The 115,343-nt window shown below is 54.7% G+C and carries 90 protein-coding genes and 2 pseudogenes (2 of these 92 running past the window's edge); 58 read left to right on the top strand and 34 right to left on the bottom strand.

The features are described from left to right. From V4U84_RS18140 to V4U84_RS18175, 8 genes are all read left to right on the top strand, one after another. A protein-coding gene (locus V4U84_RS18140; protein ID WP_334074368.1) for an amino acid ABC transporter ATP-binding protein crosses the window boundary here: on the top strand, positions 1–643 show its 3' portion. Its footprint begins 86 nt before the window's first position; 643 of the gene's 729 nt are visible here — the last part of the coding sequence; the start codon falls outside the window, past its left edge; its stop codon occupies positions 641–643. Positions 644–714: 71 nt separating this feature from the next. Further along, positions 715–1,518, top strand: coding sequence for a glutamate ABC transporter substrate-binding protein (locus tag V4U84_RS18145; protein WP_334077643.1), 804 nt, complete (start codon positions 715–717; stop codon positions 1,516–1,518). 69 nt (positions 1,519–1,587) lie between these two features. After that, on the top strand, positions 1,588–2,238 hold the full coding sequence (locus V4U84_RS18150) for an amino acid ABC transporter permease (protein WP_334077644.1): 651 nt from the start codon (positions 1,588–1,590) through the stop codon (positions 2,236–2,238). Between the two features lie 29 nt (positions 2,239–2,267). Next, a complete protein-coding gene (locus tag V4U84_RS18155) occupies positions 2,268–2,918 on the top strand; it encodes an amino acid ABC transporter permease (RefSeq protein ID WP_334077645.1) in 651 nt (216 codons plus the stop codon). Between the two features lie 92 nt (positions 2,919–3,010). Then, complete coding sequence (locus V4U84_RS18160; RefSeq protein ID WP_334077646.1) at positions 3,011–4,300, top strand: ATP-binding protein; 1,290 nt, start codon at positions 3,011–3,013, stop codon at positions 4,298–4,300. 3 nt (positions 4,301–4,303) lie between these two features. Beyond that, a complete protein-coding gene (locus V4U84_RS18165) occupies positions 4,304–5,278 on the top strand; it encodes a response regulator (RefSeq protein WP_334077647.1) in 975 nt (324 codons plus the stop codon). A 371-nt stretch (positions 5,279–5,649) separates the two neighbouring features. Next, positions 5,650–6,036, top strand: coding sequence for a GntR family transcriptional regulator (locus tag V4U84_RS18170; RefSeq protein ID WP_334074233.1), 387 nt, complete (start codon positions 5,650–5,652; stop codon positions 6,034–6,036). Positions 6,037–6,053: 17 nt separating this feature from the next. Then, positions 6,054–7,472 (top strand): DUF5808 domain-containing protein, encoded by a 1,419-nt coding sequence (locus V4U84_RS18175; protein ID WP_334074234.1) that lies wholly within the window; start codon positions 6,054–6,056, stop codon positions 7,470–7,472. A 54-nt stretch (positions 7,473–7,526) separates the two neighbouring features. Here V4U84_RS18175 and V4U84_RS18180 read toward each other — a convergent pair whose 3' ends face one another. After that, positions 7,527–8,174, bottom strand: coding sequence for a spore coat protein (locus tag V4U84_RS18180; RefSeq protein ID WP_334077648.1), 648 nt, complete (start codon positions 8,172–8,174; stop codon positions 7,527–7,529). 121 nt (positions 8,175–8,295) lie between these two features. Here V4U84_RS18180 and V4U84_RS18185 point away from each other — a divergent pair, with 121 nt between their 5' ends. The 3 genes from V4U84_RS18185 (at position 8,296) to V4U84_RS18195 (ending at position 10,299) form a co-directional block, all read left to right on the top strand. Continuing rightward, a complete protein-coding gene (locus V4U84_RS18185) occupies positions 8,296–9,063 on the top strand; it encodes a sporulation protein (protein WP_334077649.1) in 768 nt (255 codons plus the stop codon). A gap of 179 nt (positions 9,064–9,242) precedes the next feature. Beyond that, entirely contained in the window at positions 9,243–9,917 is a 675-nt protein-coding gene (locus V4U84_RS18190) for a lysozyme inhibitor LprI family protein (protein ID WP_334074237.1), read from the top strand. A gap of 169 nt (positions 9,918–10,086) precedes the next feature. Continuing rightward, positions 10,087–10,299, top strand: coding sequence for a DUF378 domain-containing protein (locus V4U84_RS18195; protein WP_334074238.1), 213 nt, complete (start codon positions 10,087–10,089; stop codon positions 10,297–10,299). Positions 10,300–11,431: 1,132 nt separating this feature from the next. Here V4U84_RS18195 and V4U84_RS18200 read toward each other — a convergent pair. Continuing rightward, the gene (locus V4U84_RS18200) at positions 11,432–12,340 is read right to left on the bottom strand and encodes an EamA family transporter (RefSeq protein WP_334074369.1); all 909 of its coding nucleotides are present in this window, start codon (positions 12,338–12,340) and stop codon (positions 11,432–11,434) included. Positions 12,341–12,651: 311 nt separating this feature from the next. Here V4U84_RS18200 and V4U84_RS18205 point away from each other — a divergent pair, with 311 nt between their 5' ends. Next, on the top strand, positions 12,652–14,664 hold the full coding sequence (locus tag V4U84_RS18205) for a methyl-accepting chemotaxis protein (RefSeq protein ID WP_334077650.1): 2,013 nt from the start codon (positions 12,652–12,654) through the stop codon (positions 14,662–14,664). 69 nt (positions 14,665–14,733) lie between these two features. Here the strand turns inward: V4U84_RS18205 and V4U84_RS18210 are convergent, their stop codons facing one another. From V4U84_RS18210 to V4U84_RS18240, 7 genes are all read right to left on the bottom strand, one after another. Next, positions 14,734–14,886, bottom strand: coding sequence for a hypothetical protein (locus V4U84_RS18210; protein WP_334077651.1), 153 nt, complete (start codon positions 14,884–14,886; stop codon positions 14,734–14,736). Then, complete coding sequence (locus tag V4U84_RS18215) at positions 14,865–16,346, bottom strand: glycoside hydrolase family 32 protein (protein ID WP_334074243.1); 1,482 nt, start codon at positions 16,344–16,346, stop codon at positions 14,865–14,867. The genes V4U84_RS18210 and V4U84_RS18215 overlap by 22 nt, the downstream gene beginning before the upstream one ends. Before the next feature lie 28 nt (positions 16,347–16,374). After that, a complete protein-coding gene (locus V4U84_RS18220; RefSeq protein ID WP_334074244.1) occupies positions 16,375–17,199 on the bottom strand; it encodes a carbohydrate ABC transporter permease in 825 nt (274 codons plus the stop codon). Beyond that, positions 17,199–18,083 (bottom strand): carbohydrate ABC transporter permease, encoded by an 885-nt coding sequence (locus V4U84_RS18225; protein WP_334074245.1) that lies wholly within the window; start codon positions 18,081–18,083, stop codon positions 17,199–17,201. Before V4U84_RS18225 ends, V4U84_RS18220 begins: the two co-directional genes overlap by 1 nt. 115 nt (positions 18,084–18,198) lie before the next feature. Next, positions 18,199–19,536 carry an ABC transporter substrate-binding protein gene (locus V4U84_RS18230; protein ID WP_334074246.1) on the bottom strand — a complete coding sequence of 446 codons (1,338 nt, stop codon included), beginning with the start codon at positions 19,534–19,536 and terminating at the stop codon, positions 18,199–18,201. A gap of 513 nt (positions 19,537–20,049) precedes the next feature. After that, on the bottom strand, positions 20,050–21,027 hold the full coding sequence (locus V4U84_RS18235) for a LacI family DNA-binding transcriptional regulator (RefSeq protein ID WP_334077652.1): 978 nt from the start codon (positions 21,025–21,027) through the stop codon (positions 20,050–20,052). Positions 21,028–21,110: 83 nt separating this feature from the next. Beyond that, entirely contained in the window at positions 21,111–22,226 is a 1,116-nt protein-coding gene (locus V4U84_RS18240; RefSeq protein ID WP_334077692.1) for a GntR family transcriptional regulator, read from the bottom strand. Between the two features lie 443 nt (positions 22,227–22,669). Between V4U84_RS18240 and V4U84_RS18245 the strand changes: the two genes are divergently transcribed. From V4U84_RS18245 to V4U84_RS18265, 5 genes are all read left to right on the top strand, one after another. Further along, the gene (locus tag V4U84_RS18245; protein WP_334077653.1) at positions 22,670–23,914 is read left to right on the top strand and encodes an extracellular solute-binding protein; all 1,245 of its coding nucleotides are present in this window, start codon (positions 22,670–22,672) and stop codon (positions 23,912–23,914) included. A gap of 89 nt (positions 23,915–24,003) precedes the next feature. Further along, positions 24,004–24,879, top strand: a complete 876-nt coding sequence (locus tag V4U84_RS18250) for a carbohydrate ABC transporter permease (protein WP_334077654.1) — start codon at positions 24,004–24,006, stop codon at positions 24,877–24,879. A 21-nt stretch (positions 24,880–24,900) separates the two neighbouring features. After that, positions 24,901–25,746: a carbohydrate ABC transporter permease gene (locus V4U84_RS18255; RefSeq protein ID WP_334077655.1), complete on the top strand. Its 846-nt coding sequence runs from the start codon at positions 24,901–24,903 to the stop codon at positions 25,744–25,746. Positions 25,747–25,776: 30 nt separating this feature from the next. Then, entirely contained in the window at positions 25,777–27,267 is a 1,491-nt protein-coding gene (locus V4U84_RS18260; protein ID WP_334077656.1) for an alpha-N-arabinofuranosidase, read from the top strand. A gap of 50 nt (positions 27,268–27,317) precedes the next feature. Then, positions 27,318–31,577, top strand: a complete 4,260-nt coding sequence (locus V4U84_RS18265) for a LamG-like jellyroll fold domain-containing protein (RefSeq protein ID WP_334077657.1) — start codon at positions 27,318–27,320, stop codon at positions 31,575–31,577. A gap of 347 nt (positions 31,578–31,924) precedes the next feature. Here V4U84_RS18265 and V4U84_RS18270 read toward each other — a convergent pair whose 3' ends face one another. Continuing rightward, complete coding sequence (locus V4U84_RS18270; protein ID WP_334074254.1) at positions 31,925–32,113, bottom strand: hypothetical protein; 189 nt, start codon at positions 32,111–32,113, stop codon at positions 31,925–31,927. Positions 32,114–32,598: 485 nt separating this feature from the next. Here V4U84_RS18270 and V4U84_RS18275 point away from each other — a divergent pair, with 485 nt between their 5' ends. Both V4U84_RS18275 and V4U84_RS18280 read left to right on the top strand, forming a co-directional pair. Then, a complete protein-coding gene (locus V4U84_RS18275) occupies positions 32,599–32,964 on the top strand; it encodes a winged helix-turn-helix transcriptional regulator (protein ID WP_334074255.1) in 366 nt (121 codons plus the stop codon). A 143-nt stretch (positions 32,965–33,107) separates the two neighbouring features. Next, positions 33,108–33,620, top strand: a complete 513-nt coding sequence (locus tag V4U84_RS18280; protein ID WP_334074256.1) for a YbhB/YbcL family Raf kinase inhibitor-like protein — start codon at positions 33,108–33,110, stop codon at positions 33,618–33,620. Between the two features lie 12 nt (positions 33,621–33,632). On the opposite strand, the gene V4U84_RS18285 is transcribed toward V4U84_RS18280, so the two are convergent. Further along, positions 33,633–33,887, bottom strand: coding sequence for a YciI family protein (locus V4U84_RS18285; RefSeq protein ID WP_334074257.1), 255 nt, complete (start codon positions 33,885–33,887; stop codon positions 33,633–33,635). 296 nt (positions 33,888–34,183) lie between these two features. Between V4U84_RS18285 and V4U84_RS18290 the strand changes: the two genes are divergently transcribed. After that, positions 34,184–35,506, top strand: a complete 1,323-nt coding sequence (locus V4U84_RS18290) for an MATE family efflux transporter (protein WP_334074371.1) — start codon at positions 34,184–34,186, stop codon at positions 35,504–35,506. A 66-nt stretch (positions 35,507–35,572) separates the two neighbouring features. On the opposite strand, the gene V4U84_RS18295 is transcribed toward V4U84_RS18290, so the two are convergent. Continuing rightward, on the bottom strand, positions 35,573–35,845 hold the full coding sequence (locus V4U84_RS18295; protein ID WP_334074258.1) for a hypothetical protein: 273 nt from the start codon (positions 35,843–35,845) through the stop codon (positions 35,573–35,575). A 91-nt stretch (positions 35,846–35,936) separates the two neighbouring features. Between V4U84_RS18295 and V4U84_RS18300 the strand changes: the two genes are divergently transcribed. The 8 genes and pseudogenes from V4U84_RS18300 to V4U84_RS18335 all read left to right on the top strand — a co-directional run bounded on the left by V4U84_RS18300 (position 35,937) and on the right by V4U84_RS18335 (position 45,691). Then, a complete protein-coding gene (locus tag V4U84_RS18300) occupies positions 35,937–37,673 on the top strand; it encodes a sensor histidine kinase (RefSeq protein WP_334077658.1) in 1,737 nt (578 codons plus the stop codon). 2 nt (positions 37,674–37,675) lie between these two features. After that, a complete protein-coding gene (locus V4U84_RS18305; RefSeq protein ID WP_334077693.1) occupies positions 37,676–38,530 on the top strand; it encodes a response regulator transcription factor in 855 nt (284 codons plus the stop codon). A 105-nt stretch (positions 38,531–38,635) separates the two neighbouring features. Then, positions 38,636–39,982, top strand: a complete 1,347-nt coding sequence (locus V4U84_RS18310; protein WP_334074260.1) for an extracellular solute-binding protein — start codon at positions 38,636–38,638, stop codon at positions 39,980–39,982. A gap of 97 nt (positions 39,983–40,079) precedes the next feature. Then, positions 40,080–40,961 carry a carbohydrate ABC transporter permease gene (locus V4U84_RS18315; RefSeq protein WP_334074261.1) on the top strand — a complete coding sequence of 294 codons (882 nt, stop codon included), beginning with the start codon at positions 40,080–40,082 and terminating at the stop codon, positions 40,959–40,961. Positions 40,962–40,978: 17 nt separating this feature from the next. After that, positions 40,979–41,863 (top strand): carbohydrate ABC transporter permease, encoded by an 885-nt coding sequence (locus V4U84_RS18320; RefSeq protein WP_334074262.1) that lies wholly within the window; start codon positions 40,979–40,981, stop codon positions 41,861–41,863. Between the two features lies 1 nt (position 41,864). Further along, positions 41,865–41,999, top strand: a pseudogene (locus V4U84_RS18325) (polysaccharide deacetylase family protein); the annotation flags it as partial. A gap of 492 nt (positions 42,000–42,491) precedes the next feature. Further along, a complete protein-coding gene (locus V4U84_RS18330) occupies positions 42,492–44,510 on the top strand; it encodes a putative bifunctional diguanylate cyclase/phosphodiesterase (protein WP_334074263.1) in 2,019 nt (672 codons plus the stop codon). 155 nt (positions 44,511–44,665) lie between these two features. Continuing rightward, the gene (locus tag V4U84_RS18335) at positions 44,666–45,691 is read left to right on the top strand and encodes a GGDEF domain-containing protein (protein WP_334074264.1); all 1,026 of its coding nucleotides are present in this window, start codon (positions 44,666–44,668) and stop codon (positions 45,689–45,691) included. 36 nt (positions 45,692–45,727) lie between these two features. Here V4U84_RS18335 and udk read toward each other — a convergent pair whose 3' ends face one another. Then, a complete protein-coding gene (gene udk, locus V4U84_RS18340; protein WP_334074265.1) occupies positions 45,728–46,366 on the bottom strand; it encodes a uridine kinase in 639 nt (212 codons plus the stop codon). 195 nt (positions 46,367–46,561) lie between these two features. Here udk and V4U84_RS18345 point away from each other — a divergent pair, with 195 nt between their 5' ends. Then, positions 46,562–47,731, top strand: a complete 1,170-nt coding sequence (locus V4U84_RS18345) for a TraB/GumN family protein (RefSeq protein ID WP_334077659.1) — start codon at positions 46,562–46,564, stop codon at positions 47,729–47,731. 93 nt (positions 47,732–47,824) lie between these two features. Here the strand turns inward: V4U84_RS18345 and V4U84_RS18350 are convergent, their stop codons facing one another. After that, positions 47,825–48,301 carry an Lrp/AsnC family transcriptional regulator gene (locus tag V4U84_RS18350; RefSeq protein WP_334077660.1) on the bottom strand — a complete coding sequence of 159 codons (477 nt, stop codon included), beginning with the start codon at positions 48,299–48,301 and terminating at the stop codon, positions 47,825–47,827. Positions 48,302–48,427: 126 nt separating this feature from the next. On the opposite strand from V4U84_RS18350, the gene V4U84_RS18355 reads away from it, so the two are divergent. Continuing rightward, positions 48,428–48,838 (top strand): carboxymuconolactone decarboxylase family protein, encoded by a 411-nt coding sequence (locus V4U84_RS18355; RefSeq protein ID WP_334074268.1) that lies wholly within the window; start codon positions 48,428–48,430, stop codon positions 48,836–48,838. Between the two features lie 474 nt (positions 48,839–49,312). Beyond that, positions 49,313–50,758, top strand: a complete 1,446-nt coding sequence (locus V4U84_RS18360; RefSeq protein ID WP_334074269.1) for a PsbP-related protein — start codon at positions 49,313–49,315, stop codon at positions 50,756–50,758. Between the two features lie 39 nt (positions 50,759–50,797). On the opposite strand, the gene V4U84_RS18365 is transcribed toward V4U84_RS18360, so the two are convergent. After that, positions 50,798–51,454, bottom strand: a complete 657-nt coding sequence (locus tag V4U84_RS18365) for a YitT family protein (RefSeq protein WP_334074270.1) — start codon at positions 51,452–51,454, stop codon at positions 50,798–50,800. Positions 51,455–51,582: 128 nt separating this feature from the next. After that, entirely contained in the window at positions 51,583–52,503 is a 921-nt protein-coding gene (locus V4U84_RS18370) for a serine hydrolase domain-containing protein (protein ID WP_334074271.1), read from the bottom strand. A gap of 390 nt (positions 52,504–52,893) precedes the next feature. Between V4U84_RS18370 and V4U84_RS18375 the strand changes: the two genes are divergently transcribed. The 15 genes and pseudogenes from V4U84_RS18375 to V4U84_RS18445 all read left to right on the top strand — a co-directional run. After that, entirely contained in the window at positions 52,894–53,907 is a 1,014-nt protein-coding gene (locus V4U84_RS18375) for a LacI family DNA-binding transcriptional regulator (protein WP_334074272.1), read from the top strand. Between the two features lie 33 nt (positions 53,908–53,940). After that, positions 53,941–54,693, top strand: coding sequence for an alpha/beta hydrolase (locus tag V4U84_RS18380; protein WP_334077661.1), 753 nt, complete (start codon positions 53,941–53,943; stop codon positions 54,691–54,693). Between the two features lie 27 nt (positions 54,694–54,720). Next, positions 54,721–55,680: an ABC transporter permease gene (locus V4U84_RS18385; protein ID WP_416367267.1), complete on the top strand. Its 960-nt coding sequence runs from the start codon at positions 54,721–54,723 to the stop codon at positions 55,678–55,680. A 16-nt stretch (positions 55,681–55,696) separates the two neighbouring features. After that, on the top strand, positions 55,697–56,572 hold the full coding sequence (locus V4U84_RS18390; RefSeq protein ID WP_334074274.1) for a carbohydrate ABC transporter permease: 876 nt from the start codon (positions 55,697–55,699) through the stop codon (positions 56,570–56,572). 57 nt (positions 56,573–56,629) lie between these two features. Then, on the top strand, positions 56,630–58,258 hold the full coding sequence (locus V4U84_RS18395; RefSeq protein ID WP_334077662.1) for a type 2 periplasmic-binding domain-containing protein: 1,629 nt from the start codon (positions 56,630–56,632) through the stop codon (positions 58,256–58,258). 101 nt (positions 58,259–58,359) lie between these two features. Beyond that, positions 58,360–60,612 carry a glycoside hydrolase family 3 N-terminal domain-containing protein gene (locus V4U84_RS18400; protein ID WP_334077663.1) on the top strand — a complete coding sequence of 751 codons (2,253 nt, stop codon included), beginning with the start codon at positions 58,360–58,362 and terminating at the stop codon, positions 60,610–60,612. Beyond that, positions 60,609–63,980, top strand: coding sequence for a GH36-type glycosyl hydrolase domain-containing protein (locus tag V4U84_RS18405; protein ID WP_334077664.1), 3,372 nt, complete (start codon positions 60,609–60,611; stop codon positions 63,978–63,980). Before V4U84_RS18400 ends, V4U84_RS18405 begins: the two co-directional genes overlap by 4 nt. Before the next feature lie 640 nt (positions 63,981–64,620). After that, positions 64,621–65,715, top strand: coding sequence for a threonine aldolase family protein (locus V4U84_RS18410; RefSeq protein WP_334077665.1), 1,095 nt, complete (start codon positions 64,621–64,623; stop codon positions 65,713–65,715). A gap of 145 nt (positions 65,716–65,860) precedes the next feature. Beyond that, a complete protein-coding gene (locus V4U84_RS18415) occupies positions 65,861–66,610 on the top strand; it encodes a suppressor of fused domain protein (protein ID WP_334074279.1) in 750 nt (249 codons plus the stop codon). 1,562 nt (positions 66,611–68,172) lie between these two features. Then, positions 68,173–68,853 (top strand): response regulator transcription factor, encoded by a 681-nt coding sequence (locus tag V4U84_RS18420; RefSeq protein WP_334074280.1) that lies wholly within the window; start codon positions 68,173–68,175, stop codon positions 68,851–68,853. Continuing rightward, a complete protein-coding gene (locus tag V4U84_RS18425; protein WP_334077666.1) occupies positions 68,850–70,226 on the top strand; it encodes a sensor histidine kinase in 1,377 nt (458 codons plus the stop codon). Before V4U84_RS18420 ends, V4U84_RS18425 begins: the two co-directional genes overlap by 4 nt. A 104-nt stretch (positions 70,227–70,330) precedes the next feature. Beyond that, positions 70,331–72,052: a S41 family peptidase gene (locus V4U84_RS18430; protein ID WP_334077667.1), complete on the top strand. Its 1,722-nt coding sequence runs from the start codon at positions 70,331–70,333 to the stop codon at positions 72,050–72,052. A 186-nt stretch (positions 72,053–72,238) separates the two neighbouring features. Continuing rightward, the gene (ald, locus tag V4U84_RS18435; protein ID WP_334077668.1) at positions 72,239–73,357 is read left to right on the top strand and encodes an alanine dehydrogenase; all 1,119 of its coding nucleotides are present in this window, start codon (positions 72,239–72,241) and stop codon (positions 73,355–73,357) included. Between the two features lie 44 nt (positions 73,358–73,401). Further along, entirely contained in the window at positions 73,402–74,823 is a 1,422-nt protein-coding gene (gene pyk / locus V4U84_RS18440) for a pyruvate kinase (RefSeq protein WP_334077669.1), read from the top strand. Positions 74,824–74,957: 134 nt separating this feature from the next. Then, positions 74,958–75,761: pseudogene (locus V4U84_RS18445) on the top strand (alpha/beta fold hydrolase); the annotation flags it as partial. Positions 75,762–75,777: 16 nt separating this feature from the next. On the opposite strand, the gene V4U84_RS18450 reads toward V4U84_RS18445, so the two are convergent. From V4U84_RS18450 to V4U84_RS18465, 4 genes are read right to left on the bottom strand one after another with little or no spacing between them, the layout of a single operon-like run. Continuing rightward, positions 75,778–76,884 carry a GerAB/ArcD/ProY family transporter gene (locus V4U84_RS18450; RefSeq protein ID WP_334077670.1) on the bottom strand — a complete coding sequence of 369 codons (1,107 nt, stop codon included), beginning with the start codon at positions 76,882–76,884 and terminating at the stop codon, positions 75,778–75,780. 20 nt (positions 76,885–76,904) lie between these two features. After that, a complete protein-coding gene (locus V4U84_RS18455) occupies positions 76,905–77,141 on the bottom strand; it encodes a hypothetical protein (protein WP_334077671.1) in 237 nt (78 codons plus the stop codon). Between the two features lie 10 nt (positions 77,142–77,151). Then, positions 77,152–78,357 carry a Ger(x)C family spore germination protein gene (locus V4U84_RS18460; protein ID WP_334077672.1) on the bottom strand — a complete coding sequence of 402 codons (1,206 nt, stop codon included), beginning with the start codon at positions 78,355–78,357 and terminating at the stop codon, positions 77,152–77,154. Positions 78,358–78,387: 30 nt separating this feature from the next. After that, on the bottom strand, positions 78,388–79,989 hold the full coding sequence (locus tag V4U84_RS18465) for a spore germination protein (protein WP_334077673.1): 1,602 nt from the start codon (positions 79,987–79,989) through the stop codon (positions 78,388–78,390). A gap of 193 nt (positions 79,990–80,182) precedes the next feature. On the opposite strand from V4U84_RS18465, the gene V4U84_RS18470 reads away from it, so the two are divergent. Beyond that, entirely contained in the window at positions 80,183–81,085 is a 903-nt protein-coding gene (locus V4U84_RS18470; RefSeq protein WP_334077674.1) for an aldo/keto reductase, read from the top strand. A 1,452-nt stretch (positions 81,086–82,537) separates the two neighbouring features. Continuing rightward, on the top strand, positions 82,538–82,699 hold the full coding sequence (locus tag V4U84_RS18475; protein ID WP_416367268.1) for an aspartyl-phosphate phosphatase Spo0E family protein: 162 nt from the start codon (positions 82,538–82,540) through the stop codon (positions 82,697–82,699). 121 nt (positions 82,700–82,820) lie between these two features. On the opposite strand, the gene V4U84_RS18480 is transcribed toward V4U84_RS18475, so the two are convergent. Together V4U84_RS18480 and V4U84_RS18485 are read right to left on the bottom strand one after the other, a co-directional pair. Next, complete coding sequence (locus V4U84_RS18480; RefSeq protein WP_334077675.1) at positions 82,821–84,401, bottom strand: oleate hydratase; 1,581 nt, start codon at positions 84,399–84,401, stop codon at positions 82,821–82,823. A 172-nt stretch (positions 84,402–84,573) separates the two neighbouring features. After that, positions 84,574–85,143, bottom strand: coding sequence for a TetR-like C-terminal domain-containing protein (locus tag V4U84_RS18485; protein ID WP_334074292.1), 570 nt, complete (start codon positions 85,141–85,143; stop codon positions 84,574–84,576). 142 nt (positions 85,144–85,285) lie between these two features. Here V4U84_RS18485 and V4U84_RS18490 point away from each other — a divergent pair, with 142 nt between their 5' ends. The 4 genes from V4U84_RS18490 (at position 85,286) to V4U84_RS18505 (ending at position 88,709) form a co-directional block, all read left to right on the top strand. Next, positions 85,286–85,990: a response regulator transcription factor gene (locus V4U84_RS18490; protein WP_334074293.1), complete on the top strand. Its 705-nt coding sequence runs from the start codon at positions 85,286–85,288 to the stop codon at positions 85,988–85,990. After that, complete coding sequence (locus V4U84_RS18495) at positions 85,972–86,925, top strand: sensor histidine kinase (RefSeq protein ID WP_334077676.1); 954 nt, start codon at positions 85,972–85,974, stop codon at positions 86,923–86,925. The genes V4U84_RS18490 and V4U84_RS18495 overlap by 19 nt, the downstream gene beginning before the upstream one ends. Before the next feature lie 181 nt (positions 86,926–87,106). Then, positions 87,107–88,030, top strand: coding sequence for an ABC transporter ATP-binding protein (locus V4U84_RS18500; RefSeq protein WP_334074295.1), 924 nt, complete (start codon positions 87,107–87,109; stop codon positions 88,028–88,030). After that, complete coding sequence (locus tag V4U84_RS18505) at positions 88,023–88,709, top strand: ABC transporter permease (RefSeq protein WP_334077677.1); 687 nt, start codon at positions 88,023–88,025, stop codon at positions 88,707–88,709. The genes V4U84_RS18500 and V4U84_RS18505 overlap by 8 nt, the downstream gene beginning before the upstream one ends. 287 nt (positions 88,710–88,996) lie before the next feature. On the opposite strand, the gene V4U84_RS18510 is transcribed toward V4U84_RS18505, so the two are convergent. Further along, entirely contained in the window at positions 88,997–90,334 is a 1,338-nt protein-coding gene (locus V4U84_RS18510) for a TolC family protein (protein WP_334077678.1), read from the bottom strand. Between the two features lie 159 nt (positions 90,335–90,493). On the opposite strand from V4U84_RS18510, the gene V4U84_RS18515 reads away from it, so the two are divergent. The 3 genes from V4U84_RS18515 (at position 90,494) to V4U84_RS18525 (ending at position 95,991) form a co-directional block, all read left to right on the top strand. After that, positions 90,494–91,873, top strand: coding sequence for an efflux RND transporter periplasmic adaptor subunit (locus tag V4U84_RS18515; protein WP_334077679.1), 1,380 nt, complete (start codon positions 90,494–90,496; stop codon positions 91,871–91,873). Next, the gene (locus V4U84_RS18520) at positions 91,870–95,001 is read left to right on the top strand and encodes an efflux RND transporter permease subunit (RefSeq protein WP_334077680.1); all 3,132 of its coding nucleotides are present in this window, start codon (positions 91,870–91,872) and stop codon (positions 94,999–95,001) included. Before V4U84_RS18515 ends, V4U84_RS18520 begins: the two co-directional genes overlap by 4 nt. Before the next feature lie 81 nt (positions 95,002–95,082). After that, complete coding sequence (locus V4U84_RS18525; protein WP_334077681.1) at positions 95,083–95,991, top strand: TetR/AcrR family transcriptional regulator; 909 nt, start codon at positions 95,083–95,085, stop codon at positions 95,989–95,991. An 85-nt stretch (positions 95,992–96,076) separates the two neighbouring features. Here the strand turns inward: V4U84_RS18525 and mmsB are convergent, their stop codons facing one another. The 6 genes from mmsB to V4U84_RS18555 all read right to left on the bottom strand — a co-directional run bounded on the left by mmsB (position 96,077) and on the right by V4U84_RS18555 (position 104,172). Continuing rightward, entirely contained in the window at positions 96,077–97,240 is a 1,164-nt protein-coding gene (mmsB, locus tag V4U84_RS18530; protein ID WP_334077682.1) for a multiple monosaccharide ABC transporter permease, read from the bottom strand. 5 nt (positions 97,241–97,245) lie between these two features. Beyond that, a complete protein-coding gene (gene mmsA / locus V4U84_RS18535) occupies positions 97,246–98,778 on the bottom strand; it encodes a multiple monosaccharide ABC transporter ATP-binding protein (protein WP_334077683.1) in 1,533 nt (510 codons plus the stop codon). A 16-nt stretch (positions 98,779–98,794) separates the two neighbouring features. Next, positions 98,795–99,916 (bottom strand): multiple monosaccharide ABC transporter substrate-binding protein, encoded by a 1,122-nt coding sequence (chvE, locus tag V4U84_RS18540; protein ID WP_334074374.1) that lies wholly within the window; start codon positions 99,914–99,916, stop codon positions 98,795–98,797. Between the two features lie 135 nt (positions 99,917–100,051). Further along, on the bottom strand, positions 100,052–101,287 hold the full coding sequence (locus V4U84_RS18545; RefSeq protein WP_334077684.1) for a response regulator: 1,236 nt from the start codon (positions 101,285–101,287) through the stop codon (positions 100,052–100,054). Beyond that, on the bottom strand, positions 101,277–103,190 hold the full coding sequence (locus tag V4U84_RS18550) for a cache domain-containing sensor histidine kinase (protein WP_334077685.1): 1,914 nt from the start codon (positions 103,188–103,190) through the stop codon (positions 101,277–101,279). Before V4U84_RS18550 ends, V4U84_RS18545 begins: the two co-directional genes overlap by 11 nt. Then, a complete protein-coding gene (locus V4U84_RS18555) occupies positions 103,171–104,172 on the bottom strand; it encodes a substrate-binding domain-containing protein (protein ID WP_334077686.1) in 1,002 nt (333 codons plus the stop codon). The genes V4U84_RS18550 and V4U84_RS18555 overlap by 20 nt, the downstream gene beginning before the upstream one ends. 146 nt (positions 104,173–104,318) lie before the next feature. On the opposite strand from V4U84_RS18555, the gene V4U84_RS18560 reads away from it, so the two are divergent. Beyond that, entirely contained in the window at positions 104,319–105,248 is a 930-nt protein-coding gene (locus tag V4U84_RS18560; RefSeq protein ID WP_334074306.1) for an AraC family transcriptional regulator, read from the top strand. A gap of 131 nt (positions 105,249–105,379) precedes the next feature. Next, positions 105,380–106,891: an alpha-glucosidase/alpha-galactosidase gene (gene melA / locus V4U84_RS18565; protein ID WP_334077687.1), complete on the top strand. Its 1,512-nt coding sequence runs from the start codon at positions 105,380–105,382 to the stop codon at positions 106,889–106,891. Positions 106,892–107,590: 699 nt separating this feature from the next. Here melA and V4U84_RS18570 read toward each other — a convergent pair. From V4U84_RS18570 to V4U84_RS18590, 5 genes are all read right to left on the bottom strand, one after another. Beyond that, on the bottom strand, positions 107,591–109,246 hold the full coding sequence (locus V4U84_RS18570; RefSeq protein ID WP_334074308.1) for a response regulator: 1,656 nt from the start codon (positions 109,244–109,246) through the stop codon (positions 107,591–107,593). Between the two features lie 13 nt (positions 109,247–109,259). After that, positions 109,260–111,092 carry a cache domain-containing sensor histidine kinase gene (locus V4U84_RS18575; RefSeq protein WP_334077688.1) on the bottom strand — a complete coding sequence of 611 codons (1,833 nt, stop codon included), beginning with the start codon at positions 111,090–111,092 and terminating at the stop codon, positions 109,260–109,262. Between the two features lie 35 nt (positions 111,093–111,127). Then, on the bottom strand, positions 111,128–111,961 hold the full coding sequence (locus tag V4U84_RS18580) for a carbohydrate ABC transporter permease (protein ID WP_334074310.1): 834 nt from the start codon (positions 111,959–111,961) through the stop codon (positions 111,128–111,130). Beyond that, entirely contained in the window at positions 111,958–112,854 is an 897-nt protein-coding gene (locus V4U84_RS18585) for a carbohydrate ABC transporter permease (RefSeq protein ID WP_334074311.1), read from the bottom strand. Before V4U84_RS18585 ends, V4U84_RS18580 begins: the two co-directional genes overlap by 4 nt. 102 nt (positions 112,855–112,956) lie before the next feature. Continuing rightward, the gene (locus V4U84_RS18590; protein WP_334074312.1) at positions 112,957–114,258 is read right to left on the bottom strand and encodes an ABC transporter substrate-binding protein; all 1,302 of its coding nucleotides are present in this window, start codon (positions 114,256–114,258) and stop codon (positions 112,957–112,959) included. Between the two features lie 270 nt (positions 114,259–114,528). Here V4U84_RS18590 and V4U84_RS18595 point away from each other — a divergent pair, with 270 nt between their 5' ends. Further along, positions 114,529–115,343: the beginning of a beta-mannosidase gene (locus tag V4U84_RS18595; protein WP_334077689.1), read on the top strand. It continues 1,813 nt past the right edge of the window; the window shows 815 of its 2,628 coding nt (coding positions 1–815); the start codon lies at positions 114,529–114,531; the stop codon falls past the right edge of the window.

Here is a 115,343-nt window from a genome sequence, read left to right on the forward strand (position 1 = left end):
GGTTGTGGTCGTGGGCCCCTCCGGCTCGGGAAAAAGCACGATGCTGCGCTGCATCAACCGGCTGGAGACGATTACGAGCGGCCTGCTGACGGTAAACGGGGTACAGATCCATGACCGAAAGATCGACATCAATCGCGTCAGACGGGATATCGGTATGGTGTTTCAGCATTTTAACCTGTATCCCCATAAGAAAGTCCTCGATAACATCACCCTGGCACCGATCAAAGTGCTGGGCCTGTCCAAGGCGGAGGCGGCCGATACGGCGATGTATTACCTGGAGAAGGTGGGCATCGCCGACAAAGCGAACGCCTATCCGTCCCAGCTGTCCGGCGGTCAGCAGCAGCGGGTGGCGATCGCCCGGGGGCTGGCGATGAAGCCGAAAATCATGCTGTTCGACGAGCCGACTTCGGCGCTCGATCCGGAGATGGTCGGCGAGGTGCTGGACGTGATGAAAGCACTGGCGCGCGAGGGGATGACGATGGTCGTCGTGACCCATGAAATGGGCTTCGCCCGCGAGGTGGCGGACCGGGTTGTTTTTATGGACCAGGGTCAAATCCTCGAGGAGAGCGAGCCGGAGGCGTTTTTCGACCGGCCGCAGGAAGAGCGGCTGAAGACGTTCCTCGGCCGATTGCTGAGCCACTAGAATCGGGGCTTTGCCCGGCGGCGGGGTCCGCAGGCGGAGAGGCTATTTTGATGATAAAGGAGAGGGAATTCATGAAAAAACATTGGAAAATGATCTCGCTCGGCCTGGCGACGTGCTTGATGATGACCGTTCTGGCCGGTTGCGGAGGCAAAAAGGAAGAAGGCGGGCTCGCCGCCATTAAGGAGCGGGGCAAGCTGGTCGTCGGGGTGAAGTTCGACACCAAGCTGTTCGGTTTGAAGGACCCGTCCTCCGGGAATGTGGAGGGATTCGACATCGACATCTCCAAGGAACTGGCCAAGCGGATTTTGGGCGACGCGAGCAAGGTGGAGTTTAAAGAAGTGACGTCCAAGACGCGGATTCCGATGCTCAATAACGGGGAAATCGACATGGTCGTGGCCACGATGACGATCACGGAGGAGCGGAAGAAGGAAGTGGATTTTTCGGACGTGTATTTTCAAGCCGGACAGTCGCTGCTGGTGAAGAAGGGGAGCCCGATCCGGGGGATTGAGGATGTGAGCGCGGAGACCAAGGTGATGAGCTCCAAGGGCGCCACCTCCGTGAAAAATATCAAAGAAAAGGTGCCCGGCATCACGGTTCTGGAATTCGACAATTACCAGGATGCCTTCAGCGCGCTGAAAGCGGGGCAGGGCGATGCGCTGACGACGGACGATGCGATTCTGTACGGCATGGCGGCGCAGGACCCGAATTTTGAGGTCGTCGGGGAACCGTTCACCGATGAGCCGTACGGGATTGCCTTCCGCAAGGGCAGCGCCGAACTGGTGCAAGCGGTCAATGACGCGCTGAAAGCGATGCGGGAGAGCGGAGAGTACGAGGCGATTTACGAGAAATGGATCGGGAAGAAGCCTGCGGAGTAAACGAGTTCCAGGGGAGGAGGGGCGGGATGACCGCCTAACCTTCCCTTCAATCCAGGGGGTGAGACATCGATGGATTTTACCGTATTGACCGAAAATATGGAACCGTTTCTGCGCGGCTTTCTCAATACGATTTGGGCCAGCCTGCTCGGTTTGGCCGGAAGCTTCGTACTCGGCGTCATCATCGCCGTATTCCGGATCACCCGGCTTCGTCCGCTGGTCTGGTTCGGGACGGGGTACGTGGAGTTTTTTCGCAACATTCCGCTGCTCTTGGTCGTGTTCCTGTTTTATTTGGGGCTGCCTTCAATGGGCGTGACCTTAAGCGGCTTTGCGGCGGGGACGCTGGGACTGGCCGTGTACACGTCCGCTTTTATCGCGGAGGCGATCCGGGCGGGGATTATGGCGGTGCCCGCCGGTCAGACGGAAGCGGCCCGTTCCTCGGGGCTCGGCTACGTGCAGACGATGGTCCATGTCGTTTTGCCCCAGGCGATCAAGCTGGTCATTCCGCCGCTCAGCAACCAGTTTATCAACCTGGTCAAAAACTCTTCCGTCCTGAGCATCGTCGCCGGGTTCGATCTGATGTATTACGGCGACGTGGTCGCCACGGAGACGTTCGACACGATCAATACGTACTTGTTCGTCGCGATGTTTTATCTGATCATCACGCTGCCGCTGAGTTACGGCTCCCGCGTGCTGGAACGGAAGCTGGCCAGGCATGATTAAGCGTTTATGAAGAGAGGAGGGGAAGATGCATGGATTTTGCCGGAGCGTATTCGGGCGAGTTTTTGGTATTTCTGTTGGACGGCCTGTGGATGACCTTGAAAATCGCGCTGATCTCTATCGCGCTCAGCTTCACCTTCGGCTGCCTGATCGGGATCGCCAGGTATGCGCGGGTGTCGGTGCTGTCGCCCGTCCTGGCGGTGCTGGTCGAGCTGCTGCGGAACCTGCCGCTGCTGCTGATCATCCTGTTCAGCCGGTTCGCGCTGCCGGATCTCGGGCTTCAGCTCGGACCGGAAGGCGCGGCGATCGCGGCCCTGACGGTGTTCGAGATGGCGATGATCTCCGAAGTGGTCCGCGGCGGGCTGAACTCGATCCCCAAAGGGCAGATCGAAGCCGCCCGTTCCTCGGGGCTGAGCGGGGTGCAGACGCTGCGCCATATCGTTCTTCCGCAGGGCCTGCGGCGGATGGTGCCGCCTCTGGTGAGCCAGTTTATTTCCCTGCTCAAGGACACCTCGCTCGCCACGGCGATCGCCTTGGCGGAGTTAATGCACAATGCCCAGATTATTATCGGGCACAGCTACAATTATGCGATCCCGGTGCTGCTGCTTTGCGCGGTCATTTATTTTATCGTCAATTACGTATTGTCCCTGCTGTCCCGGCGGCTGGAGAACAAGATGGTTTAGCCCCGCCGTTACACCCGATGTCAGAGTGCTTATTGAAAAAAAACGGGAGTATGCTAGTATAGTTCCAACGTATCGGCGGGGGATGAGAAGCGATGATGACGGGGCCTTTTTTTCGCCATCGGGCAGGCCGGATGCTCCTGGTGGCTGCGGGTACGGCGATCGCCGGCGAATTTAAAATCAATCCGTTTGACGGCGATATTTTTCGTATTGCCTTGGGGAGCAGCGCCTTCCTCCTGTTCCTCCTTCTTCTCCGCGACCTCCCTTGCCTGAAGACCGGCATGGCGACGGGGGCCGTCGTCCTGCTGTTTCGCGTGGCGCTGGATGTGCTCTGGCCGAATCACGCTCCCCCGCTTCAAAGCTTCTGCAACCATATTTCCGCGGCCGTGTATTATATCGCCTTCGGGGCGGCTTTATCCTTCGTGCGCCGGCTGGACCGCGTCCATCCGCTGCTGCTGGGCGGCGCGGCGGCCTGCGCCGACTTTATTTCCAATGAAGCGGAACTGCTGACCCGCATGCTCGTCCTCGGCACTTCTTCCTTCCACTTGAGCGAGTGGGCGTACCTGTCCCTGATCGCCGTGCTCCGAACGTATTTCGCGACCGGCATCTACAGCAGTATGGCGATTTACCGGATGCGCGCCGTCCAGGCGGAGCAGCAGCGGCGGATCGACCAGATGCTTGGCTTCGGCTCGGGGTTGTATGGCGAGGTATTTTACCTGCGCAAATCGGTCGACACGGTGGAGCGGCTGACGGCGGAGAGCTACGGGCTGTACCGCGACCTTAAGCAGGACGGCCGAATCGCGCACGCCAGGCGGCTGCTGGATATCACGCAGCAAATTCACGAGGTGAAGAAGGATTCGCAGCGCATTCTGGCCGGGCTGCTGAAGCTGTCCGAGCAGGAGGACGCCGCAGCCGACATGCGGCTTGCGCAGATGGCCGATTTTTTGCTCAAAAGCAACGCCGAGTATGCCCGGATGCTGGGCAAGGAAATCAGTTTCGAGCAAATGGTGACGGCCAACTACCGGACGAACCGTTACATTCCGCTGCTTACGCTGCTCAACAACCTGTTGGCGAACGCGGTGGAGGCGATCGAAGGACGCGGAACGGTGGGGCTGCGGATTTTTGAGGCGCAGGGCCGGACCTGGATCGTGGTGCAGGATAACGGACGAGGCTTTGAGGAGGGAGATAGGGATCTCCTCTTTGAGCCGGGCTTCACCACGAAATTCGATGAGGAGGGGGCCGCGGCCACCGGCATCGGATTATCGCATGTCCGGGATATTGTGAGTGCTTTTGGCGGACGGGTTGAAGTGAGAGCACCGGTCGCGGGACCGGGAGCGGTATTTGAAGTCGCGATTCCGACGATCACGATCAAGAGAGGGGATTGAACGATGGCGCTTTCCTTTTGCATTGTGGACGATGACCGGGGTACCCGGCGCATGCTTCAGCATATCATCGAAGGGAGCCGGCTCGGCGAGGTCGTGGGCATGGCCGCAGGCGGCGCGGAAGGCACCCGCATGATTCTGGAACAGTTGCCCGACGTCGTGCTGATGGATCTGCTGATGCCCGATCAGGACGGCATCGAAACGATCTCCCTGCTCCAAAGCCGGGGCTGCGGGGCAAGGTATGTCATGATTTCGCAAATTGAAAATCAGGATATGGTAGGGCGCGCGTACCGGACGGGAATCGAGTTTTTCATCCGCAAACCGATCAATCGGATCGAGGTTGAAGCGGTGCTGCGGAAGGTGTCGGAGCGCTGGACGGTGAACCGCTATCTCACGGAAATCCGCTCCTCGCTGGCGAAGCTGGAGGGAATGCAGCGGGCGCTGGCGGTGTCGGAGGGACCCGGGATAATATCCGGCAGGCCATATGCCGGAGAAGCTGCCGGCGGCCCGGCTCCCATGAGGGGTTCCGTCGCCCGCAGAACCGTGAAGGACGCCGTGCAGCCCATTCTGATGAGCATGGGAATGATCGGCGAGAGCGGGAGCCGCGATATCATCGCGATTCTGGAATGGCTGATGGAGGGGCCGCGGGCGGGGTTTCCGCCGCTGCGGGAGATCTACCGGGCCGTGGCCGGTACCGGCGGAACTCGGGATTCGGCCGACCCCGAAAGGGAAATCAAGGCGATCGAGCAGCGCTTGCGCCGCGCCTTGACCGTCGGGATCAGCCATCTGGCCTCCCTCGGGCTGACCGACTACGGCCACCCGAAGTTCGAATATTACGCGCCGCTCTATTTTGACTTTGCGGAAGTACGCCAAAAGATGAAGGATCTGGAACAAGGGCGCAAGGACGGCAAAGTAAAGGTGAACATCAAGAAATTTCTGCAGGTGCTGTACCTGGAGGTGCAGGAGCAACTGCGGGAGTGAAGCGTGGAGACGGGGAGAGGCGAGATTCAACTTTTTCAACGGAAATAATAGCCGCTATTCCTGCCCGAGAGGCCGATGTCAAAACCTAACGGAAATACCAGCTCCTATTTAGCCAAGGTTTGGCCGTCCGAACAGGAAAGGCGGAAAATAGGCGCTATGGCGTCCGTTAGATTTCGGAAAAGGCGTTTTTTGCAAGAATAGCGGCTACTGCGTCCGTTAGAATACCGGAGCCGGAGACTGCCACGAGGACAGGCCGTCGGCAGCTCCGAATTCGCCGGACCTAAGGGCGAAGTGGAACGATCTGGATTTTAAGTATTATCTGTATTAATATATATAATACAAAAAACCAACATACTGGGAGGTGCCCGTCCATGCTGATTTCATTAGATTTGGATAACGAGACTCCTTTATATGAACAGCTGTGCAATCAGATTATTATCGGGATTGCTACCGGGGAACTGGCGGAGCGGGAGAAACTGCCCACGGTCCGGCAGTTGGCTGACGACCTGGGGATCAACGCGATGACGGTCAATAAAGCCTATGCGCTGCTGAAACAGGAAGGATACATTGCGATTGATCGCCGCCATGGAGCCAAAGTGAACGCCCGACAGCGGCGTAAGGGTGATTCCGCCCCGGAAGCGGAATTGGAGGAAAAGCTCGAATTGCTTATCGCCCAAGCGACGATCCGGGGAGTTGACCAATCGTGTTTTCAGCAGCTTTGCGCACGGATTTTTTCGAAAATGAGCTATCAACTTTAATTCCCTGATGAAATGAGTTGATTCCTATTTTTACTGTGTTGTTATCGGGCGTTGCCTTGCTCTGTTATATCGTACTCCTTGCCACATATGGTCCGCAGGCCAAATACCATAATGGTATGTTGTTTGCCGTGACATTGCCTGCCCATGCGATGGAGCATCCGGAGACGGCAAGGATTCAAGCCGGTTTCCGCAAGCGGTTCAGGATGACCGGCCTCGGCATGGTGCTGATGTTTGTTCCCGTGCTGCTCCTTCGCGGCCATATGGCCTATCAGATCGTTTGCTTTTTGATGTGGTTGCCGGTCTTTCTCATCGTTATGGCCCTGCCTTTCCGCAAGGCGTTCCGGCAGATGCTGGCTTTAAAGCGCGAACAGGACTGGTTTGTGGGGCCGAAGCGGGTGGTTATGGGCGATTTGCGGGTGGCCCGGTTGAAAAACCGGAAGTCCGCTTCCTTGTGGCTGTTTGTCCTTCCTGTGGCCATGGCCACAGGAATAATGCTGTTGGCTGCCCGCGAGGAAATCCGGCTTCTCGGCATCGCCTCCGGTGGACTCGTTGTCACGGCCTTGCTTTTCCTGGTCTCCTTGCTGATGCGAAGAACCAGAGCCAAAGTGTACAGCGAGAACAGTGAAATAAATATCGGTCTGAATCAGGCCAGAAGGAGAGTGCTCTCTTTATTATGGCTTGCGGTTGCGATCGTGGAGAATATCCATTTTTATTTGATCACTTTGCTCGCGCTTCGCGCGGGTGCCGGAATGGCCGCAAACTGGGTGGCGATTACCCTGTTGTTCACAGCGGTGCCCTGCGCGATGGTAATGTACGCCTACCGTAGAATCCGCACGCTTGAGCGGGATGTGCTGGCTCAGGAAGGAAAAGTCCTTGTAACGGATGACGATGAGTACTGGGCCAACGGGTTTACCTATCATAATCCTTATGACAAGAGTATTTTCGTTCCCAAGCGAGTGGGGCTGGGCGAAACCGTTAACACTGCGACCTTGACCGGAAAAATACTCGTCTGGGGCATTCTCGGTCTGACCGCCTCGGTGCTTGTCGGAGTTTCCTTTATGCTTATCCGTTCCGAACTCATATCGCCCGAACTGCGGTTTTCCGCGGAAAATCGCATTGAAATCGATTATCCGATGTATTCTTACGACTTCCGTGCGGAAGACATCCGGGAATTGGCCCTTGTCGACGAGCTGCCTGCATCAGGGATAAAGATCAACGGGGAAGCGACCGAACGGCATGCACGCGGTCATTTCCGCTTGAAGGGTTTGGGCGATGCCAGGCTGTACATTTTTAAGGACCGTCCCCCATTTATCCGGATCAAGCTGGAGGAAGGGTATATTTTTTACAATGAAGAGGAGCCGGTGTTGACGCAAAAATTGTATGATCAGTTGAAAGAGCGTGTCGCGTCCGGAAAAAATAATGGAGAGAAAGAATAGAAGAAGCCGCCTGGGGCGGCTTCTTTTATAGCTGGGGTTTCGGCGACCAGCGCACTACATGTATTGCTGACCGGACTGTTGGTTGCCCAGGTTGCCCAGGTTGCCCAGGTTGCCCAGGTTGCCCATCATTGGAGCGGTACCGTAGGAATGCATGTAGGTGTTCATCGTCGTGTCTTTCAACGTCGGGATTTGATAGTATCCCTTTTGGTTGGCGTATTGGAAGCCTTCATAAGCCATGTCCGCCGATTTGTTTGCGCAAGTTTGCATGAAATGGCGCAGCGTCGGGTTGGCCATTTCCAGGGTGGCCTTCATTTTTAAAGCGGCTGTTTGCTTGTGACACGTAATCAGACAGAGGGCTACGTCCATGTCATCGATTTGATCGCTGCTTTGGGCGGGGGTTTGGGTTTGCGGATTGCGTAGTCCATACATCGGTTGGAACGACATATCGGCCGGATTCATCCGCATATCCGGCAGTGTTTTTTGGGCGCGGGCCGGCATCGCTTCGGAAGCTCCCAATTGATGAGCCATTTGCACCAGGTTGTTGTATTCCATCGTGCAGGCGTGCAGGTGGTTGTTCATCATCGTTTGCAATTGCGGGTCTTTTGCGTGCGGGCGGAACAACTGCAATGTATTCAATCCGTGAATGGCATCGTTCATTACTTCATGCAGTTCCATAACCTCATGTGCGCCAAGAGTATTCATCGGTTGGTAAACCCTCCATAACTGTTAATTTTATTTACTTCAAAATTTTGCTCAAAGGTTATCCCAATTATGCGTCGTCTTGTGCTATATTTATCCTAAATTATTGAAAGCGAGGGGTATGATGTCATTCGTAAACAAATTGCTGGCCAGTGTTGGAATCGGTTCCGCCAAGGTGGATACCGTGCTTTACCACGACCAGTTGATCCCTGGCGAACCCGTTGAGGGGGTTGTCCGCATTAAGGGAGGTAATGTCGAGCAGACGATCGATAGTATTTTTCTTAAATTGTTTACGACCTATGAACGCGAATCCAATGACAGTACGATTACGTCCCATGCGGAGCTGGGAAGCTATCAGCTTACCCGGTCGTTTACGCTGAAACCGGACGAAGAGAAAGACATTCCTTTTTCCTTCATCCTGCCATTGGATACCCCGCTCACTTTGGGAAAAACCCGCGTCTGGGTCCAAACGGGGCTGGATATTAAAAACGCCGTCGATTCGTCCGACCGGGATTACATCGCCATTTCTCCAACACCGCTGGTATCCGCCTTTTTGAATGCGGTTCATTCCCTGGGCTTTCAATTGCACTACGCCAATTGCGAACAGGCATCGGGCATTTTCCGCAATCGCCTGCCGTTTGTGCAGGAGTTCGAATTCGTGCCCGTGAATGGCGCGAACCGCCAAAGGCTGGATGAGCTTGAAGTGGTGTTTCTGCCGCAAGCGGATGGCGTCAAAGTCATTATGGAAATCGACCGGAGGGCAAGAGGATTAAGCGGATTCCTGGCGGAGGCCATGGATATGGACGAAACGAAAATCAGCCTGTTTGTGACGGAACGGGATATCCCGAATTTGCCGCAGATGATTCAATCCTGCATTTCCCGGTTTAGTTAAGCCGCTTTTTCAATAGGTGTTGGATTGAAGGCCCGTTCCTTGAGGAGCGGGCTTTTATCACTTTTTTTGGCTATTTGGAAGAAACATGCAACCTTCCTTACTGACGTAACGTTTCAGGTAATGAACTGCTGTCGTATAAATGTGATGAAGATAAAAATTGGTAAGGATAGGTGAAGATATTGAAAAAACTAGTTATTCTAACGTTGTTGACTTGCGTATTTTTGTCCGGCTGCGGAGGGACCAAAAATGAGGGGACAGCGGAGATTATCCCCATTCCGTCCGGACAGGAAAGTCCGCCGGCGGATCAGGGAAGCGCCGCATCGAACAGCGCTGGTAAAGGGACGGCGGACAGCGCCCCGGCGAAGAGCCCGTCGGCGGACAAAAACAGCGACAGTGTGAGCCACACCCCGGGAGCGGCAGGAACGAAAGACAATACTGGTCCGGCCCAAGGCAAAGAACCGGCTGAGGCCGGAAAAAAGCCGGGCGTTCAGAAAATGACCCAGGCGGATGCTCTCGAAATGCTCGATGAGATCGAAAAGGGACTGTCGGAATTGGATCAACTCAACGAGGAAGGGACCACCGCCTCAATGACCCAGGCGGCGGACGAAACTTACAAGCGATGGGATACGGCGCTGAATGAGATTTACGGGGAGTTGAAGAACCAGCTTACCGAAAGCGCCATGAAGGATTTGAAGGAAGAACAGCGAAAGTGGATTACCGAGCGGGACGAAGCCGCGGCGAAAGCGGCGGAGGAATTCGAGGGAGGGACCATGGAAGCTTTGCAGTTGGCCGCGACCAAGGCCGAAATAACCAAGAAAAGATGCTACGAGCTGGCCGAAAACTTTATGAAATAAAGGAAAAGAAAGAGGGGATAACGCTTCGGTGGCCGAGCGTTATTCCCTTATGTTCATTCCTCTGCGTCGGCGGAAATTGTTTTTCTTTTTAGATAAACGCATAACCTATCCACAAAATGGGTACGTTGCTAATAAACATGCAGTTACACATTATAAGGAGTGGACGGGATTGAAAACCTTAAATATCATTGCTCTTACCTTACTGATCGTGGGAGGTTTAAACTGGCTTCTGGTCGGACTCTTCCAGTTCGATCTGGTGGCTTCGCTCTTTGGCGGCCAGGACGCCACCGTGTCCCGAATCGTTTATGTGATCGTCGGCATCTGTGCGCTGTATTCACTCAAGTTTTTTAACGATGTGAGCAACGGAGAACGTGCAAAATAATGACCTACACTACTGAAAAGGCACCCTTCAGGGCGCTTTTTCTTAGTGCGGTGTCCATCTATAACGAAAATCATAGCGCCTATTTCTGCCCAGAAGACCATTTTCAAAATCTAACGGAAATCGTAGCGGCTATTTGACAGAAAATCGGCCGTTTTGCCAAGGGTTGCGGAAATAGGCGCTGTTGCGTCCGTTAGACTTTGGAAAAAGCACTAGCGTTGCATTAACCCTGACACATGATTACAACGGAGCTTGATGCCTTAATCGCTTTTAAAGAACTTCGCAAAAAAGTACCGGCCTTTAAACAAGGTTCTGCAGTTAGGAAGTCTAACGGCCGTGAGAGCCGTTATGTTGCGATTGAATCACGTATTGGGATTTTAACGGTCGTGTGAACCGTTATTTACCATCATTTCGACCAAAACAGCCATACTTATATGAAATAGGGGCCGTGGCGGCCGTTAGAATTTGGAGTCAGCGCAAACAGGGCAAATAACGGCTGTGGCGACCGTTAGCATGGTTTAGAGGGGGAGACGACGATCTAAGTTCGACATGCTGCTTGCCGAAGCGGCGGATTGGCCCCAAATGGGCAGCATCAAGGAAGGTTTGATGCAACGTCATTGCCTAAAAGTCGGCTATTCCCCCCCCCGACCACCCGAATTCGCCAAAATAGCGCTGCATAAGGCGCAAAAGGCTCTTATTCACCTGCCCTGCTTCAAAGGGAGGATGCTACAGCCGTTAGACCTCGCGGGTTAATGCAACGCTAGTGTGGAAATAGTGTTTTTTGTAAAAATAGCGGCTGCTGCTTCCGTTAAAATTCCCACAGGGGCGAATCTACGAATCTCCGCAAGGTTCCGGTGGAGGAGAACGGCTCAAGACTAACGACGTAGCAAGCAGCTGAGCGATTAGCTGGAATTTCTCCCGTTTAATTGGCTCGAAAGCCGTCAGAAGACCAAATAGCTGGAATTTCTCCAGCTATTTCTGCATCCCAAGGGCGAATGGGCCCTCTAGCCGGCGATTAGCAGGAGGTTTTCCAGCTAATTGCATATCGTGCGCCCTTTAGCCCGAAATAACGGGAGTTTTTCCCGTAATTTTCTTTTCCCCAGGCGGGCATTGTTGAAATAGGCGTTCGCGATTCCTACAGCTCATCCGCGATTCCCAGCAGGGCGATTCCCAGGATGACGATAACAATGACGGCATACTGCGCCCGGCTCAGCCGCTCTTTAAGGAACAGGCGGGAGAGGAGGATCGAGAAAATACTGTAGGAAGCGATCAGTGGTGCGGCGATGATGGCATTGCTGGACATGGCGAAGACATAGAAAAACTGCCCGATCGTTTCGAAGATCGCCGCATACCCTTTGACCCGTTCCCGGAACAGGTTGAAGGGTTGTTTTTTGATTCCGCGCAGGTAAATCAACCCGATTAAGGCGCACAGGAAGAAGGTGAACTCATAAGCCAGCAGCGCCGCATCTTCGCTAATCAAGCTCCATTCGTCCAGATAGATGGCATCCGCAAAGGTACCGAGCCCGTCGATCAGGCAGTAAAGGATCGGAAACAGGATCGCCATGACGCCGATCTGATATTTTTTGTCGAAATGCAGCGCTCCGGTCTCCAGCGCGGCTCGTTCGGCTCTTTTTTCCAGGATGGCGATGCCGACCACCCCTGCCGTAATGATCGCGATGCCCACAATTTCAAGGACGCCCAAGCTGTGCGTAAAAAAGAGAAACAATAGCATCGTTGTCACGGCTCCGGAGGAATTCTGCACGGGAGAGGCGATAGACAGCTCGATATAGCGAAGGCCGATGTAACCGATCGTCATCGACAAAATGTAAAGGGCGGAAACGGGCAGATAACGGATCATGTCCGCAGGATGAAAGGCGAGTCCTTTTAACAGCATATAAGCAACAGCGTGCACACCCATGACCAGGCCGACCATGATCACGATTTTGATATGGCTGAACCGGTCGTTGCTATCGCTGCCTTTTTTGTAAAAAAGATCCGCACCTCCCCAGGCCATCGCCGTCAATAAGGCAAACAAAAACCACATCATTCAAAACCCCTTGTTATCAATTTCAAACAAACCCCTAAAAAAGGCTTTCTCATTATAAGGGTCATGAGCAGAGGGCTGTCAATGACAAATAGACGTAAGTCCAGGACAAGAGCCTAAATTAATTAGTAAGAGGTACCTTGCCTAGAACTCAAATGTGAAAAAAATGTTGCAAAATGTCGAAATAAAATATAGTTCAATTTTTAAATTACATAAGAGAGAAGTGACTACCATTGAAAAAAGAATCCTCTGTATCTTCTCCCCCAGTTAAACCGGGATTAAAAGAGCGGGTAACGCAAGGTTGGAAATTTGTGAAAAGCCAGTTGAGGCTGATGAGAACGAAGCTGGTCATCTGGTTTTTAATTATCCTCATCGTGCCGAGCGCGGTAATCGGCTTTTTCTCGTACGAAAGCGCGGAGCGGGAAGTGGAGGCAAGGATCAAAAACGGCATCTACTCCAATGTGGCTCTCGTTCGCAGCTCCATTGATCAGCAGCTGACCTCCGTCATCAAGAATTTGGAGCTGGTGTCGTCCCAATTTAAAGCGGGGGATGTCGGCGCTCCGGAAACCCAAAGCAAGCTGGACCGGATCCGGGCCGCTTATCCCGAATTGGAAGAGGTGATTCTGGCGGACGAAACAGGCGCGTTTGTGGTTTCACCCAAGCCGAAAAACGGTAAATTCGATCCGCTGAAGGCGGGCTGGTATACGAAAGGTCTGGAGCGGGCTGGGGAAGCGGCCTTGTCGGAAACGGGCGAGACGGCCTTGACGGGGCAGAGGGTGTTCAATGTATCGAAGTCGCTGGGCGAAGGGAAAACGGTGCTAAATTTTGCCCTCAACCTGAATAAGCTGACGGAAAGTGTGAGCAACGCGAAGATCGGGGATACCGGAACGCTGATTGTCACGGATAATCTGGGGAAAGTCGTGACAGGCACAGGATTTGTTTACGATCAGGGGTATCTCAAGCCCGGGGCGCCGATAGAAGTGACCGGAGATGTCCTGGAAAAGGCTTCGGCCGAAGAGAAGTACGCCGACATCACGAAAACAATCTCCAGTTCCTTGGGAGTTCCGCTCGAAGTTTACACGGACATAGTGCCCGCAACGGGCTGGAAGGTCAACGCGATGCTCAGCCCCAATGACTATGGGGTGGCCGCCAAACCGATCATGAACACCACGCTGATCGTCATTGGCTTCTCCATCCTCATTGTCGGCATTCTGATTTTCTTCGTAATGCGCTCTTTTGTCGTGCCGCTCCGTAGATTGCAGCGGGGAACGAACAGTGTCAGTAACGGAAATTTAACGGAAATAGTACAGTTGAAAAATAAAGACGAATTCGGCGCGCTGGCGGATGATTTCAACGCGATGACCGATTCTCTGCGCACGATGGTAACCGAGCTTGGTCAAACCTCCTCCCAGCTTGCTTCGTCCTCGGAGACGATCAAGGAAGGGACGGAGCAAACCCCCCAATCGGTACAGCATGTCGCCGAGATCATTCAGGAGACGGCGGAGGCCGCGGTATCGGGAGCGGAAGCCTCCAAGCAGACGGCCCGGGCGGTGGAAGAAATGGCCCGCGGCGTAGGAGCCATCGCGGAGTCGGCGAATAAGATCGTGGACTCGGCGGGACAAACCGAACAAGATGTGGAACGGGGAAGCCGGACTATCGAGAACGTCAGCGGGCAGATGAACCGGATCCTGGAGGCGGTGGCCGAGTCCACGGATATGGTTCAGGAGTTGGCAAAGCTTTCCGGGGAGGCCAGCGCCATGAATGAAGCTATTGCGGAGATCGCCAACCAGACCAACTTGCTGGCGCTGAATGCGGCGATTGAAGCGGCCAGAGCGGGCGAACAGGGACGCGGATTTGCCGTCGTTGCCGGCGAAGTACGCAAGCTGTCGGAGCAGTCCAAACGGACTGCGGATAACATCGGCGCGACGATCCATAAAATGAACGATTTGATCCAGCGCTCCAACGCAACGATGAACGGAAATGTGCGCACTCAGGTGGGAGAGGGGCTGCGGATCAGCGAGGAGGCGGCAGCGGTTTTCGCGAACATCGAACAGTCGACCGCGCGCATTACCGAGCAAATTCAGGATATTTCCGCGGTGGCCGAGCAAATTTCCGCCGGAACCGAGCAGGCTTCCGCAGCGGTCCACCAGTTGTCCAACATGTCCGAACATTCCGCGGAAAGCGCACAGACCACATCGGCAGCCGTGGAAGAGCAGATGGCCTCGATGCAGGAAATCGCCCACGCCTCTCAAGGACTGGCCGATATGGCGATCAACCTTCAGAACCTGGTCAAGCGGTTTAGAGTGAATGACGGATCATTGTAAAAAAGAGCGGGCTGCAAAGGGATTCCCCTTTTGCAGCCCGCTCTGTTCTTTGTTTATGGCATTTGCCGTCTATTCCTCCAGCAGATGCAGCGCCTCCGCGGCCAGCAAGGCCTGGGTGTACAAGGATACGCCCGGTTTGCCGAACGGTATCCCCATCCCGGCTACCGCTCTTAAAATAGGGAGGAGGAATCCCTTCCACATCACCGCTTTGCGAGATCCCATTTCCGCAGCCGGTCCACCCGGCACTCCCCGGTGGAGAACAATACGATTCCCTGGGAGGCGGCCCCAGGATAGATCCGGGCGGTCATGACGACCTCCCCGTCTCCGGCAAACACCTCAACGGATGATTTATCCATAAAAATCCGCAGTTGAAGCCGGCCTTCTTTAAGAGGGACGAAGGCTTTGCGCCGACCGCCCAAGCCGACGCCGGACCGATCCCGGTCGATGCAGAGCATTCCCCCGGAAGTTTCGTAAGCAATGACGGTTTCTTCTTTTCCCGTTCCGTCGGTCCGCAGCTTCAGTCCGAATTGCGTGGCGGTGCCGGGCTCAAACTCCACCTGAAGCTCATAACAGTCTCCCGAGGTGTTCAAAGGGATCTCGCCATCCAGCCGGGTTTCTCCCAATTCATATAGAGCGGTGCGCCAGGACTCCACCTCGAGAACCGGCTGGAACAGAATCCGGTTCCCGTCCGGGACGACCACGCGCGGGAGGCTCATGGCACCGGCCCAATGGTGTCCATGCTGGGTAGGAATGTCCTGTTCCCACATTTCCATCCAGCCGATCACAATGCGCCTTCCTTTGTCATCGACGGCGGATTGCGGGGCGTAGAAGTCAAAGCCATGGTCCACTTGAGCTTGGGAGGTCGGATGGAACGACCCGGTTTCCGGGTCAAACTCCCCAACCATGTACATGGTGGAGTGGAGGTTCCGGTATTGTTCTCCCTGAGCGGGCATCCGCTGGGGCGACAGCATCAGAACGTATTTGTCTCCCAGCGGGAACAGATCGGGGCACTCCCAATTATCCCCCATGGTTCCGTCGCTCTGGGCCAGAATGTTTACAAAAGTCCATTCTTTCAAATCGGACGACCGGTAGAGCAAGATGAGGCCGTTGCCTTGCGCATCGTTAGACCCGAGAACTACATAATAGCGGTCGCCGATTTGCAGAACTTTGGGATCCCTGAAGTCTTTGCGGCTTACTCCATCGGGAATCTGGCTGCGGTGAATCACCGGGTTCCCCGGATATTTCGTAAAGGTAATCCCGTCTTCGGACATGGCCAGCGCCTGGACTTGTTCATAATCCTTATCCGGATCCGCTCCGGTCACCCGATGGCCCGTATACATAAGCACGAGCTTCCCGTCAACTTCTACGGCACTGCCCGAGAAGCACCCGTTCTTGTCATAAGTTTCCCCCGGGGCAAGAGCCACGGGAAGGTACTCCCAATGGAGCAGATCGCGGCTGACGGCATGGCCCCAATGCATGGGACCCCAATACGCCTTGTAAGGATAATGCTGATAGAACAGGTGATAGACTCCGCCCGAATGAATAAATCCGTTCGGATCGTTCATCCAGCCGTACTCCGCCATGAGATGATAGTTAAGTCTGTATTCCGGATTCAATAAATGCTTCGATTCCCGAATGAATCGATCCGCTCGTTGGGCGGTATAAGTTGATTCAGTAAACATACTTAAATAGGCCTCCCGAAAAAATCCCTTATTTTATGGAACCCTGCATGACTCCCTGGATAATGTACCGTTGAGCGAACAAATAGACGAGCATAATCGGCAAGACCGTCAGCACGAGGCCGGCCATGAGCGGCCCATAATCCACGGAGTAAGTGCCGTAAAAGTTAAAGGTGGAGAGCGGCAAGGTTCTGTTTTCCGGCGAAATGAGGATCAGGGAAGGAAGCAGGTAATCATTCCAGATCCAGAGTACATTCAAAATCGAAATGGTTGCCGTCGTAGGCGCCAGCACCGGAAATACGATTCTGAAGAAGGTTTGACGGCGCGTGCACCCATCGATGAGTGCGGCTTCCTCCAGCTCAGCGGGAATCCCTTTTACAAAGCCGTGGTAAATAAACACCGCCAGCGGACTCCCGAAACCCAGATACATATAGATCAGGGACCATTTGTTATCCAGCAGGTTCAAGGAACCGTAGATTTTGACGAGCGGGATCATGATGGCCTGAAAAGGAATAATCATCGCCGCAACCATGATCATAAACGTGTACTGATTGAATTTCGTGTTGTTCCGCACAAAATAGTGAGCGGTCATCGCGGCAAACAGCGAGATTAGAGCCACGCCCAAAAGGGTGATCGCCAACGAATTGAAGAAGGAAGCCGTGTAATTCATTTTTTCGAAGGCGTTTCGATAGTTCTCCCAGTTCAACGTTCCCGGAAACGATAGCGGGTTGGACGTGATGGCCGTATTCGCTTTAAACGAATTGAGCAGCAGAAAGAAAAACGGGAAGACGAACAGGCAAAGGACCAAGATCAAACCGGTGGTTCTTATCCAGGCCGAAGAACGTGAGCTGCGCATTAGGCTTCCACCTCCATCTTTTTGCCGAAGTAGACCTGAAGCAATGTAATGGCCGCCACCAGGAGAAACAGCACGAGCGCCTCGGCCTGACCGAGCCCGTAATCCCGGGAAAGGAAAGCCTTTTCGTAAACATGCATGGAGACCATTTCCGTGCTTTTAAACGGACCGCCTTTGGTCAGCGAAAGGTTCACATCGTACACCATGAAGCCGCGCTGCAGCGTCAGAAAGATACATACGATAAACGAAGGGACCATCAGCGGCAAAATCATCCGGCGCAGCTTGGTCCAGCGGTTGGCTCCGTCAATGCTGGCCGCTTCCAGAACATCATGAGGCACACTCATGAGTCCGGCGATGTAAATCACCATCATGTATCCGGCGTATTGCCATACTGTAACTATGACCAGGGCCCAGAACGCTTTATCCGGATCCGCCAGCCAGGAGTAGCTGAAGAGTGGGATGTTCGCTTTTTCGCCAAGGAAAACGAAGACATTCGAGAAGATAAACTGCCAGATCAGCCCGAGCACGATGCCGCCGACCAGATTGGGCAGAAAGAAGCCGGCCCGGAACAGGTTCTGGCCCTTCAAGCCGCGGGATAAACCGAGGGCCAGCAGAAAGGCCACGGCATTGACCAGAACTACGGTAAAAAACACATATTTAAGCGTTAAACCGAAGGATTGCCAGAATACTTTATCCTGAAAAACCTTGGTGTAGTTTTCGAACCAAACGAGCGAATGTGAGGTGGCGATGCCATCCCAATTCGTCAATGTCAGATAAATGCCGTAAAGGAACGGGATGATCATCACTGTGATAAAGGCAAACAAGGTTGGGCCGGTGAACAACAGTCGGTTTTGCAGGCGGGGCCACCATTCCTTCTCCCTAATCATAATTCGATTCCTCTTTTCTATTATGTCTATGTCGATGGAAGAACAGAAAGGGACAAGACCAGGCTTGCCCTTTCTCTGTTCTGTTAACTGATGAATTGTGGAGGAGCCGTTCTCTTTATTTTACGGTTTTCCAATATTCCTCGATTTCCTGAATCAATGTGCTGCGGTCTCCGGCATCGCTCAAATATTTCTGCATGGAAGCGCCGAGTTTGGCCCAGTGGTCGGCGGGCAGAACGCTCATCGATTCCTGGGATTTGCCGCTGGCCATGTATTCTTGAATGGATCGGCCGAGCGGATCGGCGGCCGGCAGGGTGATGCTCTTGAAGGCCGGGATGATATTGGCCTTATTTACCAGGAAGTCCTGCCCTTTTTCCTCGTACACCAGCCAGTTCAAAAAGGCCTTGGCCGCTTCTTGCTGTTCCGGCGAGCTCTTTTCCTTGTCTACGACAATCCGCTTGGACGTTGCCGAGGAGAGTTCCTGATTTCCGAAATCGGCGGCATTATCGCTGATCGGTACAGGAATAAACCCGTATTCCCCGTTCGCCGTATCGAAGGATTTAATTTGCGGCCAAGCCCAGTTGCCTTGGAACCAGATGCCGACTTCCCCCTTGCCGAGGAGCTCGGCACCGCGCTCATAGACGCCGGAGAGCGGGGATTTCTTGTCGATGTTATACTTTTTCATCAGATCGAACGTATCGAGCAGCCCGTTCAGAGATTTGTTGTCGGCCAGGGCGGTTTGGCCCGCTTTCAACGAATCGATAAATTTGTTGACTTCGGCCATGTCCTTATTCTGGGTAGCGTAAGCCAGCGGCAGGAAATGGGCTCCAAGCGACCAGTCCATCGGCGAAATAATCAGCGCTTTCTTTCCGGAAGCTTCGATTTGTTTGAACAGGTTTTCCAAGTCGCTTCTGGTCTTTATCGTACTTGGATCAAATTCACCGCCGACGGCTTGATCGAGAACCGCCTTATTGTAAATGAAACCGTAGCCTTCTATGGCCAGAGGGAAGGCGAGGTTCTTGCCGTCAAACGTCGTCAGTTTCGTTGCATTCTCCACGATGTCGGCGTTCCACTTCTCACCGCTCAAGTCGAGGAGCCGGTCTTTAAATTTCTCGACATCCCCCGTATCCAGCATGATCATGGTCGGCGGGTTTCCCGAAGCGTACATGGTTGAGGCGCGTTCGAAAGGCGAGGTTCCCGCCGGAGCCGCCATAATTTCGAGCGTGATGCCGGGATGGTCGGCTTCAAACGTTTTAGCTGCCTCTTCGAGTTGGGTTTGAATTTCGCCCTTGGAGTTCAGCAAGGAGATTTTCACCTTGCCGCCGGAGCCTCCAGTTGAGGATTCGGCGCCTTCGGCGCTTTTGGAGCCGGCTTGATTGCCGCCTCCGCAGGCCGAGACGAGGAGCGTTAAAATTGCGATCATGACCGTCATGTTCATCCAGGATACTCGTTTCATTTCTTTTCCCCCTGTTAAATGTAATCGCTTGCATCGTTTACGAGACCATTGTATGTCAAACGATTAACATATGTCAATCGTTTGACATAAAAAATCGCAAAAAAAATGGGGGCTATCCCAAAAGTCATCGTAGGTGACTGAGGGAAGGCCCTTCTCGACGGTTGCTCCAACGGATATAATAGGCGCTATTTCGCTCAAAAGTAACTCTTGCGGATTTCTAACGGAAATAGCAGCGGCTATTGAGGTAATATCACGCCCCAATGAACTCATTTTGCCCAAATAGCCGCTACTGCGTCCGTTAGAATGTCAATTCATGCGTAAAGGACGAAATAGCGGCTATGGCTTCCGTTAGAATGCCCGGCGAGCTTGAGACTTCCGTTCGAATACCCGGCAGAGCTCCGGTCTTTCGTTGAAATGCCCCCGCAAGCTTCGGGCTTCTGCGCTCCTCGAAAGTGCGGCGCTCCCCCGGTACGATAAACGCGGAGATAGTGGCTACTGGCAATGGCCAGATTTTCAGGCGGAATCCCGCACAATAAGTTCTACAGGCAAAATATTCGTAAAATCGACGGTTTCTCCTTCCACCTGCCTGCACAGCAAGTCTACGGCAAGTTTGCCCATCTCGTCGACGGGCTGGCGTACGGAGGTCAATTCGGGCGTAACCCACCGTGCTGCGCTTACGTCATCATAGCCGATGATTTTGACCTCTTCGGGGACCCTCTTGCCGACCCGCTTGCATTCCTTGATAGCGAAGGTGGCAATTATATCGCTAGTGGCGAAAATTCCGTCGATATCCGCATGCTCCTTCAACAGCTTGCTGAGCAGTTCTTCATACTTGGCCTGATCGAACACATTCATGTCCGTTTGAATGATCAGATGCTCGATCCCGTGCTGACGAACCACGTCAAGAAAAGCGCTTGTTCTCTGGTTGGCCAGCAAATCCAGCTGCAAATTACCGCAAATATGTGCGATTTTGCGGCAGCCTAGGGCCACAAGCCGTTCGGTTGCCAAACGGCCGCCCTCGTAATTGTCCGAGCTAATAAACGGAATCTCCTCTCCAATCTGCCGGTCAAAAGTCAGAATCGGCGAACGAAGGCTTTGGTACTCCTCCACCTCCAGCGTATGACTCCCCATAAAAATCCCATCCACCCGGTTGCGCTTCAACATCTCGATATAGTCCCTTTCCTTGATGGGATCACGCTGGGAGTTGCATAGCAGCACTTTGTATCCTTTCTGGTAGGCGTAATACTCCACCCGGTCCGCCAATTCGCCGAAAAAGGGGTGGGAGACGCTGGGAACGATCAAACCCAGGATATTGGACTGCTTGCGCAACAGGGATCGGGCGATCTCGTTCGGTTGATATCCGAGCGCATTCATAGAATCATAGACCTTTTTTCGCGTCGCTTCGCTGATGTATCCCCGGTTGTTGAGCACCCGGGATACCGTAGTGACGGAGACGCCGGCCTTGGCGGCCACATCGTGAATCGTTGCCATAGGTTATCCTCTTTCGTTTCTCTAATCTATCAAACAATATACCTTAGAGGCATGCGAAGGGACAAGAAGGCAGTCCCTTTCCTTTATTCTTCGCGCCCCTTCACACTCGCGGTGGAGCCGCGGATCACCAGCCTTGGTTCGTACACGATGGATTGGGGAAGCAGGTCCATGCCCTCGACCGCGGCCACAATCCACTTGGCGGCGGCCATGCCCAGCTCCATTTTGGGATGGGTGACCGAAGTCAGCTTTACCTCGGAAGCTTCCGCCAGGGGGGAATCGTCGAACCCGACGATCGAGATCTCGTCCGGTACCCGCAGTCCTTGTTTTCTCAACAAGTCCAGTACGGCCAGGGCCAACTGGTCGTTGTAGCAGACGATGGCGGTGGGAAGGGGCGAAGCCCCGCTGAAGAAGGGCTCCAGACGCCGAATGAGGGCACTGCCTTGCTCCTCGGTCGTGTAGGTCAGCACCATTTCCGAGAAGAATTCGACTTCGTTCTCACGGAAAGCCCGGATAAATCCTTTCATCCGTTCTATTCCTTGCAGGTCATCCGTTTTAAACAGCCCGACGATGCGGTGGTGTCCAAGCCGGATCAAATGGTCCGTAGCGATGAAGCCGCCGTGGTCATCATTCACGATAAGATGGGGAGGCATTAACTGCGCGTAGAATTGGTTGATCATCAGATAGGGAATCTGGTTCTGCTCAAGCGCTAAATAGTAATTGATATTCGGGTTGTAATTACTGCTCCTCGTCGGCTCCACGATCAGTCCGTCAACCCCTCGGTTCAGCATCGCTTGCAGACATTGTTTTTCCTTCTCCATATCATTGTCCGTACAAGCCAACGTTAGCGAATATCCCTCGGCGGTCAAATAAGATTCGATGCCTTTGATAATCGAAGGGAAAATATAGTCGGAGATATAGGTCGTAATGACGCCGATATTCTTCCGATTGACGCTCGCGGGAGAGGAGCCGGAAGGCCCCGCATAAGAAGCATTCGCCGATAAATTCGGGCTCGCGGAGCAAAACGTCCCCGCACCTTGTTCCCTGTAAAGCAAGCCCTCATGCACCAGGGCGCCGATCGCTTGCCTGACGGTATGACGACTGACAGCGAACATGCCGGAAAGCTCTTTCTCCGAATATATTTTATCTCCGGGCTTTACTTTTCCGTCTCGGATCCATTCCGTAATTTGTTCCTTGACCATATTGTATTTGGTTTTTTGTTCCGACACGTTATCACCACTTCGATCTGTATGTTTAGCTATATACTAACCTGCCCAACTTGGAAACAAAACTATCGTATCAAATCGCATGGAAATTTACTATGAATAAATAGGAAGGCCGCAAATACATATATAAATATGTACGTACAAAAATGATTAAACCGATTGACATGTACGAACATGCGGATTAATATTTGATACATAGAATACGCTTACAACCAATTCAACGTTTAAAAACATCCTTTTTGCCGAGAAAAAAACAGCTGAGAGTTAGTCGTCATATGGCTAGTTGAGGAAAGGAGGCCTATATCCGCTTAAACATGTACGTACATCTAATGGACTAGTGGGGGCAACAACATCTGGGCGTGACAGAATGGTAACCGGGACTTTTATGCGTGTAGAAAGAAATCGAGGAGGAGAACAAATTGAAAAGAAAAACCATTTCTTTAATTTTGCTGGCAGCTTTATTAAGCGCTTTACTTTCGGCCTGCGGAAGCGGATTGGACAAAAATACCATCGTCTTCTGGACGCCGTTAACCGGGGATGACGGGGCGTACATGGACCAGATCGTCAAGGCATACAACGCGACCAATCCGGAGATTAAAGTAAAACACGTCATTACATCGGATATGTACACCAAAGTCTCCACGGTGCTGAACTCCGGCAAAGGCGTGCCCGACCTGGCCATCATCCACGCCGACCGCGTTCCGGGCTTCGTTAAGCAAGGGGTGCTTGAGCCGCTGACCGGCGTGCTGTCCGCGCAGCCGGAACTCAAACAGGACAACTATTTGCCGCAAGCCTGGTCGACCGGTACGATCGACGGCACACAGTATACGGTTCCCCTCGATATTCACAGCAATGTGATGTATTACAACAAGGATCTGCTCAAGAAATACAACGTTGAATCTTTCCTGGACGATAACGTCGTCACCATCGACGAGATGTTGTCTCTCCAAGGCAAGTTGGATGAGGGCGATTATGTCGTCAATGACGCGCTCCTCGGCTGGGTCATCCTGGCTCAGGTGCAAAACCTCGGCGGCGATATCCAGCAGGACGGCAAGCCGGCCGTCAACACCGAGGTGATGAAGAAGGCGTTTGAAAGCGTGAAGAAGATTGCCGACGCGGGCTTGATGACCCCGTTCGGTGAAGACGGTTACCTGATGTTCCAAGGCGGGCATGTTCTTTTCTCCACGGACGGGACCTGGAGCTCCACCGCGCACGCCAAAGTGGAAGGGCTTAACTTCGGCGTCACCAACATTTACTCGCCGACGCCCGACAAGTTCACGAACCGGGCCTCCTCGCATTTGTTCGCCATGCTGAAGAACGAGAAGCGCACGGATGAGAAGGAGAAAGGCATCGGCGCCTTCCTGGAGTTCATCCGTCAGAATTCCATGGAGTGGGCGAAAGCCGGGCAAATCGTAGCCAGTAAGCAGATCATCGAAAACCCGGAATACAAAAACTACATGCAATCTTTCTTTACTTCCGACGAAAAGGAAATTGAATCCCTTTACATTTATACGTATGAGCACTATCCGTACATTGCCGAGGCGGTGGATACGTACTGTGCGGATATCGTCCGCGGCAATGTGGACCTCGATGAAACTCTGGCCACCATGCAGAAGTTTGTCGAAGACAAAATCGCCGAGAACAGCAAAGCGGCGGCACAATAAACGGACTTGAAACAGGGCAAAGCGCCAAGTGGAGTAATGTGTCATGGATCATGGCACATTACTGTTCCCAAAAGGAGAAAGGAAGGGCTATGAAAAAGAGATCTTTTACACCTTACTTCTTTGTTGGTCCCCATCTCATCCTGTTTATCGTCTTTATTTTGGTGCCGACGATTTATGGGATTTACGCTTCGTTTACGAAGTGGAATTTACTCGGGGATCCGGTCTGGGTAGGTTTTGAAAACTACAAAACGATACTGTTCGATACAACTTCCACTTTCAACACCCAATTTATGAACGGCATGAAGAACACATTGATTTTTGTCGGCCTCAGCGTTCCGATTCTTATTGTCATCCCGCTGCTTGTGGCGGTGGCTCTGGAACATAAAAAGGTCAAAATGAAGGGGCTTATGCAGTCCATTATTTACATTCCCGGTCTGATTTCCATCTCCGCGGCGGCGCTGATCTGGCTGCTGATCTTCAACAAGCAGCTCGGAATCACCGGCAACGTGTTCGGCTCGCAAATTCCGTGGCCGGCGAACCAACCCTATGCCTGGATCATCATTATCGTAATCACGGTTTGGGGCGGCGTCGGCGGCAACATGATCATTTACCGCGCCTCCATCAACGGTGTGGCGAAGGACCTTTATGAGGCGGCGGAAATCGACGGGGCCGGCTCCATCCGGAAGTTTACCAGCATCACGCTGCCGTCGATCCGGTTTCCGCTCATTTACACCTTCGTGATGACAACGGGCGGCGCTTTTAACGTCTTTGGCCAGCCGTTAATGATGACCAAGGGCGGTCCGCAGCAGAGCACACACGTCCTGATGATGTATATCCGCCAGTTGGCGTTCGGCCACGGGGAATCCATCGCCGGAATGGCGTCCGCGATGGCGGTGCTGCTGGGTCTCGTGATCCTGATCATTTCCGCCATGCAGTACTATGTGATGAACCGGAATGCTTCCTAAAGGAGAGGTGGGTGAGGCATCATGCTGAAAAAAATCAATATATCCAAATATCTGGCCTATTTGTTTTTAATCGTACTTTGCTTGATCTGGATTATCCCGGTGCTGTTCGGAATCACCACGTCTTTCCGGACGGAAGCGGAGGTGGTCTCGAACGGTTTCCGGTTGCTGCCGGAGAGCTGGAACTTCGAGAACTATGCGGCGATTCTGGAAAATACCTCGACCGCGCCGATTCTGCGCTGGCTGTTTAACTCGCTGTTCATCGCGATCACCCATACCTTCCTGGTGATTGTCGTCATATCGCTGACAGGCTACGGGTACACGCGCATCAACTTTAAGGGCAGGGATACGCTGTTTTTTACGCTGCTCGGCATTTCTTTTTTTCCGGGAGTCGTTAACCTGATTCCTTCCTACAAAATCATCGATGCGCTGGGCTGGGTCAATACCGCCTGGGCGATGATTATTCCGGGGCTGGCCGGGATGGGCAATATCTTTCTCGTCAGACAGTTTCTGAAGGGAATCCCGACCGAACTGGACGAATCGGCCCGCGTGGACGGGGCCAGTGATTTCCGGATTTATTATTCGGTAATTTTGCCGCTGATCAAGCCGGTGCTGATCGTGTGCGGGCTGTTCTCATTTATCGGCTCCTGGAACGATTTCCTGTGGCCGGTCATTGTGTATACCGATGTCGACAAGATGCCGGTTACGGCCGGATTGCTGCTGCTGCAGGACATTTACGGCAACTACCGCATGATCGGGCAGCTGGTGGGTTCGGCTATATTGGCGATCATTCCTACGTTGGTTCTGTTTTTATTTGCGCAAAAGCATTTCCTGCAATCGATCAACCTGAATTCCGGGATCAAAGGCTAGAAGAGAATAGAGACATGGAGGAGAGAGAAGATGTCAAACCAAATTATCATCAACACGGATATCGCGAAGGGGAAAATCAACAGGAACATCTATGGCCATTTTGCCGAGCATTTGGGCAGATGCATCTATGAAGGGATTTGGGTGGGAGAGGACTCCCCCATACCGAATACGCAGGGCATTCGCAACGACGTGCTCGAAGCGCTGAAGCAGATCAAGGTACCGGTACTGCGCTGGCCGGGCGGCTGTTTTGCCGACGAATATCATTGGAAGGACGGCGTCGGTCCGCGTGAAGGGCGGAAGCGCATGGTCAATACGCATTGGGGCGGCGTCGTGGAAAATAACCATTTCGGCACTCATGAGTTCATGCTGCTCTGCGAGCTGCTGGAGTGCGAACCGTATATTTGCGGCAACGTGGGCAGCGGCACGGTTCAGGAGATGTCCGAGTGGGTGGAGTACATGACGTTCGACGGGGAATCGCCGATGGCGTCCTGGCGCGCCCAAAACGGCAGAGAGCAGCCGTGGAAGCTGAAGTACTTCGGCGTCGGCAACGAGAACTGGGGCTGCGGCGGGAATATGCGGCCGGAATACTATGCCGATCTGTACCGGCGTTACCAGACTTACGTGCGCAACTATGGCGACAACAAACTCTACAAAATCGCCGGCGGAGCCAATGTGGACGACTACAATTGGACGGAAGTGCTGATGAAAAACGCCGGCTGGCTGATGGACGGCTTGAGCCTGCACTACTATACGATTCCGGGCGACTTCTGGCTGGGGAAAGGATCGGCGCTTGATTTTCCCGAGGACGAATGGTTCATCACCATGAAAAAGACGCTTTATATGGATGAGTTGATCGCGAAGCACAGCACCATTATGGATAAATACGATCCCGACAAGCGGGTCGGCCTGATCATCGACGAATGGGGCACCTGGTTTGACGTGGAGCCGGGCACCAACCCGGGCTTCCTGTATCAGCAAAACACGATCCGCGACGCTTTGGTCGCCGGGCTGCATTTTAATATTTTTCACAACCATTGCGACCGCGTGCATATGACGAACATCGCGCAGACCGTGAATGTGCTGCAGGCGATGATTTTGACGGAAGGTGAAAAAATGATCCTGACGCCGACGTACCACGTCTTCGACATGTACAAAGTGCATCAGGATGCGGAATTGCTGGCGGTCGATTCCACCTTCGGCAGCTACGAGTACAACGGGGAGAAGCTGCCGCAAGTGACGGTATCGGCCTCGAAGGATGAGCGCGGCAAGGTTCACATCAGCTTGTGCAACATCGACCACAACAACGGCGCGGAACTGAGCCTGGAGCTGCGCGGCGGCGTTTGGGCCCACGAAGCCAAAGTATCGGGTACCCTGCTGACCGCAGGATCGATGAACGCCCACAATTCTTTCGAGTGCCCCGATGCCGTGAAACCGGTGGAATTCTCGGACGTGACCGTGCAGGCCGACCGTCTGCTAATCAAGCTTCCGCCGATGTCCGTGGTGACGCTGGCTGTGGAGTAGCTTGAAGTATCGCATATGTTCAAAAGAATCGGTAATGAGGAGAGATGTCCGTGAAGGGAAGGTTCGGCAAGCTTCTGGCGATAGCGCTGGTATGGACGCTGCTATGGCCGTCGAATGTGTTTGGGGACGTTAGCGCGGCAGCGGGGAAACCCGGCTCCGATTTACAGGGGCACTGGGCGGAAAAAGAGTGGTCTTCCTGGATTCAAAACGGCTGGATCCGCGGTTATGGCGACGGCACTTACCGGCCGGATCAGCCGATGACGCGGGCGGAGTTCGCGGCGCTCGTCAACCGGGCGCTGGGCTTTGCCGAGATCGGCGGCGCGGCCTTTACCGATTTGAAGCCCGAAGACGCCGCCTACCCGGAGATCGGGAAGGCGGTTGCGGCGGGGTATATGGACGGTTTTGAAAATGGAACCGTCCGCCCCGCCGAGCCCGTTACCCGGCAGGAAGCCGCGGTGATGCTGTTCCGGGCGTTCCGCCTGGAGCCGGTTGCGGGCGGGATTTCCCCGGGGCTCCGGGACCTGGCGGCCATGCCGGCGTGGAGCAAGCCGGCGGCGACCGCTCTCTGGAGCGGCGGTTATGTAAAAGGGTCTGCGGGCGGCGCTTTTAACCCGGCCCGTCCCGTTACCCGTGCCGAGGCCGTCGCCCTGCTGAACCGCCTCTCCGGCAAGGTGCTACTTGCGCCGGGAACGTTCGGCGGAGACCATGCGCGGAATATGATCATCCAAAGCGGAGGGGTGACCTTGAAGGATGCGGTGATTCCGGGCAATCTGTACCTTTCCGAAGCGATGGGCGGCGGGGAGGTCGTGCTGCGGAATGTGAAAGTAGCGGGCAAGGTGTTTGTGTGGAGCGGCGGTAAGGACACGCTGACGCTCATTGACTCGGACATCGGCGATATCGTGATTGATAAGCAGGGAGGCGATATCCGGCTCACCGCCCAGGGAACGACCGCGGTGCGGCGGCTCACCGCCGTGTCCGGTGCCGTTTCGATCCATATTGAAGAGGATAGCACAATTGAAAGCGTTGACATTCGGGGCGACCAAACCATTCCCGTCACCGGGAAAGGGAAAATCACTTCCTCCAACAGCCGGTTGATCCGTCAGGAACAAGGGCAAGCGCAGGGGCAGGGCCCGGAATCCGGAAGTGCCGGTACGGGTTCGAGTTCGGCCTCCTCCGGCTCCGGCGCTTCTTCCTCGCATGGCAGCGGGTCCGCACCGGTTCCGAATTCGCCGCCGGGCACCGGCATCCCGTCCTTCGCGAATGTATCCGTGCATGATCCTTCAATCATCAAGGACGGCGGCGCTTATTATGTATTCGGTTCGCACATCGAAGCGGCAAAATCGACGGACCTGATGCACTGGACGCGATTTACGAACGGGTACGACACGCCGGGCAACGTACTGTACGGCGACCTGTCCGCCAATCTGGCGGCCTCGTTCGCCTGGGCCGGGGAGGATGACGCGGACAGCAAGGGCGGGTTTGCCGTCTGGGCGCCGGACGTGTTCTGGAACAAGGATTATAAGAACGAGGACGGCACCACCGGGGCCTACATGATGTACTACAGCGCCTCGTCCACCTACATCCGGTCCGCGATCGGTTATGCGGTGTCCAAGAAGATCGAGGGTCCTTACCGTTACGTGGACACGGTCATTTACACCGGATTCGCGCGGGATGAGGCCTATGACAACAACAGCGATGTCAACAAAAAGTGGGATAACACCAACATCAAGCCTTTGATTGAGAAAGGCGCTTTGCCGGGCGTTAAAACCGACTGGTTCAACGGCAACGGTTCCTATAACAACGCCTCCTATCCTAACGCGATCGATCCGACGCTGTTCTACGATAAGAACGGCAAGTTATGGATGACTTACGGCTCCTGGTCCGGCGGGATTTTTGTCCTGGAGCTCGATCCGGCGACAGGGCAAGTCAAATACCCGGGGCAGGACGGAAAAACGGCGGACGGCCGCATGATCGACCGTTACTTCGGCATCCATATCGCCGGCGGGTATACGAAATCCGGCGAGGGCCCGTTCATCCTTTACGACGAGGACACCGGATATTATTATCTGACCGTGACGTACGGCGGCTTGGCGGCCAACGGCGGCTACAATATGAGACTGTTCCGTGCGGGCGCGCCGGAGGGTCCATATGTGGATGCCGAAGGAAAGGGAGCGGTGCTGCCGGACCGTTCGGCGGCCAATACGGCTTATGGCATCAAGATGATCGGCAATTTCCTGTTCGAACGGGAGATCGGCGATCCGGGATCGGGTCCGGGATACGGTTATGTATCTCCGGGGCATAATTCGCTGTATTTTGACGAAAAGACGGGCAAACGCTTCCTGATCTTCCATACCCGTTTCCCGCAAAAAGGCGAGGCGCATGAAGTCCGGGTTCACCAGCTCTTTTTGAACAAGGACGGGTGGCTGGTCACGGCGCCTGCGGGCTATACCGGGGAGACGGTTAAGCCGGTCAGCGCCCGGGATGTAACGGGGGATTACAAGTTCGTCAATCACGGTTTGTCCTACTCCGGCGAGATCACGAAGTCCGTTCCACTCCGGCTGAAGGAAGATGGGTCGGTGGCGGGCGATATCACAGGCACTTGGAAGTTAAGCGACGGCTACCGGGCATCCCTCACGCTGAACGGGGTGACTTATGACGGGGTCTTCGTCCGCCAGTGGGATGAGACGCGGCGCGCGGAAACGATGACCTTTACGGCCAGCTCGAAGGCGGGGGAAACCATTTGGGGCATCCGACAGCCGGATAAAAGCGATGAGAGCCTCGTGGCGGACGTCCGGCAAGCCTTGACCCTTGGCGATACAAGCAAGGTCATGGCGAATTTGGCGCTGCCGGCACGCGGAGCCCGGGGGACGCTCATTGCGTGGAAGTCCTCGGACCCTGGCGTCATCACCGATCAAGGCGTGATTTCTCCGCCGGAGCCGGGACAACCGAACCGGACGGCTACCCTGACAGCGACCATTACTAAAGGGAATGCTTCCGCCGTAAAAACCTTTTCCATCGTTGTCGTCCCGGTGGACATCTCAGCCGGGCTGGTGGCGCACTACGGGTTTGAGGAAAATCTGAAAGATTCGTCCGGCCGGTTTGGCGTTGGGGTCGTCACGGGGGACCGGATCGACAAATCTCCCGGGGGAAACATCACCTTCGGCGAGGGCGTGAACGGCAAGGCGGCCGCATTCGACGGCGCTTCCGGCATCCGGCTGCCGGACGGATTGATCCAAGGGAACAAGTACTCGGTTTCGCTGTGGTTGAATCCGGAGAAACATACGGCCAACACCACTACCTTTTTCGGCGGCACGAACAAAAACTGGATCAGCCTCGTCCCGCAAGCCTGGGACAACAACACGATGCTGTGGTCCGGCGAAGCGTGGTACGACGGCACGACAGGTTCGCGAATCCGCGCCAACCAGTGGTCGCACATCGCCTTTACCGTGGACGGGGACGCGGTTAAGGTTTATGTCGACGGCGTTTTGAAGTATTCCGGCGCAGGCTTCCCCGATGTCTTCAAAACCGGCAAAGAGACCTTTGGCCTGGGCGTCAATTGGTGGGATGCGCCGTTCCTAGGCCGGATGGATGAGGTGCGCGTCTACAACGTCCCGATCACGGACGCGCTGGTCGCGAAGCTGGCAGCCGCCCGGCCGGACGGAGTGGAGCCGCCGGCCGAATTGACGGCGAAGTTCTCCTTTGAGGGGAACTTGGCGGATACGGTGGGCGGCCTGGGCGGAACGGTCGTCGGCGAGAAAATCGACGACGTTTCCGCAGGCGGCGTTATCGGCTTTGCCGACGGCGTTAACGGGAAAGCGGCCGTGTTTGACGGGAAGTCGGGCGTCCTTCTGCCGAAGGGACTGATCTCCAGTCCGAACTACTCGGTGACGATGTGGGTCTACGCCGACCGTCTGACGACCTATACCCCGGCCTTCTTCGGCGCGCAGACCAACAACAGCTGGATCAGCCTGCTGCCGGCCGGGCCGGAGGCTGCCGGAAGCGGCGGAGGCGCTTCCTCCAAGCTTTGGTCCGGCTCGTCCTGGTACGACGCCGTCACCGGGGTGAGCACGCCGCTGCGTACGTGGACCCACCTGGCTTTTACCGTGAATCGGGGCAAGGTAACGGTCTACGTGAATGGCGAAGCGAAATTTACGGGCGCAGGCTTCCCCGATATATTCACGGACGATCAGGGCACCTTCGCCCTGGGCGTGAACTGGTGGGACCCGCCATTCCAAGGCATGCTCGATGAGCTGCATGTCTACAAAGGCGCCCTTTCGGCGGAGCAGGTCGCAGACCTGGCCGCCCGCTAAAAGGGCGGAGCGCCGCCTTCCGGCTATCGGGCCGGGAGGCGGTTTTTTTGCCTGAAGGCATAGGTGCAGAGCGAGGTGTAGCGCTAGGTGTAGGGCGAGTTGTAGCGTGGCCTGAATCGGGCTTGCCTTGCCTTGGACCGCCGGTTTCGCTCCCTGTCTGCTTCTCTTTTTAGATATAATCGACTTTTAGTAGCATAGATACGGCGTTTTATTCCTCTAACGGACATAATAGCCGCTATTTCGCCAAAAGTGGCTCCATCTGAATTCTAACGGAAATAGTAGCGCCTATTTGCGGATTTCCCCGTCCCAATGTCCTCCTTTTACCAAAATAGCGGCTACTGCGTCCGTTAGAATTCCGTTTTGCCCTGAAAGGACGAAATAGCCGCTATGGCTTCCGTTAGAATTTGTGGCCAGTCTGTCGAGCCTTCAGGCTGGGCCTGGTGGTGGCAGTATGCCGCCAAAAAGAACGGGGTCGCGATGTTAACGATGTTTTGACCGATCAACTCCCCGGTTGCTGTTATGGCGGGTCCCGTCATTCCGTCGGCAACCACGGCCGGTCGGGCGCGTGCTCCCCGCGATCGGTAGCTCTAACGGACGTAATAGCCGCTATTTCGCCAAAAGAGGTTCCTTCTGAATTCTAACGGAAATAGTAGCACCTATTTGCGGATTTCCCCGCCCCAATGCTCTCCTTTTACCAAAATAGGCGCTACTGCGTCCGTTAGAATTCCGTTTTGCCCTGAAAGGACGAAATAGCCGCTATGGCTTCCGTTAGAATTTTCGGCCAGTCTGTCGAGCCTTCAGGCCGGGTGGTGGCAGGTATGCCGCCAAAAAGAACGGGGTCGCGATGTTAACGATGCCCTGGCCGATCAACTCCCCGCTATGCTGTTATGGCGGGTCCCGTCATTCCGGTGAAATTACCGCCGAAAAGCCCGCTATTCGGGATCACAAGGTCAGCCGGACGCTTCTTGAAGCGGGGTATGTTAAACTAGGGGAACCAGTGAAAGGAAACAGGAGGATTACTATGAAGCTTCGCCATTCGTTTACCTGCCCGCTTGAGTTGACCCACGATATGATGAAGGGGAAGTGGAAGCCGATTATTTTGTGGCGCCTCCGTCTGGGGCGGACTTCGCTCTCCAGGCTGCAAAAGGACATCGAAGGCATCAGCCAGAAAATGCTGCTGGAACAACTGAAGGAACTCATGGAATACGGGTTCGTGAAAAAACGTACATACGCCGGATATCCGCTGCAAGTGGAGTACTACTTAACCAAACCGCTGGGCGAGGAAATGCTTGAGGCGTTGAAAATCATGCAGGGCATCGGTATCCGGTATTTGGAACAGAAGGGAATGCGGGAACTGCTGGAGGCGAAAAAGGTCGTTCCCGAATAATCGGCGAAGCGTACTCCCCACTCCATCCCCAATATACCCACAAAAAAGTAAGTAATAGCCTCCTCGGCGCGGCGTCTCTATAATGGGATACATGATCAAGAACTGCGCAGTCCTTGCAACCAGCATCAAGGAGGAATAACTAGATGATTGTAACCAGTACGGGCATTGTGGACGGCCATATTCAAGACCGTTTCGGCCAAAAAGGAACCCAGTTCAACGAGGCGGGGGTACCTACGTATTCTCTGCCGCTAAAGATAGAGCAAGCCCCCGAGGGCACCCTGTCCTTCGCGTTCGTTCTGGAAGATAAGGATGCCTACCCCGTGGTCGGTTTTTCCTGGATTCATTGGATGGGAGCCGACCTGACCCGAACGGAGCTGCGCGAGAACGAAAGTCTTCACGCGGCCGATTTTGTTCAGGGGGCCAACAGTTGGATCAGTCTTCAGGGAGGAAGTCTGGCCAAGGATGTCTGCAGCGGTTACGGCGGGATGACACCGCCGGACGCTCCGCACCGTTACGAGCTTCACGTCTATGCGCTGGATGCGCTTTTGGAACTGCCGCAGGGCTTTCTATTCAACGAACTGCACCGCCGGATGGAGGGGCATATCCTCGACCAGGCCACATTAAAGGGGATCTACAGTCACGATCCGGAAGAATGAACCCAATAAAGATTACCGCAGAACCCATTCTTTGACGATTAACGTGGAGGAGCCCCCTTGGATCAGCGGGTCCGCCTGCCCAATCCGGGCGGCTTCCTCCAAGGAATCGGACTTAATCAGGTAGGCGCCCCCGGTCGCATCGCCAAAGGGGCCGTACATTTCGAGCAGGCCTTCGTTTTTGAGTTGGTTCAGATGTTGGTAGTGTCCATCTACATGATCGGGATTGAAGGATTCGGTTCGGGTGGTCATCAACAAAAAATACTTCAAGATGTCATCGCCTCCGTTTTTAAATACATTTGGGCCATTATAGCATCGCTCCCTGGTATAAGGAACCCGCATGCCTGCATGACCCGGTTCATTGACATAACCAACCCCGAGTGATATGTTCAAACAGATACGGTTTAAATAATGAGTGATCGATTTTTATAGTTCTTTTTTGCAAAAGCTCTTCATTCCGAAGGGTTTTTTCCATTTTAAAAGTAAAGATGTGATGAATAGTGATTCGTTTACCCGAGCGTTTGCGAAATCCCGCGATTTTAAACAAATATTTTACCGGCGAGACGATGGATTACCGGCAGATTATCGCCCTGTTTATTCCGATTCTGATCGACCAGGTCTTCATCGTCGGGCTTAATCTGGTGAATACCGCGATGATCAGTTCATCGGGGGTCGCCGCGGTCAGCGCGGTGAATATGGTGGATTCGCTCAATATCTTTTTGATCAACGTGTTTGTCGCCGTGGCGACCGGGGGGACCGTGGTGGTAGCCCAGTACAAAGGCAGCGGCAACGACCCGATGGTATCCCGGGCCTCGGCGGCCACCGTGGCCGCCGTGTCGATGATCGCTCTGACCATCGGCCTGCTGATCATGGGCTTTCATAATCCGGTGTTGAACGTGCTGTTCGGAACGGCCTCGGCGGATGTCCTCGACAACGCCAGGGTCTACCTTATCGGCAGCAGCCTATCGTACCTGGGCATCGCGGTGGTTCAAGCCGTCTGCGGCGCCTTGCGCGGGATCGGCAAGACCCGGGCGTCGCTGGCCCTTTCGCTGATTATGAACCTGCTGTACGTGCTGCTCAACATCGTTTTCATTACGCTGCTGGACATGGGCGTGGTGGGGATGACGATTGCGGTAAACATCGCCCGTTACGTGGGGGCGGCCTGTGCGCTGTATTATTTGTTCAAGCTGGATGCCACGCTGCACCTCCGCATCCGCGACCTCTTTCATTTTCCGCTGTCGATGCTGCGCAAAATTATGTTTATCGGCGTGCCTTTTGCCGCCGAGCAGATGTTTTTTAACGGGGGAAAATTGTTGACCCAGGTTTTCATCGTCAGCTTGGGGACCTACGCCATCGCGACCAACGCGATTAGCGGCTCGCTCGCCATGGTGTTCCAAGTTCCCGCCAGCGCGATGTCCCTGGCGATTGTAACCGTGGTCGGGCAGTGCATCGGACGGGGGAATATCGAGGATGCCCGGAAGTTTATCAAATCCTTCCTTTGGCTGGGATCGATATCCCTGGCGCTGGTCGGACTGATTTTGATGCCGTTTTTCCGGCCTTTGGTGGGTCTTTTTGATCCGCCGCCGGAAATCGTGGACGACATATTTCTCGTTCTGCTCGTGAATACCCTGGCCCAGGTTCCGCTTTGGGCGATCAGTTTTATTTTGCCGTCCGCCTTGCGGGCTGCGGGAGATTCGAAGTTCACCTCCATCACGTCGATGCTGACCATGTGGTTGTTCCGGGTAATTCTCGGATATATTTTGGGCATTGTGTTCAATTTCGGCATCCTCGGCGTCTGGCTGGCGATGAACTGTGAATGGGGGGTCCGCGGAGCGATTTTCCTTTGGCGGTTCCGGGGCAAAAAGTGGTATGCGCATAAATTGATATAGCGGTCCATTAGCGAGCTTTCCGTAAAAAGACAACAAATCCCGGTCATCTTGACCGGGATTTGTTGCTTATTCATAATCGATGTTCTCGAATTTGCTGCCTTCCTCCAAATCAAGATCCCGCCGCGTCACGCTGTTTCCTTTGCTCCTGCCTAAAATGTATCCTTGTCGCCCGGTACATGCCAGAATCGTTTCTCTGCCCTGGTATTCATGCCGGTGTCGGTAGTATTCGGGGATGCGGCTGCCGAGGTTTACGGCTTCATTGCCGAATGAGCGGGATACGGAGGGATCGCCCCCTTTTTGTGATGCCGCCCCCCTCGAAAAAAGGACTTTTCCGTTCAACCTAGAATTTAGGTAACTCGAAAACGGAGGACCGACCGTCAAGGGGTGGAAAGGGGATGGACGAATGCGGCGTTTCCGCGGGTGGAATACCTTGCGTAATCAAATGCTGGTGGGGTTCCTTGGAGTGATGATCCTTATTTTGTGCGTGGTCGGGGTGGTCACCTTCGATTCCGTGTCCCGGCTGCTGAAAAACAATGCGGAGAAGCATATCCGGCAGACGGCGGTTCAGGCCAACGGCCGGCTGGAGGCCGTGCTGAACCAGATCGACTCCCTGACGACGCAGGTGGCTACGAACGCCTATGTCCAGAAGGTGCTGCTGAATGAGCGAAACGGGAATCCGGCGACGTTCTCGGAACGCCAAGCTTTGCTCTCCAGCATCAAAATCGTGCAGACCTATGCCGACGGCATCACCTCGGTCGAGCTGTACAGCGCTGAGAATCGGCGGCTGTTTCCGCTCGATGAAGGGCGTCTGGATATGAAGGTGGGCCAGGAATGGATCGCCAGGGCCAAGGAAGGCAAGGGACGGATGGTGTGGATCGGCAAGGACCCGTCGGAGCCGGACACCGTGCTGGCGATCCGCAGCGTCAGTCTGATGGACCAGTGGTTTACACACGGCGGATATGTGCTGGTACGGATGGACCGGGAGGCGTTCAGGCTGAGCGAATCGTTCAACGGTGATAGCGGTCGGGAGACGATGCTGGTCGTCGGGCAAAATTACAGCCTCATTGCCAGCAGCGATCCGATCTTTAATACGGGGGCAATCCGGCCGCTGGTGGAAGCGGAAGAGACGGGCGTGTCGATCGGCAAAAGGAAATACATGCTGGTGAAGCAGCCTTCAGCGGTCACGGGCTGGATTTTCTTGATCCTGACCCCCGTGAGCGCCATAACGGAGGGAATTTCCGTGTTGCGCACGGCCATTTTGATGTCCGCGGGGATCGGCACGCTGCTGTTTATCGTGCTGTCTTTTCCCATGTCCACGATCATTACCAGGCCGGTGTTCAAGCTGATCAAAACGATGCGCGGCGCCCGGCTGAACGGTCTTAAGCCGACGACGCAAATCTCGTCGACGATCGAGATCAATGAACTGAACCATACGTACAACCGGATGGTCGAGCATATGAACGGGCTGATCGAACTGGTGTACGAAAAAGAGCTGATCCAGAGCCGAACGGAGCTGAAGGCGCTGCAGGCGCAAATCCATCCGCATTTTTTGTTCAACACCCTGGAAGCGCTTTACTGGGCTTTGCAGGAGAAGCGGGAAGAGGAGCTTGCCGGATATGTGGTCGCGATGGCGGATTTGTTCCGCTATACGATTACGGGGCCGAACAAGGAGGAGTGGGTCACCCTGGGGGATGAACTGGAGCACATCGAGCGCTATTTGCTGATCATGAAAATGAGGCTTGGCGACCGGATCGCGTGGAGCATTTTGTCGCCGCCCGCTTACGCGCGGGTGAGCATGCCGAAGCTGTTGATTCAGCCGCTCGTCGAAAACGCGATCCTGCACGGCATCGAAGGCCGGATCGGTCCGGGAACGGTGACGATCCGGGTAGAGCCGGCCGGAGACGGGATCCACCTGGGGATCACCGTGGAAGACGACGGCCGGGGGATGGATGCGGCGACCCTGCGCACCTTGAACCATGCGCTGGAGACCGGCCAATCCCCGCCATCCAAAGGGACGGGGATGGGAATCTTCAACGTGCGGCAGCGGTTGAAGCTTTATTACGGCCGCGGCCGCTTGCGCCCGGGGGTGTCCATCCGCAGCGCCAGCGGCGAAGGCACCCGGGTCAGCTTGACAATTCCAATGCAGACGGGAGAGGGAGAGGAATGAATATGTGGAAGCGCAGGGTTATTTTGATTGTCGATGACGAACCGAGGACCCGCCAAGGGTTGAAAAATATGCTTGAGGCCTGGAGCGGCGGCCGCTACGAGGTGATGACGGCGGAACATGCCCCCCGGGCGATGGAGCTGCTGGCGGGGGAACCGGTCGTGCTGCTGATTTCCGATATCCGCATGCCGGAAATCAGCGGGCTGAGTCTGGTGGAGCGTCTTTCCGCGGCGGAAGCGGAGGAAAGCTCGGGAACGGGGGCATACCGGCCGGCGGTTATTTTAATTTCCGGTTACGCCGAATTTGAATATGCCCAACAAGCCATCCAGCTCGGGGTGGCCAACTATTTGCTGAAGCCGATCCGCAAAGAGAAGCTGATCGACACGGTGGAGCGGGCGCTCCGGGTTGGCGAGGAGCGCAGCCGGATGACCCGGCTCGCGCGGATAATGGACCGCAAGCTGCTCGAGGCCGCCGGGGAACTGGACTCGGTGGCGGAGCCCGTCAGGGAGGCGCTCCGCTATGTGGAGGAGCATCTTGATCAGGGCCTCGGCTTGCGCGAAGCGGCGCAGCACGTGCACCTAAACCCGAGCTATTTCAGCGTGCTGTTCAAAGAGCAGATGCGGATGACCTTCATCGAATACGTCACCCGCCTGCGGATTCAGAAGGCGAAGGAACTGCTGCTGCAAACGAAGCTGCCGGTAGGGGAGATCGCCGAGCGCGTCGGATATCAGACAACCAAGTATTTTAACAAGGTATTTAAAGAGTACGAAGGGCACAGTCCCGGTTTCTACCGGAACGAGGTGAAGGGCCAAGCGCCGGAAGTGCCGGGGCCGGACGCCGATCTAAAGAAATTGGAATAATACCCAATCGCTGTGACCTTATGTCCCTTGGCGGCAGGGTGCTACACTGGCTTCAGAGAGAAAGCGCATACATCTCTCAAGACCGAATAAGGGGGAAGGGACGAAATGAAAAGAAAGGCGTTTTCCGCATCCCTGCTGCTACTTGCGCTCACCTTGGTGCTGGCTGCTTGCGGGGGGAAGAATGGAGCCGGCTCGGGCGGGGCGAATACCTCGGCCGGAACGGGAAGTGAAGGGGGCCAAAGCGCCGGCGGAGACAAGGTGACGATCAAAATGATGCACCTCTGGCCGGATGGCAGCAATTCCGCACAAAACAAGCTGGTCAAGCAGATTATCGGCGAATACGAACAGGCGAATCCGAATGTCAAAATCGAAACCGAAGTGCTGGAAAATGAACAGTACAAAAATAAAATCAAGGTGCTGTCCGCTTCGAACAGTCTGCCGGACGTCGGTTTTACCTGGGCCGCCGGATTTCTGGAGCCCTACGTGAAAGGCAAGATGTTCGCACCGTTGGACGATCTGCTGCAGGGCGAACTGAAGGATAAATTCGTGGCCGGAACGACCGAGGCTTACGCTATGGACGGCAAAACGTATGCGCTTCCCGTAGAGCTGAACATCGTGCCGGTCTACTACAACAAAGAGATTTTTGCGAAATACAAGCTCCAGCCGCCGCAAACCTATGAGGAATTCAAAAACATTATCAAAACGCTGAACGACAACAAAGTGACGCCGATCGCCCTCGGTTCGAAGGACGCGTGGACCGGATCGTTCTGGTACATGTATCTGGCCGACCGGATCGGCGGACCGGATGTGCAGGATCAGGCCGTGGCCAGCGGCAGCTTCAGCGATCCAAGCTTGTTGGAAGCCGCCAAGGAGGCTCAGGCTCTGGTTAAAGGCAACGCGTTCGTCAAGGGCTTTAACGGATTGTCGAACGACGAAGCGAAGTCCGAATTTATGAATGAAAAAGCCGCCATGTACGCGATGGGGACGTGGGAAGTGCCCAACTATACGACGAACCCGGATATCCCGCAGGAGTTCAAGGACAAGATCGGATTCTTCAAGTTCCCGACGATTGAAGGCGGCAAAGGGGACGCCAACGATTGGGTCGGGGGCGTCGGGGTCGGATTGTTCGTCTCCGAGAACTCCAAGGTGAAGGAGGACGCCGAGAAGTTCGTCAGCTTCTTCGTGCAGCGGTGGGGCGAACTGTCCGTGACCGATGCGGGCATTATTCCCGGAACAAAGGTCGACACCTCGAACGTCGAGCTGCCGCAGATGTTTATGGATGTCCTGAACGAGCTCAACAATGCCAAAAAAGTCATTCTCTACCTCGATGTGCAGATGAAGCCGGTGGCCTCCGAGGAGCATCACAATCTGATTCAGGCGCTGCTCGGCAACGCCATTACACCGGAGGAGTTCGTCAAAAAACAGGAAGAGGTCTTGAAGGCCGGCAAATAACCCGGCCGCTTAGCGAGAAAAGACGAAGGACCGGGCGATTTCCCGGTCCGGTTCTTTTCTCCGGCGGCAGGCAAGGGAGCGAGGAGGACAATCCGTTATGGATAAAGTGATGTCGAACCGAACAATCATCGCCCTGTACGTGCTTCCGTCCCTGTTGCTGATCCTGGCTATCATCTACATCCCCATTGTGCTCACCGGGTACTATGGGCTGATGCAGTGGGACGGGGTCAGCGGCATGACGTTTATCGGGCTGGAGAATTACGCGGTCCTTCTGAAGGACGGCGCGTTCTGGAGCAGTGTTTCCCATTCGCTGCTGTTTGCGGTCCTGTCCACGGTCAGTTTGGCGGTATATCTGCTGATTTCGCTGATCCTGGCCGGACGAATCAAAGGGGCCGGGCTGCTGCGAAAAATTTATTTGATCCCCATGCTGCTGTCCTCGGTGGCGATCGCCCAGCTTTGGCTGAAGATTTATCATCCGACCAACGGCATGTTGAATACGTTTTTGGACTCGCTCGGCGTGGAGAACACTCCGGCCTGGCTTTCCGAACCCAAACTGGTGCTGTGGGCGTTGTTCGTTCCGATTTTGTGGCAGTATGCGGGATTTTACATTCTGATCTATTACGCCGCCCTGAAGAATATCCCCGCTTCCCTTGAGGAGGCGGCCCGGATCGATGGAGCAAGCCCGTGGCAAATCGCCCTGAAGGTCAAGCTGCCGCTGATCACGGAGGTGATCAAGGTCACGGTGGTCCTGGCGGTGGTCGGGTCTCTAAAGTACTTCGACCTGATCTATGTCATGACCGACGGCGGTCCCAACGGTGCCAGCGAGGTGATGGCCTCTTACATGTATCATAAGGCGTTCCGGGGATTCGATTTCGGTTACGGAAGCGCGATCGGCTTTTTCCTGCTGGTGATCTGCATGGTGGCGACCTGGGGGATTCGCAGGCTGACGGCCACCAAAGACACGATCCAATATTCCTAAGCGAGGAGGGAATCCCCATGAAGACAGCTACCCCAGCCATCCCGGCATCGGCAACGATCCCGGGGCCGCGGTCCGCCGGATCCAAGTTCGGTTACGCGGTCTTGTATCTGGTCCTTTACGGAGCGGCGGTCGTTCAGATGATCCCGCTCGTCTGGCTGCTCTTTTTTTCCTTAAAAAACAACCAGGAGGTATTCAATCTCCCGCCGCTGGCCCTGCCCCGGGAACCCAAGTGGGAAAATTACCAGACGGTCTGGTCGCAGGGCAACATCGGCCGTTATTTTATAAACAGTATCGGAATTACGGTGGTCTCGGTGATCCTGACGATTTTACTGGCGAGTTTCGTGACTTACGCCATTACGAGAATGCGCTGGAAGCTGCGGTCGGCGGTTCTGGGCTTGTTCATGATCGGCTTGATGATCCCGGTCCATTCCACGCTGATTCCGCTGTTCAGTCTGTTTCAAAAAACCGGATTGACGGATACGCACCTAAGCATTGTCCTTTCCTATACAGCGTTTAATCTTCCGATTACGATCATGATTCTGCTCGGTTTCTACTACGCCTTGCCGAGGGAGGTGGAAGAGGCGGCCGTGATGGACGGGTGCGGCGTCAATATTATGTTTTTCCGCATTGTGCTGCCGATGACGGTCTCGGTCATTGTTACCGCAGCCATCATTAATATGATCTACAATTGGAATGAGTTCATCTTTGTCAATACCTTTATCGGTTCCGATCCGCTCAAGACCTTGACCGTCGGCGTGCAGAACTTCGTCGGCCAGTACACTACGGACTGGGGAGCGATCGGGGCGACGTTGATGATCAGCATTCTTCCGATTCTGATCGTATTCCTGGTGCTCAGCAACAAGATTGTGGAAGGGATTGCCGCTGGATCCGTTAAAGGCTGAAATCCTGCTGTTTCACGACGGTTATGAAAACCGCTCCCAGACGGTAGAGGCCGTCCGGATTTTGGTGTCCGAACTTCGCGCTCAAGGATATGACCTGGTGACGGTCAGCGAGCTGCTGAATTCGCAACAAGAATAGATTTCGTGCAGGGCCGGTACCGGGGAATTTTGCGGTACCGGTTTTTTCTGTCCACTAGCGTCGCTGCCACACTGTTACATTACTTAAGGCGTCGCATAAGTCTCGAATGGGGAAGCGCCATGTAGGTTTCATGCAACGTTAGTGCGGAGTGTCTACTTTGAATGAACATCGACAGACGGTTTTCTTAGGGGATTGAACCTAATTATCGGGAATTCATCCCGTTAATTGGGGGCCATTCGGCAGCAGGGGCGAATTAACTGGAAAATCTCCCGATAATTCGTCCGAGATCGTGCGTTTTGGTGGTTATGCCGCAAAATAGCTGGAGTTTTTCCAGCTAAATCGGATCCACGGGCCAAAAGCAGCCGTATTAACGGGAGGTTTTCCCGTTAGTGCACCCGGAGGACGAAATATTCGCTTTTTCGCTTTAGATTATTCTGTTCATTTATTTGATTATCATATTATAATCACTTTAGACAGCAGGAGAAGACAGGGGTGAGTGCGTTGATTATGGAGGGGATCTATAATTACTACATTGTTGCGCTATCGTGCTTGATAGCCGTATTAGCATCGTACTCCGCATTAAGCATCTCGGCGCGGATTTCCCGCGCGAGCGGGGGAGTCCGGTTCTTTTGGACGCTGGCGGGCTCGTTCGTGATGGGAACAGGGATTTGGGCAACCCATTTTGTAGGAATGCAGGCGGTCCATCTGGGCATGGAGGTCAGGTATGATTGGTGGCTGACGACCTTCTCGATGGGCGTAAGCATGATTTCCTCGTGGGTTGCTTTTTACATAACATTACCTAAGAAAGTCGGCCGGAAAACATTGATCCTCGGCAGCGGTGTGATGGGCGGCGGGATCGTGCTGATGCATTACATCGGGATGGAAGCGATGATCATGCCGGCCCGACTGAGTTACGATCCCGTATACGTGATTTTGTCCGCCGGAATTGCCGTAGGGGCTTCTTACATGGCGTTGATCTTGTTTCTCCGCTTCCGCAATAAGCCGGGGGGAAGCGGGTTAAAGTGGGCGTCCGCCCTGGCCATGGGGGTTGCGGTGTGCGGGATGCACTATACGGGTATGAAGGCGGCCCGTTTCCTGGGGGATCCCGGGATGAGGATGACAAACGAACACGTTGTGGACCTCGTTTTGCTGTATGGGGTAACCGTGGTGATTCTCATCATCCTGTCCGTTTCCTGGACGGCGATTTTCCTGGACCGCTTCGTTCTTGAAAGCATGGCTTACCGCGACACCATTACCGGCTTGCCGAACCGTAACGAAATGAACCGCTTCTTGCATACGGTATCGGACCGGGACAGCCTGGGCGTCTTGTTCCTGGATCTCGATCAGTTCAAGTCGATCAATGACACGCTCGGGCATTCCGTAGGAGATCTTTTGATCGGCCATGTGGGGCGCAGGCTGCTCCGGTTCGCGGGCGAAGGCCGGGAGGTGTTCCGGATCGGCGGGGATGAATTTTTGTTCATCGTCTCCCCCTGTGGGGAGGACCGGGCCAGACGGCTGGCGGAGCAAATTTTGCAGTGCGTCAAACAGGTTTATTTTATTCAAGGAAATGAATTATACATAACCGCAAGTATTGGAATCTGTCTCCGTTCTTCGCCTATGGCGGACGGCTCCACCCTGCTCAAATCGGCGGATACGGCCATGTACCGGGCGAAATCGGCGGGGAAGAACAGGTACTGTTTCTATAGCAAGGAGATGGAGCTTCAGGAGATCCGGAGGATGGAACTCGAGAAGGATTTGAAAAAAGCGCTCGACAACCGCGAGTTCTACCTCGTGTACCAGCCGAAGTGGAGCGTCAAGGAGAATCGGCTGGTCGGCTGGGAAGCTTTAATCCGGTGGAATCATCCCCGTTTGGGGATGGTATCCCCGGGGGAGTTTATCCCGATTGCGGAGGAGACGGGGCTGATCGTTCCGATGACGCGCTGGTCTTTGAAGCAGGCCTGCCGCCAGTGCGGTGCCTGGCTGTCCCGCGGCGTCCGCCAACCGGTCTCGGTCAATTTGTCGGTCGGGATGTTCTGGACGGGGAGCTTGCACAGCATCATCAGCGGCGTGCTTTATGAAACCGGGTTGGACCCCCGTCTCCTGGAGCTCGAAATTACTGAATCCATGGTGCTGCACGACGTTCAAGAGATTATCCGGCAGATTGAGCGGCTGCGCGACATGGGCGTCCGAATCTCCATGGACGACTTCGGCAGCGGGTATTCATCAATCGGTCTGCTCGATCGAATTCCGCTCGATACACTGAAACTCGACCGCCTGTTTACCAATGATCTGGAAATGCCGGCGAAACGGGCGATCATCAGCGCCATCATCCAGATGGCCAGCAATCTTCATCTGGATGTGATTGCCGAGGGGGTGGAGACCGGGGAGCAGGTTTCGTTTTTAACGGAGCTCGGCTGCCATGTGATGCAGGGATATTACTACGGCAAACCGATGCGGGTAGAGCAAATTGACGAATGGCTGCTCCGGAAGGGGGGCTTGCCATCATCATGAACACACCAGTCCTATTTAAACGGAAGTCAAGTTCAGCTACCGTAGTTCAACTTTTCAAGTGAGGGTGGTCCGCCATTACAGACAAGTCGATTCAACAGCCCGAAACCCGCAGCCTGCACCGAAAAATCCTTCAGTCTTACTGGGCTGTATTTTTCTTGTCCCTGCTCGCGGAATTTGTTGTCCTCTATTTAAAGCTCCGGGTCGAGCCGGAACAGGCCGATATTTTTCTCGTTGATTCCATGGTTATTCCTTCGTTGATTCAGCTCGTCGTGCTGGGCGTGAATGAGGCGGCTTTTCGTTACGGCAAAGAATGGCCGCTGCTCATTATCGCCAGCGGGACTTGTATCGCCTGCGCTTTGTTCATCGCCAATAAAACGGTGCACCTGCAGTATATCTTCCTCTTATCCCTGCTGGTTTCGATGTATTACTTCAATATCAGGCGGCTCTACCTCGCTTTTGCCCTGAATATGATCGCTTTCGGTACGGTCTATGCGCTATACCGCGAAATTCGCGATAGTATGGTCACATACGAGCTGCTTGCTTTTTTTGCCCTGATGATAGGGATGCTGTACATTGCGCGGGGGATTATTGCACGTGGGGAACAACTTCTTGGTGAACATACGCGTGTCTTGCGGTCCGAGCAGGAGCTATTCGTCAAAAACGTGCTGATGGACCGGATGGTAAAAATCGACGCTTTAACCGATTTGTATAACCACAAAACGCTGTATGAATACCTCGATCAACTGATCGAGCAAAGCAATAACTGCGGGATGCCGATGCAACTGGCGGTAATCGATATCGATGACTTTAAAGCGGTTAACGATACGTTCGGTCACGCCGTTGGAGACGTGATCCTCGCCCGCGTGGCCGACGAACTGAAAGCCGCTTTTTCCTCGAATGAAATCATCGCGCGATACGGAGGCGAAGAGTTCGTGGTGATCTTTACGGGGAAAACGATCGCGGAAGCTTACGCGGAAACCGAGCATGCCCGGGAGAACATCTGGCGGCTCACCCATGCGGAAATGAACGGGCGGCAAATTTCCGTGAGCATCGGGCTGGCCGAATACCGGGCGGGGGACTCGCGGACAGCTTTGTTCGAAGAGGCGGATTCCTTTTTGTACAAGGCTAAAAGAGCGGGAAAAAACCGGACCGTCCTCCATGCTCCCGAAGAGAGCGCTTAAAGCGGGCGGACGTCCGGTCTTATAGGGGTAAATTTCTTATCCGACGGGCGGCCATTCCTCTCCGCCGGTCAAGTATTTTTCCGTAAGGATCTTCAGCAGTTGAATGCCGACTTCGTTATGCCCGCCTTCGGGGATGATGAGGTCGGCGTATTTTTTGGACGGCTCGATAAACGCCTCGTGCATCGGCTTCACCGTGGCCAGGTACTGTTGGTAAATCGAATGAATGGAGCGGCCCCGTTCCTCCATATCCCGCAAAACGCGGCGCAGCAGACGGACGTCGGCATCCGTGTCCACAAACACTTTGATGTCGAGCAGCTTCCGCAACGGTTCGTCATAGAGCACGAACAGGCCCTCGACGATGGCGATCCGGTTGGGCTGAAGCAGCACGGTTTCCGAAGTGGAGCGGGTATAGTCGGTAAAATTGTATACCGGCGCATAGGCGGGCAGGCCTTTTTTCAGCAGTTGCAGATGCTCGATCAGCAATTCGTTGTCAAAAGCGAAAGGGTGATCGTAGTTGGTCAGCAGCCGTTCCTCCATCGTCAGGTCCGCCTGGTCTTTATAATAATTATCCTGGGATATGAAAGTGACTTTGTCCGAGCCGAGCTGCTCGATGACAGAGCGGGCCACCGTGGTTTTTCCCGAGCCGGTGCCGCCGGCGATTCCGATAATCAGCATGCGATCTTGTTAACCTCCTAGGCAATTTCCCGTTAAACATTCCGTTATTGTAGCACAGTGGACGTTTTTTTTCATCTTCCGACAGACGGTGGTTTATTGAAGCTCGCCTATCGATTAACGTTTATCGGGCTTGGCTTTGCCTTTGGACTTTCGCTATACTTAATGAGGTACATATAAGAGAGGAGACTAGAAAGAATGAGAATCAAGAAATGGACAGCCTCGCTATTATCCTTGTTCATGTCCTTTGCCGTACTCGTCCCGGCCGCTTCCGCTGCACCAAAACCGGTGTCGGTTCAAGTGGACGGAAAATGGGTCCAGTTCGGCGAACATGCGCCGGTCATTGACAAGGGGGCGACCCTGGTTCCGGCGGAAGAACTTTTTAAAGCGCTGAACCTGAAGGTGGAACAAAAGGACCAGAGCGTATCGGGCTCGAAAATGGTGGATGGCGTCACTTACCTCCCCGTCCGTTCGTTCGGGGAAGTCTCCGGCTATGATGTGCACTGGAGCGCGTCGGCGCGAGCCGTCTATATATGGTCCAAACCATCGGCGGCGGCCAGCGGACGCGGCTTCCTGTGGGAAGTGGAGAACGCCGGAAATAAAGTATACCTGCTGGGATCGATGCATATCGCGGATGATAGCTTCTATCCGCTCGATCCGTCGATCGAAGACGCTTTTGCGGAAGCCGATTATCTCGGCGTAGAGGTCGACGTGACCAAGTCCTCCGACCCGGACACGCAGAAGTTGGTGTTAAACCTGGGCATGTATCAGGACGGAACAACCTTAAAGGATCATATTTCCGAAACGACTTATGCGAAATTGGCTAAATTTTTGACCGAGAACGGGATGCAACCGGATGCGTTCGAACCTTTTAAGCCATGGGTGATCGAAACGTCACTGCAGAATGTGCAGGCCAGCAAAAGTGGATATCAAGGACAAATCGGCATCGATTATTACTTCACCTCGAAAGCGGCGGAACGCAAAATCCCTGTTATTGAACTCGAATCTTATGAATCGCAGTTGGGGATGTTCAACGGTTTCTCCCAAGCACTGCAGGAAGCCAATCTGCTGACGGCGATTAACAACTTCCACACGGTAGACGAGAGTGTGAACAACATGGCCGATATGTGGAAAACCGGCGATGATCAGGCTCTGCTGGAGATTGTCGATTCCATGAAAATCAACGACGAATATTACAAAGCGATGCTCGTGGACCGCAACATCAAAATGACGGAGAAAATCGACGGTTATTTGAAAGGGAAGGACTCTTCCACTTATATGATCGTCGTGGGAGCGGCGCATATGCTCGGCGAAAAGGGGATCGTAACCCTTCTGCAAGAAAAAGGCTACACCGTTACGCGGAAATAACCCGGAAGAACCCTTTGCCTCGGTGACGAGGAGGGGTTCTTTTTTGTTCAAGGACTGCCTGGGATAGGCGACCGTTAGAATGGGTTAGAGGAGTTAAGAATTATCAGTAGAGCCGCCTGACAACTGCTCTTTCAGCGGGGTGTTAATCTTGACCTCGGAAAAAATAATGTTGGTGGAGGGAGAGGTGAACGAGGCGATGCGGTCAACAAACTCTTCAATCTCCGCCAAATCCTTGGCGTACAGGTGCACGAAAAAACAGGCCTTTCCTGCGGTCCGCCAGCAGCCAAGAACACGGGGATGCTCCTGGACAAGCTGCCGTAATCGCCCGTAATCCCCGTTCCGCACGGTGATTTCCATGATACATTCCAGTCCGAAGCCCAGCCGCTTCCGGTTCAGTCGGATCGTGTATCCCTCGATAATTCCTTCGCTTTCCAGACGGCGTACTCTTTCGGTGACCGACGGCGGGGAGAGATTTACCTTTTTGGAGAGCTCCCGCATGGATAGCCGGGCATCTTCAGCCAATTCATGCAGGATGGCGATGTCGATGTCGTCGATATGGTCAATTTTCATATGAAACCTCTTTCCTTGTAAACTTGTTTTAAACGATTTGATAATCTGTTTTTTTGATTTCAATTATAATTCACCTACCCTCATTTGGTATATATAATCAAACCAAAACCAAAGGGGGTATTTTTTATGCCAAGAATTGCTTATTCGGACCGGGGAGACACGCCGTTTCAAAAGCTATTGGGGCATCATGAAGCGATTTTGTCGCAGTGGGCCAGACTCGAGGAGACATTCTATTCCGAGGGGACTCTGGATCAGAATTTGAAAGAGCAGGTCCGCCGCACGCTGGCGTTCGGCAACGGCTGCGAGTACTGCCAGGCCAAGGGCCGGGCGGACGCCAGCCAGGAGGACATGCGCACCAGCCTTGCGGTCGGATTTGCGGAGCTGTTTCTTAAGGATCGCAAGGCCATAGGGGAAGCGAGCTTTGACATTCTCCGGGAGCTGTTCACCGAGCGGGAAATCGCCGAGCTTTGCGCGTATATCTGCTTCACCACGGGCTCCCAGTTGTTCGGAGCGATGATGGATTTGAAGCCGGAATAATCGGAGGATTCAGTCGTATAAGTAGTTTGGCCCAAAAGGGCGGCGGGGGGAGTGAGGGAAGTATTAACGGGAAAACCTCCCGTTAATTCGGAGCTGCACCGCCCGCAGCTCACAATTAGCTGGAAAACCTCCAGCTAATCTACGGAAGAAGCCTCGTTCGCCCTTTTTGGGCGGAATTAGCGGGAGAATTTCCAGCTAAGTTGTGCCATTGAGCGTAAAGAGCAAAATTAACGGGAGAAATTCCCGTTAATGATGATGACTTGAACGCCCGGCTAATTATCCTAAATGTTAACACTTTCACCAACCCAACCCGATAAATGAAAGGACAAGAAGCTCAATAACAATTTTTGGATGGTGAAAGGAAGCATGAAGAAGCAGCAGCGGAGGATGGATTGGGTGAAGTGGCTTGCCGGCATCATGATGTTCGTTTTGATCACGGCATGCCATTCGGGAGAGAGCGGCAACGCGCAGCCTGTGAAAGAGAAAGAGCCGGGCCTTGCCTTGCTGCGCGAGCCGGTCAAAACGGTCGGGAGCAAGGACGGGACGGTTCAAATTTCCGTTCCGAAGTCTTGGTGGCCGGATGAAGAGGACCATACCTACGGAAGTACCCGTCTTGTACTTCACGGCAATCAAACAAATCTAACTCCTGTAACTTTAAGCATTATGCAGGAGCTTCTCGCGGATGCTAGCGAAGGAATGAATCTCGAAGTATGGGAGAAGGAGCTGGATAAAGAGTATGAGAGTGTTGATGTACAAGACGTCCAAACCGTAGAAATCGATGGAGTTTCGGCAAAAGAGAGATATATCATGCGAGTACATAATAACGTAACGGATTATGCTATGCAGGCATTTTTAGAAAAGGAAGGGGCATTTTACTTAATAGAGATCGCCGGCCTGGGGGCGTCTTCTTCACCAAAAGAGGAGCTCCGGAAACTGATGTCGACGTTTAAAGTGTTGAAACCCGCGGAGAAGGAGCAATTTATAGAATATCAGAGTGAAACGGTCGTTAATAATGATCAATCCATGCAAATCAAGGTCCCTTTGAAATGGAACAAGATGAGGACCCAGTATGATCAAGTCGCCGAGTTTATACTGCACGACGACCGGAATGCCCAATTAATAGTTACTAGGGTGTTCGAGTCGAAAATGACGGAAGGGAAAGAACCCGAGGCGATTGTAAATGAGAGGTTCGATTCTCTTCAACTAGTGGGACACGGCGAGAAGACCGGCTGGAGAAATCTTACCATTGACGGTCGGCCGGCGTACCAGTTGGAAGGGAGATCGGAGTTGGAGGGGGAGAAGCGAGGAGTACTGATAACAGGGCTAAAAAAAGGGAACGCTTATTATTTTCTAACGGTTACGTGTCCCCCCGATGATTTTGTTTCACACAAAAGGGAGTATAAACGTATTGTGGATTCCTTCAAAGTGCTGAAAGAGGTAGAAGAACCAAACCTTTCACTTGGCTTCATTAAGGAAAAAACCAAGGTATTCAAAAATAAACGTGCTTCAATGAAGATCGAGCTTACCGAGAAATGGAAAGAATTTAAGCTGTTTAATGATGGTGAGATTGAGGTGCGCCACGATGGTAGCGATAACACCCTTTTTACGGCATATGCCGAAGACGCCACTGGACTCGAATCCGTGACAATGGAAGATGCTTACCAACTCTATATCGAAAGTTTAGCGCTGGAAAATCCCAGTTGGACCAAGCCCGAACCGATCAAAATCAAAGGTAATGAAGCGATCTACTTTAAAGGAACCGGAATCTTCAATGGGAGAAAGGCGATGGTAATCATGGCGCTTACCCGCTCTTCACGTCAATTTACCCAAATGATGTTTACAGGGGAGCAGGATTTTATGGAAGCTAACGAGGATTGGTTTAAAAAAGCTCTGACTACATATACGGAAACTCTGGACTAACCGTGAAATCTTCCCCAATCGGTTACGCAGGGATGGCGCTCAGCCATCCCTTTTGTTGCGCCAGGCCATTTGCAAAACGGGCGGAAATGAAATGCTGTACAGCCAGCTTACGATCCGGGTGGAAACCCACTGGCAGAGCAGCGCCTGGATCACGATCTGCCAGTTGATCACAACCGCCGTAAGGAGGAAGATAAAGCCGTTCATCCAGAATAGGGCCTTGCCGGGGTCGATGTGTTTCTGTTTGGAAAGGGCGAGTGCGACAAACCCGATCCCGCCGTTAGATACCCTTTGCTTCAGCAGAAGCGTAATGCCGAGACCAAGAATGACGGAGCCGGTCAGGAGGTCGAGCCAGATGTTCGTAAAGGGGCTGTGAAAGTAAACCTCAAAGAAATTGACGGATACCGCGGTCGTCGTAATCACGCCGATCGTGCCCACCGCACTGATTTTGCCCAGGTATTGAATCGATGTGATCAGGAAGAGAAAGTTCATCAGCCACAACCCGATACTCATTGGCAACTGAAACCAATAATTCAGCAGCACCGCGAGACCGGCGGCCCCGCCGGAGGGAATGGCGTGCGGAAATAAAAAGACGGCCATGGCAAACCCCTGAATCATGGAGCCCGCAAAGATCATGGAGCCTTTTTGGAGAGAACGGCGAACAAGATAGGCTTTGGTTCTGCGTGTTAATAAATTCACAAGAGACCATCCTTTATTCGAGATGAAGGCTTTTGTTCAGGGCCAGTCCTAAAAGTCTACTTGTCACAAGTGTATGCCGGCCGAAAAGCGAACATGCCTTCACAAAAGATGATTCCCGGGAAAACCGCTTATAGCAGAGGGTAAATTTCTTCCCAAACGGCGTCCAAGATCCCCTGCATCTTATCCTCCTGGCTGTTGATGGCGATTACGGCATCCCGTTCGGGCAGCACGATGCAGAATTGTCCGTACATGCCGTCGGCCCTGTAGGCCCCATGGGTGCAGCGCCAAAACTGATAGCCGTACCCGATCCCCCAGTCTCCGCCGTCTTCGGGCGTGGCGACCTGCTTGCTTGTCGCCAGTTCGATCCAGGCGGAGGAGACCAACTGCCGGCCTTTCCATTCCCCGCGGCGCAGCAAAAACTCCCCGAACCGGCTCAATTCTTCGGTGGTCAAATACAGTCCGGTGCAGCCGAGCGTCCGGCCGAGCGGGCAGGTATCCCACCGCACCCCTTCGATTCCCAAAGGCTCGAACAGGCGGGGGACGAGATAATCTTTGACCGTCTGCCCGGTGACGGCTTCCAGCATGGCCGAGATCATATAAGTATCCCCGCTGCTATAGGTGAACAATTCCCCGGGCGGACGATCGAGAGGCTGCGACAAATAATGTTTCACCCAGTCCGGTTCCTCCAAAACGGCTCTCTCCTCATAGGTTAGAGGAGGCGTGTCATGACCGCTGGACATGCGAAGCAGGTCAATCAACCGGATGCGGGCGGGATTCAGGGACTCGGAGGTGCAAGCCCGATCCGAACCGGCTTCGGGAAAAATGTCCCCTACACGTGTATCCAAATCCACCAGCCCTTCCTGAAGGGCCAGGCCGGCAGCCATACTGGTAAACGATTTGCTGACGGAGTGCTGCAAACGCCGAATGTCTTCGGCGCCCGCAAAGTTTACCGCGCCCGCCGGCTCGCCCCGCTGCAACACGCGGACGGTAAAAATGCGAAGTCCTTTTTGCTCAACTTTAGCCTGGAACGGGGACAGATTCAGCGCCATCTCATTTCCTCCTCGAAAGCAAATTCCATCCCTTGTAACAATAGGGAAAAATCATAGGGAAACGTTTCCTTATATTTTTGTGGTTAATTCTACATTGATCGTAAGGGAGTGCTGTAAAAATGTCAATAACACGAGCGACTGCGAGGTGACCTGCCCGAAAAATGTGCACTTCAACTTTGTAAGCGCATTATAATAAGGTATTCACTTTAAAAATTGATTATTGACAACCTCAAAAGGTTGGATGCATAATGTTATCGATCGAAGGATTATTCCTTCGCGGGTCGCTCACACCACGAACGGGAAACGTTTCCCGAAAATAATGAAAATAGCAGAAGGCCCGATCCGCCCAGGCGGGACAAGGCGATTTATAGTAGAGGTGGTCCGCAAGAAATGAATATTAAAGACATTGCAAGGCTCTCCGGCGTTGGCATTTCTACCGTTTCCCGAGTTCTGAATAATACGGGATTTGTAAGCGATGCCACCCGGGCCAAAGTGATGGAAGTGGTGAAAAAGTACAACTATATTCCGAACAGCAGCGCCCGCAACTTGAAGATGACACAATCCAACACGATTGCACTAATGGTTAAAGGGATCTCGAACCCGTTTTTCGCCAACATGATTAAAGAGGTCGAACGCCAGGTTAATCTTCGGGGCTGCCCGCTGCTGATCCAACATGTTGAAGACGGCAGTGACGAGATTAACGCGGCGCTTCAACTGGTCAAAGAGAAAAACTTGTACGGCGTTATTTTCATGGGGGGGACCTATGATCACTCCGAGGAGAAATTCCGGCAGCTCAATATTCCCTTCGTGTTAACCACGATCACAACGACCCAGGAGGTGAATCCTTCAGTATTCTCCAGCGTGATTATCGACGATGTGCAGGAAGCCTACAAGGCGACCAGCTACCTGATCTCGCTGGGACATACGAAAATCAGCTTCTTGGCCCGTTTTCCGCTTGTGCAGCATACGACGGGGAACCGGCGGCTGCTCGGTTACATCAAGGCGCTTGAGGAGCACGGAATTCCGTACGATCCTTCCCTGGTGGAGGATTGCGAGTACAGTCCAAGCTCGGGCTTTACGGCAACGAAACGGCTGATGAACAAGAACAAGGATATGACCGCCGTTTTCGCCGCTTCGGATACGATTGCGATCGGGGCGGCCAAGGCGATTCTTTCCTCGGGCTTATCCATCCCGGGCGACATTTCGGTCATCGGCTTCGACGGCATCGAAATGGCGGAGTATTACCATCCGTCCCTGGATACCATCAGCCAGCCGGGGGTCGATATGGCCAAGGCCAGCGTGGAGATTCTGTTCGACCTGATCAGCGGCCAGGCGACCAATAAGCATGTCGTGTTTGATTCCGTGCTGGTCAAGCGGGGATCCTGCAAAAAAATCAGCAAATGACGGATCGGCAAGGGAAAGGAGAGGAGCCAGCAGATGGCGCTTTTAACAGTGGAAACAGGTTCCCCCACGCTGCGGATGACGACGTCTATTCATGTCATATCCCCGTGCGATGCGGGCAGGCAGGATGGGGGAACCCTCTATCTCCTGCACGGAGCCGGTGACGATGCAAGCACCTGGCACCGGTTGACTACGATCGAGCTTTACGCGCAGCATTACGGCTGCACCGTGATTATGCCGGAAGTGAACCGCAGCTACTATACGGACATGGAGTATGGGCTCGATTATTTCACCTATCTCACGCAGGAGCTTCCGGAACTTTGCGTCCGGATGCTGAACCTGGATACGGACCCCGCCAAAACCTATGTGGCCGGGCTCTCGATGGGCGGGTACGGAGCGCTGAAGTGCGCGCTGACCTTCCCCGAGAAATATGCCAAAGCGGTCTCGCTCTCCGGCGCCACCGATATCCGGGAACGTTTGCGGGATCCGGACATGCCCCCGGGGATGATCAAGGAGATGAAGGCGGTGTTTGGAGAGCGCCTGGAGGTGAAGCCGGATCAGGATTTATACGCTCTGGCCGACGCACTCGTCCGGGAGAACAAAAGGCTTCCTTCCCTACTCGCCTGCTGCGGGTCGGAGGATCCGTTTTGCGGAATGAATCGTGCTTTTGCCTCCTACATGGAAAAGTCACCTTTTGATTTCAGGTATGTCGAGACCCCGGGAACCCATGAATGGCGTTTTTGGGAGGAGCATTTAAAAACCGCTTTTGACTTCCTGTATCACAAATAGATTCTAGTAGAGCGAGGAGATGCAAAATTGAAACCGGCAGCCGCAGTACCTCAGAATAGCCGCACCGGCGGGAATAAGCTGGGAATGTATTTCAGACAAATTTGGAAACACCGGATGACTTATACGCTTTTGATTCCCGGCTTGGTGTGGCTCGTGCTATTTGCCTACATGCCGATGGGAGGCTTATCTCTGGCGTTTAAAGACTTCAAGGCCAACCTGGGGATTTGGGGCAGCCCCTGGGTCGGGTGGGAGAACTTCGAGTATGTGTTCCGGGATCCCGCCTTCATCGACGCGGTGTGGAAAACGCTTGCAATCAATATCACCAAGCTGATCATTCAGTTCCCTTTCCCGATCATGCTGGCTCTGCTGCTGAATGAGCTCCGCATGAGCCGCTATAAGAAAGTGATGCAAACCGTATTTACCTTCCCGCACTTTTTGTCCTGGATCGTCGTTTCGGGGATCGTGATCAACGTTCTCTCTCATGACGGGTTGATCAACAGTACCTTGGCTTTGTTCGGGGCGCAGCCCATCAACTTCATGGGCTCGGAGAAAATGTTCGTACCGATGGTCATCTTGACGGACATATGGAAATCCGCGGGATGGGGGGCCATCATTTATTTGGCGGCCATTTCGGGGATCGATATGGACCAGTACGAATCCGCGCAAATTGATGGAGCGACCCGGCTGCAGCAGTTGTTCCGGATTACGCTGCCGAATATTTTACCGACCATTACGGTCATGTTCATTCTATCCGTCGGCGGTTTGATGTCCTCCGGCTTCGACCAGATCTTTAACTTGATGAACGCCGCCACGAAGAATGCGGCAGAGGTGCTCGACGTCTACATCTACCGGATTACGTTCCAATCCGCTACCGACTTTTCGTTCTCCTCCGCGGTCAGCTTGTTCCGGTCCATTATCAATATGGCGCTGCTGCTGATTGCCGACCGGGCGGCGAAATGGATGGGCGGCGACGGGCTGTTCCGATGAGAAAGGAGTGCGAACAATGATACAGAAACACAAATGGTCCTGGATGGATGCCATCATCTTTGTTTTATTGACTCTGGGGGCTTTGGCCATCCTCATTCCTTTCTGGAATGTCATCATGATTTCATTTTCGACGCAAAAGGAATACGCCGACAATCCGTTGATGATCTTCCCGAGCCAACCTACCCTGGAAAATTACAGACAACTGTTCGTGAAGGGAGGGATCGGTACCGGCTACCTCAATACCCTTAAACTTCTGCTGCTCGGCCTGCCGCTCAGTCTGTTCCTGACGACCAGTATGGCCTACGGACTGAGCCGAACCGGATATCCGGGGAAAAAGCCGATCTTCTTCCTCGTCTTGTTCACGATGATCTTTAACGGGGGGATTGTCCCGCTGTACCTGATCATGAAGGATCTGAACCTGACGGGCAGCCTTTGGTCGGTCGTCCTGGCCGGGGGGTTCAGCGCCTTCAACATGATTTTGATGATGAACTACTTCCATACCCTGCCGGAGTCGCTGATGGAATCCGCAAGGCTGGACGGGGCGGGAGAGTGGAAAATCTTGTTCTCGATCATTCTTCCGCTCTCGGCTCCGATCGTCGCCACGATAACGCTGTTCTACGGCGTGGCGATCTGGAACGGCTGGTATGACGCGATGATCTTCCTTCGGAAGACCGAGCAGATGCCGCTGCAGAACGTACTGCGCAGCATCATCGTGGAATCGCAGTTGAACACGTCCAACGCGGCGAGCCTGGATGCCTCTGCGGGCCAGAAGTTCTCGATGGGAATGAAGATGGCGGCGGTCTTCGTCACGATGGTGCCGATCATGTGCTTTTTCCCGCTGCTTCAGAAGCATTTCGCCAAAGGGGTTATGACAGGGGCTATCAAGACCTGATTCATACACATAAAATTCTCGCTTAGCAACTACTTAAAAAAACAGGGAGGTCAAAACATGAAAGCAACCCAATGGCTTTCGCTCAGAAGAATTATGGTTTTATCGCTGTGCATCGTCCTGATGGCGGTGACAGCCGCTTGCTCCAAAGGGGAAGGTAACAGCGGAAATGCACAAGGCTCGAATACCAGCTCAGGCGGCAATGCCAAAGACGGTTACGACAAGAAGCTGAAGATTTCCTTGGCCAGTACGATCAAGCTGGAAAAGCCCGACGTGCTGAATAACGAATTCCATAAATACTGGACGGACAAGTTCAATATGGAATGGGATTACAACTATGTGGAATGGGATTCCTGGCCCGAAAAACTCCGCCTGTGGATCAACTCCGGCGACCTACCTGATGTAGCCAGCTGGAACTATGTGCACGGCGATGCCATTAATTATATCGAACAAGGGCTGTTGTACAAACTGCCGGACGACTGGAAAGAGCGCTGGCCTAATGTCGCCGCCGCCTATAAACAAACCGGACTGGGCGAAAAGCTGGAGGAATTGACCGGCGGAACGTACGTGCTGCCGAAGCCGGTATATTTCGAAAACAAGCCGGCCGATCCGCTGTTGAACCAAATCGGGGTCATCGGCCTGCGCAAAGACTGGGCCAAAGCTGTCGGCTTTGAACTCAAAGACGCTTATACCGTCAAAGAACTGATGGATTACGCCCGACTGCTTAAAGAGAAAGATCCAGGGAAAGTCGGCAATAAACTGGTTCCGATTTCTTTCGACATCAACGATTCGCTGACCAACATCATCATGGCGAACAGCGCGCACTCCCGCGTAGAATCGGCCTTCTATAAAGGCGAGGACGGCAAGTATCAATGGGGTCCCGCCAACGAGGAAACATTGAATGCGTTGAAACAATACCAAGCCGCTTATAAAGAGGGATTGCTCAGCCCCGAGTTCTATACCTGGAAAAGCCAGGAGGCCAGCCAGAAATTCTCCATTAACGGCGTAGCCGGCATTACAAGTATTGGCGGTCTGGCTTCTTACAGACAGGATATCGATACGCGGATGAGAGAGAACCTGGGGCTGGACAGCTCGGAAGTGGTGCACACGGCGATCGTCCTCGGCGATGACGGGAAGTACCGCAACCTGGAGCAGGCGAACTTCTGGTCGAGCATTATTTTCTCGCCGAACATCAGCAAAGAGAAATTCGAACGCGTCATGGATTTGATGGACTATTCGATCAGTCATGAGGGACAGCTTCTGCTGAACATGGGCTTTGAAGGCAAGGACTGGAAGTACGGAGAGAACAAGGAACTCGTCAGCCTGCTTCCGGAGGGAACGACCCTGGAGAAAAAATACCCTAGCCGTTTCGAAGGGCTCTATCTGCTGGGCGACGACTTCAGCATCATTAACCCGGCGATCAAGAAGGAATTCCGCGAAAGAGCGGTCAAGCACTATCAGGACAAAGCGAAGTTCAGTACGGAAGGCGGAGCGATGGCCGAATACGATTGGGATGTGCAATTGTATGATTCCAAGGCCAAAAATCAGGCCGGCTTCGATTACGCGACAGAGTACACCAACCTGATCCTGCAGGACGGTGATCTGGAGGCGAACTGGAAGGCATGGGTGGACAGCAAAATGTCGCTCGTGCAACCGGTGCTCGACGAATTGAACAGCCTGAAGAAATAGGCAGCAGGCCAAGAACCCGGCGTGGGTTTCCCGCACCGGGTTCTTCCATTCATAGGCGCGCTGCGGATCAAAACATAAGCAAAAGCGATGGAGGACTAGACATGGACAATCAGCAGCTGCTTACAATGGTGACGCAAATGACACTGGAGGAAAAGGTTGCTCAGCTGATGCAATTGGCGGCTCCGTTCTTTGAAGGGGCGGAGGGAGAAGGGCAAATTACGGGTCCGATGAAATCGTTGGGCGTGACGGAGGAAATGGTGCGGAACAGCGGTTCGGTGCTGGGATACGCGGGCGCCGCAGGGGCGATCGCCGTTCAGGAAGCACATTTGAAAAAGAACCGGCTGGGCATCCCTCTGCTCTTCATGGCGGACATTGTGCATGGCTTCAAAACCATATTCCCGATCCCGCTCGCGATCGGCTGCTCCTGGGATCTCCCACTGGCCGAGCGGAGCGCGGAGATCGCCGCCCGGGAAGCGGCGGTTTCCGGCGTTCACGTGACCTACGCCCCGATGGTGGACCTCGTCCGCGACGCCCGGTGGGGAAGAGTCATGGAGTCGACGGGGGAGGATCCTTACCTGAACAGCGAGCTCGCGCGGGCTTTCGTGCGCGGCTTCCAGGGCCAAAATCTGCGGGAGGATGTACAGCGGGTAGCCGCCTGCGTGAAGCATTTCGCCGCTTACGGTTTGTCCGAGGGCGGGAGAGATTACAATACCGTGGACCTGTCGGAATGGCAGCTTCGCGAATATTATCTTCCGGCTTACCGGGCCGCCTTGGACGAGGGCTGCGAGATGGTCATGACCTCGTTCAATACGGTTGACGGCGTGCCGGCAAGCGGAAATACCAAACTGATGCGAAAGCTGCTGCGGGAGGAGTGGGGCTTTGACGGCGTCCTGATTTCGGATTGGGGCGCGGTGAAAGAATTGATCCCGCACGGGGTGGCCGAAGATGAAGCGGAAGCTGCTTACAAGGCTATACGGGCAGGCGTAGATATAGAGATGGCGACCTCCTGTTATGTCCATCATCTGCCGCGGCTCGTCAGAGAGGGACTCGTGGAGGAGAAAATCATCGACGAGGCGGTGCTGCGCATTTTGCAGCTCAAAGAGAAGCTGGGCCTCTTCGAGCGGCCGCACCGCGGGGCGGATCCCGAAGCGGAGAAAGAAATCGTCTTCTGCGCCGAACACCGGGCCGCCGCGCGCGAGCTCGCCGAGAAATCGTGCGTGCTGCTGAAGAACGAGCGCGGCTTGCTGCCGCTGGCCCGCGGGCAGCGGGTGGCCCTGGTCGGGCCGTTCGCGCAGAGCGGCGACATCCTGGGGCCGTGGTCGTGGACCGGATCGCGCAAGGATGCGGTCCGGCTGGACACGGCCATGAAGGCGGCCGCCGCGGAGCCGGGCGACATCGCCGTGGCCGAGGGCTCGGGCATCGAGGCGATGACGGAGGCCCAATGGGCGGAGGCGGCCCGCGCCGCCGCTGGGGCGGACGTCATCGTGCTCGCCCTCGGCGAGTCGTCGGAGATGAGCGGGGAAGCGGGCAGCCGCGCGGACATCACGCTGCCGGCGGCGCAGCTTGAGCTGCTGCGGCGCATGAAGGCGCTCGGCAAGCCGGTGGCCGTCGTGCTGTTCAACGGCCGGCCGCTGGACCTGCGCGGCGTGTACGACACCGCCGACGCGGTGCTGGAGGCTTGGTTCCCGGGCAGCGAAGGCGGCGCGGCGATCGCCGCCCTGCTGTACGGGGACGCCAATCCGTCCGGGCGCCTCAGCATGTCTTTCCCGGCCGCGGTCGGGCAGATCCCGGTGTACTACAACCATTTCAGCACCGGCCGCCCGCTCGGGGCGCCGGATGCCCAAGAACGGTATGTTTCGCACTACCTGGACCTTCCGAATGAGCCGCTCCTGCCCTTTGGCTTCGGCCTGAGCTACACGACGTTCATTTATGGCAAGCCGCAATTGTCCGGGGAAATCATGACGCCGGACAAACCGCTGGAATTATCGGTCGTCCTGACGAACGCCGGTCCGGCCGAGGGTGAAGAAACCATACAGCTCTATATCCGCGATTGGGTCGGGGATACGGTTCGTCCGGTCAAGGAACTGAAGGCTTTTGCCAAAGTGCGTCTGGCTGCCGGGGAAAGCCGGGAGGTCCGGTTCACGATAACGGAAGAAATGCTGCGTTACACGCATCACAACCTGGAGTTCGCCAGCGATGCCGGGCAGTTCTCGGTATTCGTGGGCCCGAACAGCCGCGATGCCGAAGAACTGCGCTTCCGGCTGGAAAAGGGCCCCGTGACGAGCGGAACCCGGCTTCAGGGAGCAAACCTCGGGAAGAACCAACACGAAGAGATGGGGAGTGAAGTGCGATGACCAAACAGGTGCATCAATATGAACTGGAGGCCGGAGGCCTGACCTTTTCCTTTTTGAATAGCGGCGATTTGTATCAAGCTTCGTCGAAGACCACCATGATTAATCAGCTTCTCCCGCACGCCGCCGACGGCGCGCTGGGGAACCTTTATTTGCGTCTGCATCGCGAGGACGGCATTCGGGCCATCCCGCTGCTGGGCATCCGGTCCGGCGCGGCGATTCGCCGGACGGAGCGCCGGATGATCTGGAACGGGATTGCGGAAGGCATCGGCTACCAGGTTGTGTTTACACTGACCGAGCAGGGGATCTGGTTCTGGGACGTTACGCTGGAAGGCGGCCGGGGCAAGGCGGATGTGGTCTACGGCCAAGACATCGGCATCGCCGCACCGGGTGCGGTCCGCAGCAATGAGGCTTACTTGTCCCAATATATCGACCATTCCGTATTCCAGGACGAGGAATGGGGTTATGTGGTTTGTTCCCGGCAAAATCAGCCGCAGGGCGGACGGTTTCCTTACCTGCAGCAGGGGGCGCTGACGGGGAGTACCGGGTTTTCCACGGACGGATTTCAGTTTTTCGGACTGTCCTACAAGGAAACCAATGTGCCGGAGGCCTTGACCCGCGCGAATCTGGCGAATGAGGTCTACCAGTACGAGTTCGCCTACACCGCTCTGCAGACCGAGGCCGTGGAGCTTGGCGAAGAAACCACGGTTCGGTTTGTCTTCTACGGCCTGTTCAAGGAGGATCATCCTGCGGCGATTAACGGGTTGGAGTTCCGCGACGACATTCGTGCGGCCCGGGAAGAGGCGGAGTCCCCGGGTGATGCGGCATTGGAAGTCCTGCCGCGCGCCGTGCGGTCCCCGGAAATCGGGAAACCGCTGACGGGGCGTTCGTTGACGGCGGAGGAACTGGACCGGCTGTTCCCGCAGCGCAAGCAGGAGGAGCGGGCGGACGGCCAACTGCTGTCGTTTTTTACGAACACCTATGAACACGTGGTATTGAAGGAAAAAGAACTGCGCATTGAACGTCCGCACGGACATATTTTGATGAGCGGCGGCAACGACCGGATGAACAGTCAAGTGATCACGACGACTTCGTATATGTACGGCGTGTTCAATTCGCAGGTCGTGATCGGCAACACCAATTTCAACAAGTTGATGTCGAATACCCGAAATGCGCTCAATGCCGCGAAAACGTCGGGCCAGCGCGTTTATGTTGAGCAAGGCGGCGTCTATCGTTTGTTGACCATGCCATCGGCCTTTGAGATGGGCTTCAATTATGTGCGCTGGTACTATCAATTGACCGACGACCTGCTCACAATTACGAACTATACCCGGAACGATTCGCCGGAGGTGGTATTGCATTTTGCCTCCGCAAAAAATAAAGCCTACCGCTGCCTCGTAACGAATCAGATTACGATGCATGTGAACGAGTTCGAAATTCCTTATCGATTCGAGGTGGACGGGGAGAACGCCGTCATTTTCCGGGCCGATCCGTCCGCACTCAGCGCCGAGGCCGAAGCGTATCCGGACCTGCAGTACCGGATGGAAGTTTCCGGCGGAACCGGCATGAAGCTGACCGCCGACCGCAAGCTGGTCTCGCTGCCGCAGTCGGAAGCGGCGCCGCTGGCCGTGCTGGAGTTGGACCCGGCGGCCTCGTGGGCCTTGACGATCCGCGGGCAACTGGACGGGGAAGAAGCTGCGCCTTCGACTTCCGTCTCCGCGGAAGAGGAAATCGCCCGCTACCGCGAATTTTTCCGCGGCGTGATGAACGGTTTCCGCCTGTACCGGAGCGGCGGCGACGAGGGCGAGCTGTTCAAAGTCAACGCGCTCGCTTGGTGGTATACGCATAACATGCTCGTCCACTACTCGATGCCGCACGGTTTGGAGCAGTACGGCGGCGCGGCTTGGGGGACGCGCGATGTATGCCAGGGGCCGGTCGAGTATTTCCTCGCCACCCGCAAATATGACCGGGTCCGCGAAATTTTGCTGACCGTCTTCGCTCACCAATATGAGGATGACGGAAACTGGCCGCAATGGTTTATGTTCGACAATTACACCCGCATCCAGCAGGAGGAGAGCCATGGCGACATTATCGTCTGGCCGCTCAAGGTGCTGGGCGATTACCTGGCGGTGACCGGGGATTACGGGATTCTAGAGGAACGGATTCCATATACGCGCAAGGGTTCTTTCGACTTTACCGCCGAGACGGCGACCTTGATGGAACACGCGGAAAAAGAAATCGGCTATATCCGGCAGCACTTCCTCCACGGTACCCATTTGTCCTCCTACGGGGACGGGGACTGGGACGATACGCTGCAGCCGGCGAACGCGCAGCTGAAGCAATACATGGTCAGCAGCTGGACGGTGGCGCTGACGTACCAAACGATCGGCCGGTTTGCGCAGGTGCTGTCCGGCGTCCGTCCGGAAGCGTCGAAAGAGCTTGCGTCCATGGCGGACGGTATCCGCGCCGACTTCGGCAAATACATGCTGGGCACCGGGGTCATTCCGGGCTTCGTGTTTATGGAGCGTCCGGACGAAGCGAAGCTGATGCTGCATCCGAGCGATACCGAAACCGGCATTCAGTACCGGCTGCTGCCGATGACGCGCAGTATGATCAGCGAGCTGTTGACGCCGGAACAGGCGGAGGAGCATTACCGGTTGATCCGGGAGCAGTTCTACTGCCCGGACGGCGTGCGCCTGATGAACCGGCCGGCCCAATATGCCGGCGGGGTCAGCACACACTTCAAACGCGCGGAGCAGGCGTCCAACTTCGGCCGGGAGATCGGCCTCCAGTATGTGCACGCGCATATCCGCTACGTGGAGGCGATGGCCAAGCTCGGCAAACAGGATGAGGTTTGGCGCGGCCTGGAAATGATCAACCCGGTCGGCCTCAGCGAGGTGGTGCCGAACGCGGAACTGCGGCAGGCCAACGCGTATTTCAGCAGCTCGGACGGGAAGTTCAGCACCCGGTACGAGGCGCAGGAGCGCTTTAACGAGCTGCGCAGCGGCGCCGTGCCGGTTAAAGGCGGCTGGAGAATATACTCCAGCGGCCCGGGAATCTACATGAATCAGCTTATTTCCCAGGCCCTCGGCGTTCGCGAAGAGGGCGGGGACCTGATTCTGGATCCGGTGCTGCCGGAGTCGCTCGACGGCGCAGCCTTCGATTTTGAGGTGGCCGGATTGCCGGCGACGATCGTGTATCGCCTCACGGGCCGGTCGGCGATCGAGCGGATCACGGTCAATGGCCGGGAGGCCGCGGCCGAGCCGATGAGCAACCGCTACCGGGCCGGTGGCGTGCGCATCGGCCGCGCGGAGCTCGAGCGGCTTGCCGAAAGCCAGCGCGCACGTCAGGTCATCGAGATTCATATGTAAGAAAAATCGAGAAGCCGCCCCGCCGTTCGTATGAACAAGGGGTGGTTTCTCTTTAAGTTATGCGGCCTCCATCCGTCGGATCGCTGACGTCGAATCGTCCTCGCCGAACCGCCGCCGATGTTCTAACGGACACCATAGCCGCTATTTGCTCCAAATTTGCCGTTTTCAAACGCTAACGGAAATAATAGCCGCTATTTGCTTAAAACCCGTCCTTTTTGGCAGTGAGGCAAGCAAATAGGCGCTATTATTTCCGTTAGAATATGGGAAGAGCGTTTTTTGCCAAAATAGCCGCTGCTGCGTCCGTTAGGTTTTCGGGTGGCACATGGCCGCTGCTGTTCCTTTTCCGCAAGCAGGTGTACAATACAGGCATGCGCCGGAGGGGGCCGGTGAGAGCCATTTTCACGGGAATGAATCAGAAATTTACCGGGATTTCCCCCCGTTAATTGGATGTCTACGCCGCCGCAGAGTTGAATTAGCTGGAAAACTTCCCGTAAATTTAACTGAAATCGAGTAATCGGCGTCCGAGGGCACGTAATAGATGGAGTTTTTCCAGTTAATTCTGATCGCAGAGCCCATAGAGATCAATTAACGGGAGGTTTTCCCGTTAATACGTAAACCATAATTAAAGGAGCGGAATACGATGAGCGAGCGGCCGACAATGGCGGAGGTTTTCAGCCGGGCGGAGTACCGGTTATCGGGACACGGACCGAGAAATGCGGACGTGCTTAAAGCCGTATTGGAGCAGGTTGACGGGAATGTGGAGAGCGACATGTACGGCAAGGGCAAAGTCATTGAGGACTTTCAGGAGGAGATGGCGGCCTACCTCGGCAAGGGGGCGGCGGTGTTTTTTCCGAGCGGCACGATGGCGCAGCAGATTGCCCTGAGAATCCACTGTGATGATAGAAAGCTGGCGCAGGTTGCCTACCATCCCCTCTGTCATCTGGAGATTCACGAGGAAGACGGACTGAAGGAGCTGCATGGCATCCGGCCGATTTTGCTGGCCGACCGGCACCGCCTGATTACTTTGGAGGATGTCGCCGGGCTGGAGGAAAAAATCGCCTGTTTGCTGCTGGAGCTTCCCCAGCGTGAAATCGGCGGGCAGTTGCCGGAGTTCCGGGAGCTCGAAGCGATTGCGGATTATTGCCGGGAGAAGGGCATAAAGCTGCATCTGGACGGGGCGCGGTTGTTTGAAATTCTTCCGTATTACGGGAAGACGGCGGCGGAAGTTTGCGCGCTGTTTGACAGTGTGTACGTTTCTTTTTACAAGTCGATCGGCGGGATTGCCGGGGCGATTTTGGCGGGAGACGCGGCGTTTACGGAGCGGTCGAAGGTTTGGAAAAGAAGGCATGGCGGTGATCTGATCAGCCTGTACCCGTATATTTTGACGAGTGCGCATTATTTCAGGGAACGTATCGGCAGAATGGACCGCTATTACCGGGAAGCCTTGGTACTGTCCGAACAATTCCAGGCTTGCCGTGGAGTGACGACCCTCCCGGCGGTTCCCGTCTCCAACCTGTTTCATGTTCACTTCGACGCTCCGAAAGACAAGGTCGAGCCGCTGCTGATTGCGCTCTGCGAAGAGACCGGCATCGGGGTGACCGGGAGTTTGCGGGACTTCGATGGAGGGACGAGCTATTTTGAACTTAGTGTGGGTGATTGTTATGCGTTGGTGCCGGAAGAACGCCGCGCCGCCATGTTCCGATCCTTGGACGGCAAATTGGGCGGCATTTTGTAATATGCGTTTCAAGACCCATGGCTCATAGGCTATGGGTTTTGTTATACTTCCTGGAGAGTTCCGCATTTTTCCATAGCAGGATACAAGAAAATACATACTCGAATGGAACGGCAATGATCAAATTTCGGATGAGGAGAGTAGGAAAATGAACTTTTTTAAAAAGCTGTTCGGCGGCCGGGAAACCGGCAAGTCGGAAGACGGCACGACCATTTACCGTTATGATGGACCCCAAGAGCAGGAGTGGGCGCCGCCGTCGGAAATTATGTATATGGAGGAAATCGGCGAGCATTTCAACAAGGTGTTTCCGAACCGGGAAACGATGGTGTTCCATGAAATCGTATCGGATCTTGTACATATTGACGTAAACATTATGGAAGCGACGCCGGAAGAACCCTACCGCGTGCTGTTCACGAACGGGATGAGCGACCTGCCGATGACGCTTCCGCCGGAAATCCGGGAAGAGTACAAGCATCTGGAACGGGCGGAGCTGATGATGTTTTTGCCGCAGGACTGGCCTTTGGAACAGAAAGATTTTGAAGCGGAGGAAAATTACTGGCCGATCCGGCTGCTTAAAGTCCTCGCGCGGTTTCCGCACCAATATCACACTTGGCTAGGTTACGGGCATACGATTCCGAACTCGGAGAATTACGACCCGTATGCACCGAATACGGAATTGTCGGGCGTCGTGCTGCTTTCGCTTCCGGAAGAGGTTAGCACGATTCATACAGAAGACGGCAATCAGATCCAGGTGTATTTTCCGGTACCGCTCTACCGGGAGGAGATGGAGGCGAAGCTTCAGTTCGGCTGCGACGTGCTGATCGACAAACTGGCCGAGCTCCCCGGAGATTTTTTGGTTCTGGATCCGCACCGGAAGAATGCCTATAGAGACATTTGAAATGCATAAAAAAGGGATGGCCGCAGGTGCAGGGTGCCATCTCTTTTTTTGTATTGCTGGCTTAATTGAAATTTTTCGCCTGATCGAGTTTTTCGATGACCGGAAGCGTTCTTATCGCCTTGTGACCTTCGTTGAAATAACAGGAAGTCTATGGAATCCATCGGTACCGAAATAGGCCGTCAATCATGATAATCGACTTAAAGGGGGCATCATGTCAAACCTATTGCCTCATCAGCCAACCTTGTTTTACATAGAATTCCTGCACAAGTGTATTTCTTTCTGTCTGGAACAAAAAATCAGACTCCTGCATTTTTAGGCCAACACCCTATGCTTTTCGGCGGAGCCCGCTTTCCTTTGATAGCCGGGCAGGTAAATAAAGGCCTTTTACGACGCTATGATCCCTGTGGGACCGAATCGGGCCGAATTAGCGGCCCAAACGGCCGCTAATTCAGCGGGCGGCCAGGGTAGGCAGCACCATGCCAGGTTTTGGAGGTAACGTCAGTACTCTTGCTCAAAAATCACTATATAGTTTGAACTGTTGATTTGCATACTAGTGTCCGTTAGACAACCTTGATTAACATAGAATTCCTGCATATCTGCGAGTATTTATCCTGTTCGGAATAAAAATAACAGGATTCCTGCAATTCCTGCAGGAATTTTCGATGAAATAGGCTCGTTTCTCTAAAATCGCTAGAAATACCTGCAGATTCAGCATCTTTTTTCGCATCCCATCGTGGATGGGCTTAAATACCTGCAGATTTGCATCTTTTGGAGTTGAAAGTGCGCTAGGACCTTTATAGCCGTGGGCTTAATACGGATTTGGATGTCTGAGGGCTTGAGACTGCGTACTTATCGAGTACCTCACTCCAAATGATAGTTGAAGCAGCGTATTCTCATATTCTCGTACTACGATGTCTGTATGGGGCACTAGACAGCGTTGCAAAGGGTTCTTTGCCACACTCTTGACCTGTAACTACCGGTTCGGTTCGAATTAAAAGGAATTCTTCCCGTTAATTTGGTGCGTATGCGGCTGCAGAGGCGAATTAGCTGGAAATCCTCCCGCTAATTCGTCTGAAATTGTGTATAACGGCAATAGGGCCGCGAAATAGATGGAGCTTTTCCAGCTAAATCCGATCCAAGAGCCAAGAGCGGTACATTAACGGGAGATTTTCCCGTTAATGTGTAGACTCTGACGGGGGCGCTTTATATCTACAATGGTGGGTGTTGGCAACCTATCTCCGAAACCATTCATAACTTTGTAACTTTGCCCAACGCCAATTCTTTAGTTCAACCTATTATAGAAGTAGCGGACGAGCGTTTTTTGGAGTTGGAAGTGCGTTCGGCACCTGGCCTGGATAGCCGCAGACTTACTACGGATGGGATGTTCTGTGTGCTTGAGACTGCGTGCTTATGGAGTACCTCACTCCCGAAGCAAGGAATTCCCATTTTCTCCCGCTTCTACTACGAAGGCTGATGGGGCACTAGCGAGTAACTACTATTCCGGGCGCGATTCTCACTGCTATAATATGTCAGGATAAACAGGAAGGGAGCGTGGCGCCGTTATGGTAAAAATTCTGATCGCCGACGACGACCCCCATATTCGCGAACTGATGGGCCTCTATCTGCGGAACGAGGGCTTCGAGGTCGCGGAGGCGGACAACGGCGAGGATGCGCTTGCGCTCGTCGCGGGGGCGGGCGTCCAGTTGGTCATTCTCGATATTATGATGCCGCTCATGGACGGCTGGGAGCTGTGTCGGGAGATCCGCAAGCGGAATGACGACCTCCCCCTGCTCATGGTGACGGCCAAGGGGGAAGCGGCTGACAGGGTGAGAGGCTTCCAGTTGGGCAGTGACGATTACCTGACCAAGCCGTTCCACCCCATGGAGCTGGTGATGCGGGTGAAGGCGCTGCTGAAGCGGTACCGGATCGCCGCATCCCGGCTCATTCAACTGGGCGGGATCGTGCTGGACGGCCGCAGCAACAAGGTTATTCGAGACGGCGAGGAACTGACTTTACCCCTTAAGGAATTCGAGCTGCTGTTCAAGCTCGCCAGCCATCCCGGTCAGATCTTCACCCGCGAGAGCCTCATCGTTCAGATCTGGGGGATCGATTACGAAGGAGACGACCGGACGGTCGACGTCCATATCAAGCGGCTGCGGCAGCGTTTCGCCGGAGATGCCGGGCATTTCCATATCGAGACTGCCCGCAGCCTCGGCTACCGGCTTGTGGTGAACGCGAGATGAAGACCTTATACGTCCGCGTCGTGCTGACTTTTTTGGTCATCATGATCATCAGCCTGTTGTCGTCCCTGATCGTCGGCCTCGTCCTGTTCCAGCCGAAGCTGAACCGCCTCGGCCAGGAGGAGATGACGGATGCCGGCGAGCGGGTAATCCGTCTCTACGAGCTGACGCGTCCGCGGGATCTCGACAGCTTCCTAACCCATACTTCCAAGCTCATCTCCTATCCGTTGATTCTGTTCCGCGATGAGGACCATTACAGGTCCTATGGCCGGGAGATGAAGGAGCTTCCCTCCAGCCTTCCCCCGCAAGCGGTTCGGGAGGTTCTGGGCGGACAATCCTATCGTTCCGCGCTTCGGGGCGTTGATGAATTGACGGTCGGCCTCCCGTTGGCCGCCGAAGGCCGCGCCTATGGTTTGTTTATGTTGACCTCCTCCAAGAACGAGAGGACGATCCTACAGTTTATATTGGCCATTCTGCTGATGGTGCTGGTCGTCGGCAGCTTGTGCATTCTGGCGGCCGCCCGCTATCTGGTGAAGCCCCTGCAGGGCTTGACGGCGGCGACCCGGGAACTGGCCAGGGGCCGCTTCAACGTCGAATTGCAAGCGAGGCGCCAAGACGAGCTCGGGGAGCTGGTTCGCGGCTTCAACGCGATGGCCCGCGACCTCAAGCGGTTGGAGCAGATGCGGCAGGACTTCGTCTCCAACGTCTCGCACGAGATTCAGTCGCCGCTGACGTCCATCTCCGGCTTCGCCGAGGCGCTCAAATCTCCGGGGCTGACAACGGAGGAGAACCGCGCCCGTTACATCGATATTATTCTGACCGAGAGTGGTCGGCTATCCCGGCTTAGCGACAATCTGCTGAAGCTGGCGTCCCTCGAATCGGAGCATCATCCGATGGCGGTGCGAACCTTCCATCTGGACGAGAGCATCAGGCAGGTCGCGGTCGCCCTGGAACCGCTGTGGTCCGCCAAGCGTCTGGACCTCGATCTGTCGCTGCCCCCCGCGCTTAAGATTCAGGCCGACCCCGACCAGTTGAATCAGGTGTGGACGAATTTGCTTGGCAACAGCATCAAGTTCACCCAGGAAGGCGGGAAGATCGCCGTCGCTCTGATTCCCGAGGGCGACGAATATAAGGTCACGATAACAGACACCGGGATCGGGATACCACCGGAGGATCTCGATCGCATCTTTGAGCGTTTCTACAAAGCCGATCGGTCCCGCCGAAGCGGCAGCGGCAGCGGTCTGGGGCTGTCCATCGTCAAGTGGATCGTTCTCCTCCACCAGGGGCGGATCGAAGCGTCCAGTTCCCCCGGTCAAGGTACGACCGTCACGGTCCGGCTGCCGCGAAACGCCGTCCAGACCCCCCTTCCGCGTTGAACGAACCTTTCGCCAAGCTCGCCCGAGTTCACGCTCCGTTCATACTCCGCTTCTACTCTTCCAGTGTCACGGAACTTTCAATGATTTAGACTGGAGGCGGAACAGTGAGTACTTTGGCGGCTAGTTTGTTTGAGGCATATAAGTGGTTAACCCCGTATGTGATGGTTTTGTGCGCGATTGATCTCTTTTTACTGGGATGGTCCGCCTTCCCGGCTCGCCGTCCTTACCGATGGGTCGACTTTGTGCCGAGCGCGGGGGTGCTTACGTCCGCCCTGAGCTTGCTTCGCGGGGATACGACCCTGCCGGCCCTGATTCTGTACGGTCTGAGCGGCTTATTGTTCCTGTTCACAGCGAAAAGAATCTGGGCGCCCAAGCGGCATGCCCCGCTTCCCAAGCGCAAGAGACTCCGCGCGATCGTTCGCGCCGCGTCGTGTCTCGCCGCCATGAGCCCGATCGTCCTCGCGCTTCTGCTCGCCGGGGAATTGCGTTACAACCCGGCCAGCGACTTCCGGAATTTAAGCTACTCCGAGGCTTTCGTTCGGTTGAACGAGCGGCTGTCCAAGGAATATCCCTTCGGCGACCGGAAGCAGGTCGACTGGGAGGCTCTTGAACGCAAGTATGAGCCGATCTTCCGGGAAGCGGAGAAGAAGCGGGATAAGGAGCTCTATTACAAGGCTTTGCGGGAGTATCTGTTCTCATTCCGGGACGGTCACGTCAAGATCGTTAACGAAGCCTTGTACGAGGACAATCCCGTCTTCCAACGGGAGGCCGGGGGCGGCTTCGGCATCGGCGCCGTCCTGCTGGATAACGGCCAAGTACGGGTCGGCCTGCTGCTGGAGGGCAGTCCGGCGGAGCGCGGAGGAATGGCGCTAGGCGACGAGATCGTCGAATGGAACGGGAGGCCCGCGCTGGACGTTTATCAAGCGGCGGCCTGGAGCGAGAATCCGACGGCGACGGAGGGGGACCGGAGGATGAACCAGGGCCGGTTCATGACTCGGGCGGCGGTCGGGAGCCAGGTTGAGATCGAGTATAGGAGCAGGGCGAATAACGAGCTAAGAAAAGCAATCTTGCAAGCCTACGAAGACGACTATGCCACCCTGAAGGCTACCAAGGCCAAGCTGAAGCGGACGGATGCCCCCATCGAAGGGCGCGTCTTGGATAACGGATACGGTTATATCCGGATCCGGTATTTCCTGCCGAACGATGCCGTGCCGGATCCCGCCGGATTGTTCACGAGGATCGTAAATGATTTTCAGAACCGGTCCGTCAAAGGCCTGATCGTCGATGTACGCGACAATCCCGGCGGCGACGACGATGTGGCCGCGGCTATTGCCGGGCATTTAAGCGCGTGGAAGCGGCATTATGAAGTCGTCAGCTACTATAGCCGGACGACAGGCCGCTTCGAAGTCAACGCCGGAGAGACTCGCGTCATAACGCCTAAGGAATCGGGTTACAAAGGGAAGGTAGCTATCCTGGTCAACCACAATACGATCAGTTCGGCGGAGGGCTTGCCGCTCGTGCTCAAGGGACAGCCCCGAACCGTCATTGTCGGCTTCACCTCCACGAACGGCTCTTTCGGCGTGATGAGCCGCCCAATCGAGGCGAAGATGCCGGAAGGCTACCTGCTGCGCTTCCCGGACGGGAGATCTCTGGACGCCCGTTATGCCGTTCAAGGCGATAGCGACGGCCAGGGCCGGGGCGGCGTCTCGCCCGATATTCAAGTGCCGTTGAATGAAGAGACGTTCGCCGCGAAATATATCGAGGGTCAGGACGTCGAACTTCAAGCCGCCGTAGAAGCCTTGGAGAAGGCGGGCTCCGCCCAATGAGGTCCGAGCAGGTAACACATTGCCGCCACCCTTTAAAAAATACACTTGTAGCATAGCCCGTCCCCTCCGCGGGAATCCTATCCTGGAAAAATCACGCGGGGAATTTCGGAATATACTGAGGCATAAGAAGGAATCGGCATTTTTCGGGTAATAGAAAATATAGTCGGATCAAGGGGATGGGATGCGATGATCATCGGAGTACCCAAGGAAAGAAAAAATAACGAGCATCGCGTCGGCATGACGCCGGGAACCGTACTTTCCTACGTGCAGGCGGGCCATCGGGTACTGGTGGAAGCCGGAGCCGGGCAAGGCATCGGTTTTACGGATGAAGCCTACAGCGCCGCGGGAGCCACGGTGGTGCCCACCGCGGCCGAAGCTTGGTCGGCGGAAATGGTGGTGAAGGTAAAGGAACCGATTCCGGAAGAGTACGGATTTTTTCGGGAAGGCCAAATTTTGTTCACCTACCTGCACCTGGCGCCCGAGCCGGAACTGACTGGGGCGCTGGTTCAGGCGGGTGTAACGGCCGTGGCTTATGAAACGATCCAACTGGACGACGGGCGTTTGCCGCTGCTGATGCCGATGAGTGAAGTCGCCGGGAGGATGTCAATTCAGATCGGCGCGCATTTTCTGGAGAAGGCCCACGGCGGCAAGGGCCTTTTGCTGGGCGGCGTTCCCGGCGTGGAGCCGGGGAAGGTGACGATCATCGGCGGGGGGATCGTGGGCACCAATGCGGCCCGGATGGCCGTCGGCCTGGGCGCGGAGGTGACGATCATCGATCTGAGCGCGGAGCGGCTTCGTCAAATCGACGAGATGTTCCAGGGCCGGGTGAAGACGTTGATCTCCAACCCGTATCATATCGGCGAGGCTGTCCGCCGGGCCGATCTGCTGGTGGGAGCCGTGCTGATCCCCGGCGCAAGAGCCCCGCGGCTGGTGACGGAGGAGATGGTGAAGAGCATGGCTCCGGGCTCGGTCATCGTCGACGTGGCGATTGACCAGGGCGGCTCCATCGCCACCGTGGACCGTGTCACGACGCATGACCAGCCCACCTATGAGAAGCATGGCGTCGTGCACTACGCCGTTACCAATATGCCGGGAGCCGTCGCCCGCACCTCGACGATGGCGCTGACCAATGTCACCGCGCCGTATGGCCTGCAGCTTGCGGGCAAAGGGTGCCGGCAGGCGGCGCTGGACAACCGCGCCCTGGCCAAGGGGATCAACGTGATGGCGGGGCGCGTGACCTATCCGGCTGTCGCCGAAGCGCAGGGGCTGCCCGCGGAGGATATTTTTGCGCTGCTGAAAAAATAATCATCCAGTGACCACACACTACATCTGACCATAGGAGGGATTTCATGCTGCGGACAAAAATCATTTGTACGCTAGGGCCGGCCTGCGATTCTTTGGACATCCTGAAGGATATGATTCGGGCGGGGATGACGGTAGGGCGGTTGAATATGGCGCACGGGGAACCGGAGGAGCATGCCGCACGGATCATGCGGGTCCGGCAGGCGGCCGGGGAGTTAGGCACGTTCATCCCCATTATGATGGACATCAAGGGGCCCGAGGTCCGGATCGGCAAGCTTAAAGAAGCTTCGTGCCAACTTGTGCCCGGCGAAGAACTGATCTTGACGACGGAAGTCATCGAGGGGGATTCGCGGCGTATTTCCGTCAACTATCCGGAGATGCCCCAAGTCGTTCATGAGAATGACCGGATCCTGATCGACGACGGTCTAATCGAGCTTCGCGTTCTCGCTGTCGAGGGGTCCGAAATCCGCTGCCGCATTATCAGCGGCGGTACGCTGAAGCCGCGGAAGGGCGTGAATCTGCCGGGAATCAAGACGACGCTGCCGGGCATTACGGAGCGGGATATCCGGCATATCGGCTTCGGGCTGGAGCAGGAGGTTGAAATGATCGCCGTCTCGTTCGTCCGCAAGGGCGACGATATCCGCGAGGTGCGGAGAATCCTTGAGGAACGGGGAGCGGAGCATGTCCAGATCATATCGAAGATCGAGAACGACGAGGGGATCGAAAATCTGGATGATATCCTCGAGGCTTCGGACGGTATCATGGTAGCGCGCGGGGACTTGGGCGTGGAGGTTCCGGTCGAAAGCGTGCCGATGCGCCAGAAAGAAATGATCGACAAGTGCAATCTGGCCGGAAAGCCCGTTATTGTCGCTACCCATATGCTTGAATCGATGCAGGTCAACCCGCGGCCTACCCGGGCGGAGGTCAGCGACGTATATAACGCCGTCATGCAGGGAGCGGATGTGGTCATGCTGTCCGGCGAATCCGCGGCCGGAAAATACCCGGTCCAATCGGTTCAGACGATGGCGAGGGTGGCGCATCAGGCGGAAACGATGATCGACTACCGGGAGCAATTCGACCGGAAAAGAGCGCAGCATGCCACCAACATCACCGAGGTGATCAGCCAGAGCGCGGTCAGCGCCTCGCTGGAGCTGGATGCCAAAGCCATCATTACTTCGACGGAAAGCGGGTTTACGGCCCGAATGGTGTCCAAGTACCGTCCAAAGGCCCCGATTTTGGCCATTACGCATGACAGGCAGGTGCTCCCGAAAATTTGTCTTCTATCCGGCGTATTTCCGTTCCAGGGCGAGCAGGTCTCGACGACCGACGAAATGTTCAAATCGGCCATTCAAAGCGCATTGAAGACAGGCTATGTGCTGCCGGGAGATACGGTCGTTCTTTCCGCCGGGCTGCCGCTGGGACAGGCCGGAACGACGAACTTGATTCAGATTCAACAAGTTGGGCCATGATTGCGCGAAAGCCTCCACACTCATCCGGGTGCGGAGGCTTTCCGTTTGCATGGATTTTTGGGCAATCACCCATTCGAACGGTGCTGAGTATGCTGTTGAGAAGGCAATAACTCAAGTCATCGGAGGAAGAGAGAATGGGATACTATGTGAAAGTAGCGCCGGATGTCCGGCTGTACGTGGAAGACATCAACCCTTGCGGGGATAAGACAATTCTGTTTATTCACGGCTGGCCGCTCAGCCACAAGGCTTTTGAGTACCAGTTCAATGTGCTGCCTGCAAAAGGATATCGGTGCATCGGCATTGATTCGAGAGGATTCGGCAAATCGGATAAGCCGTGGGACGGCTACTGCCTGGACCGGATGGCCGATGATGTGCGAGGCGTGGTCGATGCGCTGGGACTATGCGATTTCACGCTCGCCGGCCATTCCTATGGCGGGGCGACAGCAGTGCGATACATGGCCCGCCACCGGGGTCACGGGGTATCCAAGCTGGCGTTGTTTGCGGCGGCGGCCCCCAGCTTGACCCGGCGTCCGGGATACCCTTACGGCATGCCGAAAGAGGATGTGACGGAGCTGATCAAGGACACACTGAACGACAGACCTCAGATGCTTCGGGGGCTGAAGGAGTTGTTCTTTTTTCAGAATATCTCCAATGCGCTTGGCGACTGGTTCTTTGACATAGCGCTTCCGGCTCCCGGTTACTCCACGGCAAAGGTGGCGATGTCCTTCCGGGATGAAAGCCTGTTCTCCGATTTGAGCAAGATCGGGGTGCCCACGCTGATACTGCACGGCATTCACGACAAGGTCTGTTACCCTGAACTGGCGGTCGCTCAAAAAGAGGGCATCCCTGACGCCAAGCTGGTCTGGTTCGAATATAGCGGACATAGCCTGTTCTATGAGGAACGGGATAAATTCAACGCGGAACTTATGGCATTCCTAGAAGGCCAGCCGGCAGCTACGCCGACTTCCTTGACCACAGTTTCCGGATTCCGTGCAGGCCCATCAGAAGCAGTGGAAAGAGAAGTCCTATTACAAGCGTATAAGGGACCCACACTTTGGCGTCCCAAGACTGCCTATAAGCCACATTGGGATAAATAAAGACCGCCATGGTAATCATGATCCACCCGGCAGGCAGCACGAGGGCGTGACTATTTTTAATCCCGAAGATTTGGGAAAGGCCGGCGACGATCACATACAGGTAGAGGGAAAGCCGGAAAAACAGCGAGATAAACCACATAATGGCCATGACCGCCTCGATCCGCTGCAGAAAATTGCCGATGTTGATTTTTTGGGCAAGTAAATAGCTGGGGTACATGCTTTTTGCCGTAATATTGGGGCCAAGTACCAGGATGGTTAGCGCAACAATAATGACCAGCACGATACTGCCGATCAGGGTTCCAATGTACACGGCTTTATGGGCCTGCTTCGGATGGTTTACGGAAGCCGGGTAAATCATCAGGAGTATAATATGCGGAAAAAACACCACGCTGGCAAAAGAAAGGGCGGCCGAAAACAGCGGAGCGACCCCGAACTCCAATACGGGAAGCGCATTTTCCACCTTTTCCTCGGATAGCAGCAGCAGGGCCATGGCCGTAAACAGAAACAAAACCCAGGGAAACATCAACTCGGTGGAACGGGTCAGGACTTCGAGGCCGAGTCGGGCACCCAGGGCAACGATCACGCCAAAAAGAATGATGATCGCCTCGATTGGGGTCTCGGGCATCATTTGGATCGTCACAAAGGTTCCGACTTCTTGAAGAACCGTGGCGGGCCCGCACAGAAAAAAAGTGACCAGGAAAAGAAGGCCTACGGCTTTTCCGACCCATTTGCCCAGCAGGACTTCACAGATTTGCATCAGGTTCTTTTCGGGGTACATTCTGGCCAGCAGCACATGTACCGCGAGCACGATGAAGCCGAAGAGAACACCAATCAACGCGGCGATCCAGGCGTCTTGTTTGGCGATGGAGGCCATACCCGAAGGGACGAGCAAAATGCCGCTGCCGATTGTATACATCGCCGTCAAAATCATAAGCTGGCGCAAAGATATTTTATACTCCGGCATAGGTAGGTTCCTTTCATAAATTAGATTAGACCCAAGGCCGTAAGAAAGCGGCTGAGCGGTCTGAGTGCCATCGTGATGTAAGCCAAAGGTGTCGGAAGGTCGGTGAACAGGGTCTGAGCTACCGAAATTCCGACGCCAAGGAGGAGCAGAACGGAGAAACCCCAAGCGGTGCTCCGTTCCTTCTCCCGGATCAGCCGGGGAAGCTCCATCCAGGAGATCAGGGCAGCGACGACCAGAATTATTAATATTTGTATCAATCGTCTCGCCTCATTCTTCGATGTCATTGATGAACGTATTGTTGGTTGTTCCCGTTCTGCGGATATGGTAATCCACCTTGATCCTGACGGGCAGGTCCGGAAAGTAACGTTCATTCCAATCCTGTTTGACCCGTTTCCAGAAACCGGGATTCGAACGGCGGATGGCTTCGCCGAAACCGAAGACATCGACTTTATACTCTTTCTGTACTTTTGCAATGACCGATTTCATCAACTGCTCCGCCTTATTTTCAATTTTGGTTTCCAGTTCTTCGATGGACTTCGTCTGCGTCAGATCCAGTCCTTTGCACTCTACGGCCCCCACATTTCCCTCGACGTACGCCTTGATCTCAATTTCCGGGTTGGAGTCGATGACCTTTCCTGTAACTTTCGTATCGCTTCGGACGGTCTCCAGGGTTACTTTTCCTTTATCGCCGCAGGAGACAGAAGCGACGGAACTTCTTACTCCGCCTGTGACATAGCGGTACCCTCTGCTCTCTCTCTCGTTTAGCCAACCGACCAGCTTGTCTGTTTTAAAAACGGCGAGTCCGACAAATCGGAGATTTCCGGGGGTCTTGATCGTATTCACGTTCTCCGGGGTTTCCCCGATTTCACGGTCTCCGGTGATTTCCAAGCCGGTTAATATGGGATGCTTCCCCTCACTGCTCAGGTCGTTAATCAACTGATCCAGCGTCACTGTGATGCTGGGTGACCACACCTGCTCGGAGGTTTGCAGCGAACTGAACAATTTGTTGGCCGGTATGGACTCCAGGGGCGTCATGATTTTCAGGGCCTCCTCGGCGGTGGCGCCTTTGGTGGTCACGAGATAGAAATCGGTTCGAAACTCATGATCTCTCAGCAAAAAATCGAGAATCTTGGCGACGCCATCTTTGGCCATCGACTCGCCGATCAGGAACATGCGCAGGTGCGAAAAGTAAATTTTTCGCGGGCTCACTTGAGTCATCCTCCGGGCCGCTTCAAAAATCGTGTCGCCTTCGGTCGTAAATAAGGTGGCTGGTGCCTGGGAGCCGCCCGCTTTTTTGGAAGCGACCTGACCGGGGACGACGACCTGGACGGATAACCGGTAACGGTCCTCCACACGGTCAACCCCGGCGGCCACCGCGATCCCGAGTTCATTCAGTTCTCTGCGGTTCCAACAGCCGCTCAACAACAGGGCGATGAGCAGAGAGAGCAAAAGTAAAACCCCGATCCGTTTCATGTCGCATTCACCCGCTTTCCCGTGATGGCTTCAATTTTCATTTCGCGATTTCTTCGGAGGATTGCCCGGCCTGCGCGTTGTGTTGGTTTTGCTAATCAGCCTGGGACGGGTAGCAAGCAACCAGTGCGGAAATCGCAGGATCGCATCCTTTTGGTCCACGGGAATTAACGGGGCAAAAGGAGTCGTATAAGGAACTCCGAAAGAGCGCAGGCTGCATAAATGGAGGATCAAGGCCATGATACCGACAAAAATGCCGAACAGGCCGAAGGACCCGGCGAGCGCCATCAGCGGGAAGCGCAGCATGCGGAAGGCGATCGACATATTGAAAGCAGGAACCACAAAGCTGGATATGGCTGTAATCGCCACGACGATGACCATGGCCGCGGATATAATCCCCGCCTCTACGGCCGCTTGGCCGATGACCAGGGTGCCGACGATCGAAATCGCGGAGCCGATATTTTTAGGCAGCCGAACCCCGGCTTCCCGCAGAATCTCAAAGGTCAGCTCCATCAGCAAGGCTTCCACGAAAGCCGGAAACGGGATTTGTTCGCGCTGCGCGGCCAACCCGAACAAAAGCTGGGTCGGAAGCATTTCCTGGTGGAAAGTCGTGATCGCGATATATAGGGAGGGCCCCAGCAGCGATATAAAGATGCTCAGATAGCGTAGAATGCGTAAAAAGCTGCTGATGTCCCACCGTTGGTAGTAATCCTCGGAAGCGTGGAGGAAGGACATCAGGAGGGCCGGAACGATCAAAACGAACGGGGTTCCGTCCACCAGAATGGCAATCTTCCCCTCCAGCAGTTCAGCGGCAATGACATCGGGACGCTCGCTGTTGTAAATGGTAGGGAACGGCGTGAATGTGGTGTCCTGGATAAACTCTTCGATATAACCGCTTTCCAGGACGCTGTCCACATCGATCCGTTTCAGACGATCGCGAACTTCCTGGACGATCTCCGAATTGGCAATACCGTTGATGTACATCATGCCGACATCGGTTTGCGTCACCCGCCCGATCTGCATTGTTTCCAGCCATAGATTAGGGTCCTTGATTTTTCTGCGAATCATCGATGTATTGGTGCGCAGGGACTCGGAAAAAGCTTCCCGGGGGCCGCGAACGACATTCTCCGCCGAGGTTTCCGTAACGCCGCGGTCCTTCCATCCCTTTGTGCCGGCAATAAGGCCTTGCACGGAGCCATTTATCAAAACGACGGTATCGCCGGACAACAAGGCGTGGAACAGAGTTTTATAGTCGTTTACCGTCTTGATTTCTTGATTGTAAAGGGAAATTTCCTCCAAAAGGCGGTTTCCGTCGCTAACGATAGGGCTTTCCTGATTCTGTTGCCCGGCGGCTTTGGCCATATGAGCCACGGTTTTCATGACCGACTCGTAGATGATGTTCTGATCGGCCAGTCCGTCCGTATAAAGAAGCGCTATGCTGGTTTCCCCCGACTCGCCAAACGGGATTTCCCGGATACCGATATCAGTGCTGTTTCCGAGCGTCTGCCTGATTTTTTGCAAATTGGCCTGAAGGTCGGAAAGCAGCATATCCTCCGATGTAGGGGATGAATTACTCGGACTTTTCCCGTGACTGCCGGATTTCCCGGCCTTGCTGGTTTTTCTGCGAAGCGGCATAGGGATCTTCTTCCTCTCGAGATTGCTAGCCCCATTATTTCCGAAGCATCCGCCGCCTAAACTCGGCAGGGAATTTTAAAAACAAGCAATAGGGGGGAGGGCGCTACAGCCGGTATTTTTGAGACAAGTTGTTCGCGTGATACAATGAAACCGACACCCAAGTTCATAAAAAATCAAGCGGGAGGGATTGGTTATGAAATATCGCAGATTGGGAAAAACGGAGTTTGACGTATCGGTTATTGGCATCGGGACCTGGCAGTTTGGCGGCGAGTGGGGTCTGCAGTTTACGCAGGAGGAGGTTGACGCCATCCTGGACAAAGGCCAGGAATTGGGCATCAATCTGATCGATACGGCGGAGTGTTACGGCGATCATTTGTCCGAATCGTTTATAGGCGACTACATAAGTCGCCGCAAACGGGAGGACTGGATCGTCGCGACCAAGTTTGGCCATCATTTTCATGAACGATTCACCCGCACGGACAAGTTTGGGGCCAAGGACGTGCTGGAGCAGTTGGACGGCTCATTGAAAGCGCTGAAGACGGATTATATCGACCTGTACCAATTCCACTCGGGTCCGGACGAGGCGTTCGATAATGACGAATTGTGGACGTTGTTGGACAAGCAGGTCCAGGCCGGAAAGATCCGCCACCTCGGCACATCGATCGGCAGCAACGACAACCTCCACCAGACCGAAGCTTCGACCAAGGTGAATTCGAAAGTGATTCAGGTTGTGTACAACCGGCTGGATCGTGCGCCGGAGCAACGGGTGTTCCCGTCCTGCGAGCGGCAGGACTTGGGGGTATTGGCCCGGGTTCCGCTGGCCAGCGGCTACCTCAGCGGCAAATACAAACCCGGGGCCGTGTTTGACAACACGGATGTGCGGCACCGCCACGATCCGGAGAGCACCCGGCAGAAGCTCGAGGAGGTGGAGCGGATCGCGCGGGAAGAGGTGCCGGAGGGCGTGGACATGGCCCAGTGGGCACTAGCCTGGTGCCTTCGCCACCCTGCGGTCAGCGCGGTTATCCCCGGCTGCAAGAATCCGGCGCAAGTGGCAGCGAATGCGAGCGCCGCCGCGCTTGTGGTCGATGGGCGATAACGTTAAGCGGCAAACGCTGAACGATGCGTTGAATGATGCTGATGCCAGGCACACCTCTGTGCCGGGAATTCAGCCGGGTGTTGGCCAAGCCAAGTACCCGGTTTACGGGAATTCCTCCCGGTAATTCGGCCCATATGGCGGTCAGCCCGTAATTAGATGGAAAACCTCCAGCTATTCTCCGGCAAAAGTGGCAAATTGCCCTTTGAGGTGAGATTTAGCTGGAGGAATTCCAGTTAAAGGTACCCTTTGGCAACAAACAGGCCAAATTAACGGGAGAAACTCCAGTTATGTATGGCACTGTCCGCGTTGTCAGTCGCCGTCTTTTTCTATATCGGGAGTAGGGATTCTCGCCGAACTCTAACGGAAGCAGTAGCCGCTATTTTGTATAAAAGCGCCCTCTCCGAGTTTTAAAGGAAATGAGAGCGCCTATTTTCTGCATTTTCTGCGCAAACAGCCGATTTTCAGCCAAATAGGTGCTAAGATTTCCGTTAGTGTTTGATAACCTGCACACTTTGAAGAAATAGCGGCTATTTCGTCCGACAAGACGCCCAACTGTGGGGGCAACGGCCTGAGTCCAACCGGGATGAGGCAGGCCAATCTCACCTGTACGCGATTTGTGTTGAATAAATCAGGCCTTGTCGAACAATAACGGTATTTCCCGGGTAATTCAGCAAATAAGATGAAGGGATGACAAGAGTCCAATTTAATATTTAATTTTTACGTTATTTTTGTTGGCTTTTGTAAATGTTGGAATCATATTCTCCAATTGAATTATTATATAGGTTGAACTAAAGATACGTCGCCAACATCCACCATTGTAGATATAAAACGCCTCCGTTAGAGCTTACACACTTAACCGCTATACTTAACGGGAAAACCTCCCGTTATTATACCGCTCTCAGCCCTTGGATCCGATTTAGCCGGAAAAGCTCCATCTATTTCGCGATTCAATTGTTGATATACGCAATTTCAGACGAATTAGCGGGAGGTTTTCCAGCTAATGTCCCTCCGCTGCCGCATAGGCACCCACCTCACACCGCTGTCTTTTATGCAAATCAATAGTTCAGCCTATATAGCTGTGATTTTATGGATGCTAGGCTCTTAAGGCACGCGGAATTGCTTGGGTAGGTGATTAGATTTTTAAGTTCCACAACCACGCTACGCGCAGAAAAGGAAGACTACATCAGGAGAGAAGGGGAACCCTTCATCAATTTTCCGGGATTTCAGGAGTGAATGCTGGAACATTAAGCGGGCATTCTAAATGGAAAACCGGCCCATACCCATCGGACAACTGGAACTTTTAGGGTCAGGATGATGCTGGGCTTGTTTCATTTTTATAAGTGTTTTGGTATTTATTTCACATTTGCAGTACGTCTCATTATGCTATAAATGGCAACATCTTCTAATATGTTCATAGGGTGAGAGGCTATGAATAATAAGGAGAGAATGAAAGTGCGAATTGAACAAGAGAGACAGAAACTAAACCAGTTGGCGGACCGTTACGGACTGCGTCACAAGGCCGTGCTCAATCAATCCGTACTGCTGGATAAATTGATTAATAAGTATAACAAGGTGAAATATGAAGATATGCAGAGAAGGCAGCCGACTGCATGATTCGGTTTCGTAGGGATCGGTTGAGCTGCGTTAATAGCGGATGACAAAGAGCTGTGTCCGATGCAGGGACGCAGCTCTTTGTGTGGTGCATCCATTAATTGATCTTTGATTAAGGTTTTGTTTACCGGAATGAAGTGACGAAGCCTTGCAGCAATGTTCTTACGTCGTATTGGTATTGGTTGATCGGCTCAATGGGCTTATCCAGGCCGAGCAGCGTGTAAACCGCAATACGGGCTGCCCGAACGGAATATTCCTCGGTGAACACCACATCGTCCGGAATTTCGCAGAATTGGCTGATAAAGGCCAAGTTCGTGGAGCCGTCCGGAACGACTTTGGGCCGGTCGCCTATCGCCCGAGGCATGAATTGGGCCGTAATGAACGGCATCATGCAAGGAATGCAGTTCGCGGAAGCCAGAATGGCATCCATATCCTTTTCGAAATGAAGATGATGCAGCAGCTCGGTCAGAATTTCTTCCCCCGTACAATCGCTCATCTTCTTTTTTACATAATCCCCGACCCGATCCGGGAACAAGCCATACCCCCAGAAGACCTTCACATGCTCCGGCTGATTGCGGAAGTGCGGCTGATGCGCGAGCACGATGGACATGAACCAGCTCGAATCCTTGAACGTGACGAGCGCTCCCGTACCGGCTTTATTGCGCGAGAACGCCTCCATCAGATCGAAGAAGCGGGAGTCCTGACAGGTCACCGTGAACGATTCCCACTTGGAGCCTTCGATATGATCGGCGAAAGGAGAAGGATTCCCCAATCCCGGTTTTTTGGCCGCAATGCGCTCCCACAGTTTCCAGGAGCTTCCCTTCCCCAGCAGCTCAGGGGCCGATGTCATGGAGCCCAAGCTTGAGCTTTCCGTCATGGAGCCATTGGTGACGATCACCAGATCCCCCTCACCCAGCTCCAACACCTGCTCCGTTCCGTTCTTGGAATAGTGAATGCCGGTTACGGTAATACCATCCCCTTCTTTAAAATCCAAATCCGTTACCGTACATTTCAGCGTGAAATCCACGCCATGCTCCTCCAAATACTTGTGCAGCGGAAGAATAATCGAGTCGTATTGGTTGTATGGCGTACGCGTGACACCTTCCAACGTATGGATTCGAGGATATTCATGCATAAACCGGATCATATATCTTTTCAGCTCGACGGTGCTGTGCCAAGGCTGGAAAGCGAAGGTGGTCGCCCACATGAACCAGAAGTTGGTTTCAAAAAAATGCGGGCCGAACCAGTCGTTAATTCGGGCTGTGCCTAACTTGTCTTCAGGCGTTATAATCAGCTTGGCCATGGCCATCCGGTCGGCCATGTCGAAGCCCATGGAAGTCACGTCCTCGACCTGCCCCTCCTTGTTGACCAGCCGCGCATTGGAATGAGTCGGATGGGCTGTATCAAAAGCTATGATTTCCTCCCGTATGGACAGACCGGGCTGATCCAGGGAAGGGATGGTGCTTAACAAATCCCATAAATTTTCGTAGGTTTCATCGTTCAGCATCCGGCCGCCGCGGATTACGTAGCCTTGCAGTTCGTTCCCTGCGCCATCGTTGCTTCCGCCGAGGATTTTCATTTCTTCCAGCACGTGAATTTGTTCACCTGAGAAGCCGCAATCCCGTACCAGAAAAGCTGCTCCCGCCAATGACGCTATACCGCCGCCGACAAAATACACCTGTTTGCCGTTCTTTTCCTCTGCCATATCTGTCGCCTCCACAAAAAGGGATTGTTCTTGTAGGAACAATTTTAATGTAGTACGCCTCCCCAAACTTGAGAATCAACAAAGGAACGCATGTGTTTAATTTTTGGACACTCACGCGGGATTGTCTAGAGAAAACGACGCCATCGGCCTTGGACTGACAGGAGCGCAAATTTTAACGGTGGCTATTTTCGTAACGCTGAAGGGCCCGCTCGAAGTTTCCTTCCATTAGTCGCGTCAGCCGTTCGATGATCAACTCCGGTTCTGTCACCATACCTTCCCCCATCCACTGGATCACCAGGCCCGTAAATGCCAGCGTATAAAAATTAGCCATGAACTTTTTGTCCTCGTCACTTACCTGCTTGTTGCGGGAGACCTCCTGAACGACGCCCATGATCAGCCGATTGGTTACGGCGAACAAATAGGTGTCGAGATGATCGCGTGCCAAGGAATGGAGGGTGTTCAGGCAGAAGCTCCGATTCGTTTCGATGTACTTGAATATTTTGAGCAGTCCTTGCGGCCAGGTATCGTAGCTGCGGTAAGCCGCAATGGTATCGACGGCCTCGGTTTGATAGATCCACCCCAGCAGCTCATAGATATCCTGAAAATGATAGTAAAAGGTTTGGCGGTTCAGACCGCAGTTCTCTACCAGATGCTTAACGGTAATTTTGCTCAAGGGAGTCGTATTCATTTGGTTCTTTAGAGCAGCGGCCAACGCTTTTTTGGTGAGCTGGGAATTCGACATCGACATCACCTGTATCTGTAAAATTTTACAGCAATCACACACCTTTCATTATACGCCCCTCTTCGCCATTCTCAAAAAACGGCCGTTGGTTCCCTCTCATCGTGTATAATGGTAGGAGTTTGAGAGATGGGGTGGGGCAAGCGTGCCGCATAAAATTTTGCTGATAGAAGACGATGCTTCGATTATAGATATGCTGGCCGGTTATTTAACCAAAGAGGGCTACGTCATCCGGTCCGCGAGCAATGGAGAAGACGGGCTGACTTTGTTTCGGAACGAGAGCTTTGATTTGATCGTGGTGGATCTGATGATGCCGAAGCTGGATGGGATGGAGGTTATAAAAATTGTGCGCGAAACCAGTGCCGTTCCGATTCTGATCATGTCCGCCAAAGACAATGATGTCGACAAGGCCATCGGCCTCGGCTTCGGCGCGGACGATTACATCGCCAAGCCTTTTTCGTTGATCGAAATCACGGCGCGGATCAAGGCGGCGATCCGCCGGGCGACCTTGTATGCCCGGCGCGAGTCCGGGGAGAAGCCGGAGACGGTCGTCGTCTCGAACGGTTTAACCGTGGACTTGGAAAATTACCTGGTCCGCAGGAACGGGGAGGAGATTAAGCTGACGGCCAAGGAGGCCGAAATCCTCGGTCTTTTCCTGCGGAATCCGAACCGCGTGTTCACAAAGGCGCAAATCTACGGGTTCATCTGGAACGATGATTACCTGGGCGATGACAACGTCATCAATGTCCACATCCGCCGGCTGCGGGAAAAAATCGAACAGGACCCTTCCGACCCGAAATATTTGCAAACCCTTTGGGGAATCGGCTATAAATGGACGGTTGCGGAATGATTTACGGCGTGCTGATCGGCGTAATTTTAATATTGGCGGGATGGGTATACAGGCTGCATGCTGCCAACCGAAGAAGATCCCAGCAGCTTGGGCATATCCACAGCAAACTGGATCGGATTCTGGCCGATGATTCGGGTACCAAGCTGCTGCTCTTTACCGAAGACCCCGAGCTTCGGCTGCTTCTCACGGATATCAACCGGGTGCTGGAGCTGAACCAGCGAATTTTAGCCGAGCGGGCGGAGACCGAGCAGTCGATCCGAAGAATGTTGTCCAATATCTCCCATGATTTGAAAACCCCGCTTACGGTCGTTCTCGGCTATTTGGAGGCCATGGAACTGGATCCCGGCATGCCTGAGGCCGAGAGAATGGAGCTGATGCGCAAGGTTCACCGCAAGGCCAATGAAGTGCTTGAGATGATCCGGCAATTTTTTGATCTGGCGAAGCTGGAGGCGGGAGATCAGCCCGTGCCGCTGACCCGGGTGCAGATGAATGAGGTTTGCCGGCGGAATATGCTCGCTTTTTACGAGGTGCTGACGGGAAAAGGTTTTGAGGTCAATCTCTCGATCCCCGAGGAGCCGATTTATGCTTACGCCAACGAAAACGCGCTGGACCGGATTCTGGACAACTTGATTTCGAACGCGATCCGGTACGGGGGCGACGGAAACGTGATCGGTTTGACTTTAAGGGTGGAAGAGAATCAGGTCTGCATCGACGTATGGGACCGCGGGAAGGGAATCGGTGAAATTCACCAGAGCCGGGTGTTCGAGCGGATGTATACGCTGGAGGATTCCCGGAACAAGGCTTATCAGGGCAGCGGCCTCGGGTTAACGATTACGAAGCGGCTCGCCCAGCAAATGGGAGGGGACGTCCGGCTCTATAGCCGGCCCTCCGAGAAGACGATTTTTACCGTAGGCCTGAGGCCGTTTCGCTATTGAACCGTAGGTTCAGCCTATAGACACGCAGGGTATGACTGCATCTATAGGCTTTTTTTGCCGATGCAAGTCAACTTAAGAAACAAGTAAGATTTGATTAATAATCAGGACCGAAAGAGGCTTTACTATAAAAGTATAGTGAAAAACAGATCACGAGGAAGGCAAGACCTAAAGGAGAGATACGATGAGCTTTATTCTGAGAACGGTTCAGTTGACGAAGGTGTTTCAGGGCAGGGAAGTTGTGTCCGAGGTAAGCATGAACGTGAAGAAGGGTGAAATTTACGGATTTTTGGGGCCGAACGGAGCGGGCAAAACGACCGTCATGAAAATGCTCACCAACCTGGTGAAGCCGACGGGCGGGGAAATTGAAATTTTCGGGGAGAAGCTGACGGCGAAATCGTACCAGATGCTTGGCCGTATGGGAACGATTATTGAATATCCCATATTTTACGACAAGTTGAAGGCTAGGGAGAACCTCGAGCTGCACTGCGAATATATGGGCTACTACAACAAAACAGCGATCTATGAAGCGCTGGAGCTGGTCAACCTGCGAAATATCGACCACAAGCCGGTAAAAGATTTCTCCCTCGGCATGAAGCAGAGGCTGGGGATTGCCCGGGCGATCCTAACGAAGCCGGAGCTCCTCATCCTGGACGAACCGATTAACGGGCTCGATCCGGTCGGAATCAAGGAAATCCGCGATTTGTTCAAGCTGCTCTCCAAGGAATACGGCATGACACTGCTGGTGTCCAGTCACATTTTGGGCGAGATGGAGCAGATGGTCGACACGATTGGCGTCATCAACCATGGCCGATTGATCGAGGAAGTCGCGATGGATCGCGTCCGTGAGCGGAATACGGATTATATTGAGCTCAAAGTCGGCGACAGCAAAAAAGCGGCGTTTATTTTGACGAATCATCTGAATGTGTCCAATCTGAAGGTGGTCGATGAGGTTACCGTACGCGTCTATGACCCGAAGGTCCAGCAAAACGAGCTGACCAAAACGCTGGTGCTGCATGATGTGGTCATCGAGTCCATCCACAAGAAGAGCAGCTCGCTGGAGGATTATTTCTTGGGTCTTTTGAATGGAGGGAATCTGAGTGCTTAATTTGATCAAGCTGGAATTACGGAAATTTAAAATCGCAGGGAATATCCTGGGCGGGTTTATCGCGTCATTTTTGATCATGGCTTTTGTCATCGCCGTGAATTATGACGCCCACGAGAAAGCGTTTGCCAGTTACAAAGATGTATTGGGGATCATCGACGCTACTACTTCAATAACGTTTATCGTTTTTGCTTCCGTGCTTTTGTCGAAGTTCATTATCGACGAGTACAAAACCCGGTCCATCACCGTGCTCTTCATGTACCCGCTGCAGCGTAAAAAGCTGCTCACGGCCAAACTCATTATCGTGGTCCTGTTTACATTTCTGTTTGGCATCATCGGCCGCGTGATTGTCTTTTCGGGATTCTATATTTATAATAGCTTCGCTCATTTTATCCCGGGGGAATTGCCGACTTCACTCCTGGTCGAACATGGTGTCAGGTTTCTGGTAAACTCGGCGATGTACAGCTGTATCGCCCTCATCCCGCTTTATTTCGGGATGAGAAAGTACTCGGTGCCTACGACGATCGTTTCCTCCATCCTCGTCGCGGCGGTTTTGAATGCCAACAACGGGACGGAATTTACACTGAGCAGCATCGTTGTAATCCCCGCGGCCATTGCGGCGGTTGGTCTGGTTGTTGCGTACCTGGCGATCCGGAACGCGGATACGAAGGATGTAGTTTAAAAAAGAGAAGGCCCCTGGCTGCTCGACAGCTGGGGGCCTTTGACGTTTGACGAGGGCACTGCGGCGTCCGTTGGTGGCTTTGTTGACCTCCGATGTAAGAAGTATAACGGGAATTTCTCCCGTTATTTGTGGGAGATCGGGGGCGTGGAATGAATTAGCTGGAAAAACTCCCGCTAATTTACGGCGGGAAGACGAGTTTAGGCGGCGAGACTCGAATTAGCGGGAGAAATTCCAGCTAAATGGAGGTGAAGGGAGCAAAACTGGTGAATTATCGGGAGGAACTCCCGTTAATTGATCAGCCCTTCCTCCATTTTGTGCGCGGCTTTGTTGGCCATGTACACCTGCAGGCGCGTCAAATCCCGCGCGAGTTCCTGCTGGGTAAGGGTGAATCCGTATTTGTAAAAATCATAATGCGAAACGAGTCCGTTGTTAAAGCGGGCTTCCATGTGGGTATAATCCTGGTTCGCCTCGGCCAGGTCCTTCTCGGCGGTCCGATAAGCCCGGTAGGCGGTATCGGCGTCGCTGTAGGTTTTGCTGATTTTTTTGCTGAGCTCGACGCGGGTTTGCTCCGCCTGCTGCTCCGAAATTCGCGTCATCGTGTTCAGGTAATCCTCCTGATGATCGTTGGCGGCATCGGTGCCGTACTCTTCATTCTTCGCCTGGACGATGGCGTTCCACTGTTTTTTCATATCATAGGAATTCTCCAATAACGCCTCGGTATCCTTACGGGTGACGGGTTGAGGGGTATATTCGATATCCTCCAGCGCAATCTCCGGGTCGTAGACAATCCCCAGATCGAAGCACATTTGAATCAGGGCAAGCTGGTAGTTTGCCCTCAAGGACTCCAACTGCTCTTCCTGGTCGCTGATGGCCCGCTGCGCGTTCATGACGGTTTCCGAGCTGGCCAGTCCTTCTTCCTGCAACACGGAGGCCTTATGCTCATCGCGCTTGAGCAGCTCAAGATATTGCTCCGCCAGCTCGATTTGCTTGTCCAGGGACAGGAGCTGGACATATTGGGAGGTGATTTGCAGCTCCGCTCCGTCCTTGGCCATCTCCAGATCGAGAAGGGTGTTGGATTGCTCCGTATTCAACTTCTCCAAGCCTTGCTCCAGCTGTTCGCGTTGGCTCTGGAGCTGTTTGTTCAGGGCGGAAGCGATGCCGCCTACCCCGTTCATGACTTGGTTGACCACGGTGTTGGTTTCGATCACGGGCCCCAGCCATAATGGCGGTTCAGTTGGCATTTGGTCCGGCGGGAAGTACTTTTTCATGATTTCGTCCGGGTTAGTCGGCAATGAATAGCTCCCCGAGCCCGTATCCATCTTCGCCTTATCCAGCTCTTTCTTCTGGTCTTTTAAATTGCTCTCATTTTGCTTTAACGCGGTCAGCTTCATGTTCAACAGCGACAAATTATAAGAATTGTCGATAGCACGCTTGATGATCGTATCGAGATCCCAATGCTTGATCGAGACCAGGTTCCCCGAATCGACAAATGACGTTTTCAGCTTCTCTCCCGTCTCCGCGTGGTGACCCGTTTGGGTCGTATCGCCGTCGGCGGCCATCGCGGAAACGGGGCCGGCGGTCAGCAGAGCAAGCGACAGGACCAGTGCGGCAGCTTCCTTTTTCATCAAAAATTCCCTCCCCATACTTCTTTCATTTTCCCATGCTAACACATCGATATTCCGAAAATCAATGGCAGGGTCGTCGCTTGACAACCTTGTTCCGACTGGGTTACTTTGGAGTTAAAAAAATAACCGGGGAGTTAGACGGAGGAGGAGAATAACCTGATGAAAGGACGCTGGGCATATCTTTTTGCGGCAGCTTTATTAACGCTGTCCATCACCGCATGTTCCTCGGGAACGGGCGGAGAGAAAGCGGCGGCGGAAAGCGACAAGGTAAGCGATTCGGTTGCGGTAAAAACCATCAAAGTCAAGAAGGAACCTTTGAATACAGTATATGATTTGTCGGGCACGCTTCAGTCCGATGATTCCGCGACGGTCTCATTCCAGGCTGGAGGCGAGGTCAAGAAAACGCGGGTTGAAGTCGGGGACACGGTCAAGGCGGGGGACGTGCTGGCGGAGCTTGACACGGAGCTGGCACAAATCCAATTGACCCAGGCCAAGAGCGGGGTGGCGCAGGCCGAGGGGCAGTTGAATGCGGCCAAAGCGGGGATCGCTTCCGCGGAAGCCCAGATTCAGGCCGCCAAGGCCAATCTCGCCGCGGTGGAAAAAGGCGCCAGCCAGCAGCAACTGGCTCAAGCGCAGAACGGCGTAAAGCAAGCCGAGGAAGCCTACAACAAAGTAAAGGCCGACGCGGAGCGGTACAGTAAACTTTACGCGGAAGGTCTGATTTCGCTGGACGACCATGAGAAATCCCAGGTTCAGCTGAAAAATGCGGAAATTACGCTGGATAACGCAAAGCAAGCTTTGTCGGAGGCCACCGAAGGCGCGACGGATGAGCAGGTACAGGCGGCGAAATCGACGGTAGATCAGGCGCAGGCCGGGAGGGGGTCGGCTTTGGCGGCGGAAGCGCAAGCGCAGGCCGGTTACAAGAACGCCTTGGCGGCCCAAGCCCAGGCGGAACTGGCCCTGTCGAAAACGAAGCTGACCGCTCCGATTTCCGGCACGGTGCTGGAGAAAAACGTGTTCGTCGGCCAAACGGCCGGAGCCGGTTCGCCGGCCTTCGTCATCGGTTCGACGCAGGCGCTTAAGGTAATGCTCCCGGTTCCCGACGATCGGATCGGCGATTGGAAGGTCGGGCAGAAGGTCGACCTGGAGCAATCCGGCAAAACCCGGACGGGCTCGGTCATTCGGATCTATCCCCAGACGAATGCGGGGACAGGCACGATTTCCGTGGAGGTGAGCGTGCCGAACCCGGAGAAGGACTGGTTCCCGGGGCAAGTCGTGAAGGCCGGACGTCAGTCCGCCGGGAAACAGGGGATTCTGGTTCCGGCCGGGGCGGTCATCAGCAACGGCCAGGAGCCCTATGTGTTCCGCGCCATGGACGGCAAGGCGGTGAAGACGCCGGTGGAGCTGGGCGGTGAAATCAGCAACAACCGGTTTCACATCACCGCCGGTCTGAAGGAAGGCGATGTGATTGTCAGGGCGGGAGCCGACGGGCTGTTTGACGGCGATGCCATCGCGGCTTCGGAGGACGTGACCCCATGATCGAATTTTTCGTCAAAAAACGCAAAATCACGCTGCTCTTTTTCACCATGCTGATTGTGTTCGGCGTCTACAGCTTTACGGGGCTGGCCAGACAGGATATGCCCGACGCCGTGGTCAAAACGGCGCTCGTGACCACGGTATACCCTGGGGCCTCCCCGGAAAAAGTGGAGCAATCCGTGACCAAAGTGCTGGAGCAGGCCATTAAGGGAGTGGAGACCGTCGATACGGTCATATCGACCTCGGGCAACGGTTATTCCAGTATTACGGTTCAGGCCTATGCCGACGCGGACGCCGAGAAGACCTGGGATCAGTTGCGCAAAAACGTGCAGGACGCCGCGGCGGATTTGCCCGTCGAGGCGCTTCAGCCGGTCGTCAATGACGATTTGGCATCGGCGTTCGTCGGCTCGTACGTCATTTACGCCAACACCCGGGAGGAGCTTTATGCCCTCAACGATACGATGATTCAATGGCGCGACCAGCTTCGCACGGTGCAGGGGGTAGCCGGGGTTGAACTCGGCGGCCTTCCGGACCGGGAAGTACGGATGCAAATCGATATGCAGAAATTGCAGCAGTACGGCATTCCGTGGGAAAAGGTCGTTCAATCCGTTCAGGCCATGAACGAGCGGGTGCCTTTGGGGGATCTGGATTTCGACAGCCGGAATTATCAACTCCTGGTGGGTAGTATCGAGGAAGTCGACGAGCTGAACGATGTGCTGATTATGCGCACGCAGAGCGGATTTCCGGTCTATCTGAAGGATGTCGGCGAAGTGGCGGTGACCCAGGCGGAAGCGGACTATTTGCCTTATTACAACGGAAAGCCCGCCCTTTTGATCAATGTGAACGCGCAGACGGGCTCGGACGTGCCTTCCATGGATAAGGCCATCACGGCCAAGTTAGATGAATTAACCAAGGATTTGCCGAAACATGTGACGTTTACCAACGCCTTTGCTCAGCTGGAAGTCGTTAACGAGATGTTCAGCCACTTGTCCCGGGAGATGCTGATCGCGATTATCGCGGTTATTATCGTTTGTACGCTGGGTCTAAACTTGCTGACATCGGCCTTCGTGGCGCTGGCGATTCCGATCTCCATCGCGCTCGGTCTGATCGTTCTGCCGATCACCGGCGTTTCGCTGAACGAGATTTCCATCGTGGGCCTGATCATCGTGCTCGGGATTCTGGTCGACGACGCCGTCGTCGTCAACGACAATATCGAGCGCAGGCTGAGCGACTTGGGGGAAAGCCCGGCGATCGCTTCCGTCAAAGGCGCAAAGGAAGTCGCCGTTTCCATTTTGACGGCCACACTGTCGACGATCTTCGCCTTCGCGCCGCTGCTGTTTCTGACCGGCGACATCGGTTCTTTTATCAAGCCGATCCCGATCGTCATCTCCAGCTCGATGCTGGCTTCCATGTTGATGTCGCTCACGATTATTCCGATTTTCCGGGAATGGCACGAGCAGCGGAGAAGCAAGAAGAACAGGAACGGGGGCGAGCCTAAGCCGCCCGGCCTGCTCGGCAGGCAGATTCAATCCATGACCCGGGCGTACTCCGGGAAGCTGATCCCGAAGGTGCTGCAAAGACCGCTGCTCACGGCGTTGGCCGGCCTTTTGATCGGCACCGCGTCGTTCGGTTTTGCGCTGCTCACCCCGGTGGACCTGTTCCCCGAGGCCGAGGATCCGAACGTAAACATCAATGTGGAGCTGCCTGTCGGCACCTCCTTCCAGGAAACCGAACGCACCGTTTCCAGCATCGCGGAGTGGGTCCGCAAACAGCCGGAAGCGGAGCTGGTCAGTTACGCCGCGGGAGGCAAGGCGCCGCAGCTGTTCTCCGATATCACCAACATGGTAAGCTCGTCGCCGACTGTCGGCCAAATTGCCGTCGTGGGCAAGGAAGGCGAGTTCGATTTGAAGGAGACGGTGGATACGTGGCAGAAGACATTGGAGAAGCAGTATCCGGCGGCGAAGATTTCCCTGAACATCCCGAGAATGGGGATACCGGTCGGCGCGGCCGTCTCGATCCGGATCGCCGGAGAGGATCTGGATGAGCTGCAGTCCTTGTCCCAGCAGGTAAAAGAGAAGATCGCCAAAGTGGAAGGGACCACGGGAATCAAGGACAACTTTGGAAACCAGAGCTATACCCTGGAGTTCGAGGTCGACAAGGAAGCGATGAACCAGCACCTCGTGGACTACAAGACACTGACCCAGACGCTGCGCCTGATGGGGGACGGGCTGGATATCGGCGACTTTGACACGGGCGAACAGATCATTGATGTTAACCTCTATATGAAAAATAACAACGGCGACCCCAGCGATTTGTTCCAGCAGATGAATATAACGAACGCGCAGGGGATGCAAGTGCCACTGTCGCAAATTGCGGAATTGAAGCCTTCCTTCGCCATCCAGAAAATTCAGCACTACAATCTGGTGCGGACCGTAACGGTCGAGGCGGATGCGAAGGGAAAAACGGCGACCGAGCTGAACACCGAAATCCGCGCCATGCTGGCGGATATGCCATTCCCGGACGGCTATACCTGGGAGCTTGGCGGGGAAACCTCCGACCAGTCGGAAATCTTTGCCGATTTGGGCAGCCTGTTTATTATCGTCGTCTTCCTGATTCTGCTCCTGATTACAGTGCAATTCTATTCGTTGTCGGCACCGGTTATCATTATGACGACGGTCTATCTGGCCGCCGCGGGCGGGGTGATCGGGATCTTCATATCCGGTTCCTCAATCGGCTTCATGAGCATCATGGGCATCATCTCCCTGGCCGGTATCGTCGTACGGAACGGCATTGTCCTGATCGAGTTCATCGAGGAAGCCCGCCGGGAGGGCGTGGAATTGAAGGAGGCCATCATCGAGGCCACCGCCGCCCGGTTCCGGCCGATTCTGCTCACGTCGCTGACCGCGATCATCGGGATGCTGCCGCTGGCTATTTCGGGAAGCATCCTGTTCCGGCCTATGGCATACACGATTATTTTCGGGCTGATGTTCTCGACGATCTTAACCCTGGTCGTTGTTCCTTCGCTTTATATGGTTGTAGCGCTCTACAAAATCAAGCGCCAGGAGCGTAAAGCGAACAAGTCCGGCGTTAAACCCGGCACCGATGTGCCGCAGAATCCGCTTTCCATGTAGATCCATCTTCCATGAACGGACCGGGAGTTCTTCCCGGTTCGGCCTTTTTGGCGGAAATCCAAATTGAAAGGACCAGGTACTGTGGACAAGAAAACCCTAATCATTCAGACAGCGATTAGGCTATTTGCGGAGAAAGGATATGCTTTTACGACGGTGGACGAAATCGCGAAGGCTTGCGGGATGACCAAACCGTCCCTTTACAAGTATTTTCCCGGAAAAGAGGATCTGCTGCTGGCCGCGATGGCGATGCTCTCCGAGGAACTCGAAGGTAAGGTTCACCAGCTGTACCGAAAAGCCGGCTTGTCGAAAAACAACCGGATTATCAAGCTGATCGTGATTTTTCTGGAGTATATTTTTAACCACCGGACCTACATGGTATTGTTTGTCGAGCCGCTGATTCCGCTTTATGAAAATGAAGATATCCAGAACGCCTTTATGGTCATTGAACGCAAACTGTTTATGTGGTTCCAGGACAGTATCCTCGATTTGTACGGGAAAGAGGTCGAGGATTATGCGACGGATGTGACCTTTATCGCCAGCAGTTTGCTGTTGGATTACATTCGGGTGGTTGGCCCGAACCTTTCCCGTGAGCACTGCTACAGGTTGGCAACCTATGTGGAAAACGTGATTGGCGTCCTGGTCGAGGGGTGGAAAATCCGCAAGCCCGAAATGCCGCTTTTGTTCGAAACCCCTTCCTGGGTGATGAACTGCCGCTCAGAGGAGATGACCCCGGTGCTGCGTTTCCGTCAACTGCAGAAATCGTTCCACCAGATGGAACTCATAGTGAAGAATCACGATTCGCTGAACGAAACGGAAAAGGAAGATTATCTGGAAGCGATCGCAAAGATGAGAACGGAGTTGAACGACTCCTTGACGGAGAGCGTGGTATTCAAGGCACTGCTGATTTACCTCGAACAACTTGAAGACCTGCGCGAAGAATGCGCCAAGCTGCGGGCCTTTTTGTTCGAGCCGGATGGGCAGCCGCTTTGAGAAGCAAAAAGCAAGTCCCTTTAACGCCGTGCAAGGCGAAAGGAGACTTGCTTTTTGGCGTTTTGATCTTCTGCGCGGACGAGAGTCACTGGGTTTTGGATTTGTTGTAAATATCGAAGGCGACCGCCAGCAGCAGCACCAATCCCTTGATTCCTTGCTGCCAGTCCACGCCGAGACCGATGAGGGACATCCCGTTGTTCATGACCCCCATGACCAGTCCTCCGATAATCGCGCCATAGACGGTGCCGATCCCGCCGGTGGCCGAGGCGCCGCCGATGAAGCAGGCGGCTATGGCGTCGAGTTCGAAGTTCGTGCCGGCCTTCGGCGTCGCGGAATTCAGCCGGGCCGCAAAGATGAGGCCGGATAGGGCGGCCAAGGCTCCCATGTTCACGAACACCCAGAACGTGACCTTTTTCGTTTTAACGCCGGACAACTTGGCGGCCTTCTCATTGCCGCCGAGCGCATAAATGTGGCGTCCGGCGATCATCCGGTTCATCACGAAGGAATAGATCACGATCAAGAAGAACAGGATGACGAGAATATTGGGAATCCCATGATACGTGGCCAGCACGTAGGTAAACAGGTTAAGCACGACGACGAGCGCCGCCAGTTTGAGGCCGAAGATCCACAAAGCCTGCACCTCGAACCGGTACTTGATCCGGGTCCGCCGCTCCCGGTACTCCTGCCAGACGACGAGCAGGGAGAGGAGGATGCCCAGCACCAGGGTCAGTACGTGAAGGGAGCCGCCCCCGAGCCAGTCGGGCAGAAAACCGGAGCTGATTTTTTGAAAAGACTTCGGAAACGGCGCAATCGACTGGCCGCCCAGCACGATCATCGTCAAGCCCCGGAAGAGCAGCATCCCGGCCAAGGTGACGATAAACGCCGGGATATTCACATAAGCGACCCAAAAGCCCTGCCAGGCGCCGATCAGCGCGCCGATCAGCAGCGAGAGAATCACCGCGACGAAAGGATGGAGTTGCATATCGACCATCATAATGGCGGCCAGGGCGCCGATAAAGGCGGCGACGGAGCCGACCGACAAGTCGATATGCCCGGTAATGATCACCAGCACCATCCCGATGGCCAGGATAAGGATATAGCTGTTCTGCAAGATCAGGTTGGTGATGTTCAGCGGCTTCAGCAAAATCCCATCCGTCAAAATTTGAAATAATACCGTAATGAAGACCAGCGCGATAATCATGCCGTATTGCCGGATATTTTTTCTAAAAAGTTCGCCGATCGCTTGCATTCCGGTTACCCCCTTCCCCGTGTCATCAGTTTCATCAGCACCTCTTGCGAGGCTTCTTCGCGCTTGACTTCGCCCGTAATCCGGCCCTCGCTCATCACGTAGATTCGGTCGCACATCCCGAGAATTTCCGGCAGTTCGGACGAAATGAACAGAATGCCTTTGCCTTCATCCGCCAGTTGATGGATGATCGAGTAAATCTCATACTTGGCGCCGACATCGATGCCGCGTGTCGGTTCATCGAGGATCAGCACTTCCGGTTCCGTAAAAATCCATTTGCTCAGCACGACCTTTTGCTGATTTCCGCCGCTGAGATGGCCGGTTTTCTGCCAGATGCCCGGCGTCTTGATGTTCAGCCTGCGCCGGTAGTCCTCGGCGACAAGCACTTCTTCCTTCTCGTTAAGGATGCCGAACCGCGAAAGTTTGCCAAGGTTGGACAGTGTAATGTTCCGCTTGATATCGTCGATCAGCACGAGCCCGTATTGTTTGCGGTCCTCGGTCACATAAGCGAGGCGGTGGCGGATAGCCGTGGCGATATCGGTCAAATGAACCTCTTTGCCGTGCAGGAAGATCTGCCCGCGCACATACCTGCCGTAGGAGCGGCCGAACAGGCTCATCGCCAACTCGGTCCGCCCGGCGCCCATCAGCCCGGCGATGCCTACGATTTCACCGCGGCGGATATGCAGGTGGATATCGTCCAGGATCTTGCGGTCCGCTTGCTGGTGGTGTCTGACTTCCCAGCCTTTCACCTCGAAAATCGTCTCCCCGTCCCGCTTGGACGTCCGCTCGGGATAGCGCTGTGTCAGATCGCGGCCGACCATGCCTTTGATAATCAGGTCCTCCGTAACCGGCTCCTCTTCCATGCGCAGCGTTTGGATCGTTTGGCCGTCGCGGAGAATCGTGATAGCGTCAGCCACTTTTTCGATTTCATTCAGCTTATGGGAGATGAGGATCGAAGCGATCCCTTGATGCTTCAGTTCGACGATCAGCCTAAGCAGGTTTTCGCTGTCGGCCTCGTTCAGCGCGGCCGTCGGTTCGTCCAAAATCAGCAGTTTTACCTTTTTGGACAGCGCCTTGGCGATTTCCACCAACTGCTGCTTGCCCACGCCAAGCTGAAGCACCGGAGCGACCGGAGACTCCCGGAGGCCGACGCGCTCAAGCAGCTCCCTGGTCCGTACCGTCGTTTCGTGCCAGTTGATGATGCCTCTATTAGCCTGTTCGTTGCCGAGAAAGATGTTCTCCGCGATGGACAGGTAAGGAATCAGAGCAAGCTCCTGGTGGATAATCACGATACCGAGGCTCTCGCTTTGCTTGATATCTTTGAACTCACAGGTTTGGTCTTTAAAAATAATGTCGCCCTCATACGTGCCGTAAGGGTATACGCCGCTGAGCACCTTCATCAGCGTAGATTTTCCGGCTCCGTTCTCCCCGCAGAGCGCGTGGATTTCGCCTTCCCGAACCTGCAAATGGACTTGGGACAGCGCTTTGACGCCGGGAAAGGTCTTGGTGATGCCTCTCATCTCCAAAATATGCTGGCTCATCGGTCGTCACCCCGCCTCAAAGGCCAAGCTCTTCGTTGGTGTAATAGCCGCTCTCGACCAGAACACTTTTCACGTTGTCTTTATCCACCGATTTGGGTTCCAGGAGGTAGGAGGGCACCACTTTAGCTCCGTTATCGTAGGTTTCGGTATCGTTAACCTCGGCCTCCGTGCCCTCAAGGATGCTTTGCGCCATGGCGACGGCCTTTTTCGCCAGCTCCCGCGTGTCCTTGAATACGGTTTGCGTCTGCTCCCCGGCCAGGATCGACTTGATGGAAGCCAATTCGGCGTCCTGGCCGGTAACGATGGGCAGCGGCTTGTCGCCCGATCCGTAACCGACGCCTTTTAGGGAGGACAGGATGCCGATGCTGATCCCGTCATAAGGCGAAAGGACGGCGTCCACGTTTTCTGTCGCATAGTGGGCGCTTAGCAGGTTATCCATCCGCGACTGAGCGGTAGCCCCATCCCAGCGGAGCGTGGCCACCTGTTCCATTTTCGTCTGACCGCTGCGGACGACGAGCTTTCCGGAATCGAGGTAAGGCTGAAGTACGGACATGGCTCCGTCAAAGAAAAAATAGGCGTTGTTGTCGTCCGGCGATCCGCCGAACAGCTCGATGTTAAACGGGCCCTTCCCCTCTTTAAGCCCGAGTTTTTCCTCAATATAAGAGGCCTGCTGAACGCCGACCTTAAAGTTATCGAACGTGGCGTAATAGTCCACATGCTCGCTGTTCATGATCAGGCGGTCGTAGGCGATGACCTTGATCCCTTCATCATGGGCTTTCTGCAGCACATCGGTCAGCGCCGCTCCGTCAATGGAGGCGATGACGAGGATTTTGACGCCCTTGGTGATCATATTTTCGATCTGCGAAACCTGGTTTTCCACCACATCCTCGCCATACTGCAAGTCCGTCCCGTAGCCCAGCTTCTCAAATTCCTTGACCATGTTGTTTCCGTCATTGACCCAGCGCTCCGAGGATTTCGTCGGCATGGCGATGCCGACCGTCCCCTTTTCCCCGCCGGAGCCGCCGCTTGATCCGGAGCTCCCGCCGGGCCCGCTTTCCGTTTTGCCTCCCGCCCCGCCGCAGGCGGTCAATAAGGCCAGCAAGGCGCAGGCCAGAAGCAGAGACGTCCATTTTTTCATCATTCGATCTCCCCCTTGGGTGGAATGGAATACAATTTCGCATTCGCCAATGAATGCGTTTGCAGTTTTCATGACCGAGTATAGCAACGGGGGAGCGTCGCGTATTTATACGGAATTTACTCTTTTTATAAAAAATTAACTTTTCTCGCCCTTCCGGAATTGCAGCGGCGAAACGCCCGTCGTCCGTTTGAACGCCGTACTGAAATAATGCTGGGTTTCGTAGCCGACCCGCTCGGCGATTTCATGGATCGCCAGTTCCGTGGCGTGGAGCAGCTGAATGGCTTTGCGCATCCGCAGCCGGGTCAAATAGCCGTTGAAGGATACGCCGAGTTCCTGTTTGATCAGACGGCTTAAATAAACCGGGGAGGTATGCAGTTCCGCGGCGATCCGCTCCAGCGTCAAACCACGATCGGCATAATGGTCGTGGATATAGTATTTGGCCCGCCGCACCAGCGGTGAGAGCGGGGCTTCCTTCAACACGGCGCTTTTGCATTTCCGGTAAATCGCCGGAATCTCCGTCAGGTCTCCGCCGCCTTCCATGACCTCCAGATCGACGGCGATCTTCAGAAAGGTGCGCGCCGCAGGCTCGATCCGGCGGAAGGCGGCTTCGGCTGGAGCGGAAGCATCCCACAGCAGGATGACCACAAACCCGAAGGGGTCGCGATAAATGGCTTTCGGGTAAGGGGTGAGCAGTTCGGCGGCGATATTTTCCACGGCGTAGAGATAAAGCTGCCGCTCCTGCTCCTTCAAGGCCGGCTGAGGCAGTATCGCTTCCCGCAGCCGGATCACGCCAAGCAGGGCGGGGGGGAGGACGGGAAGGTTCAGAAACTCCAAATGCTCCGCAATTTCATCCGCGTCCATATGGCCGCCCATCCATTCCTGGCAGAACCGCTCCCGCAGGAGCGGGTAGTTTCGGGAAAACTGCCGGGAAGCCGTTTCCAGTTGCTGCTGCCGGTCGGCTTCCTGCTCCAGTTCCCCGCGGACCTGACGCAGCACGCGTTCCAGTTGGGCCGGATTGGCTGGCTTGAGGATATAGTCTTTGACCTGGAGGCGGATGGCCTTCTGGGCGTAAGCAAATTCATCATGCCCGGTAATAATGATGATTTTGCAGGCAGGGAGCTGTTCTCTTAACTTCTCCATTAAACCGATGCCGTCCAGAATCGGCATGTTCAGATCGACGAGCACGATCTGCACGCCATGCCGCAGCGCCAGTTCGAGCGCTTCTTCGCCATCCTCGGCCTCCGCGACGACCCGCATCCCGAGTTCCGACCAGCGGACGCTTTCCCGGATGCCTTCGCGGATAATGGCTTCGTCGTCGGCGATCAGCACCTTGCAGTCGGGGAGCGCGGTCCCCGGATTGTTATTCGCCATCTTCGCCAGCTCCTTTCGCTAGTAGGGGTTCCGTTAGGATAGGGTGCGTTACTGTAACAGTCGTACCTTCGCCTTCCTCGCTCTCGACCGAGATTCCGTAGGGGTTCCCAAAGGTCAGGGCGATTCGGGCCTGCACATTGAGCATGCCATAGCCATTTCCCCCGGCGGGGCCAGGTTCGGAGGCAGCCCCCGCCGGTTCGGCCGTTCCGGCAGCGGCCAATGAGCGGCGGAGCGCAAGCAGCCGTTCGGCATTCATGCCTTTTCCGTCATCCCGGACGGTGAGCTCAAGCCCGCCGTTTCGCACGCTCCCCCGAATTTCCACCCTGCCCGGTCCGCGCCGTTCCTTAATGCCGTGGTAGATGGCATTTTCGACGATCGGCTGGAGAATCAGTTTCAACACATAGGCTCCTTGCACACGGGGATCGATGTCGATGGAATAGCTGAGCTTGTTTTGGTAACGCACCTGCTGAATCTGCAAATAGCTGCGGATATGCTCGATCTCATCGTTCAGCGGAATGATGTCGTTCCCTTTGCTGAGACCGATCCGGAACAGCTTGGACAGGGACTCGGCCAATTGCGCGATATCTTCGGCTCCTTTGCGCCGGGCCATCCAGTGAATCGTATCTAGCGTATTGTATAGAAAATGCGGCTTGATATGAGCTTGCAGGCTGCGCAGTTCCGCCTCCCGCTTTTGCCTCTCCTGCCGCTCCGTCAGCTTGATCAGGCGGTTGATCTGCTGCAGCATCGCGTTGAACTTCCGGCCCAGCAGCCCGATTTCATCGGAGCGGTTGCCCCAGTGGCGGACGGTCAGGTCGCCGGCCTGGGCTTTTTGCATAAAGGACATCAGCTGTCCGATCGGTCTGGACAGGGAATAGGCCAAATAGAAGGAGGCGGTCATCCCGAGCAGACAGACGAAGAAAACGAAGCTGACGATCGAAAAACGGATTTCCCGCGTCTCCGCGGCGGATTCTTTGAGTGAAAAAACACCGACCGTCGTCCATCCCGTGAAAGCGGACTCCCGATAAATAAACTGCAGCTTGCGCCCGTTCACCTCATGGGTGGACGTACCGGCTCCGGATTGGCTTTTGAGCCACGAAAGCGGAATTTTCCCGACATAGGGCTCCGGCGGCGCATAGATCATCTCGCCGCCGGGATCCAGCACCGTCAGGTAGCCGGTTTTGCCCAGTCGTACATCCTGCGCCGTCTCGGCGATAACCCGCAGCTTAAGATCGATGAGCACGACGCCCAGCGTCTCGCCGGTTTCGGGATCCAGGATGGCCCGAACGACCGAAACGACCTCGTTGTCTTTGTAACTGGCATGCGTCGTAACGTTGCGGCCGGAAGGGTGGCCTACAATTTTGAAGATGCCTTTGTTCCGGACGGCTTCCAAATACCATTCCTCCTCCGTGAGGCTTTGGTTCGGATAGCGGGCATACATTTCGTTGCTGAGGTAAGCTCCGCGGCGGTTGACAATCAGAATGCCGGCGACTTCGGAATGCAGGGTGGTGAAGCCCTGCAGAAATTTGCGGATCGCATAAGATGCCGGTTCCGCGCCGCTTTCGGGCTGTGGACTGCCGATGGCGATACGGCTACCGGTCCCGGCGGTCCCTTTTTTCAGGAAGTCCTGGACTTCGGGATTAAAAGAGATGAAATAGGTGATGTTCTGCAAATTCTCGACATAGGCCTCCAGCGTTTGGTTGACCTTCCCGATCAGCTGCAGCGTATTCTCCGTCATCCGGCGCTCAATGACGCGGTCCGCCGACCAGTTGACGAGAAAGCCCAGTCCGATCGAAGGGAGAATGCTGATCAGCAGGAAATGAAGGATCAGTTTATAGCGGATCGGCATATTGTTCATGGACATCCGCGCCAGTCCCGTTAACCGTTTATTTGGCGTAATAATCATCGACATTCCTCCGCGTCACTACCGTAATGCCGGTGTCGGTTCTCCGGGGAACGGAAGAGCCGGGATTTTGCGCCGCGGGAGGGTCATGCTTTAAGGAAAAAAGATACTGGAGCGACCAGTACCCCATATTCCAGGTACCCTGCGCCATCGTGGCCGCAATATCCCCGCTCTTGACCAGATCGAGCGTCCCTTTGTCGGTATCGAAGCCGAGTATTTTCGGCCCCGACTTTCCCCGCTTCAGGTGCTCCCGAACGGCTTCCGCAACGCCGATCCCCCCGTTGGCTTCCGTGGTGAAAATCCCGGCAATCCCGGGATCGTCGGACAAAATTTCCTCCGCGGCTTGTCTGGAGAGGAGCGGATCGCCCTTGCCGTTCTTGACGGCCATCACCTCCATCCCGGGAAACTCCCGGGAGATCGTGTCGGCGAATCCCTGGGTGCGTTCCTCATGGTTCTGCTGGCCGGGAAGCGTCACGATCGCGACCCGCCCCTGTCCCCCCGTAAGCTCGGCCATCTGCCGGGCCGCCATGACCCCGGCGCTGTAGTTATCCGTGCCGAGGAAGGAATACGCTTTGCTGCCGGGAGCGTCCGAGTCGAACAGAACGACCGGGATGCCGGCCTCCATGGCCTTATCAATCGTGGCGTTCAGCTCCAGCGGGTGAATGGCGGAAATGGCGATCCCCGCCGGCTTTTTGGCGATCGCCTGCTCAAGGACCGTAATCTGCTCATTCACGTCCCGCTGGGTGGCTCCCCGGTATTCAACGGAAACCTGAAGCGCGGAGGCGGCATCCTCAAATCCTTTCAGACTGCTTTTCCAATAATCGATGCCCATCTGAAACGTGACCATGATGTATTTTTCACCGATTTCGCCCCGAAGTCCGCCCGCCTGCCAGGACGCCTCAAGGTGGCTCTTGCTGCGGTAATCCGCCGCGTAAAGCAAAAAACATCCGATAAGCAGCACATAAATCAAACCAAGCTTTTTCATTTTGCAACCCCTTTCATCAATGTGGATAGGATGCCGCACGGGAGGGTTCCCGCCATTCCCAGCCATATCATACAGGGTTTTGCTGGGGAAACCCATCCCCTGATAAAATAGGGACAAAACGATCCAAGAAGAAAAGGAGGGGCCCCATGGAACGCGGCAGTCTGTATCGAACGGGCTTGATGGACGGAGAATTCCAACCGGAGTTTACGGCCTACTACTTTAAGCAGTGGGAAGAATGGGATATGTCGTTTCACCGCCACGACTCGACGGAGATCATGTATATTCTCTCGGGGGTATGCCGGGTCGAGGTTCGGGTGCCGGAACGCCCAAGCTCTGTGGGGATGCAGCTCAAAAAGGGCGAATTCATCCTGCTTGACGCAGGCGTCCCCCACCGGCTGATCGTCGAGGGGCACTCTCCCTGCCGGATACTGAACATCGAATTCCGGTTCGCCCCATGCAGCGGGCGGTTCCCTTCCCTTCGCCAGTGCTTGGAAGGGGCGGGCAGGGAAGTCTCGGCCATGCTGACCCGTCCGTTTTATTATCTGCTCCTGCGCGATCCCGAAGAAATCTACCGTACGCTGAAAAGTCTGGTACTGGAGCTCGACCGGCAGCATGCGGACGAAGGACCGTCGCCAATGGTGCGGCTGCTGTTCGCGGAGCTGCTGATTTCCCTGAGTCGTCTTCGCGAAGAGAATGAAAGCGGCAACCATCAGGAGATGAATTATTACGTTAAACAGTGTCTAGGGTACCTGCACGAGAATTACGATCGCGAGATCCGCGTGGAGGATGCGGCGGGGGTGGTTAACCTGCATCCAGGGTATTTGCAGCGAATCTTCAAGCTGCATACGGGCGAAACGCTTATGCAGTACCTGACCCGCTTGCGGATGGATAAAGCGGCCATGCTGCTGCTTCATACCAACATCCCGGTCGCCGACATCGCCGACTATGTGGGGGTGGGGAGCCGGCAGTATTTTCACGCATTGTTTAAAAAGCATATGGGCGCAACTCCGATCGAATACCGGAATTCCCTGCATGCTCAGAAGGTTGCGCCGGATGTGATAAGTGAGGATTTTTGACAGTAAGCCGGCGGATAAGTCAGAATCTTGATAACGCTTGCTTAGATCTCCCTGCTAAAATGGGTGGTGATAAGAGATCCCGGAAGCTGCGGGATCCGGAAGCAGATTTTAAGCTTGGGGAGGTCATGGACATGTCGTTTAAAGTGGCGTTTATTGGGGCAGGGAGCATTGGATTTACAAGAGGATTGCTTCGCGACCTGCTGGCCGTGCCGGAGTTTCAGAATATTGAGGTTGCTTTTACTGACATCAGTGAACCTAATTTGCGAATGGTGACGGAGCTGTGTCAAAGGGATATCCGGGAAAACGGATTGCCGATCACGATCCGGGCTTCGCTGGACCGCCGCGAAGCGTTGAAGAATGCGAAGTACGTCATCTGCACCATCCGCGTCGGCGGGCTGGAGGCATTCGCGACGGACGTCGATATTCCGCTGCAATACGGCGTGGATCAATGTGTCGGCGACACCCTTTGTGCCGGAGGCATTATGTACGGGCAGCGGGGGATCGCCGAGATGCTGAACATTTGCCGGGATATCCGGGAAGTGGCCGCGCCGGATGCGCTGCTGCTGAATTACGCCAACCCGATGGCGATGCTGACCTGGGCCTGCAACCAGTACGGCGGCGTGCGGACGGTCGGGCTCTGCCACGGCGTGCAGGGCGGTCACCATCAGATTGCCGAAGCTTTCGGCCTCACCAAGGAAGAAGTCGACATCATTTGCGCGGGGATCAACCATCAGACCTGGTATATCGGGATCAAGCACAACGGGGAGGACTTGACGGGCCAACTCCTGGAGGCGTTTGAGCGGCATCCGGACTTTTCCAGGACGGAGAAGGTGCGGATCGATATGCTCCGCCGGTTCGGTTACTACAGCACGGAATCCAACGGCCATTTGAGCGAGTACGTTCCCTGGTATCGCAAACGGCCGGAGGAGATTAAGGAGTGGATTGATCTCGGCAACTGGATCAACGGCGAGACCGGCGGCTACCTGCGGGTGTGTACGGAAGGGCGCAACTGGTTCGAGACGGATTTCCCGAACTGGATGAAAGAGCCGGCCCTGGCCTACAAGGCGGAGGAGCGGAGCGAGGAGCATGGCTCCTACATTATCGAGGGCCTGGAGACGGGCCGGGTGTACCGCGGCCATTTCAATGTCGTCAACCGCGGCATCATCGCCAATCTGCCGGATGACGCGGTCATTGAAGCGCCGGGCTACGTTGACGGCAACGGCATTTCCATGCCGCATGTCGGCCCCCTGCCGCTCGGCCCGGCCGCGGTGTGCAGCGCCAGCATCTCCGTGCAGCGCCTGGCGGTGGAAGCGGCCGTCCATGGCGACGACCGGCTGCTGCGCCAGGCGTTCATGATGGACCCGCTGGTCGGCGCGGTCTGCAATCCGCCGGAGATTTGGCAGATGGTCGACGACATGCTGATCGCCCAGAAAGCCTGGCTGCCGCAGTACGCGGCGGCGATTGCGGAGGCGAAGCGCCGCCGGGCCGAAGGGAAGCGGCTGCCGACCCGGGAGGGCTATGCGGGAGCGGCCCGCCTGGCGGTCAAGAGCGTAGCGGAGATGATGGAAGACCGCGAAGCGGCGAACAAGAACGCCCGCGAAGCGGACAAAGGCAAGGATCGCGCCTCCGCCGGCGCGAACTAGCACAAAAGGGGCGCCCCCGCCATCCGCTGGCCGGATGGGGGAGGGCGTCCCTTGGTTTTTCGAAGAAATTCCTGCAAATCTGCAGGAACTTTTGGGCATAGAGGCGGATACTTTCAAATTCCTGCAAATCTGCAGGAATTTTCGCCGAAATCTCCCCGGGTCAGATAAGATGCGGAAAATGCCTGCAGATTTGCATCTTTTTAATTGTGAGGCGTCTTAATCTTCCGAAATTCCTGCATTTTCGCATCTTTTTGGCACGGCGGGTACGCATGACACGGAGGGCACGTTCTGGCGAGGGGGCTTGATGAGATAATGGACTTTTGGGGCGCTATTTCGGCCTGATTCGGCTCCGGGGGAATTATAGCGGTCAAAAAGGGCCTTATTGCTCTGTCGCGGGTCTCGAAATCAGGTTTTGGCCCGCTTTTTCCAAAAATAAGACCTAAAGGACATCTATTTCACACCGGTGAGCCGAATTCGAGAAAATAGCGGCGCAAAAGGCCCTTAATCACCTGCCCGGCTTCAAAGGGAGGCTGCTAAGCCGTTAGACCTCCGCGGGTTAATGCAACGCCAGTTCCTTTCGGGGCTTTAAACGCCAGTTCCTTTCGGGGCTTTATATGAAGCCAGGCGGTTCAATAAAAATAGGGCCCTGAAATGGCGGTCTAAAAATCCGTTATTTTCTTGAAAAAGACACACCTCCCGTCAGGAGGGGGAGGTGTGGGTTTGGCTGATTCGCTTGTATTCATTGGGCGTGACGCCGACAATCCGCTTGAACAGCTTGTTGAAATAAGCCGGATCTGGATAACCGACCTCGTTACCGACTTCATGGATTTTGAGTTTGGAGGCGTCGGCCAGCAATTTTTTCGCCTTTTTGATCCGGACCTCGATCAAATAGTCGGTGATGGTCATGCCGGTCTCCTGTTTGAACAGCTTGCTCAAATAGGTCGGCGTCAGGTAAACCATGCCTGCCAGGCTGCTGAGCTCGGCCGGCTCGCCGTAATGCTCTTCGATCCACTTTTTCACGATCTCGACCGATTTGCCGCCCTGCGCCAGCCGTCCCTCGCGAATGTTCTGTAGCGTTCGGCCAAGCGTGCCGGTCAAGAGCTTTCTGAATTCGCCGAACTTAAGGGTGGCCTCCAGATACCGTTCCAGGACCTCCGGCGTTCCCGCCGCTGCCGAGTCTGCCGGGACTGCCCGGTCTTCGGAGGCAGCGGTTGCCGAAACGGCCGACGCCGATGCGGAGCCAGGCCCAGGCCCGGAGACCGGGTCCTCCCCAGCCTCGGCCGCCGGGCCTGTTGCGGCGTGCCCGAAAGCTTTGCGCCATTCGGGCAGTTCGGCCTCAGCCGTCTCGAGCACGATCCGGCAGTATTGCAGGAGCACGATCCGGGAGGCCCGGACCTGCCGGAGTTCGTCCAGCTGCCGCTCCACCGTGTGGAGCGTTTCCTGCGCGTTCAGCACCTGGATCGGCGGGGTCAACGCTTCGCGGACCGCGGCCAAAAGCCCGGCGGCCGCAGCCCCCTCGCTCAACTCCGCCTTCTCCTCGCCGAAAGTCTCGCAGCTCCAGGCCTGCTCGCGGTACATCCCCCGCTCGCAGGCCAGCTTCGCCTCGGCGAACGCCTCTCCGAGCCGGGCGGGGTCGCTGTAGCCCCGGCTGACTCCAACCAGGACGACGCCGGGGTGGGGGAACTGCCGCAGCGCGCCGGTCAGCCGGGCCGTATCCTCTGCCTGCGGCGGAGCGGCGTAGTAGCTGACCAGCGTAATCAGCTGTTCCCCGGTGTCGACGGCGTCGAACAGGTGCTGCGGCTGGCGCTGCATAAGCCCGACGCTGGAGCGAAGCGCATCCATATCGCTGCCCTTGATCACGATGACCGCAAAAAAGGGCAGGGGCAGCGCCAATTCCGGGAGCTTCGGGCAGAGGGAAGGGGAGCTTTTCATATAGGAAATCAGGAGACCCGAGCGGAGCTGCAGGTTTTTGCCGAGCCGGACCGCTTTGTCCTCGTCCAGTTTTTGAAGCAGCTCGAGCAGTTGCTTTTTGTTGATCGGCTTAAGCAAATAATCCACCGCGGAATACCGCAGGGCCTGCCTGGCATATTCAAAGTCCGTAAACCCGCTCATAATAATGCAGCGGGTCTCCGGCTTCACCGCCTTGATCTCCTTGATCAACTCCAGTCCGTCCATCAACGGCATGCGTATATCGGTAATTACGACATCGAGCTGTTCCGCTCTGGCGAATTCCAACGCTTCCTGTCCATTGGAAAACGTGCCGATGACCTCGTATTGTTCGCTTTCCCGGCGGATGATTTTCCCCAGCCCTTCGCGAATGGAAGTTTCATCGTCGACGATGGCGATACGAAGCATGACAATCCCTCCTTTACTCCTGTGCCCATGGGCTCGTCAGCTCCAGCGTCGTCGTCGGACCGTTCCCGAGAAGTCCGGCGATCCGCAGCGTGACGGTCGTTCCTTCGCCGGGCCTGCTGTCCACGATCATACTGGAGCTTTCCCCGTAATACAAACGCAAACGTTCATTGACATTGCGCAATCCGATGCCAAATTTGTCGATTTTACCGTCGCTCAGGCTTTCGTTCAGCGAAGCGAGCCGTTCCTCGCTCATGCCTACGCCGTCATCCTGTACCGAAAACAGGACATCCTCGTTCTGGGCCCAGCCCCGGATCGTGATGGTGCCGGCTTCCTCCTGTTTTTCCAGGCCGTGAAACATGGCGTTCTCGACAACCGGCTGAAAAACGAGCTTGATCAGCGGCAAATACATGTAGGCTTCGGGGACGCTGAAGCGGTAGCTGATCTTGCCCGGAAACCGGATTTGCAGCAGTTTGAGGTAATTCTCGACATGTTCAAGCTCCTGATGAACCGTGACGATCTCATCGCTGCGGGTTATGCTGTAGCGAAGAAGCTGACCCAACAGGTAGGTCAGCTCGGCCACCTGATCGTCATCGTTCAGCTCGGCCAGCATGCGGATGGATTCCAGCGTGTTATATATAAAATGCGGGTTAATCTGGTTTTGCAGGGCCAGCATATCCGCCTTTTGTTTGCTTTTTTCCGTTTCGTACACTTCCTGAAGCAGGTCCCGGATTCGTCCGATCATCCGGTTGAAATGGCTGCCCAGCATGCCGATCTCATCATTGTATTTGACATTGACGAATACGTCCAGCTTGCCGCGCTGCACTTGCTTCATGAGCTGCACCGTCCGCTTCAGCGGCTTGGTCAGCGCGTACGAAATGATGATGGCGACCAGCAGGGCGAATCCGATAATGGATAGCGCCATAATCAGCATGGTGTTGCGGGATTGCTTCATCGGTGCGAGCAGTTCTTCCAGCGGAATGGATACGATGGTTTTCCATCCGGTTTGGCCGGAGACCGTATACACCGCCATATAAGGTTTGCCTTCGATTTCAAGGCGAAAGCTTCCCTTGGTCCCTGTCGCCTGGGCTAAAAGCGGACTCCCCGTTAAATCCTTCCCCAGTTCACCCTGGTTCTCGTTATATACGACGCGCCCCCGTTCATCCACGATCAGGGCATTCCCGTGAGTCACATCGTTAAGGGGGGTAATGATTTCCTTGAACAGACTGATATCCACGTCGATGGCAATGATTCCGATGTCTTGAAGCGTACTTACCGACTGGATGGAGCGCATCACGGTGAACACCTGGCGATGCGCGGATCCGTTGACCCGAATGGAGCGCGTCCCCGTCAGGGCGGGGGCCAGCCCCGCTTCCCGCGTCCGTTCACGCCATTCGGCCAGCCTTTCCTGGGGATAGAGCTGATCCAATCCCGGTTTGTTATAGTAGAAAATCGAATCGTAGTGGTCCGTCATATAAACCGCGGATATTTCCTCTTTAGTGTTGGTCAGATACATGAGGAACATGTTGACGGCCGAGCTTTTGTCCCAATCGGTGCCCTTTTGGTCCAGATATTTTTGAACGTCTTTGTTATAGAGCGGCAGTATAGTATAACGTTTGAGGTCCGCAATATACCTATCGACTTTGTCCATCGCATTGTCGGTCAATTGCCCCGCCGAGGTCGTGGCACTGGTCAACACTACGCTGGAGTTGGCACGGTAGGAAGCATAGCTGACATAAGTGATCGGCAGGGAAATCAGGAAAATGAAAATGACCACAAGCTTTTTCTGCATTGACAGGTTGGCGAAAAACATCCAGCATGTTCGGAATAAATGGCGGATTCTCTTCATGATGGGACCCCTTGTTCGTGTTGACGGAATTTCTTTTATTTTACCGCACCGCTGGCAACGCCTTCAAAGATATATTTTTGCAGGAAAAAGTACAGGATAACCGTCGGCAGCAAGATCAACAGAATCGCCGCGCTGATCAGGTTCCAGTTGGCAATGTTGATGCCTTGAAAACGCATTAGCACCGTAGTTACGACCCCGAGGCTCTGCTTCGGCATGTAGAGATATGGCGTATACATATCGTTATAGATACTGATGGACTTCAGAATGATCAGTGTGGACGTCGCCGGCGTCAGCAGCGGAAAGATGACCGACCGATAAATCCGGAACAGCGAGGCCCCTTCCACCATGGCGTTTTCGTCGAGATCGAACGGAATATTACGGATGAATTGCAGATACAGAATAATCTGGATGACGTCGGCTCCGATGTACAAAATAATGGGCGCTCCCAGCGTGTTGTACAGCCCCAGCGATTTGATGATGCCGAAGGTGGCCACCTGGGTGGTAATGGCCGGGATGACGGTAGCGAACAGATAGGCGCCGAAAACCGCTTTTTTCATGCGAAAATCGAAGCGTCCCAGAACGTAGGCGACCATCGTCCCGAACAGGATGTTGAAGATCAGCGCCACGGCCATAATGATCAGCGTATTTCCGAACCCGCTCAGGAGCCCCCCGCGCTCAAAGACAACCTTGAAGTTTTCAAAATTGAAGAAGCTTTTCGGCAAGGCCATCGTACTGGCCGTGTTGAATTCCTCATCCGCTTTAAAAGAGTTCACGATAACCACGTAAGGAGGGAAGAGCACAACGAACACCCCTATGAGCAGGGTCAGGTATTTCAGGGCGCCGATGAACGAAGATTTTTTGGAATTCATTTGCTGCCGCCTCCTCTGCTAAGCACGAATTGCTGAATTGCCACGACCGCTACAACGAAGAAGAGCAGGATAATACTCATCGCCGATGCCAGGCCATAGTTGTTGTAGGCAAAAGCTGTCTCCACGACGCGCTGTACATAAGTTTGGCTCGCGCCGGCGGGACCGCCCTTGGTGAGAACGAACGGAAGGTCGAATACTTCGAGCGCGCCCGTTACGGTCAGGAACAGGTTCAACTGAATGACCGGCTTCATGTTGGGCAGCGTCATGCGCCAGAACGTCTGCCAGGCATTGGCGCCGTCGATTTTGGCCGCCTCATAAATATCACTTGGAATCGCCTGCAGTGATGCGATATATATGACCATGTTATACCCCATAAACCGCCACAATCCGGTGGAGGCCAGGGAGTAGTTGACAAGGCCTTCGGTGCCCAGCCAGCTGGTTTCGCCCAAGCCGGTCAGCCCCAGGCTGTTCAGAAACAGGTTCAACGATCCCTGCGTAGTGTCGAACACGTAACCGAACATAAAGGCAACGGCTACGCCGTTCATAATATACGGGAGGAACAGCAGCAGGCGGAAAATATTTTTGCCCCGCAGCCGGCTGTTCAAAATCACAGCGAAATAAATCGCGATAACATTCTGGATCAGACCCATTACAAAATAGGCAAAGTTATGGGCAAAAACACCGAAAATATCCGGGTTGGAGAAAACCTCCTTGTAATTGTCAAGACCGACCCAAGGTTTCTCCGGGCTGTAGCCGTCCCAATTGGTAAAGCTGAAATACACCAGCTTGGCGGCCGGATAATAGGTGAACAACAGCAGCAAGGCCACCGGGATGAGCAGGAAGGAGAATATGATCAGCGTTTTTTGTTTTTTGTAAGATAATGTTCCGAACATGCCTTTATCCCTTCTTTCCGCACTTCAGATGAATGACAATTTTGAAAGCAAAATGGATTATCTCTGGCGGATAACCCATTTTGCCGGTTTTAGGCTTCTATATTAGTAGCCCAGATCTTTTTTGGCTTTGGCCCAAGCTTTGTTCCATTTGTCCAGAACGGATTGAGGATCCTTGGCGAGCACGAATTCCTGAGCGATGGCAGGCAAATCGATTTGCGCCTTGTTGGAAATCTCGATGACTTTCGGATCATCCGGTTGGCCCTCTTGGAGTTCCACGCCGGTAGCCTGGAATTCAGCCAGCTGCGGCAATTTGGATTCCCGTCCTTTCAGTGGCGAAATGAAGCCCGCAAAGTCTTCGTAACCGGATTCTTCGATCATCCACTTGAGGAACGTCTTGGTTGCTTCGAGGTTTTTGCTGTTTTTGTTGACGGCATAGAAGAAGTCCGGGCTGAGCGCTGCTCTCAATTCTCCCGAGTTGTCAAAAGGAAGCGGGAAGAAGCCGATGTTATCCGCTTCGGCACCCACGCCGATGACTTGATTAATGACCCAGTTGCCCAGGAAATACATGCCTATTTTGCCGCTGGCCAAGTCTTTTTTGGATTGTTCCCAGTTGGTGGAGTTGATGTCTTTTTCCAGATAGTTCTTGTCCGCCAGCGTCTTCAGCAGGGTCATAGCCTTGCCGTAGCCGTTGTCCATGGAGAACGGCTCCTCCATATTGATTCTCTCGTTAGGGAAGCTCTTGTTGTTTTCAATAATCCGCGGCATGTCAAAAACCCAGCTGCCGAGCGGCCATTTGTCTTTGAAGTTGGAGGCGAGCGGAACGACGCCTTTCTGCTTCAGCTTTTCGCAAGCAGCCAGGAATTCGTCCCAGGTTTTTGGCGTTTCAGTGATGCCGGCATCGGCAAACGCTTTTTTGTTGTAAACGATCCCGGAAGTCGAGTTGCCGGTGGTAATGCCGTACAGCTTGCCTTCATACGATTTGAAATCCTTGAAGGTCAGCTCGCTGCTGAACTGGATATCGTCGAGCGTGGCAAAATATTTCGGCAGGTCGGAGTTCGGAATGTCCGGAACGAACATCAGGTCCGGAAGCTCGCCGCTGGCCATGCGGACTTTGGCTTGCTGGTTATAGTCCGTTTGGCTGGCTTCGAATTCGATCTTAATGTCGGGATATTTCTCGTTAAAGCGCTTGACATATTCATCGTACTCTTTGCCGATCATATCCGTACGGTTGGTCAGGAAGGTGACTGTGCCGCTCAGTTTATCCCCGCCCGTTCCTCCGGAATTGGCCGTATCGGTGCCGCCGGCATTTCCCGTTTTGGCGTTGCCGCCGTTGCCGCCGCAGCCCGCCAGGATCGCGGAGACGGCAAAGACCATCAAAAATGTGAGCAGAAAACTTCTTTTCACTTGGATCGCCCCTTATTTATGGTATTTGTTAGCGCTTACAGGTTTATTTTATACTAATTGTTATGGTTCTTAAATGCACTCAGTTATTATTTGTTGTCTTGAATTGTCTTATTATACAGGAAAGCTTTCATGTTACATTACAGCAAATATTCTGAAAATGAGTTCTTGTTTTGATAAATAACTATTACTAACAAAATGCTAACAAATATATTGATATTTAAAATGAAATAGGGATAATGGGATTATATCAAAGAGAAAGATGGAGGGCTTATGACCAATCGACATAAGGTGTTGAACGAATGGCGCTTTAAAGCTTGCGACGAATCGGAATGGAATGAAGCGCGGGTTCCGGGAACGGTACACAGCGACCTGCTGCGAACCGGGGTAATCTCCGACCCGTTTTATGGAACGAATGAACACGAGTTGCAGTGGATCGATAAGAAGGATTGGGAATATCAGACCTCGTTTACCCTAACGGAAGAATGGAAACGCTGTCGTCATATCGAGCTTGTGTTTGACGGCTTGGATACGTATGCCGATATTTATGTGAACGGCCGCCATGTCTTGCCCACGGACAATATGTTCCGGGCTTGGAGCCTGGAGATTGGAGAGTTTGTCCTGCCTGGTGAAAATACCCTCCGGGTCCGTTTCCGTTCTCCGATCGCGGAAGATTTGCCCAAGCTGGACAAGCTGGGCTATCCGCTGCCCGCGACGAACGATCAATCCGAGCTGGGCGGCTTGGGGGACCGGAAAGTCAGTATTTTTGCCCGCAAAGCTCCATATCATTACGGATGGGATTGGGGCCCCCGCTTCGTAACCAGCGGGATTTGGCGGGAGGTTCGGCTGAACGGCTGGTCGGGGCCGCGGTTGACCGACCTTTTTATTCGGCAGGATAAGGTGAGCCCCGAGGAAGCGAAGCTGACGGCCGTGGTGGAGATCGAAAGCGATGCGGCATGGCGGGGAACGCTGGAAGTCGCCGCGGACGGGCAGACTTGGACACAAGAGGTCGCCTTGACGCCGGGCCGCCAGACGCTGGAGTTGGCTGCCGAGCTGGCGGAGCCCAAGCTGTGGTGGTGCCGGGGACT

The organism is Paenibacillus sanfengchensis (assembly GCF_036864765.1).
Taxonomy (GTDB): Bacteria; Bacillota; Bacilli; order Paenibacillales; family Paenibacillaceae; genus Fontibacillus; species Fontibacillus sanfengchensis.

Excerpts from the sequence above, each read along its gene's own strand:
- V4U84_RS18585 (WP_334074311.1), bottom strand. The coding sequence starts at position 112,854 with ATGTTCGGAACATTATCTTACAAAAAACAAAAAACGCTGATCATATTC.
- V4U84_RS18560 (WP_334074306.1), top strand. The coding sequence starts at position 104,319 with ATGGAACGCGGCAGTCTGTATCGAACGGGCTTGATGGACGGAGAATTC.
- V4U84_RS18345 (WP_334077659.1), top strand. The coding sequence starts at position 46,562 with ATGAGAATCAAGAAATGGACAGCCTCGCTATTATCCTTGTTCATGTCC.
- V4U84_RS18370 (WP_334074271.1), bottom strand. The coding sequence starts at position 52,503 with ATGGCGCTGAATCTGTCCCCGTTCCAGGCTAAAGTTGAGCAAAAAGGA.
- V4U84_RS18580 (WP_334074310.1), bottom strand. The coding sequence starts at position 111,961 with ATGAATTCCAAAAAATCTTCGTTCATCGGCGCCCTGAAATACCTGACC.
- V4U84_RS18310 (WP_334074260.1), top strand. The coding sequence starts at position 38,636 with ATGAAAAGAAAGGCGTTTTCCGCATCCCTGCTGCTACTTGCGCTCACC.
- chvE (WP_334074374.1), bottom strand. The coding sequence starts at position 99,916 with ATGAAAAAATGGACGTCTCTGCTTCTGGCCTGCGCCTTGCTGGCCTTA.
- V4U84_RS18465 (WP_334077673.1), bottom strand. The coding sequence starts at position 79,989 with ATGCCGCTTCGCAGAAAAACCAGCAAGGCCGGGAAATCCGGCAGTCAC.
- V4U84_RS18405 (WP_334077664.1), top strand. The coding sequence starts at position 60,609 with ATGACCAAACAGGTGCATCAATATGAACTGGAGGCCGGAGGCCTGACC.
- V4U84_RS18185 (WP_334077649.1), top strand. The coding sequence starts at position 8,296 with ATGTCATTCGTAAACAAATTGCTGGCCAGTGTTGGAATCGGTTCCGCC.
- V4U84_RS18305 (WP_334077693.1), top strand. The coding sequence starts at position 37,676 with ATGTGGAAGCGCAGGGTTATTTTGATTGTCGATGACGAACCGAGGACC.
- V4U84_RS18425 (WP_334077666.1), top strand. The coding sequence starts at position 68,850 with ATGAAGACCTTATACGTCCGCGTCGTGCTGACTTTTTTGGTCATCATG.
- V4U84_RS18355 (WP_334074268.1), top strand. The coding sequence starts at position 48,428 with ATGCCAAGAATTGCTTATTCGGACCGGGGAGACACGCCGTTTCAAAAG.
- V4U84_RS18495 (WP_334077676.1), top strand. The coding sequence starts at position 85,972 with ATGGACGGTTGCGGAATGATTTACGGCGTGCTGATCGGCGTAATTTTA.
- V4U84_RS18235 (WP_334077652.1), bottom strand. The coding sequence starts at position 21,027 with ATGGCAACGATTCACGATGTGGCCGCCAAGGCCGGCGTCTCCGTCACT.
- mmsB (WP_334077682.1), bottom strand. The coding sequence starts at position 97,240 with ATGCAAGCGATCGGCGAACTTTTTAGAAAAAATATCCGGCAATACGGC.
- V4U84_RS18155 (WP_334077645.1), top strand. The coding sequence starts at position 2,268 with ATGGATTTTGCCGGAGCGTATTCGGGCGAGTTTTTGGTATTTCTGTTG.
- V4U84_RS18250 (WP_334077654.1), top strand. The coding sequence starts at position 24,004 with ATGAAAAAGAGATCTTTTACACCTTACTTCTTTGTTGGTCCCCATCTC.
- mmsA (WP_334077683.1), bottom strand. The coding sequence starts at position 98,778 with ATGAGCCAGCATATTTTGGAGATGAGAGGCATCACCAAGACCTTTCCC.
- V4U84_RS18240 (WP_334077692.1), bottom strand. The coding sequence starts at position 22,226 with ATGGTCAAGGAACAAATTACGGAATGGATCCGAGACGGAAAAGTAAAG.
- V4U84_RS18145 (WP_334077643.1), top strand. The coding sequence starts at position 715 with ATGAAAAAACATTGGAAAATGATCTCGCTCGGCCTGGCGACGTGCTTG.
- V4U84_RS18260 (WP_334077656.1), top strand. The coding sequence starts at position 25,777 with ATGTCAAACCAAATTATCATCAACACGGATATCGCGAAGGGGAAAATC.
- V4U84_RS18520 (WP_334077680.1), top strand. The coding sequence starts at position 91,870 with ATGATCGAATTTTTCGTCAAAAAACGCAAAATCACGCTGCTCTTTTTC.
- V4U84_RS18170 (WP_334074233.1), top strand. The coding sequence starts at position 5,650 with ATGCTGATTTCATTAGATTTGGATAACGAGACTCCTTTATATGAACAG.
- V4U84_RS18500 (WP_334074295.1), top strand. The coding sequence starts at position 87,107 with ATGAGCTTTATTCTGAGAACGGTTCAGTTGACGAAGGTGTTTCAGGGC.
- V4U84_RS18570 (WP_334074308.1), bottom strand. The coding sequence starts at position 109,246 with ATGCTTCGTATCGCCATCGTCGACGATGAAACTTCCATTCGCGAAGGG.
- V4U84_RS18270 (WP_334074254.1), bottom strand. The coding sequence starts at position 32,113 with ATGACGGGACCCGCCATAACAGCAACCGGGGAGTTGATCGGTCAAAAC.
- V4U84_RS18515 (WP_334077679.1), top strand. The coding sequence starts at position 90,494 with ATGAAAGGACGCTGGGCATATCTTTTTGCGGCAGCTTTATTAACGCTG.
- V4U84_RS18230 (WP_334074246.1), bottom strand. The coding sequence starts at position 19,536 with ATGAAACGAGTATCCTGGATGAACATGACGGTCATGATCGCAATTTTA.
- V4U84_RS18415 (WP_334074279.1), top strand. The coding sequence starts at position 65,861 with ATGAACTTTTTTAAAAAGCTGTTCGGCGGCCGGGAAACCGGCAAGTCG.
- V4U84_RS18550 (WP_334077685.1), bottom strand. The coding sequence starts at position 103,190 with ATGATTATTACGCCAAATAAACGGTTAACGGGACTGGCGCGGATGTCC.
- V4U84_RS18160 (WP_334077646.1), top strand. The coding sequence starts at position 3,011 with ATGATGACGGGGCCTTTTTTTCGCCATCGGGCAGGCCGGATGCTCCTG.
- V4U84_RS18375 (WP_334074272.1), top strand. The coding sequence starts at position 52,894 with ATGAATATTAAAGACATTGCAAGGCTCTCCGGCGTTGGCATTTCTACC.
- V4U84_RS18485 (WP_334074292.1), bottom strand. The coding sequence starts at position 85,143 with ATGTCGAATTCCCAGCTCACCAAAAAAGCGTTGGCCGCTGCTCTAAAG.
- V4U84_RS18380 (WP_334077661.1), top strand. The coding sequence starts at position 53,941 with ATGGCGCTTTTAACAGTGGAAACAGGTTCCCCCACGCTGCGGATGACG.
- V4U84_RS18555 (WP_334077686.1), bottom strand. The coding sequence starts at position 104,172 with ATGAAAAAGCTTGGTTTGATTTATGTGCTGCTTATCGGATGTTTTTTG.
- pyk (WP_334077669.1), top strand. The coding sequence starts at position 73,402 with ATGCTGCGGACAAAAATCATTTGTACGCTAGGGCCGGCCTGCGATTCT.
- V4U84_RS18220 (WP_334074244.1), bottom strand. The coding sequence starts at position 17,199 with ATGCGCAGCTCACGTTCTTCGGCCTGGATAAGAACCACCGGTTTGATC.
- V4U84_RS18460 (WP_334077672.1), bottom strand. The coding sequence starts at position 78,357 with ATGAAACGGATCGGGGTTTTACTTTTGCTCTCTCTGCTCATCGCCCTG.
- V4U84_RS18225 (WP_334074245.1), bottom strand. The coding sequence starts at position 18,083 with ATGATTAGGGAGAAGGAATGGTGGCCCCGCCTGCAAAACCGACTGTTG.
- V4U84_RS18150 (WP_334077644.1), top strand. The coding sequence starts at position 1,588 with ATGGATTTTACCGTATTGACCGAAAATATGGAACCGTTTCTGCGCGGC.
- V4U84_RS18165 (WP_334077647.1), top strand. The coding sequence starts at position 4,304 with ATGGCGCTTTCCTTTTGCATTGTGGACGATGACCGGGGTACCCGGCGC.
- V4U84_RS18545 (WP_334077684.1), bottom strand. The coding sequence starts at position 101,287 with ATGGCGAATAACAATCCGGGGACCGCGCTCCCCGACTGCAAGGTGCTG.
- V4U84_RS18470 (WP_334077674.1), top strand. The coding sequence starts at position 80,183 with ATGAAATATCGCAGATTGGGAAAAACGGAGTTTGACGTATCGGTTATT.
- V4U84_RS18320 (WP_334074262.1), top strand. The coding sequence starts at position 40,979 with ATGAAGACAGCTACCCCAGCCATCCCGGCATCGGCAACGATCCCGGGG.
- V4U84_RS18280 (WP_334074256.1), top strand. The coding sequence starts at position 33,108 with ATGATTGTAACCAGTACGGGCATTGTGGACGGCCATATTCAAGACCGT.
- V4U84_RS18575 (WP_334077688.1), bottom strand. The coding sequence starts at position 111,092 with ATGAAGAGAATCCGCCATTTATTCCGAACATGCTGGATGTTTTTCGCC.
- ald (WP_334077668.1), top strand. The coding sequence starts at position 72,239 with ATGATCATCGGAGTACCCAAGGAAAGAAAAAATAACGAGCATCGCGTC.
- V4U84_RS18210 (WP_334077651.1), bottom strand. The coding sequence starts at position 14,886 with ATGGGATCTCGCAAAGCGGTGATGTGGAAGGGATTCCTCCTCCCTATT.
- melA (WP_334077687.1), top strand. The coding sequence starts at position 105,380 with ATGTCGTTTAAAGTGGCGTTTATTGGGGCAGGGAGCATTGGATTTACA.
- V4U84_RS18315 (WP_334074261.1), top strand. The coding sequence starts at position 40,080 with ATGGATAAAGTGATGTCGAACCGAACAATCATCGCCCTGTACGTGCTT.
- V4U84_RS18395 (WP_334077662.1), top strand. The coding sequence starts at position 56,630 with ATGAAAGCAACCCAATGGCTTTCGCTCAGAAGAATTATGGTTTTATCG.
- V4U84_RS18390 (WP_334074274.1), top strand. The coding sequence starts at position 55,697 with ATGATACAGAAACACAAATGGTCCTGGATGGATGCCATCATCTTTGTT.
- V4U84_RS18180 (WP_334077648.1), bottom strand. The coding sequence starts at position 8,174 with ATGAATACTCTTGGCGCACATGAGGTTATGGAACTGCATGAAGTAATG.
- V4U84_RS18215 (WP_334074243.1), bottom strand. The coding sequence starts at position 16,346 with ATGTTTACTGAATCAACTTATACCGCCCAACGAGCGGATCGATTCATT.
- V4U84_RS18420 (WP_334074280.1), top strand. The coding sequence starts at position 68,173 with ATGGTAAAAATTCTGATCGCCGACGACGACCCCCATATTCGCGAACTG.
- udk (WP_334074265.1), bottom strand. The coding sequence starts at position 46,366 with ATGCTGATTATCGGAATCGCCGGCGGCACCGGCTCGGGAAAAACCACG.
- V4U84_RS18350 (WP_334077660.1), bottom strand. The coding sequence starts at position 48,301 with ATGAAAATTGACCATATCGACGACATCGACATCGCCATCCTGCATGAA.
- V4U84_RS18200 (WP_334074369.1), bottom strand. The coding sequence starts at position 12,340 with ATGTGGTTTTTGTTTGCCTTATTGACGGCGATGGCCTGGGGAGGTGCG.
- V4U84_RS18450 (WP_334077670.1), bottom strand. The coding sequence starts at position 76,884 with ATGCCGGAGTATAAAATATCTTTGCGCCAGCTTATGATTTTGACGGCG.
- V4U84_RS18255 (WP_334077655.1), top strand. The coding sequence starts at position 24,901 with ATGCTGAAAAAAATCAATATATCCAAATATCTGGCCTATTTGTTTTTA.
- V4U84_RS18275 (WP_334074255.1), top strand. The coding sequence starts at position 32,599 with ATGAAGCTTCGCCATTCGTTTACCTGCCCGCTTGAGTTGACCCACGAT.
- V4U84_RS18410 (WP_334077665.1), top strand. The coding sequence starts at position 64,621 with ATGAGCGAGCGGCCGACAATGGCGGAGGTTTTCAGCCGGGCGGAGTAC.
- V4U84_RS18510 (WP_334077678.1), bottom strand. The coding sequence starts at position 90,334 with ATGAAAAAGGAAGCTGCCGCACTGGTCCTGTCGCTTGCTCTGCTGACC.
- V4U84_RS18290 (WP_334074371.1), top strand. The coding sequence starts at position 34,184 with ATGGATTACCGGCAGATTATCGCCCTGTTTATTCCGATTCTGATCGAC.
- V4U84_RS18400 (WP_334077663.1), top strand. The coding sequence starts at position 58,360 with ATGGACAATCAGCAGCTGCTTACAATGGTGACGCAAATGACACTGGAG.
- V4U84_RS18480 (WP_334077675.1), bottom strand. The coding sequence starts at position 84,401 with ATGGCAGAGGAAAAGAACGGCAAACAGGTGTATTTTGTCGGCGGCGGT.